Source organism: Micromonospora sp. NPDC047756, from assembly GCF_055587245.1.
In genome coordinates this window covers 111885-225893 of sequence record NZ_JBVJGQ010000004.1, presented here as the reverse complement: position 1 = coordinate 225893, position 114009 = coordinate 111885, and the positions used below count along the sequence as shown (strand labels likewise).

Here is a 114009-nt window from a genome sequence, read left to right as displayed (position 1 = left end):
GCCGATGAGACCGTCCTCGTTGCCGGTGAAGACGTCCAGGTCGACGGCGGTGACGGTGTTGCCGGTGTCCGGCTTCACGATCTGCACGCGACCGTCACGCTCGATGTAGAAGACCCGCCCGTCGGGGGCGATGTCCAGCTCCATCGGGTTGCTGGTGTTGCTGTCCAGCGTGACCTTCTCGAAGTTCGAGGTCTTCGAGGCGCCGCAGTCGGCGTTCTCGACGCCGGCCGCGGTACGGATGCCGCCGAGCAGGTGGGACAGGAACTCGGGCTCGGCGTACGACTCCCGGGTGTGCCCGAGGCCGGTGTACCAGGAGCGGCCACCGTCGTAGTCCTGACACCAGGCGACCGGGTGGTCCGCACCCATGGCGCCGGCGCCGGGGGTGTAGCTCTTCTCGTCCAGGCTGGCCAGCACGTGCACGTCCGGCCGAGGGTTGCTCTGGTAGTTGTACCACTCGTCGAACCGGGACCACCGGTCCGGCAACCCGGCCGTGGACGGGTGGGCGTGGTCCTCCACCTTGACGGTGGCCGTCTGGTTCTGCGGGTGGTTGGCGAAGTACGCGCCGACCAGGTCGCCGTACCAGGCCCAGCTGTACTCGGTGTCCGACGCGGCGTGGATGCCGACGTAGCCGCCGCCGGCCTTCACGTAGCGCTCGAACGCCGCCTGCTGGTCGGCGTTGAGCACGTCACCGGTGGTGGAGAGCCAGATCACCGCCTTGTACTTCGCCAGGTTGGCGTCGTTGAATGCTGCGCCGTCCTCGGAGTTGTCCACGGTGAATCCGTTGGCAGCGCCGAGCTGCTGGATGGCCGCGATGCCGGTGGGGATCGAGTCGTGCCGGAAGCCGGCGGTCTTGGAGAAGATCAGGACGGAGAAGGGATCGGCCGCGGCCTTTGGCGCCTTCGGCACCACCTGGCTGACCGGGGCTGCGGCTTGCGCATCCCGTGGGGGAACCTGGGCGGCCGCCTGCGCGGGCGCGCCGAACAGGGTGGTCGAGGCCATGGCCAGGGAGATCAGGGTTGCGGTGATGGGTACGCGGGCACGACGAGAACGGGACACGCCGCCTCCTGTGTCGTAGTGACAGAGCTCGCGGGAGTCGGCTCGCCGAAGGCCGTCCCTGATGGAGCCGGTGGTCGCACCGTGCCAGGGTGCCCCCACCGACATTTTGTCGAATCGCTGAACAAATTAATTCGGCTGGCTCGATGTCGGGCAAGATGCGGACGGGTAACGGTTCTGCAACGGGGGGCGACATTCCGAACAGGACTGTATGAAGTGCCCCATTGGATCTCGGTCGTTTTGACGCCGCCGGCCCGGCCGGCCCCGCCGACCCCGCGCCTTGGCAGGCCGACGGATCTGTCGTACGGTGACACGCAAGTAACCCACGGGAGCCCGGTGTACCGGGCTGAGAGGGGGGCTGACAGCCCCCGACCGTCGAACCTGATCCGGATAATGCCGGCGCAGGGAGGAGAGTTGCCGTGCCGTCCCTGGGGCGATTGCATCTCATCACCGACACCAGACCCGGTCGCGACCCACTCGCCGTGGTCCGCGCCGCCCTCACCGTGGCCCACGACGACCTGGTGGTGCAGGTCCGGGTCGAGGATTCCGCCACCGACCGCGAGGCGTACGACCTGACCGCGCGGGTGGTGGCGCTCTGCGCGCCGTACCGGGCGACCTGCCTGGTCAACGACCGGTTGCACGTGGCGCTGGCGGTCGGTGCGGCAGGTGGGCACGTCGGTGCCGACGACCTGCCGGTCGCCGCCGCCCGCCGGGTGCTCGGCCCGACCGGTGTGCTGGGCGCGACCGCTCGCGCGCCGGGCCCGGCGGCCGAGGCCGTCGCGGCGGGCGCCAGTTACCTGGGCGTCGGTCCGTGTCACGCCACCAGCACCAAGACCGGCCTGCCGGACCCCATCGGGCCCGCCGGAGTACGCGCCGTGGTCGATGCCGTCGACGTCCCGGTGATCGCGATCGGCGGAGTGACCGCGGCCCGGGTGCCGGCGCTGCGGGCCGCCGGGGCGTACGGGGTGGCGGTGGTCGGTGCCGTCTCCGCCGCCGCCGATCCGGCACGGGCGACCGCCGAGCTGATCGAGGCCCTGACGTGCTGACCGGCCGGTCCCCGTCACCGCCGTCGAGCGACCGGGTCCGGCCGGACGTGGTAGTGGTGGGGGCGGGGCCGATCGGGCTGGCCGTCGCCTGGCGTTGCGCCGCGCGCGGGCTGCGGGTGGTGGTGCACGATCCGGCACCCGGCTCGGGGGCGTCGGCGGTGGCCGCCGGCATGCTCTCCCCGGTCGCCGAGGCGTACTTCGGTGAGCGGCAACTGACCGGGTTGCTGTTGGCATCCGCCGCCCGCTGGCCGGCGTTCGCCGCCGAGTTGACCGAGACGACCGGGGTCGGGATCGGCTACCGCACCGAGGGCACCCTGATGGTCGGGCTCACCGGCGACGACCTGGCCGAGGCGCGCCGGCTGTGGGCGTACCAGCAGGGGTTGGGCCTGCCCGTGACGCCGCTGCGCCCCAGCCAGCTGCGGGACAGCGAACCGGCGCTCGCGCCACGGGTACGCGGCGGCGCGCTCGCGCCCACCGACCATCAGGTCGACCCCCGGCTGCTGGTGCCGGCGCTGCGCACGGCCGCGCAGCGGGCCGGCGCGGTGCTCGTGCCGCAGCCGGTCCGCTCGCTGTCCGATGTGGAGGCCGCGGTCACCGTGGTCGCCGCCGGCTGCGGTGCCACCGCGCTCACCGGCCTGCCCGTGCGGCCGGTGAAAGGTCAGATCCTCCGGCTCCGCGCGCCCGACGGCGTCGCGCCGGGCTTCCGGCACGTGATCCGGGGGTACGCCGACGGCGAGCACGTCTACCTGGTGCCCCGCGCCGACGGTGAGGTCGTGCTCGGCGCGACGGTCGAGGAGCGATCGGACACCACTGTCACCGCCGGTGCTGTGCAACGGCTGCTGCGCGCCGGGGTCGACCTGCTGCCCGAGCTGGCCGAGTACGACCTGGTCGAGGCGGTCGCCGGGCTGCGCCCGGGCACCCCGGACAACGCGCCGATCCTCGGGCCGCTGCCCGATCGACCGGACGTCCTGGCCGCCACCGGGCACCACCGGCACGGCATCGTGCTCACCCCGATCACCGCCGACCTGATCGCCGACCTGGTGCTCGGCGGCGTACCCGACCCGATGCTCGCGCCCTTCCGGGCCGACCGCTTCGGCGGTGCCCCGGCGGCCGCGTCGGTCGGACCTGAAACGAGTGTGGAGGGGGACCTGTGGAGTTGACGGTGAACGGGGCCGGGCGCAGCGTCGCCGCCGGCGCGTCGGTGGCGGACCTGGTCCGCGACATCGTGGCGCACCCACGCGGGGTAGCGGTCGCGGTCAACGGCGAGGTGGTGCCCCGGGCCGGCTGGCCGGCCCGGACACTGCGCGACGGTGACCGGGTCGAGGTGCTGACCGCGGCGCAGGGCGGGTGAGCGGCGTGCCGTTCGAGCTGGGTGGGGAGACCTTCACCTCACGGCTGATCCTCGGCACCGGCGGTGCCGCGAACCTGCACGTGCTGGAGCAGGCGATCCGGGCGTCCGGCACCGAGCTGGTCACAGTGGCGTTGCGCCGGGTGGGCACGGCACCGGGCTCCGCGGGTGGGCTGCTGGAGCTGCTGGACCGGAGCGGCGTACGCCTGTTGCCGAACACCGCCGGCTGCCACACCGCGACCGAGGCGGTGAAGGTGGCCCGGTTGGCCCGGGACGCGTTCGACACCGACTGGGTCAAGCTGGAGGTGATCGGTGACGAGCGGACGCTCCTGCCCGACGGGGTGGAGCTGCTCCGCGCCGCCGAGGAGTTGGTCGCCGACGGTTTCACAGTGCTGCCGTACACCAGCGACGACCCGGTGCTCGCCCGTCGCCTCGCCGACGTGGGCTGCGCCGCGGTGATGCCGGCCGGCTCCCCGATCGGCTCGGGGCTCGGCGTCGGCAACCCGCACCACATTCGACTCATCCGGCAGGGTGTGGACGTGCCGGTGATCCTCGACGCCGGCATCGGCACCGCGTCCGACGCGGCGCTGGCCATGGAGCTGGGTTGTGACGGGGTGCTGCTGGCGAGCGCCGTCACCCGGGCGGCCGACCCGGTGGCGATGGCCACCGCGATGCGGTACGCCGTCGAGGCGGGCCGGCTGGCGGCCCAGGCCGGCCGGATCGAGCGTCGCTTCCACGCGCTCGCCTCCACTCCCGACGAGGGAAGACCCGAGCTGTGACCCCGCCGTCCGGGGTTGTCGTGTTGACCGATCGACTCGTCGCGCGGGAGGGGCTGGACCGGGTCGTCGCGAAAGCCGTGGCCGGGGGAGTGCGCTGGGTGGTGCTGCGGGAGAAGGACCTGCCCCGCGCCGAACGCGCCGCCCTCGCCGTCGAGCTGTGCGCGATCCTCGCCGACGTCGGCGGGACCCTCATCGTGGCCGGGCCCGACCCGCTCGGCGGCGACGCCGTGCACCTGCCCGCCGCCGGCCCGTACCCCCCGCCAACCCACTCCCTGGTAGGCCGCTCCTGCCACGACGCGGCCGAGCTGAACCGCCTGACCACCGAGCACTACGCCACCATCTCCCCGGTCTGGCTCACGAAGACCAAACCCGGCTACGGCCCACCCCTGGGTGTTGCAGCGCTGGGCAGCCTGGTCCGCGCCAGCCCGGTGCCCCTGCTCGCCCTCGGCGGGATCGAAACGCCAGACCAGGTAACTGCCTGTGTCCAAACAGGAGCGGACGGGGTGGCAGTGCTCGGCGCGCTCATGCGAGCCGAGAACCCCGCCGAAACAGCCGCCATCCTCACCAGCGCTTTCCAAGAGGCGGTCACCCCCAAGCTGACCCAAACCCGCCGCGGGGTCACCCAGGTCCCCACGTCAGGGCTGCGGCCGACCGTGCCCACGCAGGGATCAAGCCTGACCGCCCGGAGTGGGCACGGTCGGCCGCAGCCCCAAACCGCAACCAGAAACGGCCCGCCCCAGCCCCCAACCGCAACCAGGGAAAGAAAATGACCCCGCGAACACTACTGACAATCGCCGGCTCGGACTCCGGCGGCGGCGCGGGCATCCAGGCCGACCTCAAGGTCTTCGCCGCGCTGGGCGCGTACGGCACCAGCGTCCTCACGGCGGTCACCGCGCAGAACACCCGGGGTGTCGACGCGGTGCTGCCGCTGCCGCCGCGCACCGTCACCGAGCAGTTGGACAGCGTACTCACCGATTTCACCGTCTGCGCCGTGAAGACGGGAATGCTCGGCACCCCGGCCATCGCGGACGTGGTGGCCGAGGCCGCCCGGGACGGCCGGCTGCCCCAACTCGTCGTCGACCCGGTGCTGGTCGCCACGAGCGGTCACCGGCTCGGCGTGGTGGGCGCGGTGGAGCGGCTGCTGCCGTACGCCATGGTGGCGACCCCGAACTGCGCGGAGGCCGCGGCGATCACCGGACGCCCGGTGGACGACATCGCCGCGATGGTCGTGGCCGCCGAGGCCCTGGTGGCCGGTGGCCCGGAGTACGTGGTGGTCACCGGCGGTGACCTGGACGGGGGCGAGGCGGTCGACGTGCTGCACGGCGACGGCGTCACCACCGTGTTGCGGGCACCCCGGGTGACCACCCGGCACACCCACGGCACCGGGTGCTCGTTCTCGGCGGCGATCGCGGTGCGGCTCGGTCTCGGCGACCCGGTGCCGGAGGCCGTGGGGGCCGCCAAGGAGTACGTGCTCCGTGCGCTGACCGGCGCGCGGGGCTGGGAGCTGGGCGCGGGGCGCGGGCCGCTGAACCATTTCGGCTGGTCCGCCTGATCACCATGGAGGCTGTCATGCACGCACGAGGCAAGGTGTACGTCGAGGGTTCACGGCCGGATGTCCGGGTGCCGTTCGCGGAGGTGGGGCTGACCGGTGACCTGCCGCCGGTGCGGCTCTACGACACGTCCGGCCCGGGGTCGGACCCTGAGGTGGGGTTGCCCGCTTTGCGGGGCCGGTGGATCGCCGAGCGGGGTGACGTGGCGCCCGTACGGGGTGCGGGCACCCCGCTGGCCGGGGTGGGCAATCACCGGCCCACCCAGTTGGCGTACGCGCGGGCCGGTGTGGTGACGCCGGAGATGGAGTTCGTGGCGATCCGGGAGAACGTCGAACCGGAACTCGTGCGGGCCGAGATCGCCGCCGGCCGGGCGGTGCTCCCGCTCAACGTCAACCACCCGGAGTGCGAACCGGCGATCATCGGTAAGGCGTTCCTGGTCAAGGTGAACGCCAACATCGGCACCTCGGCGGTCAGCTCGTCGGTCGCCGAGGAGGTGGAGAAGCTCACCTGGGCCACCCGCTGGGGCGCGGACACCGTGATGGACCTCTCCACGGGCAAGCGGATCCACGAGACCCGGGAGGCGATCGTGCGGAACTCGCCGGTGCCGATCGGGACGGTGCCGATCTACCAGGCGTTGGAGAAGGTCGGCGGCGACCCGGTGAAGTTGAGCTGGGAGGTGTTCCGGGAGACCGTCATCGAGCAGGCCGAGCAGGGCGTGGACTACATGACCGTGCACGCCGGGGTGCTCCTGCCGTACGTGCCGCTGGCCGTGGACCGGGTGACCGGGATCGTGTCCCGAGGCGGCTCGATCATGGCGGCGTGGTGCCTGGCGCACCACGAGGAGAACTTCCTCTACACCAACTTCGAGGAGTTGTGCGCGCTGCTGGCGCGCTACGACGTGACGTTCTCCCTCGGTGACGGGCTGCGCCCCGGGTCGATCGCCGACGCCAACGACGAGGCGCAGTTCGCCGAGCTGCGTACCCTCGGTGAGCTGACGAAGATCGCCTGGGCGTACGACGTCCAGGTGATGATCGAGGGCCCCGGTCACGTACCGATGCACAAGATCAAGGAGAACGTGGACCTTCAGCAGGAGTGGTGCCACGAGGCGCCCTTCTACACGCTCGGTCCGCTGACCACCGACATCGCGCCCGCGTACGACCACATCACCTCGGCGATCGGCGCCGCGATGATCGGCATGTTCGGCACCGCGATGCTCTGCTACGTCACGCCGAAGGAGCACCTCGGCCTGCCGGACCGCGACGACGTCAAGGCGGGCGTGATCGCGTACAAGATCGCGGCACACGCGGCGGACCTGGCCAAGGGGCACCCGGGCGCGCAGGCCTGGGACGACGCCCTGTCGAAGGCGCGGTTCGAGTTCCGCTGGGAGGATCAGTTCAACCTCTCGCTGGATCCGGAGACCGCGCGCTCGTACCACGACGCGACCCTGCCCGCGGAGCCGGCGAAGACCGCGCACTTCTGCTCGATGTGTGGCCCGAAGTTCTGCTCCATGAAGATCACCCAAGAGCTCAAGGAGTACGCGGCGCGCGGCATGAAGGACAAGTCGGAGGAGTTCGTCTCCGGCGGGAGCCGGGTCTACCTCCCGCTCGCCTGATCTGCCGGCAGCCGGGCCGTCCTGCGGGTCGCACGGAGTCGCCCTGCCCGGTCCGGCGCGGGTGCCGTCGCTTGATTAACTCGGGTTCACGGATGGTGGGGCGTCCCGGTGAGTGGGTTGGCCCGGTATCAATGAACCCGAGTCAATCAAGCGGTTGGGCGGTGGGTCGGACCGCCGCGATGAGGCAGGTCGGTTGCGGCAGACCGGTCGGGGTGGGTCAGTCGCGGTGGTGTCGACCGGTGGAGCGCAACGACCGGCGGCTGTTCTCCTGCTCGGGCTCGTTGTCCGACACCGGCTTGCTCAGGCCGGCGACCCAGTCGACGAACTCCTCGTCCTGGGACGCCAGCGGCTCCGCCTCATCCGACGTCTTCGGGCTCTCCTCGTCGGCCCGGGACCGGTTGCGGCGGAACAGCCCACCGAGCCGTCCTCGCCGGGAGGGCTGCTCTGCCACCTCCGGTTGCGTTGGTTCGGCCGACGTGGTGTCGGTCGGCGCCAGATCGCCGGTACCGGTGCTGGCATCGGAGGGCGTGCCCTCCGCACGGCCCGGGTGTCCGGCCGGGGCGGTCGTCTCGGCGGCTTCGGTGGGCGCTGTCCGTGCCGTCGAGCTGTCCGGTGATCCGGCGGACCCGCGCCGCCGAGAGGTGTCGAACGCGTTCCAGGTGCCGGCCCGGCTCAGGTCCGGAAGCGGTGCCCGATGCCGGGGCCTCGGCGTCGGCCCGGTCGGCGCGTCAGGACCGCTCGCCCCCTCCGGTGCCGTTGCTCCCGGCTGGGCGGCCTGCGGTGGCACCGTCCACGTCGAGGTCACCGGCCAGGCCGACGGCGCGGGCGTCCACAGGTCAGCCGCCGGGTCGCTGGCGGTGGTGGCCGCGAACAACCCGGCGGCGGGAACGTCCTCGGCAGCGGAGCGCGCGCTGTCGGTGCCACGAGCCCCGGCGATCGAGGAAGCGCTGCTCGCGTCGGCCGCTGCCGCCTTGCTGTCCGTGCCGGCCTTCGTGGCGCGCGGGGTGGCTTCCGCGCCAACCTCGTCGGCCGTGGCGGTCGGTGCTGGTGTCGATCCGGTCCCGGTCGTGGGGGCCTGTGGGGCGTCGGTCGGCGTGCTGGGGGACTCCGGGTCGGCCGGCACCTGCGTCGCACCGGTTCCGGCGGTCGTCGCGGCCGGTGCCCGCTTCGAGCCGGTGGCGGAGGTGGCCGGTGCCCGCTTCGCGCCGGTAGCGGTGGTCCGGGCCGCCGTGCCGGAGGCAGCAGCCGAGGCGACCCCGGAGGCCGAACTCGACCGCTCACCCAGGCTTTGCTGGCTGGCCGTCGACGTGTCGGCGGTGGTGGCGTCGGCCGATCTGCCCGGCCGGGTGCCCTTCGTGGCGCGTCCGGTGGTCGTCGGTGGGGTGGTCGTCTCGCGAGCGGTCGTCCCGCTTGTGGTGGTCGCGCTTGCGGTGGTCGCGCTTGCGGTCGTCCCGCTTGCGGTGGTCGCGCTTGCGGTCGTTCCGCTTGCGGTCGTCCCGCCGGTGGTCGTCTCGCTGGTGGTTGCCGAACCGGCGGGGGACGTGTCGTCGGCCCCGTCGGTGGCGGTGGCGTCCGGGTCGGCCTTCGCCTTGCGGCTGCGTCGGGGCTTGATCGTCACCGGCGCCCCGGCCGTGCCGGCGGTGCTCGGGGCTGGCCCCGTGCCCGTCGAGGCTGTGGTTTCGGGGCCGGGAGCATCAGAGCCGGGCGTCGTTGTGCTGGTCGCCTCGGTGCCGCTGCCCGCGCTGGTCGTGCCGGTCGCGCCCGTGCCGCTCGCCGCGTCGGCGGACTTGCGGGTGGTGCGCCCACCGGTCGGCCCGCCACTGGTCGTCGTGCGGCCGCCCGGGTCCGTCGCCGTGCTGCTGGTCGGCTCGTCGCCGGCCCGGCCGCCCGTCGCGTCGTCGGCCCGGCCGCCCGTCGCGGTGTTGGCGCGTCCGGCCGTCGAGCCGGTCGCGGTGGCGTCGCTGACGTCGGCGGCGGCCGAGGGCTCGCTCGTGGCCAGCACATCGTCCTGACGCGGAGGCGTCTGCCCAGCGGCGGTGAACTCACCGGTCGGCGCGGTCAGCCAGGCCGCGGGTTGAGCCGATGCGCCGGGAGTAGCCGGTGCGGCGGGAGTCGGCCCGTGCTCTCCGCTCGCGGTGGTCTCCGGCCAGTCCCAGTGGGCCGGGACGGTGCGTACGGCGTCGGGGTCGCCCGTCGCCCACGGACCCGCGACGACGCCGGCGGGCTTCGTGCGGGTGGCCAACTCCGTGTCGGTGCGCTCGGCGCTGTCCTTGTCGTTCGCCGCGCTGTCGCCGCCGTTCGCCGCGCTGTCCCTGTCGCTCGGCGCGCTGGTCGGTGCCGGCCCGGCGGGCAGCGGGCGCAGGATGGCGGTGGGCTCGATCGCCTGCGGATCGGTGGTACGGGCACCCATCGGCCAGCGCAGCAGCGCCGCGGCGGCCGCGCCGAGCGCTCCGGCGAGGATCGCGATCAACGAGCCGTAGTAGGGCGCGGTCTGGTAGCGGTCCACCGCGTCGCCCGGACCGGCGGTCAGGTAGGCGAACGCCACCAGCACCGGACCGGCCACCCCGGTGGCTCCGCTGACCAGTGGAGCCTGACCCCGCGAGCGCGCCAACCCGGCGGTCGCCGCGCCGGCCAGCAGCGCCACGATGGGCAGCAGGAGCATCGCCAGTCGCTGTGCGGCGGCGTCGTCGAGCCAACTCGGCTCCAGTACGCCGAGCCGGACGGTCGGCAGTGGGCCGGCCGTGCCGAGCGACGGTAGGACGGAGATCAGCGCCAGCAGCCAGACCGTGCCGGCCACGGCCGCCATGTTCCACCCCAGTTCGGGTCGGAACAGGACGGCGATCGCCCCGCCCGCCCCGATCACCGCACCGACCATGGCGCAGATGCCCACCGCCCAGACCGGGTCGACGGAGATCAGCTCCGCGGCGCGGGCGGGCTGCATGCAGAGCGGGGCGATGACTGTGGCACCGAGCGCTGCCGCGCCGCCGACCGCCAACTGCCGTCCGGTGCCGGTCGGCGGAGCGTCGCGGCGAGCGAGGCGTCCGGTCAGGACGGCGCCGGCGACGGCTGCGTTGGCGGCGAACCAGCCCACCCAGACCAGCTGGGCCGGCCACTGGTTGACGGTCGTACCGGTGAATGCGCCGGTCAGGCGGACGATGCCGAAGCCGTACGCGACGCCGAGCTGGCCGGCTCCGGCCAGCACGCTCACCCCGAGCGCCGTGAGCAGTAGTCTGCCCCAGGTCCGAAAGGCCATGTCCGGCACGTTACGCACCCGGTACACCCGATAGCCAACGGCGCGCCGCGCGGCACGCCGGTGGCGACCGGCGGGTCTACTTGAGTTCGACCAGCCGAGCCAGGTAAGTCGTATCCCCGACATTGGTCAGCATGTGCACCGCGCCCGGGTCCCGGTAGACGACTCCACCGGTGGGCTCGTCGGCGTCGATCAGGGTGCCGTCGATGGTCTGCACGACGTTCTTGGCGCCCTCGATCGCCACCACCAGGTAGGGGTGGTCGTGCCGGTGCAGCGGTTGCCGCTCGCCCGGCTCGAGGCGGATGTGCCAGACCCGGACCCGGTCGTTCTCGTACACGATCTCCTGGCCCACCGGCCCGAGTTCGGTTCCGTCGATCACGTCGGTCATCGTGCTCCGTCCAGTTGGGGCAGCACCTCGGCGGCGATCAGCTCAAGGTGGTCGAGATCATCGAAGTCGATCAGGCGCAGGTGGACGCGGGTGGTACCGATCGCGGCGAACTCGCCGAGCCGCTGCGCGAGCTGCGCGGGGGAGCCGACCACCGGGTCCTCCGGTGGCAGAGCGCTCTTCTCGTGCAGGGGCGCGGCCCGACGCCGGGCCTCCGCGTCGGTCCGGCCGATGGCGACGACGATCCCGGCGGACAGCACCAACGGGGCGCGTCCGGACTCCGTGCGTCCGCTGCGCTCACACGCCTCGCGCACCCGGTCGTACGCCGCGGCGGTGACGGCCACGGACTTGAACGGCATGTTGAACTCGTCGGCGTAGCGGGCGGCCAGTTCGGGTGTGCGCTTGGGGCCACGCCCGCCCACGATGATCGGCGGGCCGGGCACCTGCACCGGCTTGGGCAGGGCGGGAGCGTCCACCAACCGGTAGTGGTCGCCGGTGAAGCTGTAGGTCTCGCCGGGTGGGGTGGCCCACAGCCCGGTGATCACCTCAAGCTGCTCGGCCAGCCGGTCGAAACGCTCGCCGACCGCCGGGAACGGGATGCCGTACGAGGTGTGCTCGCGCTCGTACCAGCCGGCGCCGATGCCGAGGTCGACCCGGCCACCGCTCATCTGATCGACCTGCGCGACCATCACCGCGAGGGGGCCGGGCAGGCGGAACGTGGCCGACGTCACCAGGGTGCCGAGTCGGATCCGCTCGGTTTCCCGGGCCAGCGCGGCGAGGGTCAGCCAGGCGTCGGTGGGGCCGGGCAGGCCCGGATCGGCGCCCATCGACTGGTAGTGGTCGGCGCGGAGGAAACCTTCGTAGCCGCAGGCCTCGACCAGCCGGGCGAACCGGAGCTGGGTGTCGTAGCTGGCGCCACGGTTCGGCTCGGTGAAGACCGACACCCGCATGGTCAGTGTCCTTCCGCGCCGGCGGTGGCCGGCTGTTCGCGTTCCATCAGCAGTTCGTGCAGGTCCGCACTGACCTGGGCGACGTCGGCCAGGTGGGCGTTGCGGCCCAGGGTGCGGGGCCGGGGGATGGTCACGTCGACGACCTTGCGGATCCGGCCGGGGCGCGGGCTCAGCACGACCACCCGGTCGGCGAGCAGCACCGCCTCGTCGATGGAGTGGGTGACGAAGACGATGGTCGGCTTGTTCTCCATGTGCACCCGCTGGAGTTCGCCGGAGAGTTCCTCGCGGGTGAGCGCGTCCAGCGCGGAGAACGGCTCGTCCATCAGCATCACGCGCGGCTCACCGATCAACGACCGGCACAGCGACACCCGCTGCTGCATCCCGCCGGAGAGTTCGTGCGGCAGCCGCTTCTCGAAGCCGGCCAACCCGGCCACGTCGAGCAGTTGCCGGGCCCGCTCCCGGTGCTTGGCGCGGCTCCAGCCGAAGATCTCCACCGGCAGCAGGACGTTGTCCAGCACGGTGCGCCAGGGCAGCAGCGCCGGCTTCTGGAACAGCATGGCGATGTCCTGGCGGGGGCGGGCGATCGGCGTACCGGCGACGGTGATCTCACCGGCGCTCAGCGGGAGCAGCCCGGCGATCAGCCGCAGCAGTGTGGACTTGCCGCAGCCGGAGCGGCCGAGCACGGCGACGAACTCGCCCTCGGCGACGTCGAGGTTGATGCCGCGCAGCGCCTCCACCCGGCCGGACCGGCCCTCGAAGGTACGGGACACCCCGGACAGTCGGATCATCTCCGGCGTACCTCCGCTGAGTGGACGGTCAGGAATCCGACAAAGGCTAGCCGCCCTCCCGAGGTATCGCACCGGCTGGGGTGGTCGTCAGGTTGTTTCCGTTCCGCAACCCGATGCGCCTGGCGTCGGGACTGTGGGTTTCTCGTACGCTGTGCCCGCGAAGAGTCCCCCCACGACGGCGGCGTCCGGCTTCCACCCCTCCCGCCGGCCCGTCACGACAACCCCCTCCGGTGGCCTGCCGGCCCCGGTCGGAAAGGACATGGTGCACTGATGAGAAGGCTGACCCGTACGGTCGCTACGGCCGCGCTGGCCACCGCCCTCGCCCTTGTCTCCGCCTGCAGCAGCGGGTCGGATTCGGCCGACGATGCCAAGGGCGGCGACGGCAAGACGCTGGAGAAGGTGACCTACCTCACCTCGTTCGGTAACTTCGGTCGTGACTCCTACGCCTGGGTGGCGAAGGACAAGGGCTTCTTCAAGGAAGCCGGTTTCGACGTCGAGATCAAGGCTGGTCAGGGCACCGGCGGCGTGATCCAGACCATCGTCGGCGGCCAGGCCGACTTCGGCCCGATCGACCTCACCGGCGGTCTGCTCCAGCTCGGCAACGGCCAGGCGAAGGACTTCACCGCGGTGGCCGCGATCCAGCAGCGCACCATGGCGGGCATCGCCACCGTCGAGGGCAAGAACATCAGCTCGCCGAAGGACCTGGAGGGCAAGAAGCTCGCCGACACCCCCGGCTCCGTGGTCCGCAACCTGTTCCCGACGTACGCCCGGCTCGCCGGCGTGGACGCGACCAAGGTGACCTGGGTCAACGGTGAGGCGCAGGCGCTGATCGGCACGCTGGCCTCCGGCTCGGTGGACGGCATCGGTCAGTTCGTCGTCGGTCAGCCGACCATCGAGGCGGTGGCCAAGAAGAAGGCCGTCATGCTGCCGTACAGCAACGTGATGCAGGACCTCTACGGCAACGTGCTGATCACCTCCTCGAAGATCGCCAAGGAGAAGCCCGAGATGGTGAAGAAGTTCACCGCGGCGCTGCTCAAGGGCCTGGAGTACAGCCTGGCGAACTCCAAGGAGGCCGCCGACATCCTGAAGAAGAACGTCGACGCCACCAACCCGGTCTCCGCCGCCGCCGAGCTGGAGCTGATGGCCGCGTACGTCCGTTCCGGCAACACCGGCACCGCGATCGGCACCCTGGACAGCGGTCGGGTCGCCAAGAGCATCGCCATCCTGCAGGGCGCCGGCGCGCTGAAGCAGAACATCACCCCCGAGCAGATCATCGACTTCAGCCTCGCGCCGAAGGCCTGATCGTCCGGTCGTCATCAGGGGGTACGTCCCGCCGATCCCGGTGGGGCGTACCCCCGTCGCTCGTCGGCCCCCGGCGGGCCGTGGGATTTCGAGGAGGACAGAGATGACCGACGTCCGGTCAGCGGACCCGGTGGTGGCGGAACCCCCGCCCCCGAGTGCCGGCCCCGAGGTGGGGCGCACGGGTCGAGGTGCCGGTCTGCGGGCCGGGGCCGAGGCGGTGCTGCCCGCGGTCGGCATCCTGGTCGCGCTGGCGGCGTGGTGGCTGATCGCCCGGCTGGAGCTGGTCCACCCCGCAGCCCTGCCCCCACCCGGCGACGTGCTCACCGCGTTCGTCGACAAGCCGGCGCAGCTGCTGGAGCACACCTGGGACACCACGTTGGAGATCCTGACCGGGTTCGCCCTCTCGGTGGCCGCCGGTGTGCTGATCGGGCTCTCGCTGGCCAGCTCCCGCACCGTGGAGCGGATGTTCACGCCACTGCTGGTCGCTGTGAACGCGGTGCCGAAGATCACGCTGGGTCCGCTGCTGGTGGTGGCGCTCGGCTGGGGCCAGAAGCCGATCCTGACCATGGTGTTCCTGCTCTGCTTCTTCCCGATCGTGCTGTCCACCGCGACCGGCTTGACCACCACGCCGGCCGACCTGGCCGAACTGGTGCGGTCCTGGAACGCGTCCCGCTGGCAGGCGTTCCGCAAGGTGCGCTTCCCGGCCGCGTTGCCGCAGATCTTCGTCGGGCTCAAGGTGGCCATGCCACTGGCCGCGATCGGCGCGGTGATCGGTGAGTTCCAGGCCGGCGAGAGCGGCCTCGGTTTCGTCATCACGCAGTACGCCGGCGTCGGCGACACCGCCACCGCCTGGGCGGCGATCATGCTGGTGGCGTTGGTGAGCATCCTGCTCTACTCGGCGCTCCTGCTGATCGAGCGGTTCGCCCTGCCCTGGGTGCGAGAAACCACAAGCAGCCGCTAACAACAGAAGAGATCAATCCCCGGATACGCGAAGGGCCGGCCTCCCACTGGGAGGCCGGCCCTTTCCGTCAAAGCCGCAGGTGAGTGAGGTGTGGCCGACCGTCCCCGGCGGAGGGATCAAGCCTGACCGCCCAGAGCCGGGGACGGTCGGCCACACCCCCACCCGGCACCCCGACGAACCCAGCCAGATGAAAGGCCCGAGCGTCTACCCAGCCAACCGCCAGCGCCCGTTGCGGGCGACCAGCGTGGTGAGCGCCTGCGGCATCAGGCCGCTGTGGTTGTCCGGCGTCATGCGGATCGGGCCGGAGAGGCCGTCCATCTGGGACGTCTCCAGCACGTCCCGGATGCCGTTGCGGTCCACCTTCCCGATCTCGCCACCGGCGCGCAGTTCGGCGTCGGCGATGAGCTGGACGGCGTCCGCGGCGAACGACGAGGACCCGTTGTAACCACCGAAGCGGGCCGTGTAGTCCTGGAACCACTGCCGCCGCGCCGCCTTGGCCGGCGTGGTCGCGATCACGTCATCGATCACCATGGTCTGCGTGAAGATCAGCGTGGCCTTCTCGGTCGCCTTGGCCGCCGCGCCGAGGAAGAGGTCCCCGGCCGCTCCCGCGTCGAAGTAGATGGACCCACGGAAGATGGTCTGCTGGACGCTGGTCGCGGCCAGTGTCGCCTGCTCCGGCGGGGTCCAGAAGACCATCGCGTCCGGCTTGCCCGAGGCGAGCTGCTGGACCTGCTGGCTGACGTCGGTGTCGGTGGTCTTGACCCGCTGCTGGCGGAGCGTGATCTTGGCCTTGTCCAGCTCGCTCTTGAGCGCCGCCGCGCCCTCCTGGCCGTAGTCGTCGTCGCTGACCAGCATCCCCACCTTGCGGATGTTGTTGCGGCGCAGTTCGGTGGTCAGTGCGGCGGCGCTGTCCGGCGCGTTGGGGCCCAGCTTGAACACGTAGCGCCGTTCAGCGGCCGGCGCGGCGATCGCACCGGAAGCGGCTAGCGCAATGGTGGGAATCCGCTTCTCGTTGATGGTTCCGACAGCTCCGACCGCGCATTCGTTGCAGCCGCCCATGATGATGGCGCTGACCTTCGAATCGCTGCTGAAGTCGACGATGTTGCGAAGTGACTCGGCCGAGTCGGAACGGTTGTCCTTCACCTTCAGGTCGATCCTCCGGCCGTTCAGTGCTCCGGAGGCGTTCAACTGATCGACCTTGAGTTCGAGGGCGCGCTGGTATGTCCGGCCAACGGTGGCTGCGGCGCCGGAGAGTTCGAGATCGGCGGCGATCACGATCGGACTCGTGTCCTTCTCCGCCTCACCAAACTGGCAGCCGGTGAGCGTGGTGGCCACTACGGCCGATGCGAGCGCCGCGATGGTCGCGGAGCGGATGGGGCTCAACTCAGTCCTCCAGGTGCGGGCGCGGGCGCTGCCCGGTCACCGCCGCTAATCCGTCCTCAGTGGAGGACGGGATCTCCTCTGCCGTACGGTGTGCGCGAAGCCTGCAAAACCTTGCCAATGGCCGGCGCTGTGGTCAAGCGCGGACCCCGGCAGCATTTTCGGGACGGTCATCCCACATGCTGGGGTAACGCAATGTTTGCAAAAGCTCACTTTGCACACACGCGTGACCACTCTGGAGTTACATGCCCTGTTCAGGGGCTTGCGGAAATGAAGGTATCAGTTGCCCGGATCACGGGATGCGCTCCGTCCGACCGTTTCCTACCTCACTGCGGCTTCCCAAACACGATCATCTCTGATGAAATCGCGGCCGTGCCGCGCGTGGTCCCCTCCGCTTACGGCATGGCTCGGCGGCTCAGGCGGGGAAGAAACGACGGAGGCGATGTCGTGAGCACCGGACCGACGACCCTGCCCGCGCTCGGCGACAACGGTCGGCCTGCGCGCCGACGGATGCCGAGACTGCGTGACGCCCGGATCCGGTCCAAGTTGGCGTTGATTCTGGTCGTCCCGGTGGCGGCGGTGATCGCGCTGGCCACGGTCCGCCTGATCTCCGTCGGCGAGGGCGCGTTCGACGCCACCCAGGCCCGGTCACTGACGGCCCTCTCCGTCGACGTCAGCGCCCTCACCCAGGACCTCCAGTCCGAACGGATGGCAGCGGCCGCCTACCTCGCCGCTCCGCAGCAGCCGGCCGACGCGTACAACCTGCGGGTCCGCCAGACGCAGCAGCGAGTGGACGAGTACCGCGCCGAGCGGGGCCGGATCGGCGACGTACCGGCCGCCCTGCGGGACCGGCTGACCGCCATCGACGACCACCTGGCCACCCTGGACGGCACCCGTCAGGAGGTGTTGGACCGCCGGCAGATGGCGGTCGCCGAGGCGGTGCTCCGCTACGGAGTCATCCTCACCGACCTGGTCTCCTACGGTGACGGTCTGGCCCAGCTGCCCGGCTCGGAGAGCCTGGCGGACAGCCGCCGTGCGGTCGCCGCCTTCGCCCGCGCCAAGGCCTCCGTCGCCGAGGAAGAGGCCGTCGCCTTCACCGCGCTGACGGCCGGCCAGCTCGACTCGGAGCAGTTCTCGTCCTTCGTGGCAACGTTGACCGGTCAGCAGGAGGCGCTGGTCGCCTTCTCGCTGGCCGCCGACCCGGTGCAGCGCGCACTGGTCGACAGCACCGTCTCCGGCGACGCAGTCGGCCTGGCCGACCGGGTGGCCACCGACATCACCCGCTCGGTCGGGCAGCGCCCACTGGTCACCGCTCAGGACGCCACCGCTGCGATCGGCGCCGTCAACGACCTGATGCGCTGGGCCGAGATCCAACTGCAGGACCGACTGCTCCAGCAGGCAGACCAGGCCCGCTCGGACGTCATCCGGCAGGCGGTGGTCGAGTCGATCCTGGTGCTGTTGACCCTCATCATCGCCATCTCGCTGGCCGTGGTGCTGGCCCGCTCGCTCAACCACTCGCTGCGCCGACTGCGCGAGGGCGCGCTCTCGGTGGCCAACCACGACCTGCCCGACGCCGTGCAGCGGCTGCAGACCATGGGCAGCGTGGGTGACGGCGGGGTGGACGAGATCGTCCGCCAGGTCCGGGACCCGATCCAGTTGAACAGCCGCGACGAGGTCGGTCAGGTGGCGCTGGCCTTCAACGTCGTCCACCGGGAGGCGGTGCGGGTCGCCGCCGAGCAGGCGGCACTGCGTACCAGCGTCTCGGCGATGTTCCTCAACCTGGCCCGCCGCAGTCAGACCCTGGTCGACCGGATGATCGGCGAGCTGGACGCGATCGAGCGCGGCGAGGAGGACCCGAAGCGACTCGCGCAGCTCTTCGAACTGGACCACCTGGCCACTCGAATGCGCCGCAACGACGAGAACCTGCTCGTCCTGGCCGGCGCCGACTCCGCCGCGCCGCGTCACGACGACGCGTTGGTGGTGGACGTGCTGCGCGCCGCCCAGTCCGAGGTCGAGCTCTACAACCGCATCGAGTTCGGCACCGTGGACACCGACATCTCGGTGGCCGCGCACGCGGTGAACGACGTGGTACGCCTCGTCGCCGAGCTGCTCGACAACGCCACCCGGTTCTCACCACCGAACACCACTGTGGTCGCCGACGGCCGCCGGATCCGTGACTACGTGCTGATCCAGATCGAGGACCGCGGGCTCGGCCTCACCGACGACCAGCTCGACTCGCTCAACCGGCGGCTCGCCGCCCCGCCGAGCGTGGACGTCGCCGCGTTCCGACTGATGGGTCTGGCCGTGGTGAGCCGGCTCGCCTCCCGCTACGGCATCCGGGTGGAGTTGCGCCGCAACGTCGAGGGCGGCACCGTCGCCCAGGTGACGTTGCCCGCCGCCACCGTGGTGCTGCCCAGCAACCGGGGCCGCGAGCAGGTGCTCACCCGGCCGCGTCAGCCGATGGCGGTGGAGCAGTCGCCGCTCTCCTCGGCCGGCCACGCCGAGCAGTTCGCCGGTGCTGCCACGACGGCGGCCACGCTGCCCGACCAGTGGCGAACCAGCACGCCGGCACCCGCACAGTGGCAGTCGCCGCTGGACTCGCGGGACACCACCCCGGCCGTACACGCCGGTGGCTACACCGGTCCGCGCTCGACGATGCCGCCGGCACCCGCCGCACCCGCCGCTCCGGCGCCCGCCGCCCCGCTGCCGCCGGCCCGGCCGGCCTACAACAGCGGTGCGGGCGCCTCGCTGGGCAGCCCGACGGTGGCGTACCCGACGGTCGACCCACTGCCTCGGCGTGGCTCCACCGCGGACACCCCGGACGGGCGTGGATCCCAGGGCCTCCCGGTCGGGCCGGTCGCCGGGCCGGCCGCGGTGGCGCCGCCGGCCGCTCCGTCGGTGCCGGCCGCGCCGGTCAGCACCCGGCCGGACTTCCCGGCCGAGGCTCCGATCTTCCGGGAGATGGAGGCGGTCTGGTTCCGGTCGCACGGCGACGACGCCACCGCGATCTTCACCCGGCCCAACTTCGACGAGCCGCCCGCGCCCGCCACCACCCCGGCGGCCGACGCCGGCCTGCGCACCGGCAACGGCGGCCAGCCGAACACCGCAACGGTGCCGGCCGCGGCGCCGGCCCGACCGAAACTGCCGACCCGTACCCCGGGCAGCACCGACGGCACAGCCGCCCTGGGCGACGGCCCCGGCGCCACAATGGACGGGTTCGGGACACGACCGTCGGCGCCGCCGACGTACACCCCGCCCCCGGCCGCCCCGACGGCTCCGCCCGCACCCGCACCCGACCCGGCAGCATGGCGTACGGCGGCGGACGAGGGCTGGTCCCGGGCCAGCCGGGCTGCCGAGCCGGCCCCCGCCGGCACCACCCGCTCCGGGTTGCCCAAGCGGGTGCCGCAGCAACAGCTCGTGCCGGGTGGCATCGAACCGAAGAGCGGCCGGGACCGCAGCCGGCGGACCCCGGACGAAGTACGGGGTCTGCTGTCGGCCTACCACCGCGGCGTGCAGCGCGGTCGGACGGCCGGAACGGACCTGAACAGCACCTCGACCAAGGAGAGCCGATGAACAGGCCAGCTGCCATGCAGGACATGGGTTGGCTGCTCACCAACTTCGCCGACAGCGTGGCGGGTATCGCCCACGTGGTGGCGGTGTCCGCAGACGGGCTGTTGCTCGCGTCGTCCCGGGATCTGCCGGGGGACCGGGCCGACCAGCTCGCCGCGATCACCTCCGGGGTGGTGAGCCTGACCGAGGGCGCGGCCCGGATGTTCAGCGCGGGCGGGGTGTTGCAGACAGTCATCGAGATGGACAGCGGGTACCTCTTCCTGATGTCGATCAGCGACGGCTCCTCGATGGCCGTGCTGGCCGCGCGTAGCTGCGACGTGGGCCAGGTGGGCTACGAGATGGCGCTGCTGGTCGAGCGGGTGGGTGCCGCGCTGGTGCCGCTGCCGCGCGACGCGGTGCGCTCCTAGCACCGGAAGGCGGCGCTCGTTTTGAGCGCCGGACCAGGGACGAGAGGCGGCGCAGTCCGGCTCGGTAGGGGACGAGGAGGTGATCGGGAATGGACCAACGACGCGCTGACCCGCGTGGCGCGCTGGTGCGTCCGTACGCGGTCACCCGTGGTCGTACCGAGCCCCGGCAGGACATCGCCCTCGAGGCCGTCCTGACCGCCTCTCCCACCCAGGTCGCCGAGTCCCGCTTCGCCGGGCACGACAAGCACCGAATCGCCACGGTCTGTGAGGGCCGAGCACAGTCGCTGGCGGAGATCGCCGCGTATACCCGGATGCCGCTCGGCGTCGCCCGGGTGTTGGTCGCCGACATGGTGGCCGAGAGCCTGCTGACGTTACACACTGCTGCTCCCGCCGAGGGGTTCGAGGAGCGGATGGAACTGCTTGGAAGGGTGCTAAGTGGACTTCGCAGGCTATGACCCCGCAGGGGGGCGGCCGGGCCGGGGAATCGTCTCCGCGAAGATCGTCGTCGCGGGCGGCTTCGGCGTCGGTAAGACGACACTGGTCGGGGCGATCTCCGAGATCACACCGCTGACCACCGAGGCGTTGATGACCGCGGCGGGTGTCGGCATCGACGACCCGTCGAAGGTGCCGGGCAAGGAGACCACAACGGTCGCCATGGACTTCGGCCGGATCACGATGGCCCAGGACCTGATCCTGTACCTCTTCGGTACACCGGGTCAGACGCGGTTCTGGTTCATGTGGGACGAGATCATCCGAGGGGCGGTGGGTGCCGCCGTGCTGGTGGACACCCGCCGGATCACCGACGCCTTCGCCCCGCTGGACTACTTCGAGAACCGCAACCTGCCGTACGTGGTGGCGCTGAACAAGTTCGACGGCGCACCGCAGTACGAGGCCGAGGAGGTCCGCGAAGCGCTGGCCATCTCGCCGCAGGTGCCCCTGGTGATGACCGACGCCCGGCAGCGGGACTCGGTCAAGCAGGTGCTGGTGACGGTGGTCGAGCACGCCATGCTGCGGCTCCAGTCCGAGCACGGGCGGGGCTTCCCGACGCCGGTCGGCTGAGACGTCGCGTCACGGCCGGCACGCGACGGCCGGCCGTGACGTGTTCAGCGGCCGGTGGCACTGCCCCCGGGTCGACCGGGGACCTCGCACGCCCTAGTCGACCCGCAGCCGATAGCCGCGCTTCACCACGGTCTGCACCACCCGGGGCGCGCGCAGGCCGGCCCGGAGCCGGGCGACGGCCATCTCGACGGCGTGCTCGTCCGCGCCCCGGGGCAGGGTCCTCAGCAACGCCGTACGGGACAACACCCGACCCGGGGTCTGGGCCAGCGCCCGCAGCACCGCCATCGGCGCGGGCGCGAGCGGCCGCAGCTCGCCGTCGATCACCGCGGCGTGCCCGCGCAACGTGAGCAGGTGCCCGGCGGCCTTGAAGGTCACGGTCCGGCGCGGCAGCTCGTCGACGATGGTCCGCACCAGCGCGCCCAACCGGGCCCGGCCGGGCGCGCTCACCGGCACCCCGCGCCGCAGCAGCGGCTCGGCGGTCACCGCCCCGACGCAGCTGGCCAGCACGTCGCTGCGCAACGCCGACAGCACCGCGTCGGTACGGTCACCGGCAGCCCGTAGCAACGCCTCGGCCGCCGGCGCCGAAGTGAACGTCACCGCGTCCACCAGCCGACCGGCGATCAGGTCGATCAGCCGGTGCAGCGGCGCCGGATCGGTCGGCGGCGCCCAGCGGTAGACCGGCACCTCGATGACCGTGGCGCCCGCCGCCTCCAGCGCGAGCGTGCACTCGGGTTGCCGCTCGCCGTGCAGTTGCATGGCGATGACCTGCCCGGCCACGCCGCGCCGGCGCAGGTGGTCGACCACCTCGTCGCAGCTCTCCGAGGCGGGCGACCACTGGTCGTGCAGCCCGGCGGCCCGGATCGCGCCGCGTGCCTTCGGGCCGCGCGCCACCACGTACGAGCTGGCCAGCACGGAGCGCAGTGGCTCGGCCAGCCCCCAGCCCTCGGCCGCCTCCAACCAGCCGCGCATGCCGATGCCGGTGTTGGCCATCAGGATGTCCGGCGGCTGGTCGAGGCAGGCGCGGGTCGCCTCGCGCAGCTCGGTGTCGTCGGAGAGCGGCACGATCCGCAGCGCCGGGGCGAGCACCACCCGGGCACCCCGGCGTTCGAGCAGCGCGGCCAACTCGTCGCGCCGCCGGTCGGCGGTCACCCCGATGGTGAATCCCGCCAGTTCTTCGCGCATCAACCCTCCTGTCGCAGCCGCACCTCGACCAGCCCGTCGCGGCAACGTGCGTCGTGCCGGGCCACCGCCACACCGGGCAGGTCGAGGCAGTGCCCGGTGCGCAGGTCGTACACCTGCTTGTGCAGCGGTGACGCGACGGTCGGCACTCCGCCACGGCTGCCGACGATGCCCCGGGACAGCACGTACGCCCCGGAGACCGGATCGCGGTTGTCGATCGCGAACAGCTCGTCGGCGGTCCGGAAGAGAGCGATCTGTGCCCCGTCGACCAGGGCGGCGACGCCCCGGTCCGGTTCCAACCGGTCGACCTGGCAGACGGTGGTCCAGGTCAGCGTGAGGGTCTGGGTCATCGCCGTACCTCCGGTAGGCCGAGGGTGACCGGTTGCCGACGGTGACCGTTGGTCGGCTCCGATCCGGTCGGGGACTGGTCGCGTACGGGAACCGGCTGGCCGCGTTCCCGGATGAAGGTGATCGACGGGTCGGGTACGTCGGGGGCGTTGACGAAGGAGGTGTAGCGGCGCAGCCGATCCGGGTCGTCCAGGACGTCGCGCCACTCGTCCGAGTAGGACGAGACGTGTCGGGCCATCGCCGCGTCGAGGTCCGCGCAGAGCCCGAGCGAGTCGTCGACGATCACCGAGCGCAGGTGGTCCAGGCCACCGTCCATCGCCTCGATCCAGCCGGCGGTGCGTTGCAGCCGGTCGGCGGTGCGGATGTAGTAGATGAGGAACCTATCGATCAGCCTGATCAGGGCGTCGGTGGTCAGGTCGGTGGCGAACAGGTCGGCGTGGCGGGGTCGGAAGCCGCCGTTGCCGCCGACGTAGAGATTCCAGCCGGTCTCGGTGGCGATGATGCCGAAGTCCTTGCTGCGCGCCTCCGCGCACTCCCGGGCGCATCCGGAGACCGCCGACTTCAGCTTGTGCGGAGCACGCAGCCCGCGATAGCGCAGCTCCAGCGCGACGGCCAGCCCCACCGAGTCCTGCACCCCGTACCGGCACCAGGTCTCGCCCACGCACGACTTCACGGTGCGCAGCGCCTTGCCGTACGCGTGCCCGGACTCGAAGCCGGCGTCGACCAGCCGCCGCCAGATCTGCGGCAGCTGCTCCACCCGCGCCCCGAACAGGTCGATCCGCTGACCACCGGTGATCTTGGTGTAGAGCTGGAAGTCCCGGGCGACCTCGCCGATCACGATCAGCTTCTCCGGGGTGATCTCGCCGCCCGGTATCCGGGGCACCACCGAGTAGCTGCCGTCGCGTTGCAGGTTGGCCAGGAAGTGGTCGTTGGTGTCCTGCAACGACGCCTGTTCGCCGTCGAGCACGTGCCCGCTGCCCAGCGAGGCGAGGATGGACGCCACCACCGGTTTGCAGATGTCGCAGCCGCGGCCTCGACCGTGCTCGGCGACCAGTCGGGAGAAGGTGCGGATGCCGCGAACGCGGACGATCTCGAACAGCTCCCGCCGGCTGACGTCGAAGTGCTCGCAGAGCGCGCTGGACTGCGCCACCCCGGCCGCGTCCAGGAGCTGTTTCAGCATCGGCACGCAGGAGCCGCAGCTGGTGCCGGCCCGGGTGCACGCCTTCAACGCCGGCACGTCCGCGCAACCGTCGGCGATGGCGGCGTCCACGTCGCCCCGGGTAACCGCGTTGCAGGAGCAGACCTGTGCGGTGGCTGGCAGCGCCCCGGCGTCCGCACCGCCGCCGTCCGGGGCGAGCAGCGCCAGCGGCGCGGCAGGGAGCGGGCCGCCCACACTGGCGCGCAGCGTCGGGTACGCGCTGGCGTCACCCACCAGCACCCCGCCGAGCAGTGTGTGCGCGTCGTCGGAGAGGACCAGCTTCGCGTAGACCCGGGTGGCCGGATCGGTGAACGTGACGTCCAGGCAGCCCTCGGTCGCCCCGTGGGCGTCGCCGAACGAGGCCACGTCGACGCCGAGCAGCTTGAGTTTGGTCGCGGTGTCCGCGCCGGGGAAGGTCGCCCCGCCGCCGACCAGCCGATCGGCCACCACCTCGGCCGTCGCATACCCCGGCGCGACCAGGCCGTGGCAGGTGCCGTCGACCGCTGCGCACTCTCCGACGGCCCAGATCCGCTCGTCGGCGGTACGACAGGTCGCGTCGACCAGCACCCCGCCGCGCGGGCCCAGCGGCAGACCGGCGTCCCGGGCCAACTGGTCCCGGGGCCGGATGCCGGCGGCCACCACCACCAGCTCGGCCTCGAGGGCGGTGTCGTCGGACAGTTCCAGGGCCGCGACGCCGCCGTCCGGGCCGGGCCGGATCGCTGTGGTCGCCACCCCGAGATGGGTCCGTACGCCCAGTTCGTCGACGTAGCGACGGAGCATCGCGCCGCCGGCCTGGTCCACCTGCACCGGCATCAGCCGGGGCGCGAACTCGACCACGTCGGTGCTCAGGCCGAGCAGGCGCAGGGCATTGGCGGCCTCCAGGCCGAGCAGCCCACCACCGATCACCGCGCCGACCCGTCGCCCCCGCGCGTACGCCCGGATGGCCGCCAGGTCGTCCAGGGTCCGGTAGACGAAGACCCCGGGCAGCTCCGTGCCGGCCACCGGCGGCACGAACGCGTACGACCCGGTGGCCAGCACCAGCGCGTCGTAGCGGTATTCGCCGACGGCGGTGCTCACCACCTGGCGGTCCCGGTCGACGGCGGTGGCCGGCTCACCGAGGCGCAGCCGCACCCCGTCGTGCGGGGTGTGCAGGTTGAGGTCGCTCTCACTGACCCCGTCGAAGTACGCCGAGAGCCGCACCCGGTCGTACGCCGGGCGCCCCTCCTCGGCCAGCACCGTCACCCGCCAGTCGCCCTGCGGGTCACGGGCGCGCAGCGCGTCCACGAAACGCTGCCCGACCATGCCGTTGCCGATGACGACCAGTTCGCCGCCGCTCATCGCGTCACCTCCACCGATTCCGCCTGGCTCAGCCAGTCGACGATGCCGCTCACCGCATCCCGGCATCCGCCGCACCCGGTGCCGGCCCGGGTCGCGGCCACCACCGCATCGACCGTCCGGGCACCGGAGCGCCAGCTTCTGACCAGTGCGCCCTTGCTCACCGTGTTGCACTGACAGACCGTTGCCGCGTCCGGCATCAGCGCCGGTGAGGCGGCCGGCGTCGCGCCGACCGTGCCGAGCGCCCGGCCGAGCAGCAGCGCCCGGCGGTCACTCGGCACCGGCTGACCACGGTCGAAGAGTTGGATCACCGTGCCGACCGCCGGGTTGTCGCCGAGCAGGATCGCGCCGATCAGCCGCTCGTCGCGGATCCGCAAGCGGGCGTAGGTGCCCCGGGTCGGGTCGGCGAACGTCAACTCCTCGCCCGGCCCGCCACTGGCCGCGTCCCCCATCGAGGCCAGGTCGATCCCGGCGGCCTTCAGCCGGGTCACCACCGGCCGGGGCCGGTAGCGGGCCAGTGGGTCCGTGCCGGTCAACACGTCCGCGAGCACCTGAGCCTGGGCCCAGGCGGGCGCGACCAGCCCGGTGAGCACGCCGTCGTGCTCGGCGCAGTCGCCGATCGCCGAGATGGACCGGTCGCTGGTGCGCAGCCGGTCGTCCACCACCACGCCGCGCCGCACGGTCAGGCCGGCGGCCTGCGCGAGGGCGGTGTCCGGGCGTACGCCACAGGAGAGCACCAGCAGGTCGGCGCGGAGCGTCCGGCCGTCGGCCAGGTCGAGGCGGACGCCACTGTCGTCCGCGACCACGCCGGTCGCCGAGACCCCCAGTTGGACGCTGACGCCGAAACCGGCCAGCGTGCCCGCGAGCACCGCCCCGGCGGTCGGGTCCAGTTGCCGTTCCATCAGGTGCTCTCGCGGGTGCACGACGGTGGTGGCCAGCCCTCGGGTGGCCAGCCCTCGGGCGGCTTCCAGGCCGAGCAGCCCGCCGCCGAGCACCAGCGCGCTGCGGGCGCCGTCCGCCGCGGCGAGGATCCGCCGGCAGTCGTCCAGGGTCCGGAAGGGAACCACCCGCTCCGGCAGGTTCGCCGGGTCGAGGCCGGGCAGCGGCGGCACCACCGCACGGGCACCGGTGGCGAGCACCAGATGGTCGTACCCGATCCGTTCGCCGTCGCCGGTGCGGACCTCCCGGGCGGACCTGTCGACGACGGTCACCGGTACGCCGCTGCGTAGGTCGACGCCGTGCCCGGCGGCTTCGGTCAGCTCCACGTCCGGCTCGTCGATCCGGCCGGCCAGCAGGGTGGAGAGCAGAATCCGGTTGTACGCGCGGTGCGGCTCGGCCCCGAGCACCGTGACCTTCCGGTCTCCCTCCCGGGCGTGCAGCTCACCGGCGAGGCGTGCGCCCGCCATCCCGTTGCCGACGATGACCACCCGCGCGGTCATGCCTTCTCCACCCGGACCGCGCAGATCTTGAATTCGGGCATCCCGGAGATCGGGTCCACCGCGTCGTTCGTCACCGAGTTGGCGCGTGCCGCCCCCGCGTAGTGGAACGGGGCGAACACCGTGTCGGGTCGGATCCCGACGCTGAGCCGGGCCGGCGCGCGGAACTCGCCCCGGCGCGAGGTGACCCGCACCGGGTCGCCGTCGTCGATGCCCAGCCGGGTGGCCAGGTCGGGGTGCAGTTCGACGAACGCCTCCGGTGCGGCGCGCCGCAGCGCGGCCACCCGCCGGGTCTGGGTGCCCGACTGGTACTGCGCCAGCACCCGACCGGTGGTGAAGTGCAGCGGGTACATGGCGCAGACCTCCTCGGCGGCCGGCCGATGGTCGACGGCGTGGAAGCGGGCCCGGCCGTCCGGGGTGGCGAACGACTTGGCGAAGAGCCGGGGGGTGTCCGGCCCGTCCTCGGTCGCGCACGGCCAGTAGACCCCGTCGTCGGCGTCGATCCGGTCCCAACTGATGCCGGCGTAGTCGGCGGCCCCACCGGCGGACGCGCGGCGCAGCTCGGCGAAGACGACAGCCGGGTCGGCCGGGAACCGGGCCGCCGCCACGACTTCCGGTCGCGTGTCGGCTGGTCCGGGGCTCGCTGACGCGGCGGGTGCTGGTGTGTTGTCGGCCGGTGGGGCGGTGGGCGCCTCGGTGGCTGCCAGCCGCGCCGCCAGTTCGGAGATGATGGCGAGATCGGTGCGGACGCCCGGCGGGGGAGGCCGGAGCGCGCGCCGACGCAGCACCCGACCTTCCAGGTTGGTCATGGTGCCGTCCTCCTCGGCCCACTGCGCGGTGGGCAGCACCACGTCCGCCAGCGCGGCCGTCTCGGAGAGCAGGAGGTCCGCGACGACGAGCAGGTCGAGGTCGCGCAGCCGGCCCTCGATCCGGGCCGCCCGGGGTGCCGAGACCACCGGGTTCGACCCGAACACCAGCAACGCGCGCGGGCCACCGGGGGTGCCGAGCGAGTCGAGCAGTTTGTAGGCGGGCACTCCCGGGCCGGGCAGGTCGTCGGCCGGCACGCCCCAGACCCCGGCCACGTGCTCGCGGGCCGCCGGGTCGTCGATCCGCCGGTAGCCGGGGAGCTGGTCGGCCTTCTGCCCGTGCTCCCGCCCGCCCTGGCCGTTGCCCTGGCCGGTGAGGCAGCCGTACCCCGAACCGTCGCGGCCGGGCAGACCGAGGGCGAGGGCGAGATTGACGTACGCGGTGACGGTGTCCACCCCCTTGGCGTGCTGCTCGGCGCCGCGCGCGGTCAGGATGATCACGCGACCGCCGGTGCCCAGCGCTCGGGCGGTCGCCTCCAGGTCGGCCACCGGCACCCCGCAGAGCTGTTCCGCGCGGGCCGGCCACCAGGCCGCGACGCCTCGGCGGACCGCGTCGAATCCGGTGGTGCGCTCGGCCACGTAGGCCCGGTCGACCCAACCTTCGGTGAGTGCGATGTGCAGCAGCGCGTTGGCTACCGCGAGATCGGTGCCGGGCAGCGGTTGCAGGTGCAGGTCCGCCTGACGGGCGGTGGCGGTGGCCCGGGGGTCGACGACGATCAGTTTCCCGCCGTTGCGGCGCTGCTCGGTGAGCCAGCGCACCAGCGGCGGCATGGTCTCCGCCGGGTTCGCTCCGACCAGCAGCAGGGTGTCGGCCCGACCCAGGTCGGCGAGGGGGAACGGCAGTCCGCGGTCGATGCCGAAGGCCCGCATCCCGGCGGCTGCCGCCGAGGACATGCAGAACCGTCCGTTGTAGTCGATGTTGCGGGTGCGCAGCCCGATCCGGGCGAACTTCCCCAACGCGTACGCCTTCTCGTTGGTCAGGCCACCACCACCGAAGACGGCGACCGCGTCCCGGCCGGCGTCGTCCTGGACGGCACGGATGCCGGCGACCACCCGGTCCAGCGCGGTGTTCCAGCTCGCCGGGCGCAGGTCGCCGGTGGCCGCGTCGCGCACCAGCGGAGTGGTCAGCCGGTCCGGGTGGTCGAGTAGTTCGGCGGCGGTCCACCCCTTCTGGCAGAGCCCGCCCCGGTTGGTGGGGAACTGACGCGGGTGGACCGTCACACCGGTGTCGTCCGCGCGCAGCGTCATCCCGCACTGCAGTGCGCAGTACGGGCAGTGCGTCGCCACTTCCCGGGGCGTCAGCCCCGGTGCAGTCGCCGACCGTGCACCGTCTGTCATGTCGGGAAAGCGTGCCGCCGGGCGGTTTCCGGTCCGGGTCCCTTCTGTTTCGGTCCTGTCAAGTGGGGCTCACACCGCACAGGGGCAGCGAGCGCGTTGGAGGGTGCGGGTCGGAGGGTGCGAGTCGGGGCCTGTGGAACTGAATCGTTTACGGCATCGGTGGTCGACTCGTTTGCGACATCAGCTCCAAAGCGTCAGCGCACTCCACCTCGTGGGTGCCGTCAGCGCAGGTCGGCGCGGTGTGGTCGCCGGGTCACTGGCAGCCAGCCCAGGAACCGGGCGTGAAGTGCTCGTGGGTCCGGGCGAACGCCCAGGGAGTACAGGTCGTCGAACGCGTCGTGCATGTTCGCCGCCAGGTAGAACGCCAGGGCGATCGAGTGGCCGTAGAACTCGGTCGCGAGATGGAGCTGAGCCGGCGAACACGGCCAGGCAGCCGCGCAGTTACGGCAGAGCCACGCCGGGCGCATCGGCTGGTGCGGGCGAGGGCGGCGGGTCATCCGACCCTCACCGGACCGCGCCTGACGGGCGTGCGGGTGGTCGGGCGGCGGGCCGCCAGAGCGGGTGGGTCCGGCCAGATGAGGCCCGCGGGCATCACGAACAGGGAACGGCGGGCGACCGCGTCGCCGTTCGCGGCCAGCTCGTAGCCGTCGATCCACAGCCACCCGTCGCACGTCGGCCAGTCAAGAACGCGAATCACCCGGACGAAGATCGGGCGCAGGAACTGCACGCTCGCCGCGCGGGTCAGATGCAGGACCTCACCCGTGTGCGGCTTGCGTGGCGTGGGCTTCGGCGCGGGTCTCCGATCCGGCGGCTCATCCGGCACGGCGCTCTCCCTGGTCGTCACTGTGGGAAGGGGCCGCCCCGTGGTGCTCGCCCGTCGAGATCTTGGACAGTTTCCGTTACCAGGTAACGGAAACTGTCCAAGATCTGCGGCAGACCAAGGGCGGCCCCGACACGAACGCGCCCGCCGGGTCTCAGGTCCCTACCGGACGCGCCGTCTACAGAGCACCCTTCCTCAGGGTTGCGGGACGCATACACTCCGTAGCAGCATTCCTCTGGGACGTCCGGGACGTCGGCGAGGGGTCGAGAATGAATCAGGTACTTATCGCGGCGATGGCCGAAGCGGGGGAGACCGCCGAAAGCCTCGCTGGTCAGGTCGGGGTCGATCCGAAGACCGCCGCACGATGGGCCAATCCAGGACGCATACCGCGCAGCCGGCACCGCGTCGAGGTCGCCCGGGTGCTCGGCCGGGAGGTCGCCGACCTCTGGCCGGACGTCCTTACCCGTCGGGAACCAGCATGGTTCCGGCCGTGGATCGACATCGAGCGCGAGGCGGTCGCGCTGCGATGGTTCGAGCTGGCATGGGTGCCCGGCCTCCTCCAGACCGAGGCATACGCGCGGGCGACACTCGGTATGGAATCGCTGACCCCCGAAGAGATCGACGATCAGGTGTCTGCGCGGATGCTGCGGCACGCGATCCTGCACCGTTCCCGCCCGCCGCTGGTAGTCGCCGTGCTCGACGAGGCAGTGCTAGTGCGACGAGCCGGGCGCAGCGCCGACCTGATGCGCGAGCAGTGCGAACGCATCGCGACGTGCGCCGAGTTGCCGCACGTGCAGGTACACGTCGTGCCGGCTGCCACGCCGATGTATCTCGGCCTTGGTGGGCCGTTCACCATCGCCGAGATGCCCGACGGCACACAGGTGGCGCATGTGGACGGCCAGGTGCGGGCTCAGATCATCGATGAAACGGCGGAAATTGCTACCCTCGGACGACGGTGGGCGCGCATAGTTGGCGAAGCCCTACCGAGGGCACAGTCTCTCGATCTCGTCAGGAAAGCGGCAGCGGCATGGACATGACCGGCGTGCAGTGGCGTAAGAGCACCCGCAGCGGCAGCAACGGCGGTAACTGCGTCGAGGTTGCTGACAACCTTCCCGGCGTCGTCCTCGTCCGCGACACCAAAGACCGCGACGGCGGGACGCTGACCTTCGAACCAGCGGCATGGGCCGGCTTCGTCGATCTGGCGAAGGCCATCGGCCCCGTCGGCTGACCAACGCAGCACCAACTGCCCCCGGCGTCTGGGAATCACGGAACCGGGGGCCTTTCGTGTGTCCAGGATGAGGTGCGCTCTCCCCGCACCGCTTATAATGTGGGAAAACTGTTCCATAATATGGGAGACCGCGATGAGCGTGACGGACGTCTTCGACGCTGTGGCCGGCACGTACGACGAGGCGCGCAGGCGGCTGGTGCCGTGCTTCGACAGCTTCTACGGCACCGCCGTCCAGATGGCCGCGCCGCCGTTGCGGGCCGCGCTCGCCGCCGGGCGTACCCCGCAGGTTCTGGACCTGGGCGCGGGTACCGGCCTGCTCTCGTTGCTGCTCGCCGCGGCGGTGCCCGGAGTCCGGCTGACCCTGGTGGACGGAGCGCCGGCGATGCTCGCCCGCGCCACCGACCAGTTGGACGCGCGGTCCGTGCCACACCGAACGGTCCACGCCGACCTGGCCGACGAGCTGCCGCCGGGCCGGTACGACGCGGTGGTCAGCGCGTTGGCGATCCATCACCTGGACGACGACGGCAAGCGCGCGCTCTACCGGCGGGCCGCAGCCGCGCTGGCACCGGGTGGGGTGTTCGTCAACGCCGAGCAGGTGGCCGGCCCGACGCCGGAACTGGACCGGCGCTACGACGAGGTGTGGATGCAGCGGATCACCGAGCTGGGTGCGTCCCCCGACGAGATCGCGGCCTCCCGGGAGCGGATGCGCCACGACCGCCCGGCGACGGTGGCCGACCAGTGCCGGTGGCTCGCCGAGGCGGGCCTGGTCGACGTCGACTGCTACTTCAAGGAGTGGCGCTTCGCGGTGTTCGGCGGCCGGGCCGGGTGAGCCCGACGGAATGTGCGTTTCACCGCTCGGGGGCGAGCTGGTGAACGCAGGGATGACTGTCGGTCACACCCGTGGGTAATCTGCTCGGCATGACTGCCAAGGTGACTCTCTCGTTCACGGACGAGACGATCGAGGAGGCGCGGCGGTTCGCCAAGCGCGAAGGGCTGTCGCTCTCCGCGTGGATGGACCAGGCCGCCCGGGAGAAGGCGCTGCGCGAGGTCTTCACCGCGCACGCCGCCGCCGTGGGCCGCGCCAGCCTGGATCTGGAGTCTGCCGCGCTCGCCGACGCCCGCGAGGTGGGCATGGTCAACGACCTGTTCTCCGGCGGACGGCCGCGTGCTGCGTAGGGGTGAGATCTGGCGCATCGAAGGTGCCCGGGAACGCCTCGGTCTCGTGATCAGCTCGGACGTCTACAACTCCACCGACGTGCCCATCGTGATCGTGGTCGAGGTGGTCGAGGAATCGCTCCTGCGGGACTCGCCGCTCGCCGTGTCGATGGGCCGGTACGTGGTGATGCCCGACCGGATCTCCTCGCCCATGAAGAAGTGGTTCACCGCGTGCGTGGACGTCGCAGACACCGACACCATGCTCCGGGTCGGCCGCGCGCTGCGCATCCTCCAGCAGCTCTGACCGCGACAGCAGCTCTGACCGCGACAGCAGCTCCGACCGCGCAGCCGCGGTGGCGTGCTCACCACCGCCGCCGACCCGTGGTGCGATCCCCGTTTCCGGCCCGACCCGCGACGGGCACTGCCAGGTAACCGGCCGTTCCTAGCGTTTCTGCTCGTCACATCGACGAGGAGGAGCCGCCGTGAGCACGCTCACCAGCACCGTAGTCACCGCCGAGCCGCCCGCCGTCACCGGTCGCCGGCAGCCGCTGCACGACTGGCGCCCCGAGGACCCGGACTTCTGGCAGGCCACCGGCGCGCCGATCGCCCGGCGCAACCTCTGGGTCTCCATCTTCGCCGAGCACGTCGGCTTCTCGGTGTGGAGTCTCTGGTCGGTCACCGTGTTCTTCCTCGGCCCCGCGTACGGCATCGACCCGGCCGGGAAGTTCCTGCTCACCGCCGTGCCGGCCGCCCTGGGCGCGGTGCTGCGGCTGCCGTACACGCTGGCGGTGGCCCGCTTCGGCGGACGACGCTGGACGATCATCAGCGCACTGCTGTTGCTGGTGCCCGCGGTCCCGATGACGGTGCTGCTGGAACCCGGGGTGTCGTACACCACTCTGATGGTGCTCGCCTGCCTCACCGGCGTCGGCGGCGGCAACTTCGCCTCCTCGATGGCGAACATCAACCTGTTCTACCCGCAGCGGCTCAAGGGGCGGGCGCTCGGGCTCAACGCCGGTGGCGGCAACCTGGGCGTACCCGCCGTGCAGCTGGTCGGCCTGGCGGTCCTCGCCACCGCCGGCGCCGCGTACCCCCGGTTGGTGCCGGCGGTCTACCTGCCGCTGATCGTGCTGGCCGCGCTGGCGGCGGCCCGCTGGTTGGACACCGTGCCCGGGGCGCGCAACGAGCCGGGCGCGTTGCGGGAGGCGGCCCGCGACCCGCACACCTGGGTGATGTCGCTGCTCTACATCGGCACCTTCGGCTCGTTCATCGGCTTCGGTTTCGCCTTCGGGCAGGTGCTCCAGCTCCAGTTCGCCGAGCGCTTCCCGACCCCGGTCGACGCCGCCTGGCTGACGTTCCTGGGACCGCTGGTCGGCTCGCTGATCCGCCCGTTGGGTGGGCACCTCGCCGACCGGTTGGGCGGGGCGCGGGTGACCTTCTGGAACTTCGTCGCGATGGCGGTCGGCGCGGGCACAGTGCTGTACGCGGCCCGGGAGCGTTCGTTCGGGCTCTACCTCGCGGGGTTCCTCGCCCTCTTCGTCTTCTCCGGCGTCGGCAACGGCTCCACGTACAAGATGATCCCGGCGATCTTCCGGGCCCGGTCGGCGGACGCGGTGGCCGCAGGTCGGCGTGATCCGGAGGCCGCCGCGCGGTGGGCGCGGCGGATGACCGGCGCGTTGATCGGGATCGCGGGTGCGATCGGCGCCTTCGGCGGGGTGCTGGTCAACATCGCGTTCCGCCAGTCGTTCCTCAGCTCGGGCAACGCCGACGCCGCCTACCTGGCCTTCATCGGCTGGTACGCGTTGTGCTTCGCGGTCACCTGGGTGGTCTACCGCCGTCCGAGGGCCGGTCGGCTCGCCAACGTGTGAGCTGAACCACCCTCGGCGGGTCGCCGCGCGTACGCGTACCCCCGTTTTGACCTGCGGACGGGGCGCCGGGTATCGTTGCCTGCTGTTGTACGACATCCAGAGGCGTGCCCCATCAGGTACGCTTGGTCGTTCGTGCGCGCTGGTCCGGCCTGCTAGATCTGGTCACCTCGGCGCGCGACCCCAGACCGACGACGAGACAAGGTAGACCTGTGCGTACGTACAGCCCGAAGCCGGGTGAGATCGAGCGTCAGTGGCACGTCATCGACGCCTCTGATGTCGTGCTGGGCCGCCTGGCCACCCACGCCGCCACGTTGCTGCGTGGTAAGCACAAGCCGACTTTCGCGCCGCACGTCGACACGGGCGACTTTGTCGTCATCGTGAACGCGGGCAAGGTTGCGTTGACCGGCAACAAGCGCCAGACCAAGGTCGCTTACCGCCACTCCGGTTACCCGGGTGGTCTGAAGCAGATCGGCTACGACGAGCTGCTGACCAAGCGTCCCGAGCGGGCCATCGAGCTGGCTGTGAAGGGGATGCTCCCGCACAACAAGCTCGGCCGTCAGCTGATCAAGAAGCTGAAGGTCTACGCCGGTGCCGAGCACCCGCACCTCGCGCAGCAGCCGGTGCCGTTCGAGATCAAGCAGATCGCGCAGTGAGCGCGGGCGAAGGAAGCAGCATGACCGACATCATCGAGACCGAGGTCGCCCCGGAAGCCCCCGAGGCCACCGAGGCGCCGGCGCCCGTTGCCCGCGCGCCTCGTGGTGACCGGCCGATCCAGACCGTGGGCCGCCGCAAGGAGGCCATCGTCCGGGTCCGCATCGTCCCGGGCACCGGCAAGATCACCTGCAACGGCCAGGACCTCGAGGCCTACTTCCCGAGCAAGGTTCACCAGCAGCTCATCAAGGACCCGCTGGTCACCGCCGAGAAGCTCGAGCAGTTCGACGTCATCGCCAACCTGCGGGGCGGCGGCACCACCGGCCAGGCCGGCGCGCTCCGGCTGGGCATCGCCCGTGCGCTGATCATCAACGAGCCGGACGACCGCCCGGCCCTCAAGAAGGCCGGCTTCCTCACCCGTGACGCCCGGGTCAAGGAGAGCAAGAAGTACGGCCTCAAGAAGGCCCGTAAGGCTCCCCAGTACTCGAAGCGCTGATCTTTCCCAGCGCGTTGTACTTCTGACGGACGGCCGGTCCGCCTCCCCCTCGTCGGGGGGAGGTGGGTCGGCCGTTCCGCTTTCTCCTCACTGGCAGTGCTCTTTCGGAGGTTGGCGGGTATGGGTCGGTTGTTCGGCACGGACGGCGTACGCGGGCGGGCGAACGCGGATCTCACCCCGGAATTGGCGTTGGCGCTCGCGGTGGCCGCCGCGCACACACTCGCCGAGACGGACCGTAGTCATCCGCCGCTCGCCGTCGTCGGTCGCGACACCCGCGCCAGCGGCGAGATGCTGGAGGCAGCCGTGGTCGCCGGGCTGACCAGCGCCGGCGCCAACGTGGTGCGGGTCGGCGTGCTGCCCACCCCGGCGGTGGCGTTCCTCACCGCCGAGGCCAAGGCCGACCTGGGTGTGATGCTCTCCGCCTCACACAACCCGATGCCGGACAACGGCATCAAGCTCTTCGCCGCCGGCGGGCACAAGTTGCCCGACGAGATCGAGATGCAGATCGAGGCGGCCGTCGAGACGAACGCCACCACCGCCTGGGACCGGCCGATCGGTGCCGGCGTCGGCCGGGTGCACGACCTGCTCGACGGTGCCGACCACTACGTCCAGCACCTGGTGGGGACCGTTCCGCACCGGCTCGACGGGATCAAGGTCGTGGTCGACTGCGCCAACGGTGCCGCCGCCGAGGTCGCCCCCGTCGCCTACCGGGAGGCCGGCGCGGAGGTCATCGCCATCCACGCGGAGCCCGACGGGCTGAACATCAACGACGACTGTGGCTCCAACCACATCGAGGCGCTGCGCGCCGCCGTGGTCGAGCACGGCGCGCACCTGGGCATCGCCCACGACGGCGACGCCGACCGCTGCCTGGCGGTCACCGCCGACGGTGAGGAGGTCGACGGCGACCAGGTCATGGCGATCCTCGCGCTGGCCATGCGGGACGCCGGCACGCTCACCCAGGACACCCTGGTGGCCACCGTGATGAGCAACCTCGGGCTGCGGCTCGCGATGTCCGCGCAGGGCATCCGCCTGATCGAGACCAAGGTCGGTGACCGGTACGTGCTGGAGGAGCTGCGCGCCTCCGGGCTGGCGCTCGGCGGTGAGCAGAGCGGCCACATCGTGATGCCCGCGCACGCCACCACCGGCGACGGGGTGCTGACCGGCCTGCACCTGATGGCTCGGATGGCGGCCACCGGCCAGTCCCTCGCCGAGCTGGCCTCGGTGGTCACCAAGCTGCCCCAGGTGCTGATCAACGTGCCGGTCGGCGACCGGACCGTCGGCGCCGCCGCACCCGCGGTGCGCGCCGAGGTCGAGCGGGCCGAGGCGGAGCTGGGGGAGACCGGCCGGGTGCTGCTGCGCCCGTCGGGCACCGAACCGCTGGTCCGGGTGATGGTCGAAGCGGCCACCGAGGCGACCGCCCGTGAGGTCGCCGAGCGGATCGCCGAGCTGGTCCGCACCGCGAGCCCGGTCGTCTGAGGCCACCTCCGGGCGGCGTCACAACCGCAGTCGGGCCGCCCGCTCGTACGTGTCGGCGGGGTCCTCGCCGTCGGTGAGGTCGAGGTCCTCGGTGACGCGTCCGTCGGTCAGTCGGACCAGTCGATCGCAGCGGGCAGCGATGGCCTGTTCGTGGGTGGCGAGCAGGATGGTCATGCCGTGCCGGTCACGCAGGTCGAGCAGCAGGTCGAGGATCTGCCCGCCGGTCGTGGAGTCGAGGTTGCCGGTGGGTTCGTCGGCCAGCAGCAGGCCCGGCGCACCCATCAGGGCGCGGGCGATGGCGACCCGTTGCTGCTGGCCACCGGAGAGCTGCGCGGGCAGGGCGCGTTCCCGCCCGGCCAGGCCGACCGCGTCGAGCAACTCACGGGCTCGGGTCGCGTGGTCGGCCCGGCCCCGCCGGGGGAGGACCGGCACGATCACGTTGTCCAGCACGCTGAGTGCGGGCAGCAGGTGGTAGCGCTGGAACACGAACCCGACCCGTTGCCGGTAGCGGGCCAGTGCGGCCCGGCGCAGGTCGCTGACCACCACGTCGTCGACGGTCACGGTGCCCTCGTCGGGCTGCTCGATCGCGCCGATGAGGTGCAGCAGCGTCGACTTGCCCGACCCGCTCGGCCCGGTCAACGCCACCACCGAGCCGGCCGCGACGGAGAGGGACACGTCGTCGACAGCGGTCAGCTGGTCCGCGCCGATGCCGAATCGTCGGGTCAGGCGGTCGACCGAGATCGCGCTACCGATCTGCTCGCTCATGACTGCTACTCCTCTGCCAGAAGTCGGGCGGGTCGTAGGCGCGGCAGCAGGGCGGCGGGCACCAGCGCGGCGACGGCGCTCACCAGCGTGCCCGCCAGCGCGACCAGTGCGGCCACCAGAACCAGCGCGCCGGGAAGGGCGCCGATCAGCCAGCCCGCGCTGACCAGGCCGATCACCGCGCCGGTCGTCGAACCGACGAGCCCCAGCGCCAGCCCCTCGTAGCCGACCAGCCGGCCGAGTGCGGCGTCGGTCCAGCCGATCGCCCGCAAGGTGGCCAACTCGGCGGCCCGGTCGCGGATGTTCAGGTAGAGCACGTCCGCCACCGCAGCGGCGCCGAGCAGCACGGTGGCCGCAGCGGCCACGGTGTCCGCGCCGCGCACGCTCAGCGAGACCACGTCGCCGAGCACGCTGCCGACGATCGCGCCCCGGAACGCCCACGCGGCGGCGGTGACCAGCGTCAGGGCGGCGACCCCGATGGCCAGCGCGCCGGCACCGAGGAACGTGCGCCCGGGGGTGCGGGCCAGATTCACCAGCGCCAACCCGAAGAGGGTGCGTGGCCGCCGTACCCAGCCGGCGGGAGCGACGATCGGGCGGAGGGCGGCGGCCGGGTGGGTGCGCGCGGCCCGCAGCGCCGGCACCAGGCCCGCCGCCACCGCCAGCAGCAGTGCCACGGGTACGGCCAGGGCGGCCCGCCGCCAGTCGACGTCGATGCCGAGCGCGATTCCGAGCGGGATCGCGAGAATCAGCGAGAGCAGGCCCGCGAGAAGCCCGAGCAGGGCGACCTCGCCCAGGATCAGCGCCGCGATGCGGCGGACCGGCCAGCCGAGGCAGGAGAGCACCGCCAACTCGGAGCGCCGGTCCCGGACGGCGGCGCTGACCGCGTTGCCGAGGAAGAGCACGCAGACCACCAGCACCAGCACGAAGAGCACCAGGCTCTTACGGTCCACCGCCTGGGTGATGATCGAAGCCACACCGAGCGCCGACCAGTTCTCGGTCAGCCTCAGGGTCGGCCGGCCGAACGAGCCGGCGGGCAGCTCCACGGTCTGCGGCGCCCCCGACGAGCCGAGTGTGATGTCGACGTCGAGCCCGGTACGGGCCGCGATCTGTTCGGCGACCAGTCGGACCCGCTCGGCCGACCGCTCGGTGTAGCCGTCCACGTCGGCCACCCGTACCCGGACAGCGCTGATCGGGGCCTTGGCCTGTGGCCCGCCGCCACCCTCCAGGATCTTCGGCACGCTGCCGAGGTTGGTGAGCAGCAGCGGCGGTGCGGAGAGATAGCCGGCGGGATTGCCGCTGGGTGCCAGCGGCTGGCCGCCCAGCGCTGCCCGGCTGCGGTCGTCGGCACCCGCTGCCGTCGGCGCCTGGTAGGTCTCCAGCGGCAGTTGGCCGAGGTCACTGAAGCCGGCCAGCCGGCCCGGGTCGAAGACACCGACAGCCCGCCAGAAACGGTTGGGGGTGTTCGCGCCCACGGGTAGCGGCAGCGCCCGTATCGACCGGAAACCGGTGTCGTCGGCGAGCCAGGGGCGGGGCAGCGGGTTGAACGTCTCCCACTTGCCATACACCTCGGGGTCGCCGGGCGGTTGCTGGCGGGCCCGCAGGATGCCGTCGGGTAATGGGTCGTACTGCACCTCGGCCGACTGGACGACCGTCTGAAGTTGGCCGTGGCAGCACCCGGCCATGGAGAGTTCCTCGGTGAGCATCGCCTGGTGCCCGGCGGTGAGGTCGTACCGACCGGATCCGGCGGGACTCCCCCCGGGGCGGTTCAACGTCTCCTCCAGGTCGATCGCCTCCACCCCGGCGGGGCTGATCGCGAGCCGGGTGAACCTGGCCGCCAGCGATTCGTCGATGAAGGGTCGGTTGGTGACGAGGACCGGGACCTCGTGGTTGTCCGCCGAGCCCCGGCGGTTGACGGCGACCTTGTCGTCCGTGTGGACGGCTCGACCGGCGACCACGGCGTCGTCGAGCCCGACGAGTTGTCCCTCGGCCGCCGGGTCCACAGCGGCCAGCAGGAACGGCACTGTCAGGTCGTACGCCATCACCAGCCGGTCGGTGGGTGTGGCGGAGCCGTCCCGGTCGGTGGCGAGGACGTAGGAGTCGGCCTGGAACCGGCCGTCGGGCAGCAGGTGGACGGCGTGCAGGGACCAGTCCTCGCGCTCGGAGTAGGTGCCCGGGTTGCCCAGCAGCGCGTACCCCGGATCGCAGATGGGGAGGCTGCGCCCGTCCGGCTGCACCTCGCGGGGGACCGGCCCGCAGGTGTCCGACCAGGGGTAGGACCGCCCATCGGAGTACGGCGTGGCGTCACCGAGGGTTCCCCAGTCGATCCGGGGGTAGATCAACGGCTTCGTGGTCACGTACACGAACCGGGGTCTGCCCGGCGCGCTGGAGAGACCGCGTTCGGCGTGAAAGGTCGGGTCCACCCGGATGAGCTGCTGGTCCAGCGAGCGGTCGACGGCGTCGGTGAGGTCGATCGGCGTCGGTAGCAGGGTGGTGGAATAGCCGAGCATCGCGATCGGGGCCGCCACCTCTATGCCGGGGACGCTCGTCACCTGCTCGTACTGCTCGGTGGTGATGCCACCGAAGAGTCCGGAGAGATAGTTGGGGCGGACCAGCCCGCGCTCGGCTTCGAGCGGCGTGCGGGTTCCCTGGGGACGGACGAGGATGTCGTAGGCGACCTGGGTGTTGCGCTGGACCGTGCCGGTGACGTCCAGCCGAGAGGTGGTGGTGGCGCCGGTCAGGACCACGAAGCCGGTGGTAGCCACCAGCACGCCGACCAGTAGCGCCACCGACCGCCCCGCACGGCCGCGCAGCTGTCTCCAGATGAAGCCGAGCATCGCGCCTCCCCGTGTGCTGGCTCTCACTGTGCGCGATACATTGTGACAATGCAAGACCCGTACCGGAGGTGACATGGCGATCCAGCACGCTGTCCTCGCCCTGCTCGCTGGTGGCCCGAGCCACGGCTACCAGCTCAAGGGCGCGTTCGAAGCCGCCGTCGGCCCGCAGTGGGGGCCGCTGAACATCGGCCACCTCTATCAGATCCTCGACCGGCTCTCCCGGGACGAACTGGTCGTCGCCGAACGGCAACCGCAACCGATCAAGCCGGATCGGGTGGTCTACGAGATCACCCCGGCCGGCCGCGCGGAGCTGGCGCGGTGGCTGACCGAGCCGAGCCCACGCAGCGGCGGATTTCGGGACGACTTCTTCCTCAAGGTCACCGCCGCCGCCCGGTCTGGCTCCGCGGCCACCGTCCGCGCCGTGCTGAGCAACCAGCGTGGCCACCTGCTGCGCGAGCTGCGCAACCTGGACGGCCTACGGCGGGCCGCCGAGGACCCGGTGGTCGGGTTGCTGCTCACCGCGGCCAGCCGGCACGTGAGCGCGGACCTGTCCTTCGTGGACGACGCCGAGGCGGTGCTGCTCGGTGACGACGGTCAACTGCTCACCCGACTCGCGATGTCGACTGCGGACCAGTCGACGACCGACCCGGGGTCGACCGGCGCGGGGCGGGTCAGCGACTCCGGGCAGGTCAGCGGCTCCGGACGGGTCAGCGGCTCGCGCGCAGAGCGTGCAGCCGGCTGACCGCCTCGGTCAGCACCTCCGGGCGCTTGCAGAAGGCGAACCGGACCAGCCGCCGGCCCGCGTCGACGTCGTCGTAGAAGACCTGGGTGGGCACCGCCACCACACCGCAGCGCTCCGGCAACGAGCGGCAGAACTCCACCCCGTCCCGGCCGCCGAGGGCGGTGATGTCGGCGGTGACGAAGTACGTCCCCTCCGAGTCGAGCACCTCGAAACCGGCGTCGGTCAGACCACCGACGAGCTGGTCCCGCCGCTGCTGGAGACCGTCCCGGAAGCCGGTGTAGTAGGCGTCCGGCAGGGCCAGCGCCACGGCCACCGCCGGTTGCAGCGGCGCGGCGTTGACATAGGTGAGGAACTGCTTCACCCGGACCAGCGCCGAGACCAGCGCCGCCGGGCCGCTCGCCCAGCCGACCTTCCACCCCGTGCAGGAGAACGTCTTGCCGGCCGACGAGATGCGCAGCGTCCGCTCCCGCATCCCGGGCAGGCCGGCGAGCGGCACGTGCGGGCTCGACGCGTCGGTGAAGACCAGGTGCTCGTACACCTCGTCGGTGACCGCGTACGCGCCGAACTCCTGACACAACTCGGCGACCTGCGCCAACTCGGCCGGGGTGAAGACCTTGCCGGTCGGGTTGTGCGGCGAGTTCAGCAGCACCAGCCGGGTGCGTGGACCGAACGCCGCACGCAGCGCCGCCGGGTCGAAGGCGTACCGGCCGTCGGCCGAGGGGCGCAACGTCACCGGCCGGCGGACCGCGCCGGCCAACGCGATCGAGGCGGCGTACGAGTCGTAGTACGGCTCGAAGCACACCACCTCGTCACCCGGTTCGCAGAGCGCGAGGATGCTCGCCGCGACCGCCTCGGTCGCGCCCGCCGTGATCACGATCTCGCTGTCCGGGTCGTACGCCAGGTCGTAGAACCGCCGCTGATGCGCCGCGACGGCCGCGCGCAGGGCGGGGATCCCCGGGCCGGGCGGGTACTGGTTCTGCCCGTTGCGCAGCGCCTCGGCGGCGGCGGCCAGCATCTCCGGCGGGCCGTCGGTGTCGGGAAACCCCTGGCCGAGGTTGACCGCGCCGGTGCGTACGGCGAGGGCGGACATCTCGGCGAAGATCGTCGTGCCGAACGGCCGCATCCGGGCCACCAGCGGGTCGACATCGGTGCTCGTCGTCACCTGCGCCAGCCTACGGCCATACCCGGCTCGGACCCCAGCCTCACTCGGGGGTGCAACTGGTCGCCCAGTACCCGCGGATCTTCTTGACGACCGGCTTGCCGGTACCGGTGACCGTGACGGTGCAGTCGAGTGGTCTCTCACCCTCGTCGTCGGCCCATCTGGCCTCCACCATCACCCGGGTCTTGCCGTTGGTGCGGATGGTGGTGCTCCAGGGCAGTTTCTGGCCGTCGACGTGGATGAGGTCGCTCTCGGCGTCGAAGTACGCCAGGTCGACGACACCCGACCCGCTGAGCTGGTAGACCACCGTCACGGGTGCCGGTCCTGAGGTCGGTCGGGTGATCGGCTTCTTGCTGGGGGTGGGGGACGCGGCGGGCGGCTGCGGCGCGGTGGGCCGCTCCGGGATGATCGGCCCGCTGGTGGGCGCCGTCCAGCCGTCGTCGTCGGGGGCGATCCACGGCTCCACGGCGACCGGGTCCGGGTTTGTCTGGTCGAGCCACAGGCCAGAAACGCAGAGGCAGCCACACACCAGTAGGACGAGTGCCACGACGGCCGCGACGACGATCCCGACGATCCGCCCGCTGCTCGTGGCCGGCTTGCCGGGGACCTGCGAATACCCGGGGTAGGCGTACGGCGGCGGATAACCGGGCGGCGGCCAGCCGGTGCCGGGGGGCGGATAGCCGGTGCCGGGCGGCGGCCAGCCAGCGGTCTGCGGCTGCCCGTCGGGCGTGGGCCACCCCGCCGGCGGTGGCGATCCGGTCGACGGCAAGCCGGAGGAGTCGGGCGACCAGGGGGGCGTCTGCGGGTCGGGCGACCACGGCGTCGTGGACGGTTGTGGCGTCCACTGGCTGGCGTGCGGCGGCGGCGTCCACGGCGCGGCCGGCGGAGGTGGCGCCCAGGGGGCCTGCGGGGCCCACGGCTGGCCCGGCGCCAGCGGGTCGGGGGCCGAAGACGGAGCCGTGGACGGCGGCGCCGTCGGGTCCGGCGGAAGCGCGGGGGGAGCCGGCTCCGGAGCGGACGAGGGGGTCGGTTCGGGCGACGGCGCGTCGGACATGGCTGCTCCGGGCGGGAGTGGGTATGGGACGAACGGGCCGTGGACGGGAGCGCCAAACCCGCCGAGAGACTTCCGCACCCGAAGGCGTGTCGCAACCCCGCCCTGCGGAGCGGCTCGCGAGGGGCCTGTGACGCTCGTCCCGTTGCGGCCGCGTAGGCCCTGATCGCTCAGATTCCGTGATTGATAACCCGACTTTCGAGCAACCAACGTGAGTGAAACTGGGTTAGGCTGCGGGCCATGTGTGGAATCGTGGGATACGCGGGCGCGCGCCCCGCACTCGGCATCGTCCTCGACGGGCTGCGGCGGCTGGAATACCGTGGCTACGACTCGGCCGGCGTCGCGATCGTCTGTGACGATCAGCTGCTGACCGAGAAGAAGGCCGGCAAGCTGGCCAACCTGGAGAAGGTGCTGTCCGAGCGGGCCGCCGACGACCCGACCTCCTGCGCGGCCAGCCCGATCGGCATCGGTGACGGCACCACCGGCATCGGGCACACCCGGTGGGCCACCCACGGCGGCCCGACCGACCGCAACGCCCACCCCCACGTCGCCCCCGACGGGCGGGTCGCGGTGATCCACAACGGCATCATCGAGAACTTCGCCAAACTCCGCGCCGAGCTGGAGGCCGACGGCGTCCAGTTCACCAGCGACACCGACACCGAGTGCGCCGCGCACCTGCTCGCCGCCGCGCTGGCCGACCTGCGCGCCGCCGGCCAGCCGGACGGCCCGCAACTGCTCGCCGCCGGCATGCGCGTGGTCTGCCAGCGCCTGGAGGGCGCGTTCACGCTGCTCGCCGTGGACGCCGCCGTGCCCGGCGCGGTCGTCGGCGCCCGGCGCAACTCGCCGCTGGTGGTCGGCCGGGGCGACGGGGAGAACTACCTGGCCAGCGACGTGGCCGCATTCATCGAGCACACCCGGGAAGCGGTCGAGCTGGGCCAGGACCAGATCGTGCTGATCACCGGTGACAGCATCGAGATCACCGACTTCGAGGGCCAGCCCGCCGCCGGCCAGGACTTCCACATCGACTGGGACTCCTCGGCCGCGGAAAAGGGCGGCTACGACTGGTTCATGCTCAAGGAGATCGAGGAGCAGCCGCAGGCCATCGCCGACACGCTGCTGGGCCGGCTCACCGAGAGCGGTGAGATCGCCCTCGACGAGGTCCGCCTCAGCGACCAGGATCTGCGCGACGTCGACAAGATCTTCATCGTGGCCTGCGGCACCGCGTACCACGCCGGCATGGTCGCCAAGTACGCCATCGAGCACTGGACCCGGATCCCGTGCGAGGTGGAGCTGGCCAGCGAGTTCCGCTACCGCGACCCGGTGCTCGACCGGTCCACGCTGATCGTGGTCATCTCGCAGTCCGGCGAGACCATGGACACCCTCATGGCGCTGCGTCACGCCAAGGAGCAGAAGGCCCGGGTGCTGGCGATCTGCAACACCAACGGCTCGACGATCCCCCGCGAGTCCGACGCCGTGCTCTACACCCACGGTGGGCCGGAGATCGCCGTCGCCTCCACCAAGGCGTTCCTCACCCAGGTCGTCGCCTGCTATCTCATCGGCCTGCACCTGGCCCAGGTCCGCGGCATCAAGTTCGCCGACGAGGTGGGCGCGGTGGTCGCGCAGTTGCAGGAGATCCCCGGCAAGCTGCGGGAGCTGCTCGACCGGATCGAGCCCGTCCGCGAGCTGGCCCGGGAGCTGAAGTCCGAGCCGACGGTGCTGTTCATCGGCCGGCACGTCGGCTACCCGGTGGCCCTGGAGGGCGCGCTGAAGCTCAAGGAGCTGGCGTACATGCACGCCGAGGGCTTCGCCGCCGGTGAGCTGAAGCACGGCCCGATCGCCCTGATCGACAAGGGCACCCCGGTCATCTGCGTGGTGCCCTCGCCGGTGGGCCGGGGCATGTTGCACGACAAGGTCGTGTCCAACATCCAGGAGGTACGGGCACGGGGCGCGCGGACCATCGTGATCGCGGAGGAGGGTGACGAGGCGGTCGTCCGGTACGCCGACCACCTGATCTACGTGCCGCGTACGCCCACCCTGCTGGCCCCGCTCGTCACCACCGTCCCGTTGCAGGTGCTCGCCGCCGAGATCGCCGCCGCCCGGGGGCACGACGTGGACCAGCCCCGCAACCTGGCCAAGTCGGTCACCGTCGAGTAGGCACCCCCTCGTCCGGAACCTCGGTCGCCGCACGTCGCGGCGGCCGGGGTCTCATCGTCACCGGCCCAGCACGACACGGGCCATGCCGTCCAGCGCCGGGTTGCCCGCCTCCCAGTAGCCGGTGTGCCCGCCGCGGCCGCTGGGGAACACCCGCCCACCGAAGCCGGGATCGGCCGGGTCGTGACCGAACCACAGCTCGTGCCCCGTCCGGCCGGGCCAACCGAGCATGGCGGCGAGTGGTGCCGCGCCGAACAGTGCCCGCCGGCCCAGCTCGTCCGGCGACCGGGCGGCCCGGATCACGTCGTCGGGGGCGCTGCTCGCCCAGACCTCCCCGGGCGGCACGCCCAGCTCGGCGGCGTGCGACGCGCCGACACCGGGGGAGCCGACGAAGACCAGTGCGTCGGCGGCCAGGCCATGCTCCCGGGCGGCCACACCCACCACCAGTGACCCGTAGCTGTGCCCGAGCACCGTCTGCCGGGCCGGCGGCCCGTCGTGGCTGACGCGCAGCCCCTCCTGGAAACGGTGCAACCCCGGGCCGGCGTCCCGGGCCTGCCCCGCCGAGGCGGCCTCGTTCAGCAGATCCGGAGCGTCGTAGTCCAACCAGAGCACCGCCGCGCTGCGCTCATCCGGGGCGAGCGCGGCGCACCGCTCCAGCACGCGGGCCGCCCTGCCCAGCTCGCCGGAGGCGTCGTCCAGGCCGGCGGTCATCCCCGGCACGTAGGTCAGCACCCGGTCGGCGTGGTCCGGGTCGCCGAGCGCCACCACCGCCCGGCCCTCACCCGCCGGATCCAACCCGAGCAGGTACGCCCGCGGCGCCTCGCCGGCCGTCAGCCGGCCGACCAGCGCGTCCAGACCGGCCAGCCGCCCGGCCACCCCGCGCAACCGGATCAACGCGAGCGGTCCCGGCGGCACCTGGGACAGCAGCCGTCGCCGCTCGAGCAGCAACTCCGTACGCCAGGCGTCGAGGCGTAACCGGTTGGCCTGGTCCCGGGCGGCCACCGGCAGCCCGTCCAACCGGCCCACCAGGGCCGGCTCGCCAACGATCAGCCACCGTCGCTGCGCCGGCGTCAACCCGGACCACCAGGCGCTGACGAGCGTGGGCGCGGCACCGAGAGCCGGTCGGCCCGGCGGAGGCGGGGACGTCCAACCGGTGCCGGCGGCCCTGGCCAGCTCATCCAACCGGTCCGCGGCGACCCGGTCCGCAGCGGCTGCCCCGTCGAGCGCGGCCCGCAGGGCCGCGGCCACTCCAGCCGCGGCGACCCCGGCCCGCTCGGTGGGTCGAAGCCGGGCCGGATCGACCCGCACCGCACCCGAGCGGTCCACCAGCAGGCCGGCCGCGTCGGCCTGGGAGACCGCCTGGGAGAGCCGCGCCTTCGCCACCGCCAACCCACCGGCCAACTCCGCCAGCACCTGATCGACCTCGATCAGCGCTGGTGCGATCGAGGCCAGCTCGTCACGCAGACGGTTGAGGCGGGTGTCCGCCGCCGTGGCGGCCGGACCCGACCAACCGTCCCCCAACCGCCCGGTGGTCGCGCGCAGCTCGCCAAGACGCCGATCGAGTGGCCTGGCCAACCCCGCCCACGCCGCCCCGGCGGCCCGCCACCCACCAGGATCGACAGCCCACAGCTGTCGGTAACCGACGCTGCTCACCGAGGTAGGGAGGCGAACCGGCCGGCGGCCCGGTCGTCCACCGTCTCGTACGCGTCGGCCGCCGCCCGGACGTCGCCGGAGGTCGCCGCGACACGGTCACCCAGCCGGCGGAACCAGGCATGCCCGGCCGCCTCCAACCCGGCCAGCGCCACGCCGGCTCGCCATTCGGGGGCCGCCACCACCAGGCCGGGGAACCCCGCGAGGCCCGACGCCAACCGGCGCGCCTCGTCGTCGAGCAGGCCGGCGACCGCCCGCAACTCCTCCGGCTGCACGGCGAACGGCTCGTCGGTCATGACCACACCCCCGTGGACGATCGGTATCGACGCGCTCACGCTAGGCACGTACCGGAGGCCGCGAGGTGCCCTGTGGACAGCCGACGTCGAGGCGTACCCCGGGGCGTCCACAGGCGTTGCCCAGCGCGGGCCCGACGGCTAATCTGCGGCCTCGACCGCCGGTAGGGTGGTGTGGTGATCGTCGCTGTCGGCATCGACGTGGTCCTGGTCGACCGGTTCGCCCGGGCCCTGGCACGGACGCCGCTGCTCGCCGACCGGCTCTTCACCGAGGCCGAGCGGCACACCCGCTCCGGCGGCCCGCGCTCGCCCGAGTCGCTCGCCGCCCGGTTCGCCGCCAAGGAGGCGGTGGCCAAGGCGCTCGGCGCCCCGGCCGGGCTCAACTGGCACGACTGCGAGGTCGTGCCCGACCCGGCTGGCCGCCCCTGGTTGGCCGTCTCCGGCACTGTCGCGGCGGTGGCCGACGCGCGCGGGGTCAACCACTGGCATCTCTCGTTGTCGCACGACGGCGGGATCGCGTCGGCGATGGTGGTCGCGGAACGATGACGTCGGCCGGGAGGACCGGTCAGGTCAGCCCGCTAACTGAATGGGACACGGTGGCATGAGAGCGGTGTGGCGGGTGGCCGACGTACGGGCGGCCGAGGCGGGGTTGATGGGCAAGCTGCCGGAGGGGACGCTGATGCAGCGGGCCGCCGCCGGCCTGGCCCGACGGGCCGCGCTCCTGCTCGCCGAGCGGGGCGGCGTCTACGGGGGTCGGGTGCTGCTGCTGGTGGGCTCCGGTGACAACGGCGGCGACGCGCTGTACGCGGGGGAGCGGTTGGCCCGGCGAGGCGTCCACGTGTCCGCCCTGCTGCTCACCCCCGGGCGGGGGCACGCCGCTGGCCTGGCCGCGCTGCGAGCCGCTGGTGGCCAACTGGTCCAGGCCCCGGCCGGCCCGGTCGACCTGGTCCTCGACGGCATCGTCGGCATCGGTGGCACCGGTGGGCTGCGGGCGAACGCGGACGAGGTGGTCCAGCGCCTCGGCGAGCTGCGCGGGCGCGACGGGGGACGGGCCACGGTGCTCGCGGTCGACGTGCCCAGCGGGGTCGCGGTCGACACCGGCCACGTGCCGCTGTCCGCGTCCGGCCGGCCCACAGCGGTGCGCGCCGACGTGACGGTGGCCTTCGGCGCGCTGAAGCCCGCCCTGGTGGTCGGCCCGGCCGCCACGCTGGCCGGGCAGGTCGAGCTGGTCGACATCGGGCTGCGGCCGTGGCTGCGCGGCAGCCCGGCGCTGCGGGTCACCGAATGGTCCGACATTGTCGACTGGTGGCCCCAGCTGGGCGCGGCGTCGGAGAAGTACACCCGGGGCGTGGTGGGGGTGGCGACCGGCTCGGCGACCTACCCCGGTGCGGCGGTGCTCTCCGTAGGCGGCGCCCTGGCCGGGCCGACCGGCCTGGTCCGCTACGCCGGCAGCGCCCGAGCCGAGGTGCTGCACCAGCACCCCTCGGTGATCGCCAGCGGGCGGGTCGCCGACGCGGGCCGGGTGCAGGCCTGGGTCTGCGGCTCCGGGCTGGGCACCGGTGCCGATTCGGCGGCCGAGCTGCGCGCCGTACTGGCCGCCCCGGTGCCGGTGGTGCTCGACGCCGACGCCCTGACCCTGCTGGTGGACGGCTCGCTCGCCGACCGGCTGCGAGGTCGGGACGCGCCCATCGTGGTCACCCCGCACGACCGGGAGTTCACCCGTCTCTGCGGGGAGGAGCCGGGCGCCGACCGGGTCGGCGCCGCGTTGCGGCTGGCCGCCTGGATGAACGCGGTGGTGCTGCTCAAGGGGGATCGCACGGTGATCGGCACGCCGGACGGTCGGGCGTACGTCAATCCGACCGGCACCCCGGCGCTGGCCACCGGCGGCACCGGCGACGTGTTGGCCGGGCTGCTCGGCTCGCTGCTGGCGGCCGGGGTGCCCGCCGATCGGGCCGCCGCCTCGGCCGCGTACCTGCACGGGCTGGCCGGGCGGGAGGCGGCCCGGGGCGGGCCGGTGACCGCGCCCGACGTGGCGACCGCGCTGCGTCCGGTGCTGGCCCGGCTGGGCTGACCGGGGCGGTTCCGGGTGCGCTGACCGGATCGCCGCGGCGGGACGTGCGTCGCCGCCCGCGGTGATCACGGCGGAAAGTAGGCTGGGTGCATGTGGCAGGCCGAGGTACGCGTCGATCTTGACGCCATCCGCGAGAACGTGAGCAGGCTCCGCTCCGGCACCACCGCCGAGTTGATGGCAGTGGTGAAGGCCGACGGGTACGGCCACGGCATGCTTCCGGCCGCCCGCGCGGCGCTCGACGCCGGCGCGGACTGGCTCGGTGTCTGCACCCTCGACGAGGCCCTCACCCTGCGGCGGGCCGGGGTGACGGTGCCGGTGCTGGCCTGGCTGCTGGCCCCCGGGCTGCCGCTGCACGAGGGGGTCACCGCCGGGGTGGACCTGGGCGCGGCCAGCCTGGCGCAACTGGACGAGATGATCGAGGCGAGTCGCCTCGCCGGCCGTCCCGCCCGCCTGCACCTCAAGATCGATACGGGGCTGTCCCGGGGCGGCGCGACGGTCGCCGACTGGCCCGCGCTGCTGGACGCCGCCGCGAAGGCGCAGGCCGACGGCCTGGTCGAGGTGGTCGGCGTGTGGAGCCACTTCGTGTACGCGGACTCGCCCGGCCACCCCACCACCGACCGCCAACTGGCCGTGTTCCACGAAGCGCTGGCCATGGTCCAGCGGGCCGGGCTGCGACCGCGCTGGCGGCACCTCGCCAACTCGGCCGCCACCCTCACCCGCCCGGACACCCACTTCGACCTGGTCCGCCCCGGCCTGGCCATCTACGGGCTGTCACCGGTGGCCGGCGAGACGTACGGGTTGCGGCCCGCGATGACCGCCCGCGCCCGGGTGATGCTCACCAAGCGGGTGCCCGCCGGCACCGGCATCTCGTACGGGCACGCCTACACCACGCAGGCCGACGCGAACCTGGCCGTGGTGCCGCTCGGGTATGCCGACGGGGTTCCCCGGCACGCGTCCAACACCGGCCCGGTGCAGCTCGGCGGCGTACGCCGAACGATTTCGGGTCGGGTCTGCATGGACCAGTTCGTGCTCGACTGCGGCGACGACCCGGTGGCCGACGGCGACGTGGCGACGCTCTTCGGCAGCGGCGTCGACGGCGAACCGACGGCGGACGACTGGGCCGAGGCGGTCGGCACGATCAACTACGAGATCGTCACCCGGTTCGGCGGCACGCGGGTGCCCCGGGTCTACGACGGCGAGAAGCCATGAGTTATCGCATTCCGCGTCCGCGGACGGCCGCGGGCCGGGTAGCGGGGATCGTCGGCGCGGCGGTGGGGGTGGCCGCGGCAGGTCTGGCGGCTGGCGTCGCGACCGAGCGGACCCTGGTCCGCCGGCTCAAGGCCGATCCGGCCGACCGCTACGCGCACGAGACGTTCGGCAAGCAGCGGTACGACGAGGCGTTCCGCCTGGAGTTGCCGGACGGCACCGACATCCACGTGGAGGTGGTCGAGCCCACCCGGCCGGTGCCGGGGCACCCGACTGTGGTGCTGGTGCACGGCTTCTGCCTGGACATGGGGACGTTCCACTTCCAGCGCCAGATGCTCGCCGCCCGCGGCGACTACCGGATCGTGGCGTACGACCAGCCCGGTCACGGTCGGTCCGGCCGGCTGGAGACCGGCGAGTACGACCTCGCGGTGCTCGGCCGGACGCTACGCGAGGTGATCGACCGAACCGCCCCGGACGGGCCGCTGGTGCTGGTCGGCCACTCGATGGGCGGCATGACGATCATGGCGTTCGCCGAGCTGTTCGGAGAGCTGTTCGGTGACCGGGTGGTGGGCACGGTTCTGATGGCCACGTCGGGCGGGCTCATCGCGGAGACCAAGCTGGTCGCGCCCGCGCTGCTCGGCCGGGTCGGCGGCCCGGTGCTCTACATGGTCAGCAACGCCACCCGGTACGGCGGGCCGGTGATCGACAAGGCCCGCAAGTCGACGTCGAACGTGGCCTGGTTGCTGACCCGGAAGTACGGTTTCGGCACCCGCAAGCCCAGCCCGTCGCTGGTGTCCTACGTGGAGACGATGAACTCCCGGACGTCGGCCGACACGGTGACCCGCTACCTGCGGACCCTGGCCACCCACTCGCGCTTCCCGGCGCTGGCGGCGCTGGCGGCGACTCCGGTGCTCGTGGTGGTCGGTGACAAGGACATGATCACGCCGGTGACCCACTCCGAGGAGATCGTCCGCCGGTTGCCGCATGCCGAGTTCGTGAAGATCAAGGACAGCGGTCACGTGGTGATGTTGGAGCACGCGGACGAGGTCAACACCGCCCTGGCGCGGTTCCTGGAGTCATTGCAGAGCGTGGAGGAACGGTGAGTCACGTCGTCAAGCTGCCGACCGTCGAAGACACCCGGGACTTCGGCCGGCGGCTGGCCGGGCTGCTGCGCGCCGGCGACCTGGTGCTGTTGACCGGCCCGTTGGGTGCCGGCAAGACCGCGCTCACCCAGGGCGTCGGGGCCGGGCTCGGTGTCCTCGGGGACATCACCTCGCCGACCTTCGTGATCGCCCGGGTGCACCGTCCCGATCCGGCCCGGGGCGGCCAGGTGGCACTCGTGCACGCCGACGCGTACCGGTTGGGTGACGCCACCGACCCGCGCGCCGAGATCGACGACCTGGACCTCGACGCCTCGGTGGACGACTCGGTGACGGTGGTGGAGTGGGGCGAGGGCCTGGTGGAGCAGTTGGTCGACGCGCACCTACGGGTTCGCATCGACCGCCGCGACGACGACACCCGCATCGTCGAGCTGGACCCGGTCGGCGGTGACTGGGCCCGGCGGCTCGCCGACCTGGGCTAGGTCGGTGGCTGTCGTATCCGATGCCTAGAGTGCAGGGGACCGACCCGCGCTGTGAGAGGTTCCCGATGCCCGACGACGCCCCCGCCCTGGATCTGCTGGCCCTGCTGCCGGAGCAGTGGCGCACCGTGCTCACCCCGCACCTCGACCCGGCACGCACCGCCGAGCTTGGTGAGTTCGTCGCCCGGGAATACGCCACGCAGACGGTCTTCCCGCCGCAGGAGGATCTGTTCTCGGCATATCGGCTCTGCCCGCCGCAGGGCACCCGGGTGCTCATCCTCGGGCAGGATCCCTACCACCGGGCGGGGCAGGCTCACGGGTTGAGCTTCAGCGTTCGTGATGGTGTGACGGTGCCGCCGTCGTTGCGCAACGTCTTCAAGGAGCTGGGCGAGGACGTGGGCGTCCCCAAGCCGCGCAGCGGCAACCTCGATGGGTGGGCCGCCCAGGGAGTGCTGTTGCTCAACGCGGTGCTGACCGTCCGGCAGGCCACTCCGGGCTCGCACGCCAACGCCGGCTGGGAAGAGTTCACCGACGCGACGATCCGGGCTCTGGACGCGGCACCGGACCGGGTGGTCTTCCTGCTCTGGGGCGGCTACGCCCGCAAGAAGGCCGTGCTGGTCACCAACCCGCAGCACGTGGTGCTGGAGGCGGGTCACCCCAGCCCGATGAACCCGCGCGGCTTCCTCGGCAGCCGCCCGTTCAGCGCCGCCAACAAGGCACTCGCCGACGCCGGCCTGCCCACCATCGATTGGGAGCGCACCGCCGGCTGAGCCGCTCGTCGACGTCCTACCGCCGGGCCGGGTCGTGAGCGGATGTGGCGCAGAGACCGACGGCAGTTGTTTCAGCTGTCGCTGGCCAACTGCCGTTTCCGGTAGCGGCGTAGCAGTCCGGCGGCGCGCGGCTCGATGAGTTCCAGCTCGACGAGCGGCACCACCTGGTAGATCCTTTCGCCGTGGCGCACCTCGATCGTCTCGGGCAGTACGTCGCACATCGTGGCCCTGATCTCTCCGTACCGGGTCGACCACCGGTGTTCGCCCGGCTCCTCGGGCTCCAACCACACCCCGCCGAACTCACCCCAGCGAGCGTTCCACCGCTGCCCGTAGTTCGTCTCCAGCCAGCGGGTGAACGGTTTGGAGTCCCGCCAACGTAGGGCGATCTCCAACGCGTCGACCGGCACCGGCGCGCCCTGCAGCAACGCCGCGGTGCAACCGGTGATCACCTGTGGGAAGTCGGTGAGCCGGTCCAGCAGCCGATCCAGCCCCAACCCGTCGATCCGCTCGGCGATCGGCCGGGCGGCCAAGCCGTCGATCTGGGCGTCGAGGTGCGCGTCCAACGGCTCGACTCCGACGACCAACTGCACGTCCATCGCGGCAAAGAGCCGTTCCAGCACCGGGACGGTAGGCGCTCGCTCACCACGTTCGAATCGGGCCACCGCGGCCTGGTCTACCTCGGCCAGTGCGGCCAACTGACGCTGGCTCAGGTCGCGCAGCTGTCGTTGATACCGGGCGGCAGCACCGAGCAGGACGACAAGGCGAGTCGATGACATCCCGGCATGGTGGACCACGGGCGACATGTCCGCGATCCCGCTGCAGCAGGTCGGGGACTTGCGGCTGCCCTGCTGTACCTGCCGCCGCTCTTCGCCTCCCTCGGCGGCTGCTGGCTCTGGCCGCGATCCGCGCCCCGAAGTCGGCGAGCGGATGACCTGGAGGGACTCACTCCGATGAGCGTGATGGCTCTGAGTCATCACGATGACTCACAGACATCAGGCTTGTCAGCGGATGTGGTCCCAGCACTCGTCCCCGGCTAGGTGTCTAGGCCCGACGGCCAACCGCGCCGGGACAGCGCGCCCTCAAACCCGACAACGACGAACCAACCCCCTGAACCCGCCCAACCCCAACGCACGACCGGACCACCGCGATTCGGTTGACCATGAAGTTGTTGCCGCCGAGGACGGCGTGTCGTGACAACAACTTCATGATCAACGGCGGAGTGGGCAGAGGTGGGATGAGGCGAGGCGAGGCGGGGTGGGACGGGTCGGGGCGAAGGGCGACGGTGGGTGGCGGGGCGGGGCGTGACTGGGCGTGCTGGCGGGGCCGCTAGGCTGGCTTACCGTGCTCGTACTCGTGGTGGACAGCTCGACCCCCGCGGTCACCGCGGCGCTGGTGGAGATCTCGGCAGACGGCGTGGCGTCGCGGGCGCACCGGTGCACGGTCGACGCCCGCGCGCACGGTGAGCTGCTCGCGCCCCAGGTGGATGCGGTCCTCGCCGACGCTGACGCGCGCCCGCGTGACCTGGCGGCCATCGTCGCCGGGCTCGGCCCGGGTCCGTTCACCGGGCTACGGGTCGGCCTGGTCACCGCCGCGACGATGGGTCAGGTGCTCGGCATCCCCACGTACGGTGTCTGTTCGCTGGACGCCATCGGTCACCCGGCGGCGTCCGGCACGCCGGTCCTGGCCGCCAGCGACGCCCGGCGCAAGGAGCTCTACTGGGCCGTCTACGACGGCGCCGGCCAGCGGATCGTCGGGCCCGAGGTGTCCGCGCCGGCGGTCGCCGCCGCGCGCGCCCGCGAACTCGGCGCGACGATCGCGGTCGGTGACGGGGCGCACCGGTACGCAGAGGTCCTGGACCTGCCCGTTCGGGTCGAGCCGCGCTATCCGGAGGCGACAGTGCTGGCGTTGCTCGCCGCCGAACGGATCCGGGCGGGGGCGCCCAGTGAGCGGCTCACTCCGCTCTACCTGCGCCGCCCCGACGCGGTGGCGGCGACCGGCCGCAAACCGGTCCTGCCATGACCGCGGTACGGCTCGAACCGTTCCGCTGGTGGCACATCGACGACGTGCTGCCGATCGAGGCGGACCTCTTCGGCGCCGAGAAGTGGTCGCCCGCCATGTTCTGGAGCGAGCTCGCCAACGGGCACCACTACCGGGTCGCCGTCGACGCGGACGGGTCGGTGCTCGGCTACGCCGGGCTCGCCGGCGTTCCGCCGGACGAGGTGTGGGTCCAGAACATCGCCGTCCGCCGGGACGCCCAGCGGCGCGGCGTGGGCCGTGCCCTGCTGGAGGAGTTGCTGGCCGAGGCGGTCCGGCGCAATGCCGGCAGCACCCTGCTGGAGGTCGCCGTGGACAACGCCGCAGCTCAGCGGCTCTACGCGACGTACGGTTTCGAGCCGATCGGGGTGCGGCGCGGCTACTACCAACCGAGCAACACCGACGCGCTGGTCATGCGGCGCGACGCCGAGCCGACCGGGAACGGACCACACGACAATGGCTGACGAACCACTGATCCTGGGAATCGAGACCTCCTGCGACGAGACCGGTGTCGGCATCGTGCGCGGGCACACCCTGCTGGCCGACGCGCTCGCCTCCAGCGTCGAGGAACACGCCCGGTTCGGGGGTGTGGTGCCGGAGGTGGCCAGCCGGGCCCACCTGGAGGCCATCGTGCCGACCATGGACCGGGCCCTGACCGAGGCCGGCGTCACGCTGGCCGACATCGACGCGATCGCTGTCACCTCGGGGCCGGGGCTGGCCGGTGCGTTGCTGGTCGGCGTCGCCGCCGCCAAGGGGTACGCGGTCGCCGCCGAGAAACCCGTCTACGGCGTCAACCACCTCGCCGCCCACGTCGCGGTGGACACCCTTGAGCACGGCCCACTGCCCGAACCCGCCATCGCGCTTCTGGTGTCCGGCGGCCACTCGTCCCTCCTGCTCGTGGACGACCTGGCCCGTGGTGTCACCCCGCTCGGCGCCACCATCGACGACGCGGCCGGGGAGGCGTTCGACAAGGTCGCCCGGCTGCTCGGGTTGCCGTTCCCGGGAGGTCCGCCCATCGACCGGGAGGCCCGGGCCGGTGATGCCGCCTCGATCGCCTTCCCGCGCGGTCTGACCGCCGCGAAGGATCTCGCCGCCCACCGGTACGACTTCTCGTTCTCCGGCCTGAAGACGGCGGTGGCCCGGTGGGTCGAGGCCCGTCAGCGTGCCGGTGAGCCGGTTCCGGTGGCGGACGTGGCCGCGTCCTTCCAGGAGGCGGTCTGTGACGTCCTGACCAGCAAGGCCCTCGCCGCCTGCCGGGCGCAGGGCATCGAGACCCTGGTCATCGGTGGGGGCGTGGCGGCGAACTCGCGGCTGAGGGCGATGGCCGAGCAGCGAGCCGAGAAGTACGGCATCCGGGTCCGGGTGCCCCGGCCGAAGCTGTGCACCGACAATGGCGCGATGGTGGCCGCGCTCGGTTCGCACCTGGTCGCCGCCGGGGTCGCTCCGAGCCGACTGGACCTGCCAGCCGATTCGGCGCTGCCGTTGACCACGGTCAGCGTGTGACGGGGCGGCGGACATGATCGTGCGGATGTGGGAGGCGCGCGCCGAGGCGTACGGAGTCGCCGACCTGATCACCTGGGTGTGCGACACCGCCCTGCCGGAGTTGGAGCACGACCCGCTCCACGTCTCCAGCGAGGTCTTCTCCTCCACCGACCACCGGGTGGTGGTGATCTCCAAGTGGCGCAGCAGCCCTCGCCCGCTGCCGGACCCACCAGCCCTGTTGGTGGCCCGCGCCCCGCACTCCTGGGACTTCACCCAGGTAGACCGCTGACGCGAGCCACCGTCCAGGCCGCTGGTTGACCGGTCAGCTGCGGCGCAACATCCGGTAGGTGGCGATTCCGCCGGTGCCCAGCGCGGCGAGGAAGACCAGCCAGACGACGGTGCTGCTGACACCGACCTGCGGGCCGGAGTTGGCCGAGGCGGCGGCCAGGAGCCCGTCCTCGCCCGGGGCGGGCAGCGCGGCCGGCGGCAGCTCCGGCCAGCGGACCAGGCCGGTGCTCTCCAGCATCTGCATGTGGTGCTGGACGAACCCGTTGGCGTCCTCGCAGAGCTTGCGGACGGTGGCGTCCCGGGTGCTGGCCCGGACCGCGCCGATCACCGGGAAGATCTTGCCGTGGGCGACCCGGAGCCGGGTGACGAAGATCTGGTCGAACCGGGCGCCGGACGCCTTCTGCATCTCGGCCAGCCAGCCCTTCTGCTCGGCGGTCGGCTCGCTGGGGATCGTCGCGCCCAACTTGTTGGCCGCCTCGACCACGAGTTCGTCGAGCCTCTGGTGCTCGCTGGCGATGCCGGCGCCGATCTCCCGTACCTTCGCCGACTGGCCCTTCTCGGCGGCCATCTGACCGGCTGGCATCTCCCAGAGCCCGGCCAGGCGTACCCCGTTGAGCAGTGTCATGTCGGCGGCGTTGAGCTGCTGGCCGCCTGCGGGGGCGGCGACGGCCACACCGGGCAGGACACCGACCCCCGCGATGATCGCGATGAGCAGCATCGCTGCCCGGTGGGTCCGATTGCCCAGTCGGCGGTGGGCGGATCTGAGCGGTGCCATGTCTGTGGTGCCTCCTCGGTCCGGACCGGATCGCGTCTGGACCGGGCATCCGTCGCCTGTGCCGGTTGCCCGTCCGCCCACTGGTACGGACTGATCGCGCCATAAGTTCATCGCGAAGCGAACCGGATCAGCGGGTGACGGCCAGCGGCTCGACGTCCACACCGGACACGTGGCGGATCAGCCCACGTCGAGGGGGTCGGCGAGGAGCCGTTCGAAGGCCAGCTCGGCGGCGCCGATCAGAGGCGCGTCCGTGCCCAGCTTCGGCGTACGCAGCCGGACGTGCTCCAGGCAGGCGCCGAGCGCGTTGGAGTTGAGCCGGCTGCGGATCTGGGCCGCCGCCGCGAGGTAGAGGTCACGCATGGTGCCGCCGAAGATGACCATCTCGGGGTTGAAGACGTTCACCAGGTTGGCCACGCCGAAGCCGAGCCAGTCGCCGGCCTGGCGGACCGCCGTCTGGGCCTGGGCGTCCCCGCGGTCGGCCGCGTCGAAGACCTCCAGCAGGGCGTCACGGCCCCGGGCGTCGGAGCGTCCGGCGGCGCGCAGCAGGCCGTGCTCGCCGATCTCGGTCTCCCAGCAGCCCCGGGACCCGCACTCACAGGGTTTGCCGTCGCGGACCACCTTCATGTGACCGACCTCGCCGCCGTACCCACCGTGCCCGGTCAGCCGGCGCCCGCCGGCGATGATGCCGGCGCCCACGCCGACGTCGCCGTACAGGTAGAGAACGTTGTCACAGCCCGCAGCCACACCTCGTGCGTGCTCGGCGAACGCCGCGACGTCGGCCACGTTGCCCACGGTGACCGGCACGTCGATGCCCAACTCGTCGGCGAGGGCCGCGCCGATCGGCTCGTCCACCCAACCGGTGGTGGGGCCGAGTCGGACGAGGCCGTCGTCCCGGCGGACCATGCCGCAGACCGCGACGCCGGCACCGACGCAGATCGCGTCCGCCGGCACCAGCTGCTGCATCTCCTTGACCGCGCCGGCCAGCAGCGGCGCGGCCTCCGCGGCCAGCAGCCCGCGCGGCCGGTCCAGGTCCCGGCGGTCCAGGACCGCGCCACCCAGCCCGATCCGGGCCGCGCGTAGCCGGTCCACCTCCACCGAGTACGCGTACGCGTAGACCCGGGCCGACTCGGGCCGGACGACGAGCGACGGTCGTCCGGCCCGGCCGGTTTCCTTCGGTGCCCCTTCGCTGACCAGCCCCACTGCGGACAGGTCGGCGGTGAGCGCGCCGATGGTGCTGCGGTTGAGCCCCAGCGTGGTGGTCAGTTCGGCACGCGTGGTCGCCCCGTTGACGTGGACGTGCCGCAGCAGGGCCCCGAGGTTCTGCCGTCGGACGTCATCCTGGCTCGGTCCTGGGCGCATGCTGGCGCTACCTCCCGCGCGGTCAGCTGGTGCCGGTGGCTGCCGCGCGGCGGCGGGAGAGCGCGTCGACGCTGGCGGCGAGCAGCAGCACGACGCCCGTGACCACGTACTTGACTCCCGCGGTGTATCCCATCAGGCCCATTCCGTTCTCGATGACAGCGACCACCGCGCCGCCGAGTACGGCGTCGAGGACGCGGCCCTTGCCACCGAAGAGGCTGGTGCCGCCGATAACCGCTGCGCCGACCGCGTAGAGCAGTACGTTACTGCCCCCGGTGTTCGGGTCGACCGAGTTGGCCCGGCTGGCCGCCACGATGCCACCGATGGCGGCCATCGAGGAGCAGATCACGAAGACCGAGATCCTGATCCGGTCGACGCCGATGCCGGCCCGGCGGGCAGCTTCCCGGTTGCCGCCCACGGCGTAGATGTGCCGGCCGTAGCTGGTGCGTTGGAGCACGAAGGTCCAGATGATCAGCAGCACCGCGATGATCGGCACCACGATCGGCACACCCTTGAGTGAGCTGATCAGGACGTTGCGGCTGCGCTCCAGGTTGAGCACGTACACCGCGGTGCCGAGGATGACGGCGAGCCCGCCGATCCGCAGCGCCACCACCGCGAGCGGGTCGGTGATCAGGCCGCGGGCCACCCGCTTGCGGTGGCGCAGCAGTTGGACCGCCGCGTAGCCGATGACCGCGAGGGCGGTCAGCGCCCAGCCCAGCGTGGGGGCGAGGTTGCGGTTGGCGATGGCGATCAGCACGTCGTCGCGGACGGAGATGTTGGTGCCCTCTTTGACGAGCAGCAGCACGACGCCCTGGAAGGCGAGGAAACCGGCGAGGGTGACCACGAAGGACGGAATGCCGATCTTCGCGACGAGCATGCCGAGCGTGGTGCCGATGACCACGCCGGTGGCGACGGCGGCGAGCACGGCGACCCACCAGGGGTAGCCGAGCACGGTGACCACATTGGCCAGCACCGCCGCGCAGACACCACTGGCGAAGCCGGCGGAGAGGTCGATCTCGCCGAGCAGCAGCACGAAGACCAGGCCCATCGCGATCAGCGTGACCGCCGCGCCCTGGGTGAAGAGGTTGGCGAAGTTGCCGGCCGACAGGAACGACGACGGCCGCATGATCGCGAAGACGGTGCAGAGCACGATCAGGCCGAGGACGGCTGGTAGCGCGCCGACGTCGCCACCGCGTACCCGGCTCAGGTAGTTGCGGAAGTGGCCTCCGACGGTCGGCGTCGGTGTGACGGCGGCGGGGCCGTCCTTCCGCACGGCGGTGGTGGTCATCGGGCGCCTCCTGAGATCGAGTCGGCCGCCTGTGGGCCGTCGCCGTTGCTGCCCGGGTCGGTGGCGAGGCCGAGCCCGCCCGAGCGCCCGGCGGTGATCAGCTCGACCACCTGGGCGTGGGTGATGTCGGTGGTCTTCACCTGGGCGACCATCTGGCCGAGGTACAGCGCGGCGATCCGGTCGGAGACGGCGAAGACGTCGTTCATGTTGTGCGAGATGAGCACCACGGCCAGGCCGTTGTCGGCGAGGCGTCGCACCAGTTCGAGCACCTGGGCGGTCTGTGCCACGCCGAGCGCGGCGGTCGGCTCGTCCAGGATGACGAGCTTGCTGTTCCAGAGCACCGCCTTGGCGATGGCCACGGTCTGGCGCTGACCGCCGGAGAGGCTGGACACGTGCTGCCGGAGTGAGGTGACGGTGCGGATGGAGAGCCCCGCCAGGGTTTCGGCGGCGAGCTGTTCCATGGTCGGCTCGTCGAGGACGATGCCGCTGCGCTTCTCCCGGCCGAGGAACATGTTCTGCACGATGTCCAGGTTGTCGCAGAGCGCGAGGTCCTGGTAGACGACCTCGATGCCGAGCGTGGCGGCGTCGCGGGGGCTGCCGATGTGCACCGGTTCACCGTTGAACAGGAATTCTCCGGCGTCGGTGGGATGGATGCCGCTGATGCACTTCACCAGGGTCGACTTGCCGGCGCCGTTGTCGCCGACCAGGGCGGTCACTTCGCCCGGGTGGACGGTCAGGGCGACGTCGCGGAGCACCTGGACGGGACCGAAGCTCTTGCCGATCCCGCGGAGTTCCAGCAGGGGAGTGGCGGACACGGGGGTCTCCTTCTTAAGGGAGGGTCGGGGCCCGTCCGGCGGGCGCCGCCCGGCACGGGAGAGTGCTCCCGTGCCGGGCGGCGATGGTTGTTCCGGCGGGTACTGCGGCGTCGGTCAGCTGATGCCGGCTTCGGCACAGGCCTTGGCGTACGCCGCGGTGCAGACCTCTTCCTTGGTCACGTAGCCGTCGGCGATGACGTCCTTGACGGTGTCCTTGTAGATGGCCTTCGGGGTGAGCAGCACCGAGGGGACGTCCCGGTCACCGTCCTTGACCGTCTGGCCGGTGTCCTTCTTCTCACCCTTGGCGAGGGCGATGGCCAGCTCGGAGGCGGCGTTGGCCTCTTCCCGGACCGCCTTGTAGACGGTCATGCACTGGTCGCCGGCGAGGATGTTCTGCAGGCCCTCGGTGCTGGCGTCCTGCCCGGTCACCGGCACCTTGCCGTTGAGCTTGTTCTTCTTGAGGATCGAGATGGCCGCGTTGCCGAGACCGTCGTTGGCGGCCAGCACGCCGTCGATCTTGCCGTTGGCCTTGGTGAGCTGCTGCTCGAAGATCGTCGCGGCCTGCGCGTTGTCCCACGCCGGCACCGCGTCCTCAGGGCCCTTGACGTATTCCTTGGAGTCGAACTTCGGCTTGAGCACCGAGTCGTAGCCGGCCTTGAAGAGGGTGGCGTTGTTGTCGGTGGGGGAGCCGTTCAGGTACGCCACGACGGGGTTCTTGGCGCCCTTCTCGGTCAGGCACTTCGACAGACCCTCGCCCTGGAGCTTGCCGACGGTCTCGTTGTCGAAGCTGACGTAGTACTGGGCGGAGCCGCCGAGGGTGAGTCGGTCGTAGTCGATGGTGGCGACGCCCTGCGACTTGGCCTTGTCGAGCACGGCCTTGCCGGTGCCGGAGTCCAGGTTGACGATCATCAGGGCGGTCACGCCACCGGTGATCATCTGGTCGGCGATGGTCTGGAAGGCGGTCTTGTCGTTCTGGGCGTTCTGGATGTCGTACTGGACGCCGGCGGACTTGAACGCCTCTTCCAGGAACCGGCGGTCCGCAGTCTCCCAGCGGGCCGAGGACTTGCTGTCCGGGAGGATCACGCCGATCTTGGGGGTCTTGGCGGAGGCGGCCTTGTCGCCGGAGTCGTCGCCACAGGCGGTCAAGCCGCCGGTCGTGAGCAGGCCCACGGCGGCGATGGTGAGGATCCCCTTACGCATGTGCAGGGTCCTTTCGGAGGTGGGGGAGGTGTTGTTTTGTTGTGTCCGGCAACGTATTTCGCGTCACACCGGCTCCACAAGACCGCGCAGGTGCATAGTTTGTTGGGGGCGATAACAATTCAGCAACGCGACTGTTACTCCGCGGGTATCCCACGGGGAAGTCGACGTAACGACTGTCGTCAGTGGGTTTGCAACGGCGCGGTGCGGGCGTCGGTCAACGCCACCAGATCCGCCGCGGCCAGTTCGAGTTGCAGACCACGCCGACCAGCCGAGACGTAGATCGTCGGGAGATCCAGTGCGGATTCGTCCAGCACGGTGGGCAACCGCCGACGCTGCCCGAGCGGGCTGATCCCCCCGCGCACGTAACCGGTGGCCCGCTCGGCGACCGCCCGGTCGGCCAACGCCGCCCGCTTGCCGCCGACCGCAGCCGCGAGAGCCTTGAGATCCAACTCGCCGGTGACCGGAACGACCGCCACGGTGAGCGCGCCGTCGACGTCGGTCACCAGAGACTTGAACACGCGCTCCGGTGCCACGCCGAGCGCCACCGCCACCAACGCGCCGTAGTTCGGGGCGTCCGGTGCCACCCGGTACGGATGGGTGCGATGCGCGATGCCGCGCTTGACCAACAGTGCCGTTGCCGGCGTGCCCTGTCCCGCCACAGCGACGACGCTAGTCGACCGGCCGGCCGATCAGCACCGTCGGTGCGCCGTCGACCCGGGTGAGCACCAGACTCGCCGCCGCGTCCCCGTTCAGCCGTAGGTCCCGCCGGAGCTGCTCCGGGGTCAGCGCCGAACCGCGCTTCAGGATCTCCACGCGGCCCACCCGACGGTCGCGCAGCAGCGCCCGCAGGCGCTTGAGCGAGAACGGCAGTACGTCGGTGATCTCCAGACAGCGCGCGTACGGGGTGCGGACCGGCTGGTCGGCGTAGAGGTAGGCGATGCTCGGGTCGCCCAGGGTGGCGTCCAGTTCGCTGGCCAGTTCGGCCACGAGGTGCGCGCGCACCACCGCCGGATCCGGGTCGTACAGGTAGCGACGCGGCGGCCCGACCGGCGCCTCGGCGGCACCCGAGCCGGTGAGCTGATGGCGGCCCTGCTGGCGGTACAGGGTGGCCCGACGGGGCGCCTCCGCCAGCTCCCCGCACCAGAGCGCGGCCTCGACCAGGTCGCCGTCCACGCCGACCCACTCGGCCTCCGCACCGGCCGGGATGAGCGCGTGGTCCAGGCCCGGCGCGACCTTCACCACGGTGCGCGGCACCCGCTCGGCCAGCCCGGTGACGAAGTCCCACGGTGGCGAGTAGGCGCGCGGGTCGAAGATCCGCCGCCCGGAACCGGTGGCGCGGCGGGCCGGGTCGCAGAAGACCCCGTCGACCCCTGACACGTCGAACCCGGTCGCGTCACCGCACTCGACGGTGAACAGCTCGGCCAGCCCGGCTGCCTCGGCGTTCGCGGCGGCCATCGCCGCGGTCACCGGGTCGGCCTCCACCCCGTACACCCGGATGCCGGCGCGGGCGGCGGCCAGCGCGTCGGCCCCGAGCCCGCACCCGAGATCGGCCAGGGTGCGCACGCCGGCCGCGTGCAACCGGGCGGCCCGATGGTCGGCGACCACCCGGCGGGTGGCCTGCTCCAGGCCGGGGCGGGTGAGGAACATCCCAGCGGCGGCCGAGCCGAACTTGCCCACCGCCCGGTGGCGCAACTCGGCCTGGGTCAGCGCCGCCGCGGCCAACGTCGGCGGCACCCCGGTCGCGCGCAGCGCCGACGCCGCGACCAGTGGATCACCGCCGGCCAGGTCGGCCGCCGCAGTGAGCGCGGCCGACCCTTCAGGGGTACGCAGCGCCGCCAGCTGATCGAGATCCACCCGGACATTGTCCCGTCCGACTCGGAAAACTTGGCTGGCGGGGCGCGACGCGCTGGCACTCTCCTTGACGGAGTGCTAGCCACGGAATAACCTGCGATTAGCACTCTCACCCTGAGGGTGCCAGCTTCCGGGTCTCACGACCCGGGTGCGCACGCCAGGCGGACCGGCACCCGCGACGACGGCACCGCCCGGTGGCATGAGGCAGATTGACGCTGGTCAGCCCCGCTGGCCAGCAACGAAACCAGTACCCCAGGAGGGTATGCCCGTGACTACCGCGACCAAGGTTGCGATCAAGCCGCTCGAGGACCGCATCGTGGTCCAGGCGAACGAGGCTGAGACCACCACGGCGTCGGGCATCGTGATCCCCGACACCGCCAAGGAGAAGCCGCAGGAGGGCACCGTCCTCGCTGTGGGCCCGGGGCGCGTCGACGACAACGGCAACCGGGTTCCGGTTGACGTGCAGGTCGGCGACACCGTCCTTTACTCGAAGTACGGCGGCACCGAGGTCAAGTACGCCGGCGAGGAGTACCTGGTGCTCTCCGCCCGCGACGTCCTCGCGGTCATCGAGAAGTAAGCAACCGATCAGTGCCACTGCCCCGGTCCGGCTCGCCGGGCCGGGGCAATGGCGCTTCGAAGGGACATTCATGGCGAAGATCCTGAGCTTCTCGGACGACGCCCGGCACCTGCTGGAGCACGGTGTCAACGCCCTCGCGGACGCGGTCAAGGTCACCCTCGGCCCGCGCGGGCGCAACGTCGTCCTGGACAAGAAATTCGGTGCGCCGACGATCACCAACGATGGTGTGACCATCGCCAAGGAGATCGAGCTCACCAACCCGTACGAGAACCTTGGCGCGCAGCTGGTCAAGGAGGTGGCGACCAAGACCAACGACGTCGCCGGCGACGGCACCACCACCGCGACCGTGCTGGCCCAGGCGATGGTTCGCGAGGGTCTGCGCAACGTGACCGCCGGGACCAACCCGGCCGGCCTCAAGCGGGGCATCGACGCGGCGGCCACGAAGGTCTCCGAGGCGCTGCTCGGCAAGGCCGCCGAGGTCACCAGCAAGGAGTCGATCGCGAACGTGGCGACGATCTCCGCGCAGGACTCCACGATCGGCGACCTGATCGCCGAGGCGATGGAGCGCGTCGGCCGCGACGGTGTCATCACCGTCGAGGAAGGCTCGATGCTCACCACCGAACTGGACGTGACCGAGGGTCTCCAGTTCGACAAGGGCTTCATCTCGCCGAACTTCGTCACCGACCTGGAGGGTCAGGAGTCCGTCCTCGAGGACGCGTACATCCTGGTCACCACCCAGAAGATCTCGGCGATCGAGGAGCTGCTGCCGCTGCTGGAGAAGGTCCTGCAGAACAGCAAGCCCCTGCTGATCATCGCCGAGGACGTGGACGGCCAGGCGCTCTCCACCCTGGTGGTCAACTCGCTGCGCAAGACCCTCAAGGTCTGCGCGGTCAAGGCCCCGGGCTTCGGTGACCGGCGCAAGGCGATGCTCCAGGACATCGCGATCTCCACGGGCGCCGAGCTGGTCGCCCCGGAGCTGGGCTACAAGCTCGACCAGGTCGGCCTGGAGGTGCTCGGCACCGCCCGGCGCGTCGTGGTCGACAAGGAGAACACCACGATCGTCGACGGCGGTGGCCAGAAGGCCGACGTCACCGACCGGGTCGCCCAGATCCGCAAGGAGATCGAGGCCTCCGACTCCGACTGGGACCGGGAGAAGCTGGCCGAGCGGCTGGCGAAGCTCTCCGGTGGCATCGCCGTCATCAAGGCCGGCGCGGCGACCGAGGTCGAGATGAAGGAGCGCAAGCACCGCATCGAGGACGCCATCGCGGCGACCAAGGCCGCGGTCGAGGAGGGCACCGTGCCCGGCGGCGGCGCCGCCCTGGTGCAGATCCTCTCGGTGCTCGACGATGACCTGGGCTTCACCGGTGACGAGAAGGTCGGCGTCTCGGTCGTGCGCAAGGCGCTCGTCGAGCCGCTGCGCTGGATCGCCCAGAACGCCGGTCACGACGGCTACGTCGTGACGCAGAAGGTCGCCGACCTCACCTGGGGCAACGGCCTCGACGCCGCCAAGGGCGAGTACGTCGACCTGGTCAAGGCCGGCATCATCGACCCGGTGAAGGTGACCCGCAACGCGGTCACCAACGCCGCCTCGATCGCCGGTCTGCTGCTCACTACGGAGAGCCTCGTGGTGGACAAGCCGGAGCAGGCCGAGCCGGCCGCCGCCGGCGGGCACGGCCACGGCCACCAGCACGGCCCGGGCTTCTGATCCGGTAGCGACACCCGTTCCGGGGCGCACCGCCGTAAGGCGGTGCGTCCCGGAACGTTTCTGCGGTCGGCCAGGTCATTACCGAACGCTGACGTTGTTGGCGACCGGGCAAGATGATCGCGCACACTGGGCCGATGAGCACCACGTCACGGCGGTACGCCGCGCTGGCCGGAATCACCGCCGCCGCCGTCGCGATCGGGATCGCCGAACCGGTCGCGGTGTTGACCGGTCCCCGGTCGGCGCCCCTGGTCGCGGTCGGCGGGGTCATCGTCGACGCCGTCCCCGAGTCGCTGAAGCAACTCGCCATCGACCTCTTCGGCACCGCCGACAAGATCGCGCTGCTGGTCGGCACGGCCGTGTTGCTGGGAGGCTTCGCCGCCCTCTTCGGCGTACTGGCGGTCCGTCGACTGGCACTCGGCCTGGCCGGCATCGCGGCGTTCGGCGCCATCGGCGTGGCAGCCGCGTTGACCCGCTCCGGTGCTGACCTCGCCGACGCGCTGCCGTCCCTGGTCGGCGCCGGTCTCGGCGCCCTGGTGCTCTGGCTGTTCATCGACGGACCATTCGAGCTGAACCCCTGGTCCTGGTCACCACCCACACCGCCCGCCGGCCCTGGGTCGCCGGCTGGTCCCGGGTCGCCGGCTGGCCCCGGGTCGCCGGCTGGCCCTGGGTCGCCGGCTGGCCGGGTGTCGGCCCCGGGTCTCGGGTCGCAGGCTGGGTCGGGGTCGGCCGCTCGTCCCGAGTCGCAGGCTGGGCCGGGGTCGGGGTCGCCCGGAGAGCCGGTGCCGGTGTCCCCGGCAGGGCCGGTGCCGGTTACTCCCGCCGGGCTTACGGCGGTCGAGTCGACCGGGCCTGACGAGGTGGACCCGGAGTCGCGGCGACGGTTCCTCACCGGCAGCGGAGTGCTGCTCGGCACCGCCGTGGTGGCCGGCCTCGGTGGGCGGTGGCTGGCAGGGCGGCGCGGCGTGTCCGCAGCCCGCGACGCGATCCGCCTGCCCGCGCCGGTCGCCCCCGCACCGGCCGTACCGGTGGGCGCGGACCTCAAGCTCGCCCAGCTCGCGCCGTACGTCACCCCGAACTTCGGGTTCTACCGGATCGACACCGCGCTGGTGGTGCCTCAGGTGGACCCGGACACCTGGCGGCTGCGGATCCACGGACGCGTCGGCCGGGAACGCACCTACAGCTACGCGGATCTGCTGGCCCGGCCGCTGGTCGAGCGGTACGTCACCCTGGCCTGCGTCTCCAACGAGGTGGGCGGGGACCTGATCGGCAACGCCCGGTGGCTCGGCGTACCCCTGCGGGAACTGCTGGACGAGGTCGAGCCGGACGACGACGCCGACCAGGTCGTCGGCCGGTCGGTCGACGGCTGGACCTGCGGCACCCCCACCGCCGCGCTGCGCGACGGACGGGACGCGCTGCTGGCCGTCGGGATGAACGGCGAACCGCTGCCGGTCGAGCACGGCTTCCCGGCCCGAGTGGTGGTGCCGGGCCTCTACGGCTACGTGTCGGCCTGCAAATGGGTGACCGAACTGGAGCTGACCCGGTTCGCCGACTTCGACGCGTACTGGGTGCCGCGCGGCTGGTCCCCCCAGGGGCCGATCAAGACCCAGTCCCGGATCGACACCCCCAGGAAACGTAACCGGCTGACCGCCGGCCAGGTAACCGTCGCCGGGGTGGCCTGGGCGCAGCACCGGGGCATCCGCCGCGTAGAGGTACGCGTCGACGACGGCCCGTGGCAGGAAGCCGCGCTGGCCCCCGCGGTGTCGGTGGACACCTGGGTGCAATGGTCCTGGCGCTGGGACGCCACACCGGGCGAGCACCGTCTCCAGGTCCGCGCGACCGACGTGACCGGTGAGACCCAGACCGAACGTACGCAGGACGTCGTCCCCGATGGCGCCACCGGCTGGCACACGGTCACCGTCACCGTCCGCTGACCCACGGCACGCGCCCGCGCCGGTCCGCGCTCGAAGCGGGGGGGCTGTGTCGGCGCGTGCTGTATGGGTCGCTGGCCTGTGTCCGCGGTCTGGTGTGTGGGTCGGTGGCCTGTGTTGGCGGAGCGCCCTGCGGGTCGGTGGCCTGTGTCCGCGGGGGTCTCGGGTGCGGGTCGGTGGGCTGCGTTGGCGGCGTGCCTTGCGCGCCGGTGGCCCGTGTCCGCGACCTGGCCTGCCGGCTCCCGACATCGCCATGGATCGGCGGGCCCGTTGACTGGCCGGCAATATCCAAGATCTGCAGGCCAAGTCGGTTGGTCGACGCCCGTTGCCTCCGTTGGGGCCGGTTCGGGACTCCCAGCCCTCCGGCCCGGCCCACGGCCGGCTTCCTCAGCCGCCTGCGGCGGCTTTCCCGGCGGGTGGGGCCTGCCACTGGGTTTCATCGCTGCACGCCGGTTCGCCTCACCGCCGCGGCGTCCGCTCTCGCGCGGCGTCCGCTCTCGCGCGGCGTCCGCTCTCGCGCGGCGTCCGCTCTCGCGCGGCGTCCGCTCTCGCGCGGCGTCCGCTCTCGCGCGGCGTCTGCTCTCACAAGCAGCGAGATCTTGGACACTTTCCGTTCTTGCTTGACGGTAAGTGTCCAAGATCTGCTGACGTCCATTGAGTGGACCATGCCGACTGGTTCCGGCGGTGCGATTCTGCGGCCAGTGGGTTGGGTCTGCCGGGACGGAGATGTGGACGCGGCGTAGCGCGGTGCGAGCGATTCGCTCGCGGATCCGGGACCGTGCTGCTAGCCGGCGCTGCTGGGTGCGGGGGCCGGCTGTCGGTCGGTGTGGTGGTGCGGTCTGTGCGGGTCGAGGCATGGGTATACCGCTGGCCGGCACCCCGGGGTTGCGGGTGCCGGCCAGCGGTTCGATGTGGCGCTGTGCGGTGGTGCTGTGGTCGTGCCGTGCGGTGGTGCTGTGGCGCTGTGCTGTGCTGTGGTGTCGGGTGCTTGTCGTGTGGTGGTGCTGGTCAGCTGTTCCAGTGCTGGGCGACGAGGTCGGTGGCCTGCTGTTCCCACTGGGCGTAGGCGTCCGGGTAGGCCGACACCTGCACCGTCTGCGCGGCGTCGGTCAGGGGCATGTCCTGCCACCCGTCGACCTGCTTCAGACCCTTCAAGAAGGCGGTGGTGGAGTACTCGGGGTCGGTGATCTGCTCCGGCGTACCCCAACCCGAACTCGGGCGTTGCTGGAACAGGCCCAGCGAGTCGTGGTCGTTCCTATCACCCAGGTGGCCCAGGTTTTCCAGCTTGGACTCCTGCAGGCTCGTCGCGATCGAGATGACCGCGGCCCGCTCGGGCAGGCCGGCCTTCTTCGTCGCGGCGATGATCGCCTTGACGTTGGCGGTCTGCTCGTCGTTGAGGCTGATGTGGGACTGGTCGCCCTGCGGCTTCGGCGCGGCCGACTGCACCGCCACGGCGACGGGCTTGGCATCCACCGGGGTGGCGGCGTGGGCGGCGATCGGGCCGGCGAACACACCACCGGTGAACGCGAGACCCGCAACGGACAGGACGCTCTTACGCATGATCGTGTTCATGGGGGTAGCTCCTTCGGGGGTAGGAACACCCACACCACCAACAAGGGGGGAAAACGGTGGTGGGGGTGTGAGCACCTCGTCCGGCGCTGCACTAACAAGGGGAAAGTCTGAGGGGTGACGCCCTGCCGGGGCGTCGGAGTCGGCGGCCTGGCGAGCGGGGGCTCGTGGCGCCGGGACCCTGTGTAACGACCTGCGGGCCGGGGTCATTCCGGGTTCGGACCCATCGGGCACCCTCGTCGAGGCGGTGCCTGTGGTCGTGGGGACTGCAACGACCGGGTCAAGGCTGCCATTCCCACCTGCGCGACCGACCCTCAGAGGCCGGCCCGCGGTCGGTGGTGCTGCGATCGTCAGGGTGTGTAACGACCCCGCCCCGGCCATGATTCCGGCCCACGGGTGCGCCCCGTCACCGGACAGAGTTCGCGAACCTCGCAGAAGCCGGCCCACACAACCGAGGGGGCCGGCAGAGGTCCATATCCCGCGTCAGGCCGGAATGCCCTGGACCAGGCAAACCTCCCATGCTGGCAGTCACGGGCCAGCCCCTCAGGCCGTGCCCCTCGACCCCTGCCGCAGCCGAGACGAGAGGGTTCAAGGGGCACGGCAGGACCCTGACCACACCAAACCGCCAAACCACCAAACCGCTGAACCGCCTCAAACGCCTGAAACGCGCGAACCGCGCCTCCGAGGCGGAGGCGCGGTTCGCGGATGTCGGGGACGTGTGTGTCGGGTCAGGCGACGTTGCGTTGGGCTGGGACGGTCGACTTGTGCGGACGACCCAGGCGGGCCTCCAGTCGTGCGACGTCGACCCGGGCGTGCCGACGGTCTGCCAGGTCCTCCCAGCCGACGGCGAGCAGTCGCAGGCGCTCCGACTCGCTGAAGCCGCCCCACACGCCGTAAGGCTCTCGTACCGACAGGGCGTGGGCGGCGCATTCGGCGCGAACCGGGCAGGCGCGGCAGACCGACTTGGCAGTGGACTCGCGACGCAGCCGGGAGGAACCACGCTCACCGTCGGGGTGGAAGAACTGGGCGCTGTCGCGCCCTCGGCAGGCACCGAGTCGCTGCCAGTCCCAGAGATCGACGATGGGTCCGGGCAGTCTACGTACGTTCGACATCAGCACCCCTCCTCCCGCGCGGCTCCGCGAGAATCCTTATGGCCGGCATCCGGGCGGCGGGCCGCGCAGGCGCACCGTTCCCGGCCTGGATCTCCCGGTACCCGGGCCGTTGCCAACTCACACGTCTGTGATCGAAAACGTCCGGGAAATTGCGGCTTTTGCCCCATCTGTCGGAAAAGTTCGAAGGATTGCCGGGAACCCCCTCCCCAGCCGACCGCGTCATGGTCTGCTCGTTGGCGGAGAGGAGACCACAGTGCGTACCGTTCTTGTGTGCGTTCGGACACCACTCGCGGCCCAGCACCTTGCTTCTGCTGCCGCGCGGCTGGGGTTGTCCGCGATCGTTCGTACCGCCGTCTCTGATCCCGAGGTGATGCTGCGGCTGGCCGAGCGACCGGCCGACGTGGTTCTGGCCGACACGGCCCTCACTCGGCCGGACAGCGCCGGCTTCGTTCGACGGGTGTTGGCGCGTGCGCCGCAGGCGGCGGTGCTGCTGCTCGGCACTGAGGAATCCGAGGCCGCGGCGGCCACCATCAGCGCCGGCGCCCGGGGGCTCATCCAGAACGTCGACCATGATCTGACCAGCGCGGTGGCGAAAGCGCTCCTGCTGCTCACCGCGCCTGGCCGAGCCTCCCGGCAGCGCATCACCGATCCGGCCCGCGACGCGGCGGCGGTGGGTGGTTCCGGTCGCTCCGGGCCGTCGCCGCGCGGTTCCGGTGAGCCCGGCTGGACGGCTACGGCAGCCGACGGGCCGGCCGGGGTGGCGTCGGTGCCGGTGCAGCGGGGCGACGACGAGGCGGAAGCGGGGACGGGCGAGTCGCCGGCGCAGACCGACCCGAGCCGTCCCGCCCCGAACGCCCGACCCAGTCGGGCGTCGATCGGCCTCACCGAGCGTGAGCTTCAGGTGCTGCTCGGCATGGCCGAGGGCAAGAGCAACGCGGAGATCGGCCGGGAGCTGTTCGTCTCGGAGGACACCGTCAAGACGCACGCCCGGCGGCTGTTCCGCAAGCTTGGCGCCCGGGACCGGGCCCACGCGGTGGCGGCGGGCTTCCGCGCCGGTCTGGTGGCCTGACACCCGGACAACGCGCCGCACGTCCGAGCCGCGCGGAAGCGAGCGCGGCTCGCACGACACCCCGCGCAGCCGGGGCGCGCGGCTGGGCGCACCGCAAGGCCGGGGCGCACCGCAAGGCCGGGGCACGCCGCAAGGCCGGGGCACGCCGCAAGGCCGGGGCACGCCGCAAGGCCGGGGCACGCCGCAAGGCTGGGCCGCAGTGTGTGGCGCCGCACGGCCGAGGCACGCCGCGCGGCCGGGGGCGCGCCGCAAGGCCAGGGCGGGCCACGCCACCGAGGCACGCCGCGCGGAGCAGAGAACCCCACAGCAGGGGTACGCCGCGCGGCGGCGTTACTTGGCGGCGGTCGGGGTGCCCGGCTCGTCCTCGGTGCCCTCGGACAGGGTGTCGTGCACCCCATCCGCGTAACCCCGGGCGTAGTCCCAGGTCACGTAGTGGTCCGGGTCGGGGTCGTAGGCGGGTTCGTGCACCCGCGGCCTGCCCGAGTTGAGCAGGTGCCGCAGGTTGCCACGGAGCAGGTCCCAGTCGAAGTAGTGCGGCTCGCGACAGTCCTCGCATTCGATCACCAGCCCGCGAACCCCGATCGGGGCCAGCAGCGCCTGGTAGATCTCCAGGTCAGCGAGGTCTTCCAGCACATCCTGCCGCTCGACGTCGGTCAGCGGATCCGGCGTCGCGTCATCGCCCGGGTCATCCAGACCCGCGGTCGGATCGGCCGGGTCGCCATTGAACGGGTCGATGGGCTCGTCGTGCACCCCCTCACCGTAGACCCAACGCGGCGCGAACGTCCGCCCCCCGGCCTCCGCGCCGGCCGGCCTGCCACGGACGGGTCGCCCAGCTCACTGGGTACGATGAGGCGACGTGCCGGCATCGTGGTGCGCTCCGGTGCCCGCCCGCGCCACCTCGCTGAAGCCCATCCGAGCAGCTCAGGGGAGCAATCGTGGAAAATTCGCCCAGCACCGATCTTCCGGCCGGCGGCGAGCACGCCGACCTGGGCGGCCACCTGCCCGAGCTGCCGGCCGGCTCCGCCCGGGTGGTTCCGCTCGGCCTCACCTTCGACGACGTGCTGCTTCAGCCGGGCGAGTCGGACGTGGTGCCCAGCCGGGTGAATACCCGAACGAAGCTCACTCGCAACATCGAGTTGTCCATTCCGCTGCTGTCCAGCGCGATGGACACGGTGACCGAGGCCCGGATGGCGATCGCCATGGCCCGCCAGGGCGGCATCGGCGTGTTGCACCGCAACCTCTCCCTGGAGGACCAGGCACTCCAGGTCGACCTGGTCAAGCGCTCGGAGTCCGGCATGATCACCAACCCGGTGACCGCCAGCCCGGACGACACGCTGCGCGAGGTCGACGAGCTGTGCGGGCGTTACCGCATCTCCGGTGTTCCGGTGGTGGACGGCGACGGCCAGCTCGTCGGCATCGTCACCAACCGGGACATGCGTTTCGTCTCCGAGCCGAACACTCCGGTCCGCGAGATCATGACCCACACCCCGCTGGTCACCGCGCGGGTCGGGGTGAGCAAGGACGAGGCTCTGGCGCTGCTGCGTCAGCACAAGGTCGAGAAGCTGCCGATCGTCGACGACTCGGGCCGGCTGCGTGGCCTGATCACCGTGAAGGACTTCACCAAGAGCGAGCAGTACCCGGACGCCAGCAAGGACGACGCCGGCCGACTGCGGGTCGCCGCCGCCATCGGTGTGGGCGAGGACGCGTACAAGCGGGCCCGTGCCCTTGTCGACGCGGGCGTCGACGTGCTGATCGTGGACACCGCGCACGGTCACCAGCGGGCCGTGCTGGACATGGTCCGCCGGCTCAAGGCCGACGTGACGGTCGACATCATGGGCGGCAACGTGGCCACGTACGCGGGCGCGAAGGCGCTTGTCGACGCCGGCGCCGACGGCGTCAAGGTGGGCGTGGGGCCGGGCGCGATCTGCACCACCCGGATCGTCGCCGGGGTCGGCGTGCCGCAGGTGACCGCGATCATGGAGGCCGCCCGGGCCGCCCGCCCGGCCGGCGTGCCGGTGATCGGCGACGGCGGCATCCAGTATTCCGGCGACATCGCCAAGGCTCTGGTGGCCGGCGCCGACACGGTGATGCTCGGCAGCCTGCTGGCCGGTTGCGAGGAGAGCCCCGGCGAGCTGATCTTCGTCAACGGCAAGCAGTTCAAGACGTACCGCGGGATGGGGTCGCTCGGCGCGATGCAGTCCCGGGGTCAGGCCAAGTCGTACAGCAAGGATCGTTACTTCCAGCAGGACGTGCTCAGCGACGACAAGCTGGTTCCCGAGGGCGTCGAGGGTCAGGTTCCCTACCGGGGGCCACTGTCCCGGGTCGCCCACCAGCTTGTCGGCGGGCTGCGGCTGGCCATGGGGTACGCCGGTGCGGAGAACATCCCCGATCTGCACCGCCGGGGCCAGCTCATCCGGATCACCGCGGCGGGTCTGAAGGAGAGCCACCCGCACGACATCCAGATGACCGTCGAGGCGCCCAACTACCACACCCGCTGATCCAACACCCCCAACCACCTGGAGTCCCCCATGCGTGACGTGGTCGAGATCGGGCTGGGCAAGACCGCGCAGCGCGGCTACCACCTGGACGACATCGCCATCGTGCCGAGCCGCCGCACCCGGGACGTCGACGACGTCTCGACGTCGTGGCAGCTCGACGCGTACCCGTTCGGCATTCCGTGCGTCGGCCACCCCTCCGACGCCACCATGAGCCCGGCGTCCGCGGTGCGGCTCGGTCAGCTCGGCGGCCTCGGCGTGCTCAACGTCGAGGGGCTCTGGACCCGCTACGAGAACCCGACCAAGGTGCTGGACGAGCTGGCCGGCCTCGACGAGGAGGCCCGTGCCACCAAGCGGCTCCAGGAGGTGTACGCCGAGCCGATCCGCCCGGACCTGATCGCCGAGCGGGTCCGCGAGCTGCGTGCCGGTGGCGGCACCGTGGCGGTGCGGGTCTCTCCGCAGCACACCCTCGCGCTGGCGCCGGTGATCCTGGACGCCGGGGTGGACATCCTGGTCATCCAGGGCACCATCGTCTCGGCCGAGCACGTGTCGACCACCGATGAGCCGCTGAACCTCAAGGAGTTCATCGCCGACCTCGATCTGCCGGTGATCGTCGGTGGCTGCACCGACTACAAGACGGCGCTGCACCTGATGCGCACCGGCGCGGCCGGCGTGATCGTGGGCATCGGTGGCGACGAGTGGTCGACCACCGAGTCGGTGCTGGGCATCCGGGTGCCGATGGCCACCGCGATCGCCGACGCCGCGGCGGCCCGCCGGGACTACCTGGACGAGACCGGTGGCCGGTACGTGCACCTGATCGCCGACGGTGACATGCAGACCTCGGGTGACATCGCCAAGGCGCTCGGCTGCGGCGCGGACGCGGTGATGCTCGGTGAGCCGCTGTCGCTCTGCGAGGAGGCTCCTGCCGGTGGTGCCTGGTGGCACTCGGCGGCGAGTCACCCGTCGCTGCCCCGGGGCGCCTTCGAGGTCTCCGGTGAGCCGCTCGGGTCGATGGAGCAGTTGCTCTTCGGGCCGGCGGACGAGGCCGACGGCCAGCTCAACCTGTTCGGTGGGCTGCGTCGGGCGATGGCCAAGTGCGGTTACCGCGACCTGAAGGAGTTCCAGAAGGTCGGTCTGGTCCTCGACCGCTGACCCTTCCAGGACGACGAACGAAGGCCGGCCCGAGCACGGGCCGGCCTTCGTTCGCGTTCAGCCGACTGTCACTTCTCCACGTAGATGGTCAGGTCGGACATGTTGCGGTAGCTGGTCGCCGCGAAGTCGAGCGACTGGCCCTTGTTGTCCGCGCCGCCGGGGGCGGTGTCCATCTCCCAGTTGGCGTGGTGGAAGTTGCGCTCGCCGATGGTCTGGAAGAACTGCTGGAAGTTGAGGTCGCCGTCGCCCAGCGGGGTCATCTGGTACCCGTTGGGGACGCTGGTGTCCCGGTCGCCGTCCTTGGCGTGGAAGAGCGGGAACCGGGTGGTCCGGTCGGCCACGGTGAGGATCGGGTCGAACAGGTCGGTGACCTCCTGGCCGGCCGCGTTGACGTACTTCTGGTGCTTGTAGCGGGCCACGTAGGCCCAGTAGATGTCCAGCTCGAAGAAGACGTACCGCGGGTCGGTGATCTCGAAGAAGTATTCGAGCCGGCGGATGCCGGAGGACCGGGTCTGCCGGCCCTGCGCGTCGCGCGGGCCCCGGTCGATCAGGAAGTTGTACGCGGCGTCGTGGTTGTGCGTGTAGAGCCGCATGCCCCGGGCCTTGGCCTGCCTACCCAGCTCGTTCCAGATGTCGGCGGCGGCGTCCCACTCTGCCTTGTACGCGCTGCTGGTCGGGTCGCTGCCGGTGCCGATGTTCTTCATGCCGAGTTCCTCGGCGATGTCCAGCTGTTGCTGGAAGGTGGCCGGCTGGATGGTGGCGTGGGTGCCGTTGGCCACCAGGCCGTTGTCGTCGAGGATCTTGCGGATCTCGGCGGGGGTGATCTGCCGGCCCAGGATCTCGGTGCTCTGGGTGTAGCCGGCGAACTCGATCTCCTTGTAACCGATCTCGGCGAGTCGGGCGAGGACGCGCTCGAAGCCGTACGGCACCCCGCTGTCGTCGGGCGCGGCGGTGATCCGGTCGCGGACGCTGTAGAGGATGATGCCGCGGTTGCGGGCCGGGATCAGCGGCTCCACCCGTAGCTTGCTGGCGTTGCCGGGGTTGGCGAGCGCGGGGGTGCCGGTGGCGAGGACGGGTAGGCCGGCCGCGCCGATCGCGGCGGCGGCACCGGCGGAGGCGGCGAGCAGGGATCGGCGGCTGAGCCGGCCGGTGGGGGTGGCGTCGGGGGCGGTGTGGTCTGGCATGGTTCCACCTTTCGCGACGGTGGTCGGGACCAGACACTAACGTCGGTCTAAGTCGAAAGAAAGTGAAGATCGATCATTACTTTCGTTTGTTCCGACGAAAGTGACTGATGATCGTCGATCCCGGCCGCGCGGCCCTCGATGCTGGCTAGGCTCGGCCTGAGCGGAGTGCCGCAGGAGGGGTGGGGATGGTCCGGACCGGACGGAGACTGCGCGTCGCCGCGCTGACCTGCGCGATCGGGCTGGCCGTCACGGGCTGCACCGGCGACGACCGCGACGGCTTCCGGCCCGGCGCCGCCGACGTCGGCGACCCTTACGTGCCGGGGCACGGCAACGGCGGTTACGACGTCAGGCACTACGGCCTCGACGTGCGCTACGACCCGTCGACCGACCGGCTGACCGGTCGAGCCGTCGTCACGGCCACCGCCACCCAGGACCTGTCCCGGTTCAACCTGGATCTGGTCGGCCTGGAGGTCCGCGCGGTCAGCGTGGGTGACGCGGCGGCCGAGCACCGACGCGGCGAGGGCGAGTTGGTGGTGACCCCCCGCGACGGGTTGCCGCGCGGCCGGCAGTTCACCGTGACCGTCGAGTACGAGGGCGTCCCCACCGCCGTCGACGACGGGGCGTTGGGCAGCGGTGGTTTCCTGCACACCGCCGACGGCGCGGTGGCGCTCGGCCAGCCCGACTCGGCCGCCACCTGGTTCCCGGTCAACGACCACCCGTCGGACAAGGCCACCTACGACCTGGCGGTGACCGTCCCGGACGGCCTGGCCGCGCTGAGCAACGGCGTACCCGGGCCGAAGAGCAGCGCCGACGGCTGGACCACCTGGCGCTGGTCGGAGCGCGCCCCGATGGCCAGCTACCTGAGCACGCTCGTGATCGGCGACTACCGGGTGGTGACCGGCACGCACGCCGGACGACCGATGGTCACGGCGGTGGCCGCGAGCCTGCCGGCGACCGGTGGCGCAGCCACCTCGCTGGCCCGTACCGGCGCGATCGTCGACTTCCTGGCCAGCCGCTTCGGCCCGTACCCGTTCGACTCGTACGGGGGGATCGTGATCGCCGACGACCGGATCGGGTACGCGCTGGAAACCCAGTCCCGGCCGGTCTACGGGCCCGGCTTCTTCGCGGACGACCGGCCGAACCCGAGCGTCGTCGCGCACGAACTGGCGCACCAGTGGTTCGGCGACAGCGTGTCGCTGACCAGGTGGAGCGACATCTGGCTCAACGAGGGTTTCGCCAGCTACGCCGAGTGGCTGTGGGAGGAGCACGACGGCGGCCGGACGGCTCAGCGCAACTTCGAGATGCAGTACGCGTCGACCGACTGGACGCAGCCGTCGGTCGAGCCGGGCCGGGAACAGATGTTCGGCCCGGCCGTCTACAAGCGCGGGGCGCTCGCCGTGCACGCGTTGCGCCGGACCGTCGGTGACGACCTCTTCTTCCGCATCCTGCGTACCTGGACCAGCGAGCGGGCGGCGGGCAACGCGACCACGTCGGACCTCGTCGCGCTGGCCGAGCGGGTCGCCGGGCGGCAACTGCGTCCGCTCTTCGACGCCTGGCTGGTGGGTGGGTCGGCTCCCACACTGCCGTGACCCGGCCCCGCCGCCGGTGTCGATATGCTGCCGCCTGCGAACGGCGGGCAGGTGCCCGTTCGCGCGGGACTGCGGGGGCCGTGACCGGCCACCGCGCGGAAAGGGTGTGGGATGCGCGGGACGCGGCACCGACTGCGAGTGGCTGCCGGCCTGTTGGTGACCGGTGCGCTCGCACTGTCCGGATGCGACTCGGCGGGCCCGGAGGCGGCCCCACCACCGAGCGCGTCCCCCTCGCCGGCGCGGACGTTCGCCGCCGGCGCCGACGGGGTCGGCGACGCCTACTTCCCGACCTACGGCAACGGCGGCTACGACGTCGGGCGGTACACGGTGAAGGTGCGCTACGACCCGGCCAAGGACCAGTTGACGGGTACGACAACGGTGCGGGCCACCGCGACCACCGACCTGTCGTCGTTCAACCTCGATCTGGCCGGCCTGACCGTCCGCGCGGTGACGGTGGACGGCGCACCGGCGACCCACAGCCGTAACCGGAACGAGTTGGTGATCAAGCCGGCTTCCGGGTTGATCAACGGCAACGGGTTCGTCGCCGAGGTCACCTACGCGGGCAAGCCGAAGCCGCTGAAGAACGAGGCGCTGGGTGACGGTGGCTTCCTGCACACCGCCGACGGTGCCATCGCGCTGGGCCAGCCCGAGTCGGCCAGCACCTGGTTTCCGGTCAACGACCACCCGTCGGACAAGGCGGCCTACGACTTCGAGGTCACCGTTCCGGACGGCCTCACCGCGATCAGCAACGGCGTTCCCGGCGGGAAGACCAGCACGGGCGGTTGGACCACCTGGAAGTGGTCGGAGAAGTCGCCGATGGCCAGCTATCTGAGCACGCTGGTGATCGGCAAGTTCCGGATCACCACCGGTGAGCACAAGGGCCGCCCGGTCTACAACGCGGTCACCACCACCGAGCCCAAGGGGAACGCGGACGCGTCGATAGCGCAGACCGTCGCGGTGGCCGACTACCTGGAGAGTGTGTTCGGGCCGTACCCGTTCGACGCGTACGGCGCAGTGGTGATCTCCGACAGTCGGATCTCCTACGCGCTGGAGACGCAGAGCCGACCGGTCTACGCGGCGAGCTTCTTCCGCCGGGGCGAGAACACCGAGGTCGTCGCCCACGAGCTGGCCCACCAGTGGTTCGGCGACAGCGTCGCGTTGGCCAGGTGGGAGGAGATCTGGCTCAACGAGGGCTTCGCGACGTACGCGGAGTGGCTCTGGGCCGAGCACACCGGGGCGTACACCGCCAAGGAGGTGTTCGACAACCGGTACGCCAGCATGTCCGCGCGGGTGTGGCAGACACCGCCGGGCAAGCCGGGCGCGGAGAAGCTGTTCAGCGAGTCGGTGTACCAGCGCGGTGGCATGACCCTGCACGCCCTGCGGGTCGCCGTCGGCGACAAGGCGTTCTTCGAGATCATCAAGACCTGGGCGGCGGAGAAGCGCGACGGCACCGCCACCACCGCCGAGTTCGTGGCCCTGGCCGAGCGGATCTCCGGCCAGCAGCTCGACGCGCTCTTCGACGCCTGGCTCTACGGCACGAAGAAGCCCGCCCAGCCCAAGCGGCTCTGAGCCGCGGTCAGTTCTTCACGACAAGTTTGGGGTGGGCGGCCAGGTAGGCGTCGGCGCGGCCGGCGCGCAGTTCGGTGAGGAACTTCCGGCCCTCGGTGGTGAGCTGTTCACCCCGGTAGGCGCTGCCCTTGCCCACGCCGGAACCCGGTAGCCCGACCAGCGTGAAACGGTTTTCCGGCAGGCCACTGAGGGCGTACGCGATGTCGACGATCCGGCGTCCGCCCACGTAGACGAGCGTGTCGCCCAGCGAGGAGACCACCTGGTCGACGCGCTCGGGTTGCTTGGCCAGGCCCTCGTCCAGGATCTTGCGGGTCATCGCCCGGATCAGTTGCTGCTGGTGGCGCTGCCGGGCGTAGTCACCGCCGGTGATGTAGCGCTGCCGCGCGTAGTCCAGCGCCTGCCAGCCGTTCAGGTGCATCTCGCCCTTCTCGTAGACCTGCTGCGGCCCCTTGTAGCCGCCCGGCGCGGGCTCCCGGTACTTGCCGTCCGGTCGGCGGTGCAGCGACTCGACCCGCTGGTCGATGTAGATGTCCACCCCGCCCAGGTCGTCGACCAGCCGGTCGAACCCGTTGAAGGTGAGCACCGCGCCGGCGTCGATGCGCAGCCCGGTGTAACCGCTGACAGTGCTGCGCAGCAGCTCGTACCCCTGGGCGGTGCTCGGTTGTTTGGGTTTGCCCGGCACCCGGCTGCCGAAGCTCATCGCGTGCGTGAGTTTGGTCTTGCCACCCTTGTAGCCGGCCTTCGGAAACGCCGGGATGTCCACCAGCAGGTCGCGGGGGAGCGAGAAGAGGTACGCCCGATCCAACCCCTTGGGTACGTGCAGCACCAGCACGGCGTCCGAGTGTGGCTCCCAACCGGGCACGCTGACCCGGGTGTCCACACCGACCAGCAGCAGGTTGAGCGGCCCGGTGATGTCCGCGCCCGGCGGTGGGCCGCTGGGGCTCGGCGTCGGCGTGCCGGCCGGCGACGGGGTCGGTGAGCCGGCCACCGGAGCGCCGCCCGGCTTGTCGTCGCCGGCCAGCCGGGTGATCACCACGGTGCCGGCCGCGATCAGGGCGACGACGGCGAGGGCCGCCAACCCCAGCAGCAGCCACCGTCGGCGCGGTGCCATCGACCCGAGAACCATCCTGGATTCCTCCCACCCGTCTGGTGAACAACGCTCCGACGGGTGCTCCGGGTTGCGGCCGGAAGGCGCCGGGTCGGTCGGCCGGAGCATGATCGCGCGAAAGGTGCCGCTGGCGCGAGCGCTACTCGCGAGTAATGATGCGTCCATGCGGTACGACGTGGTCGTCATCGGGTCCGGCTTCGGTGGCAGCGTCACCGCGCTCCGACTGGCCGAGAAGGGCTACTCGGTCGCGGTGCTGGAAGCCGGCCGCCGCTTCGCCGACGACGAGTTCCCGCGGACGTCCTGGCGGGTCCGCCGGTTCCTCTGGGCACCGCGGTTGGGCTGCTACGGCATCCAACGGCTCACCCTGCTCCGCCCGGCCGGTCGACGATCCGGCGGCGGGGTGCTGGTGCTCTCCGGCACCGGGGTGGGCGGCGGCTCGCTGGTCTACGCGAACACCCTCTACGAACCGCTGCCGGCCTTCTACGACGACCCGCAGTGGCGGGACATCACCGACTGGCGCGACGAGTTGGCCCACCACTACGACCAGGCGAAACGGGTGCTCGGGGTCACCACGTACCCGGTGCACACCGGCGCGGACCGTGCCATGCGCGCGGTGGCCGAGCGGATGGGGGTGGGGCACACCTTCCACGCCACCCCGGTGGGCGTGCACATCGGCCGGCCCGGCGAGCGGATCGCCGACCCGTACTTCGGCGGTGCCGGCCCGGACCGCACCGGCTGCCTGCACTGCGGCTCGTGCATGACCGGCTGCCGGCACGGGGCGAAGAACACCCTCGTCAAGAACTACCTCTGGCTCGCCGAACGGCTCGGGGTCACGGTCCGTCCGTTGACCACGGTGACCGCCGTCCGGCCCGCAGACGGCGGCGGGTACGAGGTGCGCACCGAACGCACCGGCGCCTGGCTGCGCAAGGGTCGGCAGGTCGTCCACGCCGACCAGGTGGTCTTCGCCGCCGGGGCGCTCGGCACCCAGCGACTGCTGCACGGAATGCGGGCCGACGGCGCGCTACCCGGGCTCTCGCCCCGCCTCGGTGAGCTGACCCGGACCAACTCGGAGGCGATCCTCGGCGCCTCGGTGCCCCGTCGACGGGCCCGGTCCGAGCGGTTGGACTACACCGAGGGGGTGGCCATCACCAGTTCGTTCCACCCGGACCCGCAGACACACGTCGAGCCGGTCCGCTACGGGCGGGGCTCCAACGCGATGGGGCTGCTCCAGTCGCTGCTGGTCGACGGCGGCCCGCACCGGGTGCGCCGCTGGCTGGGCAGCATCGTGCGGCAGCCGCGGTTGGCGGCGCGGATGCTGTCGGTACGCGGCTGGTCGGAACGGACGGTGATCGCCCTGGTCATGCAGTCCGTGGACAACTCGCTGACCACCCGGTGGCGGCGTGGCCCGCTCGGCGGCAGGTTGGTCACCGGCCCGGGCCACGGCGCGCCCAGCCCCACCTGGATCCCCGCCGGCAACACCGCGGCCCGAATGCTCGCCGACGAGATCGGCGGCAACCCCGGCGGCTCACTCACCGAACCGTTCGACATTCCGATGACCGCGCACATCCTGGGCGGGGCGGTCATCGGCGCCACCCCGGCCGACGGGGTGATCGACCCCTGGCACCGGGTGTACGGGCACGTCGGGCTGCACGTGGTCGACGGCGCGGCCGTCTCGGCCAACCTGGGCGTGAACCCGTCCCTGACGATCACCGCGCAGGCGGAACGGGCGATGTCCTTCTGGCCCAACAAGGGCGAAGAAGACCCCCGCCCGCCCCTGGGCACCCCGTACCGCCGCCTACCCCCCGTACCCCCGCAAAACCCGGCGGTCCCGCCACACGCCCCCGGCGCGCTGCGACAGTGACCCGCCGCCACCCCCGCGATCTTGCACTTTCGGTCGTCGTTAAGCGGCCTTCGTGACCTTTGTCGGGGCAGAAAGTGCAAGATCGCGGGGAGAGTGGATTGCCGGCGAGCCGGTGCCGGCAGTGGCCGTGACTGTCGGTAGGCTTCGTGCACATGAGCCTGCCTCGCCCAGTCCTCGTGGTGGACTTCGGAGCCCAGTACGCCCAGCTCATCGCCCGCCGGGTCCGTGAGGCGAAGGTCTACTCCGAGATCGTGCCGCACTCGATGCCGATCGCCGAGATGCTGGCGAAGAACCCGGCCGCGATCATCCTGTCCGGCGGCCCGTCCAGCGTCTACGCCCCGGACGCGCCACAGATCGACGCGGGTGTGTTCAGCGCCGACGTGCCGGTCTTCGGCATCTGCTACGGCTTCCAGGCGATGGCCCAGGCGCTCGGCGGCACCGTCACCAGGACCGGCAACCGTGAGTACGGTGGCACCCCGCTGCGCCCCCGCCTCCTCGACCCCGGTGTGCTGCTCCGCGACCTGCCGGCGGACCTGCCGGTGTGGATGAGCCACGGCGACTGCGTCACCGAGGCGCCCGACGGCTTCACCGTCACCGCCGAGTCGGCGGGCGCGCCGGTCGCCGCCTTCGAGGACCTGGCCGGTCGCCGGGCCGGCGTGCAGTTCCACCCGGAGGTCGGGCACACCGCGCACGGCCAGGAGATGCTGACCCGCTTCCTCTACGACATCGCCGGCATCGAGCCGACCTGGACGCCCGAGAACATCATCGACGAGCAGGTCGCCCGGATCCGCGCCCAGATCGGCGACAAGGAGGTCATCTGCGGCCTCTCCGGCGGAGTGGACTCGGCGGTCGCCGCGGCGCTCGTGCACAAGGCCGTCGGTGACCAGCTCACCTGCGTCTTCGTCGACCACGGCCTGCTGCGCGCCGGCGAGGCCGAGCAGGTCGAGAAGGACTACGTCAGCGCCACCGGCATCAAGCTGAAGGTGGTCGACGCCACCGACCGGTTCCTCGGCGCGCTCGCCGGGGTGACCGACCCGGAGCAGAAGCGCAAGATCATCGGTCGCGAGTTCATCCGGGTCTTCGAGGCCGCGGCCCGCGAGATCGCCGCACACGGCGACGTCGAGTTCCTGGTCCAGGGCACCCTCTACCCCGACGTGGTGGAGTCCGGAGGCGGCACCGGCACCGCCAACATCAAGAGCCACCACAACGTGGGCGGCCTCCCGGAAGACCTGAAGTTCGCGCTGGTCGAGCCGCTGCGCACCCTGTTCAAGGACGAGGTCCGCACGCTCGGCCTCCAGTTGGGCCTGCCCGAGGCGATGGTCTGGCGGCACCCGTTCCCCGGCCCCGGCCTGGCCATCCGGATCATCGGTGCGGTCGACCAGCAGCGGCTCGACCTGCTCCGCCAGGCCGACCTGATCGCCCGCGAGGAGCTGACCGCCGCCGGCCTCGACCGGGGTGTCTGGCAGTTCCCCGTGGTGTTGCTGGCCGACGTGCGCAGCGTCGGTGTGCAGGGAGACGGGCGCAGCTACGGGCATCCCGTGGTGCTGCGCCCGGTCTCCAGCGAGGACGCGATGACCGCCGACTGGTCCCGGCTGCCCTACGACATCGTGGCCCGGATCTCCACCCGGATCACCAACGAGGTCGCCGAGGTCAATCGGGTGGTCCTGGACGTCACCAGCAAGCCGCCGGGCACCATCGAGTGGGAGTGAGCGCCGCTCAGGCCGCCGGCGGCGGGCTGGCCGGAGTCATCGGCGGCGGGCTGGCCGGCGTCGCCGGCGGGTAGGGCGGCGTCGGGGCGTACCCCTGCGGTTGCCCCCCGGGCGCGGGCCCGGCGGTGGGCGGCGGGCCGTTCTGCGGCGCGGCGCCCGTGGCGTGCGGCCACGCCGGCGCGCCGCTGGGCTCCTCCGGCATCAGGAACCACATGATCGGGTACGCGAACAGCGCGAGCCCGCCGGTGAGCAGGCCGGTGACCGCGAAGATCACCCGGACCAGTGTGGGATCGACGGCGAAGTAGCGGCCGACGCCGCTGGCGACCCCGGCGACCATGCGGTCGGTGGTGGGTCGCCGGAGCTGCTTGTACGGGGCGTGGGGAGCGGTGGTCGATGTCATACCCCCACAGTCCGCGCTGGCGCCCCGCCCGCCCTCGGTGACCGCCCGGATCCTTACCCTGACCAATCCCTGACCGGGGCCAGATAGTCAGGAATCCGACTCTTTTCCGTTCCGGTAACCCGGCCCGGGGAGAATTTGCTCCCGTGACCACCTTGCTCAAGCCGCTCCGCAGGATCGCGGCATACGCAGTTTGTGCTGATTCAAGCGGCCGAGTCCTGCTGGTCCGCGCATCGGAGCGCTCCGGCACCCCCGGCGTGTGGTCCCTGCCCGGTGGGGCGGTCGACCACGGCGAGGACCCGAACCACACGGTCGTCCGCGAGACCGCCGCCGAAACCGGCCTCTCCGTCGCCGTCTCCGGCCTGGCCGACGTGCTCGCCGACATGCGGGCACTTCCCGACCGCGGCATCACCATCCACACCGACCGGCTGATCTACCGGGTGGCCGTGCGCGGTGGCACCCTCGCCGACCGGGTTGGCGAGCGCCCCACCGACCTGGCCCGGTGGTACACCCTCGACGGGGCGCGCGAGCTGCCGCTGCGCTCGTTCACCGCACGCGCCCTCGGGCTGCCCGCCTCCTCGGCCGACGTGGTGCCCGACGAGGCACCCGAGTTCCCCTCCTTCTACGCCGTGCCCGGCCCCGACGGGCTGCACCGAGCCCAGCGCTTCGCCGCGTACGCGGTCTGCACCGACCCCGCCGGTCGAGTGCTGCTCACCCGCATCTCCGACGGCTACCCGGGTGCCGGCTGCTGGCACCTGCCCGGCGGCGGCACCGACTACGGCGAACAGCCCGGCGCGGCCCTCATCCGGGAGCTGATCGAGGAAACCGGCCAGGCCGGCCGCCTCGTCGAACTGCTCGGCGTCGCGAGTCACCGCGACGCGGCCTCGCTCGGCCCCGAGGGTTACCCGATCGACTGGCACGGCGTGCGCGCCTTCTACCGGGTCGTCGTCGACCAGCCCAACCCACTGACCGTGGCCGACGTCGGCGGCTCCACCTGCGAGGCCCGCTGGTTCGGCCGCGAGGAGCTGGGTGCCCTCCCCACCGACCGCCTCACCGAGGTGACCGCCGAGGCAGTCCAAGCCGCTCACCTCACCTGACCCCGACCACTCCGCAAGGAGCCTGCGCCGCGCGCCGCGCTCCCTGCGCCGTGCCCTGCCCGCCGCCCGCCGTGCTCCGTGCGTCGTGCGCCGTGCGCCGTGCCCTGCCCGCCGTTCGCCGTGCCCCCTGCGCCGTGCCCCGCCCGCCGCCCGCCGTGCCCCGCCCGCCGCGCGCCGCGCGCCGTGCCCCGCCCGCCGTGCTCCGTGCGCCGTGCCCCGCCCGCCGTGCTCCGTGCGTCGTGCGCCGTGCGTCGTGCGCCGTGCTCCCTGCGTCGTGCGCCGTGCGCCGTGCTCCCTGCGTCGTGCGCCGTGCCCCCTGCACGATCGTGCTTGAACCAGGATGTAGTGGCATCGGCACCTCGCCGAGGCCACTACATCCTGGATGTTGCGCGATCTTGAGCGTGGGACCCCGCTGAGGAGTTCCGCATGGGCGTCCCGGGCAGGGAGTCCCGGTTCTTTGGCGCGGCCTGAAGCGTCGTCCCGCTTCGGTAAGCCCATGATCCACTCGGGCTCCTTGAAAACGCGGTATTCCGGGCGCCGGAATACCGCGCCTTCCGTGAAGCCGAGTGGATCACCGTCGGTCTGGTCACCGGCAGCGTGACTGAGCTTCACAATGAGGGCTGATGGAGGGGCGCGGACCAGGTCATGAAACGGGCTCGGGGTTCTTCGCGGGGCTGATCGGTCGCCGTCAGGGGCTGGCTATCGTGGCCTGGACGCGCCCGTTCGCCGACCTCTGCGGGCTCTCCGTGCGGCGCCTCGCGTTGATCATGAAGTTATTGTCGCAACGCGAGCTGGATGACGACAGCTTCTTGAACAACAGATGCGGGTGTGGGGCGGGGGCGAGCGAAGGTGCAATTCGTGCGGCGAGTCGGGGCGTACGGCCTCCTGCGGGACTCGGGCCGGGTCCTGCTGGTTCGGGACGGGGCGCAGGGGGAGTTTCCCGGGGTCTGGCGGTTGCCCGGCGGTGTCGTCGGGCACGCCGAGGATCCGGAGCGCGCCGTGAGCCGCCAGGTCGACGAGCAAGCCGGGTTGACGGTCGCGGTGTCGCGACTACTCGCGGTGGTCGCCGATGTGGCCACCTTTCCGGAGGACGAGACCGCGCTGCACACCGACCGGCTGCTGTTCGACCTCAACGCGCTGCCCAACGGCGCGGAGCGGGAGAGTGCGCGGCCCGGGGGCGGGTCGCGCGGCGTCGAGGCTGGTCTGGTCGACCAGGCTCGCTGGCTTTCGCCGGCAGAGGTGAGGCGGTTGCCGCTGACCCCGTTCACCGCCGAGGCGCTCGGCCTGCCGGTCAGCGCACTGCCGCTGGCGGCGCACCGGTCGCGGGACCTGTTGCCGCCGCAGCACCCCGACCGCCGGCTGCGCTTCGGGGCGTACGGGCTGGTCACCGATCCTGCTGGGCGGATCCTGCTCACCCAGATCGCGGAGGGCTACCCGGGGGCCGGTCTGTGGCATCTGCCCGGCGGGGGCACCGATCACGGCGAGCAGCCGACCACCGGGTTGCTGCGGGAGTTGGTCGAGGAGGGCGGGCAGCTGGGTCGGGTCGTGGAGCTTCTGGGCGTCAACAATCTGCACAACCCCGCCGCGCTGGGCCCGGAGGGTCGGCCTCTGGACTGGCACGGCGTACGGGTGATCTATCGGGTGCTGGTGGACGTACCCACCGACGCGGTGGTCACCGAGTCCGCCGGGGGGTCGACGGCGCGGGCGGGGTGGTTCACCCGCGAGGAGACGACTGAGCTGCCGTTGAGTGACATCGCTTCCGTGGCAATCGGACAGAGTGGCCGATAGCACGCCGCTCGGTGAGCCGACTTGGTGACCCTCCGGTACAGTCAGAGGCGGGAATGATGGAGGAAACGGGCGATGAAGCCCGGGATGGGAACAAGCGAGCGGTTCGAGCGGTTTAAGCCAGATACAAGTACCGCCGGCAGCTATCGCCAAGCCATGTTCCCCTATGCGATGGTGTACTCCGCAAAACGGCTGCCGGGCCATGCAAGGTCCGGCACGAGACAGCCGGACACCCGCCACTCGGCGGTCAGCAGATCCGGTGATGGAGGAAACGTGCCGAGAGCCCCATGGCGCCGGCGTCGTACTACTGACAGTCCGCGCCCCGCAGGGCGTCGCTGGGCGGGCCGGTTGCGCCGCAGCAGCACGTTCGCCCGCCAGGTGCTGTTGGTCCGGGTCGGTCGCCGCGACGAGGACCTGCACCCGACCGACCTGGCCCCGACCGAGCACCGGTACGCCGATCGGCAGCGCCGTCGCTACGGCCTGGACCGGCTCAGCCGACCGACACTGGGCGTGGACCCGACACTGGGCCTGGACCGGGCCGACGTCGAGGCGGTCATGCCGGTCAGTCCGGCGATGCCCCCGATGACGCAGACCGGCGAGGCCCACCCGATCCCGCTGCTCCCCGGCGAGCGCACCATCGCGCGCCGGATGAAGTTCGGCCTGGTCAACGCCTGCACGCTGGCCAGCCTGATGCTCGGCATGCTGGCCATCTTCCTGGCCATGCAGGGCGAGGTGCGCATGGCGGCGCTCTGCCTGATCGCGTGCGTCGGCTTCGACGGTCTGGACGGCGCGCTGGCCCGACGGCTCGGGGTGGCCAGCCCGTTCGGCGCGCAGATGGACTCACTGGCCGACATGTGCTCGTTCGGTCTCGCCGCGCCGGTGGTGGTCTACGCCTCGCTGGCCGGCTCCGTCTCCACGGCGGCGGCGGCGGTGGCGTGCGCCCTGGTCGCGGCGTGCGCCGCGATTCGACTGGCCCGCTTCAACGTCTCGCCGAAGGACGGCAGGTTCTTCTGCGGGGTGCCCACCACCATGGCGGCCGCGGTTCTTGCCGTGACAGTGGCGATCGGCCTGCCGGTGCCCGGTGCCGTGCTGGTCGCCGGGGTGGCGCTGCTGGCCTTCGCGATGGTGTCGAGCTTCCCGTACGCCAAGCTCGCCCGCCTGGTGAAGCTGCCGCCGTGGCTCTGGCTGGCCCCGGTGATCGGCGCGCTGGTCGACATCCGACTCACGTTCGCCCTGATCGTGGTGGGCTACCTGGTCAGCGGGCCGGTTCTCTGGCTGCGGCAACGTCGTACCGCTTGATCTGAACAGAAAGAACGGGGCGCCGCGGTCAGCGGCGCCCCGTTCTTCGTCTGCGGGTCAGCGCCAGCGGGCGATGACCGTGGACCCGCCGACCACCTTGTCGCCCGGCCCGACCAGCGGGTCGGCGGCCTCGGCGGGCAGATAGACGTCGGTCCGGGAGCCGAACCGGATCAGTCCGAAGCGCTCGCCCCTGGCCAGCAGCGCGCCGATCGGCGCGCGCTGCACGATCCGGCGGGCGATCAGCCCGGTCCGCTGCGCGACCACCACGGTGCCGCGAGCGGTGTCCAGCACGGTGTACGCGGCGACGTTGTGCTCGGCGTCCGGCTTCATCGCGTTGACGAAGCCGCCATCGGCGACGAAGTAGTCCACCACCTTGCCGGCGACCGGAGCGCGGTTGACGTGCACGTCCAGCACGGACAGGAAGACGGCGATCCGTAGCCACTCGCCGTCGCCGAAGCGCTCGTCGTGCAGCCGCTGCACCGACAGGACCTTGCCGTCCGCGCTGGCGACCACGGCGCTCGGGTCCTCCGGCACGTCCCGTTCGGGGTCCCGGAAGAACGCGGCGACCGGCCCGGCGGCCAGGGCCGGCAGCAGCCACAGCTTGGACGACGGGCGCGCCACCCGGGCCAGCGCCGCGAGGCCCAGCGCGATGCCCGCCGCCGCCACGCCGTTGGAGTCGATGTGCATCCCCCGGGTCACCGGCACGCTCGACGGCCGGTACGCGGGGGCCAGGCTGTCGGCGGCGGCCGGGCTGGCCGGGGTGAACCGCAGTCGGTAGACCCGCACCGGCGGCGAGTTACGCAGCACCAGATCGGCGCCGACGCCGTAGAGGGCGTCCTGTCGGGCCAGTTCGGCGGCGGCACCCTCGGTGCGGCCGGGGGTGGCGACGGTCGCCACGCTCAGCACCGCGCCGTCGGTGAGGTACTTGACCAACCCCTCGACGCCGCTGCGGGTGGCCTCGGCGGTGCCGGTGAACGCCTCAGCGGCGATGACGACCTCGGCGGCCTCGGCCTCGGCCAGCGAGTCGACGACGCTCACCCGGTCGGCCACCCAGCGGCCCTGGGCTGTGACGTGCTCGCTGAGCGCTGCGGCGCCGAACGGCTCGGCGGGCACCACGGTGAGCCGGTCACCGGGGAGCAGCGCGTCGACCGCCGCGGCCAGCACCGCGGATTCCGGGGTCACCCCGACCAGCAGGGCGGCCTTGGGGTCGTTGATCCGGGCCAGCTCGGCGACGAGGGTACGGGCGGCTCGCTCGCCGATGCGGACCGGACCGGACCGGCCGGTGGTACGCACGGCGGGGGACTGGGTCATGTCGGGCGGGCTCCTGACGGGGGTAGAGACGGGAATCGCGGCGGGACCGCCATGGGCGGGACGGGCCGGCCGGCGGAGGCGAGATCTCCACCAGCCAGCATATGCGTCCGTCCGCGCCGGCCGCACCGCCGTGGTGATGCGGTGGACCGACGCGGACGGGTGCCCGGGGTCAGACCTGCCTGCGCGGACCCTCGCGCTCGTCACCCGGCTGGTCGCCGGTGGTCCCGACCGGCTCGTCGGACCGGGTCGGCTCGTCCCCCTCGGACGAGGTCGGGCGGGCGAGGTTCCCGATGGTCGGCTCGTCGTCTCCGTCGCCGGGAATGGGCTCGGTCGACGGCTCCGCCGGCGGATGCGCCAGCCAGGCCGGGTGAATCACGTCGGTGGTCGGCACGTCCTGCGCCCGTACCTCGGTGGTCGGCGTCTGCGACGTCGGGTCCGAGGAGGGCGTCGGGTCCGAGATGAGCGTCGGGTCGGAGGAGGGAGTGTCCCAGGTGGACCGTTCGGCCTCCCAGACCGGCAGGGCCGCGCCGGACGTCGACGTGGCGGCATCGGAGACGGCCGCGCCCGACACGGGTGCGGCGGCCTCGGCGGCGGCGGCGGCCTCGGCGGCGCCGGCCTCGGCAATTGGCTCCGGCTGGTTCGGTCGAGCCGAGCGCAGCGCGCCGACCAGCCCGAAGACGCCGATCAGGATGAGCGCGCCGGCCAGGAACCAGCCGACCGGTGGCAGTGCCAGCCCGAGCAACTGGGCGAGCAGCCACCAGGCTGACAGCGCCAGGAACACGAGCCCGAAGGCGAACGACACCAGATCGGTGCGGTGAGCCTTCATCGGGTCACCTCCAGGTTGCCCGCATTGACATGAACGTAGAGGCGCAGGGTCCCGCCGCCGGGCCCGTCCGCGCCGACGTCGGTGGATTCCCGCAGGCGGCCGTCCAGCCCGCCGGAACGGTTGCCGAAGATGTTGGCGTCGCCCGCGTTGACGTCGGCCACCGTGGTGACGTCCACGTTCGGCGGTACGACCACCGTCGCCTGGCCGAAGTTGACGGCCACTGTCACCTGGCTGTCCCGTTTCGCGAAGTTGATCCCGCGTAGGTCGAGCACGGCGTCACCGAAGCTGTTCTCGTACCGGTCCGCCAGGTCGCGGTAGTCGGTGGGTGCCCAGGTCACCGCGCCGTCGACCCCCCGGATCCGGTCGTACGACTCGGCGACGGTCGCCGTGCCCAGCGCCGCCGCTGTCACCAGACCGAGGGCGATGAGCCAGCGCGCCCGCCCGAACCACGTGCCGACCAGCAGGCCCAGCGCGATCGTGGCCAGCGCGGCCGCGAAGTACGCCGAGGCGCTGACGGCGAAGACGTCCAGCAGGTCGAGCAGGGCGACCAGACCGAGTACCAGGAAGATCAGCGAGAAGGTCACCGCACCGAGCGGCGACCGCTCCTTGGGGCGCTTCGGCGGCTTCGGTGGCTTGGCCGGACGAGGCGGGGCCGGGGGCGGCGACGCGTACGGGCCGTGCGGCGCGAACGGAGGGCGGAAACCGGAGGGCGGCGGGGCGGTCGGATGGCTGCCCGGCGCAGTGGGTGTGCTGCTCACCGGAGCGGACGGCCAGCCGACGCTGGGCATGGCGGTGCTCGGCCAGCCGGGCTGGGCAGCCGTCGTGCCGGCCGGTTGCCCGGACGTCGGGCCGACCCCGGACACCGGCTGCGTCGCGCTGGTCGGCGGCGCGTCGTACGCCGGGACGGTGACCGTGGGCGCCGCCCCCGTCGTCGCGGTGGCGTACTCCGGACCGGTGCCGAACATCGGCGGCGTCGCCGCCGGGCCGGTCGACGGCGCAGCGCCGTACGACGGTGCGGGCCAGGTCACCGGTGGGACGACCGGACCGGCCGGGTTGCCGAACGGTACGGCGGGCGGGGGACCGCCCGGGGTGCCGGGCCGTGGGTTGCGGCCGTCCCGGTTGAGCAGGAGCGCGCCGGCGACCAGGATGGCCGCGCCGAGCAGCACCGCGCGGAAGGCGTCGGTGACGATGTACGCGAAGCTGGCCGCGACCAGGATGCCCAGGACGATCACCGTCACCGGGGACATGCTGGAGCGACCACGACCGAGCATGGACTCGACGGGGGACGCGGTGTCGCCCTCGTTCGGGATGATCAGCCAGGCGGCGACGTACACCAGGATGCCGATGCCCCCGAAGAACCCGAGCACCGCGAGCAGCACCCGCCAGAGCACCGGATCGGTGTTGGTGGCGCGCCCGATCGCCGCGCAGACACCGGCCAGGTACCGCCCCTCGCGCGGGCGGACCAGCCCGTACCGCGAGGTGAAGCCGGTGCCGCCCAGCGGCGGTGGCGGCGCGGACGCACCGGGACCACCCGGCCCTGGCGGCGTGCCGCCCGGGCCGTAGCCGGTGCCCGCCGCGAACCCCGGGCCCGGGCCGTGGCCCGCCGCGGGCGGCGTGTGGCCGCCGGCCGGCTCGCCGGGCACGGTGCCGGCGGTCGGGTCGGTGCCGGCGTGCGGACCGAAGGTGATGGGCTCGGTCCATTCGGCGGGCGTGGTGGGCGGGGGCGGTGCTGAACCGCCCGGCTGTGCCGACCCCGGTCGGGGTGGCGGGGCAGCTTCCTCGGTCATGCTTCGATCCTGCTGCCCGGTCCACCCGAACGACCTCAGGACCCGACCCTGACCCCACCCTGAGATCCGGCGGCCGGAATGTCGGGGGCGTCCCCGTGGTCGTGGACGCCGCAGCGTGTGACGATCGAGTCACCGACCTCGACCTGTCCGCCACCGTGACCAGGGAGCCTCCGATCAGCACCGTGACCTCGCCCCCGCGCCTGTATCGCGCCCCGGAGCACCGGATGGCCGCCGGCGTCGCCGCCGGTATCGCCGACCATCTCGGCATCTCGGTGCTGCGGGTGCGCGTCGCGTTCATGGTCCTGCTCGGGCTGAGCGGGCTCGGCCTGCTGCTCTACGCGGCCTTCTGGGCGGTGGTGCCGCTGCGTCCCGGTGACACCGCGGTGCCGCCCCGGCGGGACGTCGCCCAACTCCTGCCGTTCGTGGGGATCGGGCTCGGTGTCCTGTTGATCCAGGTGATGGTCTTCGACTCGGTCGGCGCGGCGGGCACCGCCGGTTGGTTGGTGGCCATCATCGCGGTCGGCGCCGGCGTCATCTGGCACCAGTCCGCGCCCGAGCGGCGGCGACAGTGGGGCGACGCGATGCCGGTGCCCTGGCTCGGCGCGGTCGTCGAGGAGAGCGACCGGCGGGCCTTCGTGCTCCGGTTCATCGGCGGGGGGATCCTGGTCGCGGTCGGCATCATCGGTGTCGCGGCCGTCTACTCCCCGGCGCAGAACTTCGACGCGGTGATCAACGGCGTGATCTTCGCGCTGGTCGGGCTGGCGGGCGTCGGCGTGGTCGCCGCGCCGGTGCTCTGGCGGACGTACAGCCAGCTCCGCTCGGAGCGCGAGGGGCGCATCCGCGAGCAGGAGCGGGCCGAGTTGGCCGCGATGGTGCACGACCAGGTGCTGCATACGTTGGCCCTGATCCAGCGCAACGCGGGCGACGTCAAGGCGGTGCAGCGGCTGGCCCGAGGGCAGGAGCGGTCCCTGCGCAACTGGCTCTACAAGCCGACCGCCTCGCCGAGCGAGCGCTTCGCCGCAGCCCTGGAGCAGGCCGCAGCCGAGGTCGAGGACACCTTCGCGATCAGCGTGGAGACGGTGGTGGTGGGGGACCGGGAGACCGACGAGAAGGTCGGGGCGATCGTCGCGGCCGCGCGCGAGGCGTTGGTGAACGCCGCCCGACACGCCGGCGTGCTGACCGTCTCGCTCTACGCCGAGGTGGAGCCGGATCAGGTAAGCGTCTTCGTCCGGGACCGAGGGAAGGGCTTCGACCCCGATACGGTGGAGGACCACCGGCACGGCGTCAGCGGCTCGATCATCGGGCGAATGAAGCGGCACGGCGGACGGGCCGAGATCCGGTCCGGCCCGGGGGAGGGGACCGAGGTCCGGTTGATCCTGCCGATCTCCCGGGACTCGTCCGCAGCGGAGAGGACCAGATGACCATGGCCGAGCAGCCGACCGAGCAGGTCGACCCGGCGAACGCCCGCCCCGAGCGGCTGCGGGTGTTCCTGGTGGACGACCACGCGATGTTCCGTGCCGGGGTACGCGCGGAGTTGGGCGCCCACGTCGAGGTGGTGGGCGAGGCGAGCACGGTGGCCGAGGCGGTCACCCGGATCGCCGCCGTCGGCCCGGACGTGGTGCTGCTGGACGTGCACATGCCCGATGGCGGTGGTCGCGCGGTGCTGGAGGCGATGCGGCGTACGCACCCGCAGGTCAAGTTCCTCGCGTTGAGCGTCTCCGACGCGGCGGAGGACGTGATCGGGCTGATCCGTGCCGGTGCCCGCGGGTACGTCACCAAGACCATCTCCCCGGACGAGCTGGCTGCCGCGATCCGGCGGGTGGCCGACGGGGACGCGGTGTTCAGCCCACGGCTGGCCGGGTTCGTGCTGGACGCCTTCGCGGCCCGTCCGGATGCGCCGGTGGCCGACCCGGAGCTGGACCAGCTCACGAACCGTGAGCGGGAGGTGCTGCGGCTGCTGGCCCGGGGGTACGCGTACAAGGAGATCGCCAAGGAGCTGTTCATCTCCATCAAGACCGTGGAGACGCACGTGTCGAACGTGCTGCGCAAGCTTCAGATGTCCAATCGCTACGAGCTCTCCCGCTGGGCGGCGGACCGCCGGCTCGTGTGACGGCGCGTCGACACCGCCGGAGATCAGCGCCGACACCGCCGGAGATCAGAGAAACCGCCGGCGCGCCCTCGTACGCCCAGCCGATGATCGTGTCCGGGTAGCCGTAGGGGCCCTCATCCGGATGGGTCGAAACATGAGTGGTGACGCACGTCCCATCGGGCCGAGTGGCCGTGGGGCGTGCGCGCCCGCTGGGGCCGGGTTGCCAGGCGGGCGCAACGTATTTCCTGCTCAGTGCCGCCTGCGTCGACCGTTTTATGATCATTTTTCAAGTATCGGCAACGTGGCGGGCAACTAACGGCTTGATAACGGCACCTTCACGGAAGAGGCCAGTGGGTGTCACAGTGGCAGCACCTCACCATCGGTGTGTGGCACTCCGTACGCCCCACGACCACGATCCTGCCGATCTCGGCGGCCCGTGGCTGTGTCGATTGCGTCGTGTCACGCCTCGTTGGTGGGGAGCCCGGCGGATCGGAACATCAGGGGTGTCCCCAACTTCCCTGTGGTCCCGGCGACCCGCGCCCCGGGGTGGTCGGGCGGTGTCACCCCCAAACGTGCGTGAAACCCACGACGGAACCTGGTTAGAAAGAGGAGGCCCCTCGGAATGAGAGTCTCGAAGCGGGCGACGAGCGCCATCGCGCTCAGCGCGGCTGCCGCGCTTGTCGCGAGCGGTTGCTCGAGCGGCGGCAGCGACGACAATGCCGCCAGCACGGATGGCTCGATCGTTGTTCACGGCGTCCAGCCGGAGAACCCGCTGGTCCCGTCGAACACCACGGAGACCGGTGGCGGCAAGATCATCGACTGGCTGTTCACCGGCCTGGTCGAGTACCCGAACGACGGTGGGGCCCCGCGTAACGCGCTGGCCGAGTCCATCAACACCACGGACTCCAAGGTCTTCACGATCAAGATCAAGGCCGGTACCAAGTTCCACGACGGTACCGAGGTCAAGGCGAAGAACTTCGTCGACGCCTGGAACTGGGCCGCCTACTCGCCGAACGGTGCGCAGAACGGCACCTTCTTCGCGGACATCGCGGGCTTCGACCAGACCTACACCACGGACCCGGACGGCGCGGACGGCCCGAAGAAGGCCCCGGCCCCGACGGCCGACAAGCTTTCCGGCCTGAAGGTCATCGACGACCAGACCTTCGAGGTCACCCTGGCGGCGCCGACCGCGGTCTTCCCGACCAAGCTCGGCTACAGCGCCTTCATGCCGCTGCCGGACGTGTTCTTCACCATGAAGCCGGAAGAGTTCGGCAAGACGAAGCCGATCGGCAACGGCCCGGTGAAGTTCGTGTCCTGGGAGGACAACTCCCTCATCAAGCTGACGCGCTTCGACGACTACAATCTCCGCGACAAGATGAAGATCAAGGACGTCGACGTCAAGCTGTACCAGGACGACAACGCCGCCTACGCCGACCTGCTGGCCAACAACCTCGACTTCATGGAGGTTGTCCCCACCTCGGCGCTCGCCGGTGACAAGTGGAAGACCGACCTCGCTGACCGGGGCCGCTCGACCGTCACGCCGTCGACCGCGTTCATCGCGTTCCCGATCTACGACAAGCGCTTCGCGAACCCGAAGCTGCGTCGTGCGGTGTCGCTGGCGGTCAACCGGCAGGAGATCTCGGACAAGATCTTCTTCGGTACCCGCAAGCCGGCCGACAGCTGGGCCAACCCGCTGACCCCGGGCGCCAAGCCGGGTAACTGCACCGCCTGCAAGTTCGACCCGGAGACGGCCAAGACGCTGCTCGCCGAGGCCGGCGGATTCACCGGTGAGATGGTCTTCTACTACAACGCGGACTCCGCCCACAAGGACTGGATGGACGCCGTCGCGCAGCAGATCAAGACCAACCTCAACATCAACGCTCGGGCCGAGGGTGTGCCGACCTTCGCGGTGTTCCGCCAGAACATCAACGCCCACAAGATGACCGGCCCGTACCGCGCCGCCTGGCAGCAGGACTACCCGGACGTGGAGAACTGGGTCAACCCGCTCTTCGTGACCAACGGCTCCTCGAACGACGGCCTCTACAGCAACCCCGAGGTCGACGCCCTTGCCAAGCAGGCCAGCGGCGCTCCGAGCCTGGAGGCCTCGCACGAGGCGTTCGCCAAGGCGGTCGAGAAGGTCGACCAGGACGTTCCGAGCATCCCGGTCTACTTCTACGGTCAGCAGTCCGGCCACTCGGAGAAGATCAAGAAGCTCGAGCTGAACAACGTCGGCGAGATCGACATCACCTCGGTCGAGCTCTGATCCGAACGGTCTGACCCCGGGTCGGGCTCGCCACATCCGGTGAGCCCGACCCGGGGCCGTTCCGCGATTGGGTGTTACAACACTCCACTCGCACGTTGTCACCACCGTGTCGGCCGTCCGACGCGCCCCCTGTCTGGAGGACCACCCCATGGGCCGTTATCTGTTGAGACGGCTGCTCCAACTCGTGCCGGTCTTCATCGGTACGACGTTCCTGATCTACTGGCTCGTCTGGGCCGTTCCGGGCGATCCGTTCGCCGGCAAGTGCGGCGAGCGTCGCTGCCCGGACCAGTACATCGCCTTCATGACCGAGAAGTACCACCTCGACCAGAACGTCTTCGTGCAGTACGGCAACTACATGAAGAACCTGCTCCAGGGCGACTTCGGTCAGACGTTCCAGCAACGCGAGATCAGCGACATCATCGCGACCGCGTACCCGAACACGCTGAAGCTGGCCGTCGTGGCGCTCGCCATCGAGGCGATCATCGGCCTCGGCGCCGGCGTGCTGAGCGGTCTGCGGCGCAACGGTTTCCTGGACAACCTGGTCCTGGTCTCCACCCTCTTCCTGATCGCGCTGCCGGTCTTCGTGGTCGGCTTCGTGCTGCAGTGGCTGCTGGGCGTGCAGTGGGGCATCATCAAGCCGACCGTCTCCTCCGAGATGCGGTGGTCCGAGCTGATCGTGCCGGGCTTCGTGCTCGGCAGCGCGTCAGTGGCGTACATCGCCCGGGTGGCGAGAACGAGCATCGCGGAGAACCGCCGCGCGGATTACGTGCGTACGGCCATCGCCAAGGGCCTGCCGATGCGCCGGGTGGTGGGTGTGCACCTGCTGCGCAACTCGCTCATCCCGGTGGTGACCCTGCTCGGCACCGATCTCGGTGCCCTGATGGGTGGCGCGATCGTCACCGAGGGGATCTTCGGCATCAACGGAATCGGCCGCCAGGTCTTCCGGGCGATCATCACCAAGGAGAGCGCCACGGTGGTAGGAATCGTGGTCGTCCTGGTGCTGGTCTATCTCGTGATGAACCTGCTGGTTGACCTGCTCTACGCCGCCCTGGACCCGAGGATCCGTTATGAGTGACCCGAGTACCGCATCGATCGTCAGTACCCCTGGCGCACACCCCACCGACTCTGCCGCCCCCGCCACCGCGGGCCAGCCGCAGAGCAACGAGAAGCCGCGTGGCCTGCTCGGCGACGCCTGGCGCGACCTGCGACGCAAGCCGCTGTTCTGGATCTCGGCCACGCTGATTCTGATCTTCCTGCTGATGGCGGCCTTCCCGGCGCTGTTCGCCCCGGGCGACGCGGTCAACGGCTCGCTGTCCCGCAGCCTCAACAAGCCGTCCGCCGATGGCTGGTTCGGCTACGACGTGCAGGGCCGCGACGTCTACGCCCGGGTCATCTACGGCGCGCGTGCGTCCATCCAGGTCGCCGTGCTCTCCGTGCTGGGCACCCTGCTCATCGGCGGCACCATGGGCATCATCTCCGGCTACCGCGGTGGCTGGGTGGACGGGCTGCTGAGCCGGATCGCCGACGTCTTCTTCGGTCTGCCGTTCGTGCTCGGCGCGATCGTCATCCTGACCACCTTCAACGGCTCGGGCGCCGGCAACAGCAAGAACAAGATCATGGGCCTGGTGACCGCGTCCCTGATCGTGCTGAGCTGGCCGGTCGTGATGCGGCTGATGCGCTCATCGGTGCTCGCCACCAAGGAGGCCGACTACATCGTGGCGGCCCGCGCGCTGGGTGCCGGCACCGGCCGGATCATCCTCAAGCACCTGCTGCCGAACTGCCTGGCCCCGCTGCTGGTCTACGGCACGATCATGGTCGGCTCGTTCATCGGTGCCGAGGCCACCCTGTCGTTCCTGGGCGTCGGTCTGAAGTCGCCGGTGGTGTCCTGGGGCATCATGATCAGTGATGGGCAGAATTTCGTCCGGGTCGCGCCGGGACTGGTCTTCTTCCCCGCCGCGTTCCTCGTCACCGCAGTGCTGAGCTTCGTGATGCTCGGTGAGGCGGTCCGCGAGGCCCTCGATCCGAAACTCCGCTAGGGGATATCTAGTGTCCGACATTCTCGTGTCCGAGCAGTCAGCGTCGGGCCCTGGCCGGTCCGGGCGTCCCTCCGGCCGGCTGCTCGAGGTCGACGACCTGCGGGTGGAGTTCCGCACCCGGGACGGCGTCGCAAAGGTCATCAACGGAGTCACGTACCACGTCGACGCGGGAGAGACCCTCGCCGTGCTCGGCGAGTCCGGTTCCGGTAAGAGCGTCACCGCGCAGACCATCATGGGCATCCTGGACACGCCGCCCGGCTTCGTGACCGGTGGGCAGGTCCGCTTCCACGGCAAGGACATGCTCCGCATGTCCGCCGAGGAGCGCCGCCGCATCCGCGGCGAGGGCATCGCGATGATCTTCCAGGACGCGCTCTCCGCGCTGAACCCCGTCTTCACCGTCGGGTTCCAGATCGCCGAGCAGTTCCGGGTCCGGCGGGGCATGGGCCGCGCGGAGGCCAAGAAGCGCGCGATCGACATGCTCGACCAGGTCAAGATCCCGAACGCCAAGGGTCGGTTCAACAACTACCCGCACCAGTTCTCCGGCGGTATGCGGCAGCGCGCGATGATCGCGATGTCGCTGGCGCTCGACCCCGAGGTGCTGATCGCGGACGAGCCGACCACTGCCCTCGACGTGACCGTGCAGGCCCAGATCATGGACCTGCTGGCCGAGCTCCAGCGCGAGCGGCAGATGGGCATGATCCTGATCACCCACGACCTCGGCGTGGTCGCCGACGTCGCGGACCGGATCGCGGTCATGTACGCGGGCCGGATCGTCGAGGAAGCCGACGTGTACGAGCTGTACGCCAAGCCGGCGCACCCGTACACGCTGGGTCTGATCGACTCGATCCCGCGCCTCGACGAGAAGGGGCAGCAGCTCCGGACGATCAAGGGCCTCCCGCCGAACCTGATGAACATCCCGCCGGGCTGCCCGTTCAACCCGCGGTGCCCGATGGCTCAGCCGGTGTGTCGGGAGAAGGTCCCGCCGCTGCTGCAGGTCGGCCCCGCCCGGGCCAGCGCCTGCCACTTCGCCGAGGAGCTGGTGAACCGTGTCTGAGAACATCCTCGAGGTCAATGACCTGGTCAAGCACTACCCCGTCACGCAGGGTGTGGTGTTCAAGAAGACCGTCGGTCAGGTCAAGGCGGTCGACGGGGTCTCGTTCGGTCTGCGCGCTGGAGAGACGCTAGGCGTGGTCGGCGAGTCGGGCTGCGGCAAGTCGACGCTCGCCCGGGTGCTGATGAACCTGGAGAAGCCAACCGCGGGCAACGTGATCTACAAGGGCCAGGACATCTCCAAGTTGTCCGGTGGGTCGTTGCGGCGTCTGCGCCGGCAGATCCAGCTGGTCATGCAGGACCCGTACACCTCGCTGAACCCGCGGATGACCGTCGGTGACCTGCTCGGCGAGCCGTTCGAGATCCACCCCGAGGTGGCGCCGAAGGGCAGCCGCCGGGCCAAGGTCCGTGAGCTGCTCGACCTGGTCGGGCTCAACCCGGAGCACATCAACCGGTACCCGCACCAGTTCTCCGGCGGTCAGCGTCAGCGCATCGGCATCGCCCGCGCCCTCGCGCTGCGGCCCGAGATCATCGTCTGCGACGAGCCGGTGTCGGCGCTGGACGTCTCCATCCAGGCCCAGGTCATGAACCTGCTGGAGCAGCTGCAGGGCGAGTTCGGCCTCTCGTACGTCTTCATCGCGCACGACCTGTCGGTGGTCCGTCACCTGTCGGACCGGGTCGCGGTGATGTACCTCGGCAAGATCGTCGAGATCGGCACCGAGGACGAGATCTACGAGCGACCGACCCACCCGTACACCCAGGCTCTGCTCTCCGCGGTGCCGGTGCCGGACCCGACCCAGCGGCACAACAAGACGATCATCCGGCTCACGGGTGACGTGCCCTCGCCGGTCAGCCCGCCCTCGGGCTGCCGGTTCCGGACCCGCTGCTGGAAGGCGCAGGACGTCTGCGCCGAGCAGGTCCCGCTGCTGGAGATCCGCCGGGGCTCGGACCACCCGAGCGCCTGCCACTTCGCGGAGAAGCGCGAGATCGTCGCCACCCACGAGGTGTGAGTCACCGAAACCGCCTGCCGTCGTCATCACGACGACGGCAGGCGGTTTTCTCTGTTCGGGTGTTGGCCGGACCGGTCACGCGGCGTCGGACAGCGGTGTCAGCAACCCGGCTGTCGCCCGGGACGGGCGGTGTGGCCTTACTTCAGGTAGCCGTGCCCCCGGTGTGGCCGTGCTGGGGCGGCTCACAGCGGGCCGCGGCCCGCGCGGAGCAGCAGCAGGGCCAGTTGGGTGCCGTCGGCACCCAGCGCGACCCGGAACCGCTCCAGGATCTCCCGTTCCCGAGAGAGCACCAGGCGGGTCCCGCCGGACGCCATCCGGGTCGCCCCGACCTCCTGGGACAACGCGGCCCGCTCCTGCCAGAGCGTGATCAACGCGTTGTCGATCTCGTCGATCCGTTCCCTGATCTGCACGATCCGCGCCGAGGCGGACGGCTCCTGGGTGCCGGTCTGCTGCTCGGCCGGCTCGGCGTCCGCGCCCGTCGCTGGCGCGGCCACCACCGGCTCAGCCCCCTGGACGGCGGGCTGCCCCGCTCGGGTCGGGCCGCCGCTCTGCTCCATCACGTCTGTCATCATCGGGTACCTCTCGCACTGTGGTGCCCGGTGCCCGGAACCTGGGACGGAAAAAGCCCCGGACTCCAGGAGCCCGGGGCTTTAGCAGGTCTGAACGATCAGGCGCGACCTACGGCAGCCGGACTCCCGGTGCCATAGTAAAAGGAGAAGCGCGCAGCGATCACGCCGTCGAGTATGCCCACGCCGCAGCCGAGTGCGCAAGCATTCCGCGTCGCGAAGGGCGCACGTCGCGCCGTGGCGGCGCCCGGATGGTGCTGGCCGTCGGGCACGGGCTGCTGAGCGCCAGCGGCGCAGTGTCCGACCCGCGGCATAGACTTGTCGGGCGATGCATCCTCTCTTCGACATCCCCGCGTCCCCGCCTGCGCCGGAGTCCGCGCCGGCCCGCCCGCACCGACCCGGGGCGGCCGCCGCGCGTCTCGATCCGCAGCAACTCCTCGCCGGGCTGAACGGGCCGCAGCGCGATGCCGTCAGCCATGCCGGCTCGCCGCTGCTGATCGTGGCCGGCGCCGGGTCCGGCAAGACCCGGGTGCTCACGCACCGGATCGCCTATCTGCTGGCCGCCCGGGACGTGCACCCCGGTGAGATCATCGCGATCACCTTCACCAACAAGGCCGCCGGTGAGATGAAGGAACGCGTCGCCGCGCTGGTGGGCCCCCGGGCCCGCCTGATGTGGGTGTCGACGTTCCACTCGGCCTGCGTGCGGATCCTGCGGGCCGAGCACGAGCACGCCGGCCTCAAGTCGACGTTCTCGATCTACGACGCGGACGACTCCCGCCGGTTGATGCAGCTGGTCACCCGCGAGCTGGATCTCGACCCCAAGCGCTACCCGGCGCGTGGTCTGGCCGCCCAGGTCTCCAACCTCAAGAACGAGCTGGTCGACCCGGAGCAGTTCGCGGCACGGGCCACCGGCCCCAACGAGCGGGCGCTGGCCGAGGCGTACACGCTCTACCAGCGTCGGCTGCGTGAGGCACACGCACTGGACTTCGACGACCTGATCATGACCACGGTGCACCTGCTCCAGTCCCACCCGCACGTCGCGGAGAGCTACCGCCGGCGGTTCCGGCACGTGCTGGTGGACGAGTACCAGGACACCAACCACGCCCAGTACGTCCTGATCAAGGAGCTGGTCTCCGGCACCGACGGGCTGGAGCCCGCCGAGCTGTGCGTGGTCGGCGACGCCGACCAGTCGATCTACGCGTTCCGGGGCGCGACGATCCGCAACATCCTGGAGTTCGAACGGGACTTCACCGACGCGCGGACGATCCTGCTGGAGCAGAACTACCGCTCCACCCAGACCATCCTCAACGCGGCCAACGCGGTGATCGACCGCAACACCTCCCGCAAACCCAAGCGACTGTGGAGCGAGGCCGGCGCCGGCGAGCAGATCGTCGGCTATGTCGCCGACACCGAGCACGCCGAGGCCGACTGGGTGGCCCGGGAGATCGACCGGCTGGTCGACGCCGACGAGACCCGCCCCGGCGACGTCGCCGTCTTCTACCGCACCAACGCCCAGTCCCGCGTCTTCGAGGAGGTGTTCATCCGGGTCGGCCTGCCCTACAAGGTGGTCGGCGGGGTGCGCTTCTACGAGCGCAAGGAGGTCCGCGACGCCCTGGCGTACCTGCGTTCGGTGGTCAACGACGACGACACGGTGAGCCTGCGGCGAGTGCTCAACACCCCGCGCCGGGGCATCGGCGACCGCGCTGAGGCGTGTGTCGAGGCGCTCTCCAGCCGCGACCGGATCTCGTTCGGCGCGGCGCTGCGCCGGGCCCGGGAGGCGCCGGGCATCTCCAGCCGGGCGGCCAACGGCATCGCGGACTTCGTGGCGCTGCTCGACGGCGCCCGCGAGCTGGCCGAGACCGGCACCCCGGAGGAGGTGCTGGAGGCGCTGCTGACCCGATCCGGCTACCTCACCGAGCTGGAGGAGAGCCTGGACCCGCAGGACGCCGGCCGGGTGGACAACCTCCAGGAGCTGGTCAGCGTCGCCCGCGAGTACACCGAGCGGATCGAGGCGCTGGGCGAGGAGGGGGAGCGGGCCACCCTGGCCGGCTTCCTGGAGCAGGTGGCCCTGGTCGCCGACGCTGACCAGATCCCCTCCGATGACCCTGACCACCAGGGCGTGGTCACCCTGATGACGCTGCACACCGCCAAGGGGTTGGAGTTCCCGGTGGTTTTCCTGACCGGGCTGGAGGACGGCGTCTTCCCGCACCTGCGCTCGCTGGGCGACACCCGCGAGTTGGAGGAGGAGCGCCGACTGGCGTACGTCGGCATCACCCGCGCCCGGCAGCGGCTCTACCTCTCGCGAGCGGTGACCCGCTCGGCATGGGGGCAGCCGTCCTACAACCCGCCGTCGCGCTTCCTTGAGGAGCTGCCCGCCGAGTTGGTGCACTGGGAGCGCACCGAGGGGTCGTACACCTCGTGGGCCGGCGGGGGCGGCGGCGTCGGTGGCCGCGCGGACCGCGCGCCCGGCGCGCGTGGCAACTTCACCGGGGGTACGCCGAAGGCAGCGCAGCTGGCCCAGCGGCTCGGGGTGGACGCCAGCCGGCTGACCACCGCCAGCGAGCTGCCGCAGGGGCCGAAGGTGTCCGCGGGTGACCGGGTCAACCATCAGCGGTACGGGTTGGGGCGGGTGCTCGCCGTCGAGGGGCACGGCCCGGGCGCCCGCGCGCAGATCGACTTCGGCGACCAGACCATGTGGCTGGTGCTCCGGCACGCCCCGGTCGACAAGCTCTGACCCGTCTGGATCAGGAAAGAGTGGCCTCGGGTACCGCTGAGGCCACTCTTTCCTTGTCGTCACCCGCGGAGAGCGCCGGGATGTCGCCTCAGCAGCCCAGGTCGACGCCGCGGGCCCGCATGAACGGGGCCGGGTCGATCTGGTTCCACATGCCCTGGTGCACCTCGAAGTGCAGGTGCGGGCCGGTGGCGTCACCGGTGGCGCCCTCGTAGCCGATGACCTGGCCGGCTTTGACCGCCTGGCCGACGGTGACGGCGATGCGGCTCTGGTGGGCGTAGTGGGTCAGGTAGCCGTTGCCGTGGTCGATGAAGACGGAGTTGCCGTACCCGTCGGAGGCGTCGCCGGCCTGGGTCACGGTGCCGGCGGCGGCGGCGTGGATCGGCGTACCGGAGGGCAGCGCCAGGTCAATACCGGCGTGCAGGGTGCCCCAGCGCTGCCCGTAGCAGGACGTCACGGCCGCGCCCGGCATCGGGTCGACCCAGGCGGGTGTGGGCCTGGTGGTCTTCTTCGGCTTTGGCTTCGGCTTGGCCTTGGCGACGGTCTTCGTGGGGGCCGGGCTGGTGCTGACCGCCGACGGGCTCGGCGTCGGGCTGAGCGAAGGGGTGGCCGGGGCGCTCGATTCACGGACCGAGCGGTCAGCCCGGTCCGCGGCCTCGGCCCGGGACTGCGCGTCGAGGGACACGGCGGCGGGTGTCGGGGCGTTGGTGCCGCTGGTGGCGACGGCGACACCGCCGAGGCCGAGAGCTACCAGGGCGGCGGCCCCGAGCACGATGAGGCGGTTCCGCCGGCCGGTGCGCCGCGACGGCGCGGTCTGGCTGGTGTCGGGGGTGTTCTCGTTCTGGACGGGGCTGTCTTCCTGCACGGCGGACCTTCACAGTCGAGGGGCACTTGACCTCGAAATACTGGTGTCGGACCGAGACGTGGCAGGCGGGGGGACCGAACCTTCGGACCGAGAGCGGACGGCAGGGTGCCCGGGTATGACCCGCTTCGCGGCGCTACATCCGGAAAAGTGATCATGCTGGTGGGTGCCGTCGGTCACATCCACTGCTGTGACCCGGGATACATCGGCGAGCGCCGCCTAACGAAAAACCGCCCGGATCGACAGATCCGGGCGGTCAACGGTCGTTACGCGCTGTCAGGAGGCGGCTACCTCGCTGTAAATTGCCTCGACTTGCAGCTTGATGTCCACTCCGCGTTCCTGGAGGAACGGCACCGGGTCTTCCGGCTGCCCCTTGACATGGATCTCCAGGTGCAGGTGCGTGCCGTACGCGTGGCCGGTCTGGCCCACGAGGCCGAGCTGGTCGCCCGCCTTGACCTGCTGGCCTTCCTTGACGCTGACCGCGGAGGAATGGCCGTAGATGGCCTCGCTGCCGTCGGTGTGCTGGACGATCACGGCGTTGCCGTACCCGCCGAACCAGCCGGCCTTGGTGACCAGCCCGTCGTGGATCGCCACGTAGGGCGTCCCCTCGGGGGCGACCAGGTCCACGCCGGTGTGCATCTTGCCCCAGCGGACGCCGTACGGGGAGTTGAAGTCGTAGCCCTGCAGCGGCAGCAGCCAGACCTCTTTCTCGGCGCTGTCCGTGCTGCGGCTGTCCCGGGAGGCGCGGTCGGCGTTTTCCGCACGGGCCGCGGCGTCCTGGCTGGTGACCGACGCCTGCTTGAGCTCGTCGAGGACCGTCGGGCTGACGTCCTTGGCGTCCGGCAGGGCGCTCGCTCCGAGGGCCACGATGCCGGCACCGACGAACGCGGTGGTGACGACAGCGGCGTAACGGCTGCGGGGTGGGGTGGGTACGCGGCGGCGACCGCGATATCGATCGGGCTCAGACGACAGGCGCTGGCGCACGCACACCCTCCGTTGTCGGGGTTCCGAAGCGGCCGGTGGAACGTCCTCTGAGACTCCGGTGAGGCGTCCGCTGACCGCGTCGTCACCCGTCCATGGACCTGATGACAACCGTGGACACGTTAGCCAACCGCCAGGCGAGTCACAAGCTAGACCGAAAAATTGGCGTGTCGATCTGTCCGTTTGCGTCCGTGATTGTCATGCATCGTGACGCTGAACGGTGCCCCCCTCGCTGCCCGTTCGTCGCCGAGCGTGACCGTTCCGGCGGAGTCGTCCGGCTTGACTCCGGACGGTGCCGGGATGACGTCCCGGCCCTGCCAGCGGCGCGGCTCGGGCCAAGCCGGGACGATGCCGGGGCGGACACCTCAGGTTGCGCGGTGGACACGCCGGGTAACGGCTGGTGACAGAGCCCGGATTTCCCGGGCCGGGCCCGCCGGGTTACCGTTCGTTAAGGTGAAGGCGGTCAAGCCGGTGAAAGGTGTGCGCTGATGAGCTCTCGGATTCGGGTCGTCGTCGCGAAGCCGGGCCTGGACGGCCACGACCGGGGCGCGAAGGTCGTCGCGCGCGCCCTGCGAGACGCCGGCATGGAGGTCGTCTACACCGGCCTGCACCAGACTCCCGAGCAGATCGTGGAGACCGCCATCCAGGAGGACGCCGACGCGGTCGGCCTGTCCGTGCTCTCCGGCGCGCACATGACGCTCTTCCGGCGGGTGCTGGAACTGCTCGGTGAGCGGGACGCCCGCGACATCGTCGTGTTCGGTGGCGGCATCATTCCGAACGGCGACATTCCCGAGTTGGAGAAGCTGGGCGTCGCGAAGATCTTCACGCCGGGCGCCACCACCCAGGCGATTGTCGAGTGGGTCCGCGAGAACGTGGCCCAGCCGGTCTCCTGAGGAAACGCCGAACTGCTGCCCACTGATTCTGGGCACGGGGGAGGGGCCGGACGCACCCCTCACACGTCCGGCCCCTCTATGCACGATGCCCCGCCGCCACCCCTCGACCGACAGGGCATCGGCCGTATCCCGTCTTTGCGCTGTTCAGCGCTCCGACATCTGACTCAACGACGCCCCCACGGCAGGGTTACGCAAGCCGGGCAACATCGCCCGGACGGTGGATGCCACCGGGTTATAGCCGGAAACCGGCCACACCTGATGTCCGGTTGTGCATTACCGCACACCGCGCACCCGCTCGGTTGCCGGTGGTGCCGACCTCGCTAGGCTGCGGCCAATGGCCTGTTTCAACTGATGACAGGCGTCAAACTGTTTTCTGAACGCTGGTGGCGGCGCGACGGCGCGCCGCGGAGACGGGACGGGACGCGCAATCGTGGACCTGTACGAGTACCAGGGGCGGGACCTGTTCGAGCGGCACGGCTTGCCCGTGCTGGCCGGCGGCGTCGCCACTACCCCGGAAGAGGCCCGCGCGATCGCCGAACGCCTTGGCGGCCGTGTGGTCGTCAAGGCGCAGGTAAAGGTCGGCGGCCGAGGTAAGGCCGGCGGCGTCAAGCTGGCCGAGGGCCCGGATGAGGCGGTGGCCCGGGCCACCGACATCCTCGGCATGGACATCAAGGGTCACACCGTCCACAAGGTCATGATCACCGTGACCGCGGACGTGGCCGAGGAGTACTACTTCTCGTACCTGCTCGACCGGGCGAACCGCACCTTCCTCTGCATCGCCAGCGTCGCCGGCGGCATGGACATCGAGCAGGTCGCCGCCGAGACCCCCGACAAGGTCGTGAAGGCCCCGATCGACGCCGTGAAGGGCGTTGACGAGGCCAAGGCCCGGGAGATCGTGACCGCCGCCGGCTTCCCGGCCGAGGTGGCCGACCAGGTGGTCGAGATCGCCGTCGGCCTGTGGCAGGCGTTCGTCGCCGAGGACGCCACCCTGGTCGAGGTCAACCCGCTCGCCAAGAACGGCGACGGCCGGATGCTGCTGCTCGATGCCAAGATCAGCCTGGACGAGAACGCGGCGTTCCGGCACCCGGACCACGAGGCGCTGGTCGACCAGGCCGCCGTGGACCCGCTGGAGCAGGCCGCCAAGGCCAAGGACCTCAACTACGTCAAGCTCGACGGCGAGGTCGGCATCATCGGCAACGGCGCGGGTCTGGTCATGTCGACCCTCGACGTGGTCGCGTACGCCGGTGAGCGGCACGGCAACGTCAAGCCCGCCAACTTCCTCGACATCGGTGGCGGCGCGAGCGCCGCGGTGATGGCGAACGGGCTGGAGATCGTGCTCTCCGACCCGGCCGTGAAGAGCGTCTTCGTCAACGTCTTCGGCGGCATCACCGCCTGCGACGAGGTCGCCAACGGCATCATCCAGGCGCTGGCCCTGCTGGAGCAGCGCGGCGAGCAGGTCACCAAGCCGCTCGTCGTCCGTCTCGACGGCAACAACGCCGAGGCTGGCCGGGCGATCCTGGACAGCGCGAACAACCCGCTCGTGCAGCGGGTGGACACCATGGACGGTGCGGCCGAGCGGGCCGCCGAGCTGGCAGCTGCGGGGGTCTGATCATGGCTATCTGGCTGACCAAGGACTCGAAGGTCATCGTCCAGGGGATGACCGGTTCCGAGGGTTCCAAGCACACCCGGCGGATGCTGGCCGCCGGCACCAACGTCGTCGGTGGCGTCAACCCGCGCAAGGCGGGCCAGACCGTCGACTTCGACGGCACCGAGCTGCCGGTCTTCGCGTCTGTCGCGGACGCGATGGCGCAGACCGGGGCCGACGTCACTGTCATCTTCGTGCCGCCGCAGTTCACCAAGGCCGCCGTGGTCGAGGCGATCGACGCCGCGATCGATCTGGCCGTGGTGATCACCGAGGGCGTCCCGGTGCACGACACCGCGTCGTTCTGGGCGTACAACGTGGCGCAGGGCGAGCGGACCCGGATCATCGGGCCGAACTGCCCGGGCATCGCCTCGCCGGGCGCGTCCAACGCCGGCATCATCCCGGCCGACATCACCGGCTCCGGCCGGATCGGCCTGGTCAGCAAGAGCGGCACGCTGACCTACCAGATGATGTACGAGCTGCGCGACATCGGTTTCTCCACCTGCGTCGGCATCGGCGGTGACCCGATCATCGGGACCACCCACATCGACGCCCTCGCGGCGTTCGAGGCCGACCCGGAGACCGACGCCATCGTCATGATCGGTGAGATCGGTGGCGACGCCGAGGAGCGGGCCGCCGAGTTCATCAAGGCCAACGTCACCAAGCCGGTGGTCGGCTACATCGCCGGCTTCACCGCTCCGCCCGGCAAGACCATGGGTCACGCCGGGGCGATCATCTCCGGCTCGGCCGGCACCGCCGAGGCGAAGCAGGCGGCGCTGGAGGCCGTCGGCGTCAAGGTCGGCAAGACGCCGACCGAGACCGCGAAGCTGATGCGGGAGATCATGTCCGGCAGCTAGGGCGCAACAGGCCCTAAGTCGATTGGCAGCACGAAGGGGGTCGACCGGTGACGGTCGGCCCCCTTCGGCGTACGCGTCAGTCGTTGTTCCAGAACGGGTAGTTGCCGGTCGAGCGCAGGATCGCCCCGCCGATGATGTTGATCACGCCGAACGCGATGGCGAGATAACCGAGCAGCGGCGACTGCCCGTACCGCCGGGCGTCGCGGATGGACAGGTAGCCGAAGACGATGCCGAAGATGCCGCAGCAGATCAGCCCCAGCACGATGCCCAGCACGCCCCAGAGGGTGGTTCGGTCGCGTCCCCGAGCCGGTGGTGGCGGGGGAGGCGGATATGGCGTCGTCACAGCTTCCTCCGAGCGCTCGTGGGCGACGTGCCGGCCTGGACCGCGACCGGCGGGCCCATCCCGGGTGGCGGCGACTCGCGCCCCCTCAGGGCCGAGGCTAGACCGGCCCGGGTGGGCAGGACGTCGGTTCGGTGAACTCGCCGACCTTAGGAGGGGTTAACGGACTGCCACCGCCCGCGCGACGTGCCAGAGTAGAGCGGATGTCCCCCGTCACCCCTGACCGTCCCAGCCGTCCCGGCGGTGTGAGCGCCGACGACCGGCCGGTCGACCGTGCCGCACCGGCCCGGCGGGTGCCCGCGCCTCGCGCGGGTGAGTCGCCGCGCGGGCGGGCGCCGTTGCCCGTCGCCGCCGGGGTGGCCGCCGCCTGGGCCGCCGTCACCTCGTACCTGCCGGTCGCCATCGTGCTCGGCCTGGTGCAGCTCGGCGCGGATGGCACCACCCTGACCGGCGCCCTGCGCACCGCGCTGGCCGGCTGGCTGCTCGGGCACGGCGTGCCGTTGCACACCGAGACCGGGCCGCTCGGGCTCGCCCCGCTGGCGCTGACAGTGCTCGCGCTCTGGCGGCTGAGCCGCGCCGGCGTGCACGTCAGCCGCGCGATCGGTGCTCGCGACACCCGCTCACCGCGCCGGGCACTGCTCGCCGCGGTCGCGGTCGGCGTCGCGTACGCGCTGCTCGGCGCGCTCGCGGCGGTGCTGGTCGGCACCGGCGGGCCGAATGTCTCGCTGATCCGGGCGGGCGCCACGTTCGCGGCGGTCGGCACACTCGCCGCGCTGGTCGGCGCGGTCCGGATCACCGCCGTGACCCGGCTGCTCGTCTCCCGCCTTCCGAGCCCGGTGCGCGACGGCGTTCGCACCGGCCTGGTGGCCGGGCTGCTGCTGCTCGGCGCGGGCGCGGGAGCGGCCGGCCTGGCGGTGGCCACCGGTGGCGGCGACGCGGCCGACATGATCGGGGCGTACCGGACCGGGGTCGCCGGGCAGGCCGGCATCACCCTGGTCAGCGTCGCGTACGCGCCCAACGCGGCGGTCTGGTCGACCAGTTACCTGCTCGGGCCGGGGTTCGCGGTCGGGACGGACACCGCAGTCCGCACCAGCGAGGTGTCGGTCGGCGCGCTGCCGGCCGTGCCGCTGCTTGCTGGCCTGCCGCGCGGCCCGGTGGACGGCTTCGGCACCCTGCTGCTCGCGGTGCCGGTGCTGGCCGGGATGGTCGCCGGTTGGTTGCTCGCCCGGCGGGTGGCTCGACTCGGCGGGCCGGAGCGGGCCGCCCGGCGCTGGGCCGGTCTGCTGGTGCCGGCGGTGCTGGCCGGGCCGGTGGCCGGGGTGCTGCTCGGTGCGGCCGCGGCGGTCTCCGGTGGGCCGCTCGGCGCCGGCCGGCTGTCCCAGGTCGGCCCGGTGGGTTGGCAGGTCGGTGCGGTGGCGGCCGGTGTCATAGCGGTCGGCGCGCTGATCGGCGCCGCCGCCACCCGGGCGCTGACCCGCGGGCCCGCCCAGTAGACGAGCGCGGGGCGCCCCGGGTGAACCCGGAGCGCCCCGTCGACATTCGAACCCGTCAGGGCTGGGTGGGCAGGTTGACCTGCGCCACCACGCTCAGGATGAGCAGCAGGATGCCCAGCCCGACGCCGACCGCGCCGCAGATCAGACCGGCCTTGGCCTGGCCGGCGTTGTTGGCCTGACCCTGGGCCACCTTCTGCTTGGCGAGGTAGCCGGTCACGATGCCCGCGATGCCGACCGGGATGCCCAGGTACAGGCAGCAGACCAGCGGGATCGACGCGATACCGAGGATCATCGAGACCAGGCCGAGGGTGTTGTTCTGCCCCTGCGCCTGCGGGTACCCGGCGTTCGGGTAGGTCGGGCCCGCGCCGTACGGGGGCTGCTGCTGCGCGTACGGGTCGTTGGGCTGCTGACCGTACGGCTGGCCCGGGGAGGGCTGCTGACCGTACGGGGCCTGCGGCGCGGCGTACGGGTCGTTGGGCTGCTGACCGTACGGCTGGCCGGAGGTGGGCTGCTGGCCGTACGGGGAGGCCGGCGGCTGGGGAGCGGTCGGGTCCTGGTTGGGCTGCTGGCCGTACGGGTCCTGACCGGGGTTACCGGGCTGCATTCGAGAAGCTCCTTGGACTGGTTCCGTCAGTTGGTGCTCTTATTTCCATCCATGATCGCGGTCAGTCCTCCCAAAGCCCAGTACAGCAACAGGACGACATGTCTCCCAAAGCAGGCAAAAAGCTCCTAGTCGACCGCTTCGCGTGCCGGATCAGGGGCGGTGTGTTGGCCGGTGCGGCGTCCGGCCCGAGCGAGCGGCAGCGTACCGGGTCGACGCACGTCGGCACTGTCGAAGATCGGCGAGCCGCCCAGTCGAAGGGCGTCCCTGACCTGCCCGATAGGGTGGCCCGGTGACCGAGCCCGCGCCTGTCGCCCGCATCGTCGTCCTCATCTCCGGCTCCGGGAGCAACCTCCAGTCGCTGCTGGACGCCGCCGCCGACCCCGCGTACGGCGCACAGGTCGTCGCGGTCGGCGCAGACCGCGACGGCATCGCGGGCCTGGACCGGGCCGACGCGGCGGGGGTGCCCACCTTCGTCGAGCGGGTCCGCGACCACGAGACCCGGGAAGGCTGGGACCGCGCGCTCACCGCGCACGTCGCGAAGCACCAGCCCGACCTGGTCATCTCCGCCGGTTTCCTCAAGTTGGTCGGCCCGCACTTCCTCGCCGCCTTCGGCGACCGCTACCTGAACACTCACAACACGCTGCTGCCGGCGTTCCCCGGCATCCACGGCCCGCGTGACGCTCTCGCCTACGGCGTGAAGCTGACCGGAGCCACCCTCTTCTTCGTCGACGCCGGCATGGACACCGGGCCGATCGTCGCGCAGGTCGCGGTGCCGGTGCTCGACGACGACGACGTCGACACGCTCACCGAGCGCATCAAGGAAGCCGAGCGACGCCAGCTCGTCGAGCAGGTCGGTCGGCTGGTCCGCGAAGGCTGGACCATCACCGGAAGGAAGGTCACGGTTCCGTGAGTCCCACTCAGGACGGGCGCCGCCCGATCAGGCGGGCGCTGGTCAGCGTCTACGACAAGACCGGGCTGGTCGAGCTGGCTCAGGCCCTGCACGCGGCCGGCGTGGAGATCGTGTCCACCGGCAGCACGGCGGGCACCATCGCCGCCGCCGGGGTGCCGGTGACGCCGGTGGAGACGGTGACCGGCTTCCCCGAGGTGCTCGACGGCCGGGTGAAGACCCTGCACCCGAAGGTGCACGCGGGCCTCCTCGCGGACCTGCGCAAGGACACCCACGTCGCGCAGCTCGACGAGCTGGGCGTGGCGGCGTTCGACCTGCTGATCTCCAACCTGTACCCGTTCCAGGAGACCGTCGCCTCCGGCGCCGAC

At 71.6% G+C, this 114009-nt stretch carries 100 protein-coding genes, 3 pseudogenes and 1 riboswitch (2 of these 104 running past the window's edge); of the genes and pseudogenes, 62 read left to right on the top strand and 41 right to left on the bottom strand.

All coding sequences use genetic code 11. The features are described from left to right. A protein-coding gene (locus ACZ6NZ_RS14170) for a ThuA domain-containing protein (protein WP_465858556.1) crosses the window boundary here: on the bottom strand, positions 1-1056 show its start. Its footprint begins 4773 nt before the window's first position; the window shows 1056 of its 5829 coding nt (coding positions 1-1056); its start codon is at positions 1054-1056; its stop codon lies off the left edge, out of view. Positions 1057-1368: 312 nt separating this feature from the next. Next, positions 1369-1478, top strand: a riboswitch (TPP riboswitch). Between ACZ6NZ_RS14170 and thiE the strand changes: the two genes are divergently transcribed. The 7 genes from thiE (at position 1473) to thiC (ending at position 7388) form a co-directional block, all read left to right on the top strand. Beyond that, on the top strand, positions 1473-2099 hold the full coding sequence (thiE, locus tag ACZ6NZ_RS14165; protein ID WP_366612164.1) for a thiamine phosphate synthase: 627 nt from the start codon (positions 1473-1475) through the stop codon (positions 2097-2099). It overlaps the preceding riboswitch by 6 nt. Beyond that, positions 2093-3259 (top strand): glycine oxidase ThiO, encoded by a 1167-nt coding sequence (gene thiO, locus ACZ6NZ_RS14160; RefSeq protein ID WP_465858555.1) that lies wholly within the window; start codon positions 2093-2095, stop codon positions 3257-3259. Before thiE ends, thiO begins: the two co-directional genes overlap by 7 nt. Further along, positions 3250-3450, top strand: a complete 201-nt coding sequence (gene thiS / locus ACZ6NZ_RS14155; protein WP_366612162.1) for a sulfur carrier protein ThiS — start codon at positions 3250-3252, stop codon at positions 3448-3450. The genes thiO and thiS overlap by 10 nt, the downstream gene beginning before the upstream one ends. Then, positions 3447-4226, top strand: coding sequence for a thiazole synthase (locus tag ACZ6NZ_RS14150; protein ID WP_465858554.1), 780 nt, complete (start codon positions 3447-3449; stop codon positions 4224-4226). Before thiS ends, ACZ6NZ_RS14150 begins: the two co-directional genes overlap by 4 nt. Next, positions 4223-4996 (top strand): thiamine phosphate synthase, encoded by a 774-nt coding sequence (locus ACZ6NZ_RS14145; protein WP_465858553.1) that lies wholly within the window; start codon positions 4223-4225, stop codon positions 4994-4996. The genes ACZ6NZ_RS14150 and ACZ6NZ_RS14145 overlap by 4 nt, the downstream gene beginning before the upstream one ends. Next, positions 4993-5778: a bifunctional hydroxymethylpyrimidine kinase/phosphomethylpyrimidine kinase gene (gene thiD, locus ACZ6NZ_RS14140; RefSeq protein ID WP_465858552.1), complete on the top strand. Its 786-nt coding sequence runs from the start codon at positions 4993-4995 to the stop codon at positions 5776-5778. Before ACZ6NZ_RS14145 ends, thiD begins: the two co-directional genes overlap by 4 nt. Before the next feature lie 17 nt (positions 5779-5795). Then, on the top strand, positions 5796-7388 hold the full coding sequence (thiC, locus tag ACZ6NZ_RS14135; RefSeq protein ID WP_465858551.1) for a phosphomethylpyrimidine synthase ThiC: 1593 nt from the start codon (positions 5796-5798) through the stop codon (positions 7386-7388). Between the two features lie 217 nt (positions 7389-7605). Here thiC and ACZ6NZ_RS14130 read toward each other — a convergent pair whose 3' ends face one another. The 4 genes from ACZ6NZ_RS14130 to ACZ6NZ_RS14115 form a co-directional block, all read right to left on the bottom strand. Further along, a complete protein-coding gene (locus ACZ6NZ_RS14130) occupies positions 7606-10641 on the bottom strand; it encodes a hypothetical protein (RefSeq protein ID WP_465858550.1) in 3036 nt (1011 codons plus the stop codon). Between the two features lie 76 nt (positions 10642-10717). Beyond that, positions 10718-11026: a cupin domain-containing protein gene (locus ACZ6NZ_RS14125; RefSeq protein WP_328652122.1), complete on the bottom strand. Its 309-nt coding sequence runs from the start codon at positions 11024-11026 to the stop codon at positions 10718-10720. Continuing rightward, a complete protein-coding gene (locus tag ACZ6NZ_RS14120; protein ID WP_465858549.1) occupies positions 11023-11973 on the bottom strand; it encodes an LLM class F420-dependent oxidoreductase in 951 nt (316 codons plus the stop codon). The genes ACZ6NZ_RS14125 and ACZ6NZ_RS14120 overlap by 4 nt, the downstream gene beginning before the upstream one ends. A 2-nt stretch (positions 11974-11975) precedes the next feature. Continuing rightward, a complete protein-coding gene (locus ACZ6NZ_RS14115; protein ID WP_238687817.1) occupies positions 11976-12761 on the bottom strand; it encodes an ABC transporter ATP-binding protein in 786 nt (261 codons plus the stop codon). Positions 12762-13031: 270 nt separating this feature from the next. Here ACZ6NZ_RS14115 and ACZ6NZ_RS14110 point away from each other — a divergent pair, with 270 nt between their 5' ends. Next, complete coding sequence (locus ACZ6NZ_RS14110; RefSeq protein WP_366612151.1) at positions 13032-14063, top strand: ABC transporter substrate-binding protein; 1032 nt, start codon at positions 13032-13034, stop codon at positions 14061-14063. 103 nt (positions 14064-14166) lie between these two features. After that, the gene (locus tag ACZ6NZ_RS14105) at positions 14167-15024 is read left to right on the top strand and encodes an ABC transporter permease (RefSeq protein WP_366612149.1); all 858 of its coding nucleotides are present in this window, start codon (positions 14167-14169) and stop codon (positions 15022-15024) included. A 204-nt stretch (positions 15025-15228) separates the two neighbouring features. Here the strand turns inward: ACZ6NZ_RS14105 and ACZ6NZ_RS14100 are convergent, their stop codons facing one another. After that, the gene (locus ACZ6NZ_RS14100; RefSeq protein WP_366612148.1) at positions 15229-16407 is read right to left on the bottom strand and encodes an ABC transporter substrate-binding protein; all 1179 of its coding nucleotides are present in this window, start codon (positions 16405-16407) and stop codon (positions 15229-15231) included. A gap of 444 nt (positions 16408-16851) precedes the next feature. On the opposite strand from ACZ6NZ_RS14100, the gene ACZ6NZ_RS14095 reads away from it, so the two are divergent. The 4 genes from ACZ6NZ_RS14095 to ACZ6NZ_RS14080 all read left to right on the top strand — a co-directional run bounded on the left by ACZ6NZ_RS14095 (position 16852) and on the right by ACZ6NZ_RS14080 (position 21440). Further along, a complete protein-coding gene (locus ACZ6NZ_RS14095) occupies positions 16852-19977 on the top strand; it encodes a sensor histidine kinase (RefSeq protein ID WP_465858548.1) in 3126 nt (1041 codons plus the stop codon). After that, a complete protein-coding gene (locus tag ACZ6NZ_RS14090; RefSeq protein ID WP_007465177.1) occupies positions 19974-20381 on the top strand; it encodes a roadblock/LC7 domain-containing protein in 408 nt (135 codons plus the stop codon). Before ACZ6NZ_RS14095 ends, ACZ6NZ_RS14090 begins: the two co-directional genes overlap by 4 nt. 89 nt (positions 20382-20470) lie before the next feature. Further along, positions 20471-20836, top strand: a complete 366-nt coding sequence (locus tag ACZ6NZ_RS14085; RefSeq protein ID WP_007465174.1) for a DUF742 domain-containing protein — start codon at positions 20471-20473, stop codon at positions 20834-20836. Beyond that, a complete protein-coding gene (locus tag ACZ6NZ_RS14080; RefSeq protein ID WP_030329978.1) occupies positions 20817-21440 on the top strand; it encodes a GTP-binding protein in 624 nt (207 codons plus the stop codon). The genes ACZ6NZ_RS14085 and ACZ6NZ_RS14080 overlap by 20 nt, the downstream gene beginning before the upstream one ends. A gap of 93 nt (positions 21441-21533) precedes the next feature. Here ACZ6NZ_RS14080 and ACZ6NZ_RS14075 read toward each other — a convergent pair whose 3' ends face one another. The 7 genes from ACZ6NZ_RS14075 to ACZ6NZ_RS14045 all read right to left on the bottom strand — a co-directional run bounded on the left by ACZ6NZ_RS14075 (position 21534) and on the right by ACZ6NZ_RS14045 (position 29963). Beyond that, complete coding sequence (locus ACZ6NZ_RS14075; protein ID WP_366612144.1) at positions 21534-22622, bottom strand: uroporphyrinogen-III synthase; 1089 nt, start codon at positions 22620-22622, stop codon at positions 21534-21536. Then, positions 22622-22969: a nitrite reductase small subunit NirD gene (gene nirD / locus ACZ6NZ_RS14070; protein ID WP_366612143.1), complete on the bottom strand. Its 348-nt coding sequence runs from the start codon at positions 22967-22969 to the stop codon at positions 22622-22624. The genes ACZ6NZ_RS14075 and nirD overlap by 1 nt, the downstream gene beginning before the upstream one ends. Next, positions 22966-25503: a nitrite reductase large subunit NirB gene (gene nirB / locus ACZ6NZ_RS14065; RefSeq protein WP_465858547.1), complete on the bottom strand. Its 2538-nt coding sequence runs from the start codon at positions 25501-25503 to the stop codon at positions 22966-22968. The genes nirD and nirB overlap by 4 nt, the downstream gene beginning before the upstream one ends. After that, positions 25500-26939 carry an FAD-dependent oxidoreductase gene (locus tag ACZ6NZ_RS14060; protein WP_465858546.1) on the bottom strand — a complete coding sequence of 480 codons (1440 nt, stop codon included), beginning with the start codon at positions 26937-26939 and terminating at the stop codon, positions 25500-25502. The genes nirB and ACZ6NZ_RS14060 overlap by 4 nt, the downstream gene beginning before the upstream one ends. Then, the gene (locus ACZ6NZ_RS14055) at positions 26936-29140 is read right to left on the bottom strand and encodes a molybdopterin oxidoreductase family protein (RefSeq protein WP_465858545.1); all 2205 of its coding nucleotides are present in this window, start codon (positions 29138-29140) and stop codon (positions 26936-26938) included. The genes ACZ6NZ_RS14060 and ACZ6NZ_RS14055 overlap by 4 nt, the downstream gene beginning before the upstream one ends. A gap of 221 nt (positions 29141-29361) precedes the next feature. After that, complete coding sequence (locus ACZ6NZ_RS14050) at positions 29362-29637, bottom strand: hypothetical protein (protein ID WP_465858544.1); 276 nt, start codon at positions 29635-29637, stop codon at positions 29362-29364. After that, positions 29634-29963 carry a hypothetical protein gene (locus ACZ6NZ_RS14045; RefSeq protein ID WP_465858543.1) on the bottom strand — a complete coding sequence of 110 codons (330 nt, stop codon included), beginning with the start codon at positions 29961-29963 and terminating at the stop codon, positions 29634-29636. The genes ACZ6NZ_RS14050 and ACZ6NZ_RS14045 overlap by 4 nt, the downstream gene beginning before the upstream one ends. 266 nt (positions 29964-30229) lie before the next feature. Between ACZ6NZ_RS14045 and ACZ6NZ_RS14040 the strand changes: the two genes are divergently transcribed. The 9 genes from ACZ6NZ_RS14040 to glmM all read left to right on the top strand — a co-directional run bounded on the left by ACZ6NZ_RS14040 (position 30230) and on the right by glmM (position 36831). After that, the gene (locus ACZ6NZ_RS14040; protein WP_465858542.1) at positions 30230-30997 is read left to right on the top strand and encodes a DUF5753 domain-containing protein; all 768 of its coding nucleotides are present in this window, start codon (positions 30230-30232) and stop codon (positions 30995-30997) included. Continuing rightward, positions 30994-31188 (top strand): DUF397 domain-containing protein, encoded by a 195-nt coding sequence (locus ACZ6NZ_RS14035; RefSeq protein WP_334498933.1) that lies wholly within the window; start codon positions 30994-30996, stop codon positions 31186-31188. The genes ACZ6NZ_RS14040 and ACZ6NZ_RS14035 overlap by 4 nt, the downstream gene beginning before the upstream one ends. 133 nt (positions 31189-31321) lie before the next feature. Further along, positions 31322-32017, top strand: coding sequence for a class I SAM-dependent methyltransferase (locus tag ACZ6NZ_RS14030; RefSeq protein ID WP_465858541.1), 696 nt, complete (start codon positions 31322-31324; stop codon positions 32015-32017). A gap of 89 nt (positions 32018-32106) precedes the next feature. Further along, a complete protein-coding gene (locus ACZ6NZ_RS14025) occupies positions 32107-32364 on the top strand; it encodes a DUF6364 family protein (protein ID WP_091403518.1) in 258 nt (85 codons plus the stop codon). Continuing rightward, positions 32354-32647 carry a hypothetical protein gene (locus ACZ6NZ_RS14020; protein ID WP_091402325.1) on the top strand — a complete coding sequence of 98 codons (294 nt, stop codon included), beginning with the start codon at positions 32354-32356 and terminating at the stop codon, positions 32645-32647. The genes ACZ6NZ_RS14025 and ACZ6NZ_RS14020 overlap by 11 nt, the downstream gene beginning before the upstream one ends. Before the next feature lie 178 nt (positions 32648-32825). After that, entirely contained in the window at positions 32826-34208 is a 1383-nt protein-coding gene (locus ACZ6NZ_RS14015; protein ID WP_465858540.1) for a nitrate/nitrite transporter, read from the top strand. Between the two features lie 209 nt (positions 34209-34417). After that, entirely contained in the window at positions 34418-34861 is a 444-nt protein-coding gene (gene rplM / locus ACZ6NZ_RS14010) for a 50S ribosomal protein L13 (RefSeq protein WP_053653864.1), read from the top strand. A 20-nt stretch (positions 34862-34881) separates the two neighbouring features. Further along, the gene (gene rpsI, locus ACZ6NZ_RS14005) at positions 34882-35355 is read left to right on the top strand and encodes a 30S ribosomal protein S9 (RefSeq protein WP_112626216.1); all 474 of its coding nucleotides are present in this window, start codon (positions 34882-34884) and stop codon (positions 35353-35355) included. A gap of 120 nt (positions 35356-35475) precedes the next feature. Further along, a complete protein-coding gene (glmM, locus tag ACZ6NZ_RS14000) occupies positions 35476-36831 on the top strand; it encodes a phosphoglucosamine mutase (protein ID WP_465858539.1) in 1356 nt (451 codons plus the stop codon). A gap of 18 nt (positions 36832-36849) precedes the next feature. Here the strand turns inward: glmM and ACZ6NZ_RS13995 are convergent, their stop codons facing one another. Together ACZ6NZ_RS13995 and ACZ6NZ_RS13990 are read right to left on the bottom strand one after the other, a co-directional pair. Next, positions 36850-37596 carry an ABC transporter ATP-binding protein gene (locus ACZ6NZ_RS13995; RefSeq protein ID WP_465858538.1) on the bottom strand — a complete coding sequence of 249 codons (747 nt, stop codon included), beginning with the start codon at positions 37594-37596 and terminating at the stop codon, positions 36850-36852. Between the two features lie 5 nt (positions 37597-37601). Further along, positions 37602-40427, bottom strand: coding sequence for an FtsX-like permease family protein (locus tag ACZ6NZ_RS13990; RefSeq protein ID WP_465858537.1), 2826 nt, complete (start codon positions 40425-40427; stop codon positions 37602-37604). 73 nt (positions 40428-40500) lie between these two features. Between ACZ6NZ_RS13990 and ACZ6NZ_RS13985 the strand changes: the two genes are divergently transcribed. Continuing rightward, positions 40501-41169, top strand: coding sequence for a PadR family transcriptional regulator (locus ACZ6NZ_RS13985; protein ID WP_465858536.1), 669 nt, complete (start codon positions 40501-40503; stop codon positions 41167-41169). Here the strand turns inward: ACZ6NZ_RS13985 and ACZ6NZ_RS13980 are convergent. Next, the gene (locus ACZ6NZ_RS13980) at positions 41135-42292 is read right to left on the bottom strand and encodes a pyridoxal phosphate-dependent aminotransferase (protein WP_465858865.1); all 1158 of its coding nucleotides are present in this window, start codon (positions 42290-42292) and stop codon (positions 41135-41137) included. The two genes, ACZ6NZ_RS13985 and ACZ6NZ_RS13980, sit on opposite strands and share 35 nt — an antisense overlap. A gap of 79 nt (positions 42293-42371) precedes the next feature. Further along, a complete protein-coding gene (locus ACZ6NZ_RS13975; RefSeq protein WP_465858535.1) occupies positions 42372-43097 on the bottom strand; it encodes an MmpS family transport accessory protein in 726 nt (241 codons plus the stop codon). A gap of 522 nt (positions 43098-43619) precedes the next feature. On the opposite strand from ACZ6NZ_RS13975, the gene glmS reads away from it, so the two are divergent. Then, entirely contained in the window at positions 43620-45533 is a 1914-nt protein-coding gene (gene glmS, locus ACZ6NZ_RS13970) for a glutamine--fructose-6-phosphate transaminase (isomerizing) (protein WP_366612121.1), read from the top strand. A 57-nt stretch (positions 45534-45590) separates the two neighbouring features. Here the strand turns inward: glmS and ACZ6NZ_RS13965 are convergent, their stop codons facing one another. Both ACZ6NZ_RS13965 and ACZ6NZ_RS13960 read right to left on the bottom strand, forming a co-directional pair. Continuing rightward, entirely contained in the window at positions 45591-47183 is a 1593-nt protein-coding gene (locus tag ACZ6NZ_RS13965) for an alpha/beta hydrolase (protein ID WP_465858534.1), read from the bottom strand. Continuing rightward, the gene (locus ACZ6NZ_RS13960) at positions 47180-47476 is read right to left on the bottom strand and encodes a hypothetical protein (protein ID WP_465858533.1); all 297 of its coding nucleotides are present in this window, start codon (positions 47474-47476) and stop codon (positions 47180-47182) included. The genes ACZ6NZ_RS13965 and ACZ6NZ_RS13960 overlap by 4 nt, the downstream gene beginning before the upstream one ends. 174 nt (positions 47477-47650) lie before the next feature. Here ACZ6NZ_RS13960 and ACZ6NZ_RS13955 point away from each other — a divergent pair, with 174 nt between their 5' ends. The 6 genes from ACZ6NZ_RS13955 (at position 47651) to ung (ending at position 53099) form a co-directional block, all read left to right on the top strand. Next, on the top strand, positions 47651-48019 hold the full coding sequence (locus ACZ6NZ_RS13955; RefSeq protein ID WP_465858532.1) for a holo-ACP synthase: 369 nt from the start codon (positions 47651-47653) through the stop codon (positions 48017-48019). A 55-nt stretch (positions 48020-48074) separates the two neighbouring features. Beyond that, positions 48075-49544 carry an NAD(P)H-hydrate dehydratase gene (locus ACZ6NZ_RS13950; protein ID WP_465858531.1) on the top strand — a complete coding sequence of 490 codons (1470 nt, stop codon included), beginning with the start codon at positions 48075-48077 and terminating at the stop codon, positions 49542-49544. 90 nt (positions 49545-49634) lie between these two features. Beyond that, positions 49635-50753 carry an alanine racemase gene (gene alr, locus ACZ6NZ_RS13945; protein ID WP_465858530.1) on the top strand — a complete coding sequence of 373 codons (1119 nt, stop codon included), beginning with the start codon at positions 49635-49637 and terminating at the stop codon, positions 50751-50753. Then, on the top strand, positions 50750-51853 hold the full coding sequence (locus ACZ6NZ_RS13940; protein ID WP_465858529.1) for an alpha/beta fold hydrolase: 1104 nt from the start codon (positions 50750-50752) through the stop codon (positions 51851-51853). Before alr ends, ACZ6NZ_RS13940 begins: the two co-directional genes overlap by 4 nt. Then, positions 51850-52332, top strand: a complete 483-nt coding sequence (tsaE, locus tag ACZ6NZ_RS13935) for a tRNA (adenosine(37)-N6)-threonylcarbamoyltransferase complex ATPase subunit type 1 TsaE (RefSeq protein ID WP_465858528.1) — start codon at positions 51850-51852, stop codon at positions 52330-52332. Before ACZ6NZ_RS13940 ends, tsaE begins: the two co-directional genes overlap by 4 nt. Before the next feature lie 65 nt (positions 52333-52397). Continuing rightward, positions 52398-53099: a uracil-DNA glycosylase gene (gene ung, locus ACZ6NZ_RS13930; protein ID WP_465858527.1), complete on the top strand. Its 702-nt coding sequence runs from the start codon at positions 52398-52400 to the stop codon at positions 53097-53099. Between the two features lie 71 nt (positions 53100-53170). On the opposite strand, the gene ACZ6NZ_RS13925 is transcribed toward ung, so the two are convergent. Continuing rightward, positions 53171-53875, bottom strand: a complete 705-nt coding sequence (locus ACZ6NZ_RS13925; RefSeq protein WP_465858526.1) for a helix-turn-helix domain-containing protein — start codon at positions 53873-53875, stop codon at positions 53171-53173. Between the two features lie 565 nt (positions 53876-54440). Between ACZ6NZ_RS13925 and tsaB the strand changes: the two genes are divergently transcribed. From tsaB to ACZ6NZ_RS13905, 4 genes are read left to right on the top strand one after another with little or no spacing between them, the layout of a single operon-like run. After that, the gene (tsaB, locus tag ACZ6NZ_RS13920; RefSeq protein WP_465858525.1) at positions 54441-55118 is read left to right on the top strand and encodes a tRNA (adenosine(37)-N6)-threonylcarbamoyltransferase complex dimerization subunit type 1 TsaB; all 678 of its coding nucleotides are present in this window, start codon (positions 54441-54443) and stop codon (positions 55116-55118) included. Next, positions 55115-55597: a ribosomal protein S18-alanine N-acetyltransferase gene (rimI, locus tag ACZ6NZ_RS13915; RefSeq protein WP_465858524.1), complete on the top strand. Its 483-nt coding sequence runs from the start codon at positions 55115-55117 to the stop codon at positions 55595-55597. The genes tsaB and rimI overlap by 4 nt, the downstream gene beginning before the upstream one ends. Beyond that, positions 55590-56636: a tRNA (adenosine(37)-N6)-threonylcarbamoyltransferase complex transferase subunit TsaD gene (gene tsaD, locus ACZ6NZ_RS13910; RefSeq protein ID WP_366612102.1), complete on the top strand. Its 1047-nt coding sequence runs from the start codon at positions 55590-55592 to the stop codon at positions 56634-56636. Before rimI ends, tsaD begins: the two co-directional genes overlap by 8 nt. Before the next feature lie 13 nt (positions 56637-56649). After that, positions 56650-56904, top strand: a complete 255-nt coding sequence (locus tag ACZ6NZ_RS13905) for a hypothetical protein (RefSeq protein ID WP_039906914.1) — start codon at positions 56650-56652, stop codon at positions 56902-56904. Between the two features lie 33 nt (positions 56905-56937). Here ACZ6NZ_RS13905 and ACZ6NZ_RS13900 read toward each other — a convergent pair whose 3' ends face one another. The 7 genes from ACZ6NZ_RS13900 to ACZ6NZ_RS13870 all read right to left on the bottom strand — a co-directional run bounded on the left by ACZ6NZ_RS13900 (position 56938) and on the right by ACZ6NZ_RS13870 (position 64191). After that, the gene (locus ACZ6NZ_RS13900) at positions 56938-57678 is read right to left on the bottom strand and encodes a DUF4142 domain-containing protein (protein ID WP_278141660.1); all 741 of its coding nucleotides are present in this window, start codon (positions 57676-57678) and stop codon (positions 56938-56940) included. Between the two features lie 177 nt (positions 57679-57855). Next, positions 57856-59037 carry an ROK family protein gene (locus tag ACZ6NZ_RS13895; RefSeq protein WP_366612098.1) on the bottom strand — a complete coding sequence of 394 codons (1182 nt, stop codon included), beginning with the start codon at positions 59035-59037 and terminating at the stop codon, positions 57856-57858. Between the two features lie 22 nt (positions 59038-59059). Next, complete coding sequence (locus ACZ6NZ_RS13890) at positions 59060-60322, bottom strand: sugar ABC transporter permease (RefSeq protein WP_366612096.1); 1263 nt, start codon at positions 60320-60322, stop codon at positions 59060-59062. Further along, positions 60319-61137 (bottom strand): ATP-binding cassette domain-containing protein, encoded by an 819-nt coding sequence (locus tag ACZ6NZ_RS13885; protein ID WP_366612094.1) that lies wholly within the window; start codon positions 61135-61137, stop codon positions 60319-60321. Before ACZ6NZ_RS13885 ends, ACZ6NZ_RS13890 begins: the two co-directional genes overlap by 4 nt. Positions 61138-61251: 114 nt before the next feature. Continuing rightward, positions 61252-62337, bottom strand: a complete 1086-nt coding sequence (locus ACZ6NZ_RS13880; RefSeq protein WP_465858523.1) for a sugar ABC transporter substrate-binding protein — start codon at positions 62335-62337, stop codon at positions 61252-61254. A 179-nt stretch (positions 62338-62516) separates the two neighbouring features. Then, positions 62517-62996, bottom strand: coding sequence for a Cys-tRNA(Pro) deacylase (gene ybaK / locus ACZ6NZ_RS13875; protein ID WP_465858522.1), 480 nt, complete (start codon positions 62994-62996; stop codon positions 62517-62519). 10 nt (positions 62997-63006) lie between these two features. Beyond that, positions 63007-64191, bottom strand: a complete 1185-nt coding sequence (locus ACZ6NZ_RS13870) for a THUMP-like domain-containing protein (protein WP_465858521.1) — start codon at positions 64189-64191, stop codon at positions 63007-63009. A gap of 259 nt (positions 64192-64450) precedes the next feature. Here ACZ6NZ_RS13870 and groES point away from each other — a divergent pair, with 259 nt between their 5' ends. The 4 genes and pseudogenes from groES to ACZ6NZ_RS13850 form a co-directional block, all read left to right on the top strand. Further along, positions 64451-64765 carry a co-chaperone GroES gene (gene groES, locus ACZ6NZ_RS13865; RefSeq protein WP_030330046.1) on the top strand — a complete coding sequence of 105 codons (315 nt, stop codon included), beginning with the start codon at positions 64451-64453 and terminating at the stop codon, positions 64763-64765. Between the two features lie 70 nt (positions 64766-64835). Next, positions 64836-66470 carry a chaperonin GroEL gene (gene groL, locus ACZ6NZ_RS13860; protein WP_366612088.1) on the top strand — a complete coding sequence of 545 codons (1635 nt, stop codon included), beginning with the start codon at positions 64836-64838 and terminating at the stop codon, positions 66468-66470. A 134-nt stretch (positions 66471-66604) separates the two neighbouring features. After that, positions 66605-67225, top strand: a pseudogene (locus tag ACZ6NZ_RS13855) (molybdopterin-binding oxidoreductase); the annotation flags it as partial. Between the two features lie 105 nt (positions 67226-67330). Then, positions 67331-68401 (top strand): annotated as a pseudogene (locus ACZ6NZ_RS13850) (molybdopterin-dependent oxidoreductase); the annotation flags it as partial. Between the two features lie 1005 nt (positions 68402-69406). Here ACZ6NZ_RS13850 and ACZ6NZ_RS13845 read toward each other — a convergent pair. Together ACZ6NZ_RS13845 and ACZ6NZ_RS13840 are read right to left on the bottom strand one after the other, a co-directional pair. Beyond that, a complete protein-coding gene (locus tag ACZ6NZ_RS13845; RefSeq protein ID WP_465858520.1) occupies positions 69407-69970 on the bottom strand; it encodes a hypothetical protein in 564 nt (187 codons plus the stop codon). 725 nt (positions 69971-70695) lie between these two features. Beyond that, positions 70696-71079: a WhiB family transcriptional regulator gene (locus ACZ6NZ_RS13840; protein WP_355010075.1), complete on the bottom strand. Its 384-nt coding sequence runs from the start codon at positions 71077-71079 to the stop codon at positions 70696-70698. A 253-nt stretch (positions 71080-71332) separates the two neighbouring features. Here ACZ6NZ_RS13840 and ACZ6NZ_RS13835 point away from each other — a divergent pair, with 253 nt between their 5' ends. After that, positions 71333-72148 carry a helix-turn-helix transcriptional regulator gene (locus ACZ6NZ_RS13835; RefSeq protein WP_366612085.1) on the top strand — a complete coding sequence of 272 codons (816 nt, stop codon included), beginning with the start codon at positions 71333-71335 and terminating at the stop codon, positions 72146-72148. 330 nt (positions 72149-72478) lie between these two features. Here the strand turns inward: ACZ6NZ_RS13835 and ACZ6NZ_RS13830 are convergent, their stop codons facing one another. After that, positions 72479-72898, bottom strand: coding sequence for a DUF5319 domain-containing protein (locus ACZ6NZ_RS13830; protein WP_465858519.1), 420 nt, complete (start codon positions 72896-72898; stop codon positions 72479-72481). Positions 72899-73083: 185 nt separating this feature from the next. Here ACZ6NZ_RS13830 and guaB point away from each other — a divergent pair, with 185 nt between their 5' ends. Both guaB and ACZ6NZ_RS13820 read left to right on the top strand, forming a co-directional pair. Next, positions 73084-74646, top strand: a complete 1563-nt coding sequence (guaB, locus tag ACZ6NZ_RS13825) for an IMP dehydrogenase (RefSeq protein ID WP_357234815.1) — start codon at positions 73084-73086, stop codon at positions 74644-74646. A gap of 30 nt (positions 74647-74676) precedes the next feature. Beyond that, positions 74677-75795 carry a GuaB3 family IMP dehydrogenase-related protein gene (locus ACZ6NZ_RS13820; protein ID WP_366612083.1) on the top strand — a complete coding sequence of 373 codons (1119 nt, stop codon included), beginning with the start codon at positions 74677-74679 and terminating at the stop codon, positions 75793-75795. Between the two features lie 68 nt (positions 75796-75863). On the opposite strand, the gene ACZ6NZ_RS13815 is transcribed toward ACZ6NZ_RS13820, so the two are convergent. Next, entirely contained in the window at positions 75864-76979 is a 1116-nt protein-coding gene (locus tag ACZ6NZ_RS13815; protein WP_366612082.1) for a sugar phosphate isomerase/epimerase family protein, read from the bottom strand. Between the two features lie 185 nt (positions 76980-77164). Here ACZ6NZ_RS13815 and ACZ6NZ_RS13810 point away from each other — a divergent pair, with 185 nt between their 5' ends. Together ACZ6NZ_RS13810 and ACZ6NZ_RS13805 are read left to right on the top strand one after the other, a co-directional pair. Further along, complete coding sequence (locus ACZ6NZ_RS13810) at positions 77165-78568, top strand: M1 family metallopeptidase (protein WP_465858518.1); 1404 nt, start codon at positions 77165-77167, stop codon at positions 78566-78568. Positions 78569-78679: 111 nt separating this feature from the next. After that, positions 78680-80137: a M1 family metallopeptidase gene (locus ACZ6NZ_RS13805; protein ID WP_465858517.1), complete on the top strand. Its 1458-nt coding sequence runs from the start codon at positions 78680-78682 to the stop codon at positions 80135-80137. Positions 80138-80144: 7 nt separating this feature from the next. Here the strand turns inward: ACZ6NZ_RS13805 and ACZ6NZ_RS13800 are convergent, their stop codons facing one another. Further along, entirely contained in the window at positions 80145-81263 is a 1119-nt protein-coding gene (locus ACZ6NZ_RS13800) for an LCP family protein (RefSeq protein ID WP_465858516.1), read from the bottom strand. 145 nt (positions 81264-81408) lie between these two features. Here ACZ6NZ_RS13800 and ACZ6NZ_RS13795 point away from each other — a divergent pair, with 145 nt between their 5' ends. After that, the gene (locus tag ACZ6NZ_RS13795; protein ID WP_465858515.1) at positions 81409-83106 is read left to right on the top strand and encodes an FAD-dependent oxidoreductase; all 1698 of its coding nucleotides are present in this window, start codon (positions 81409-81411) and stop codon (positions 83104-83106) included. Between the two features lie 152 nt (positions 83107-83258). After that, positions 83259-84815 carry a glutamine-hydrolyzing GMP synthase gene (gene guaA / locus ACZ6NZ_RS13790; protein ID WP_366612074.1) on the top strand — a complete coding sequence of 519 codons (1557 nt, stop codon included), beginning with the start codon at positions 83259-83261 and terminating at the stop codon, positions 84813-84815. A 7-nt stretch (positions 84816-84822) separates the two neighbouring features. Here guaA and ACZ6NZ_RS13785 read toward each other — a convergent pair whose 3' ends face one another. Beyond that, positions 84823-85215: a PspC domain-containing protein gene (locus ACZ6NZ_RS13785; RefSeq protein ID WP_465858514.1), complete on the bottom strand. Its 393-nt coding sequence runs from the start codon at positions 85213-85215 to the stop codon at positions 84823-84825. A gap of 143 nt (positions 85216-85358) precedes the next feature. Between ACZ6NZ_RS13785 and ACZ6NZ_RS13780 the strand changes: the two genes are divergently transcribed. From ACZ6NZ_RS13780 to ACZ6NZ_RS13770, 3 genes are all read left to right on the top strand, one after another. Further along, positions 85359-86309, top strand: a complete 951-nt coding sequence (locus tag ACZ6NZ_RS13780; RefSeq protein WP_465858513.1) for an NUDIX domain-containing protein — start codon at positions 85359-85361, stop codon at positions 86307-86309. An 849-nt stretch (positions 86310-87158) separates the two neighbouring features. Continuing rightward, the gene (locus tag ACZ6NZ_RS13775; protein ID WP_465858512.1) at positions 87159-88097 is read left to right on the top strand and encodes an NUDIX hydrolase; all 939 of its coding nucleotides are present in this window, start codon (positions 87159-87161) and stop codon (positions 88095-88097) included. Between the two features lie 345 nt (positions 88098-88442). Beyond that, positions 88443-89393, top strand: coding sequence for a CDP-alcohol phosphatidyltransferase family protein (locus ACZ6NZ_RS13770; RefSeq protein ID WP_465858864.1), 951 nt, complete (start codon positions 88443-88445; stop codon positions 89391-89393). 57 nt (positions 89394-89450) lie between these two features. Here ACZ6NZ_RS13770 and ACZ6NZ_RS13765 read toward each other — a convergent pair whose 3' ends face one another. The 3 genes and pseudogenes from ACZ6NZ_RS13765 to ACZ6NZ_RS13755 form a co-directional block, all read right to left on the bottom strand. Beyond that, a complete protein-coding gene (locus ACZ6NZ_RS13765; RefSeq protein WP_465858511.1) occupies positions 89451-90704 on the bottom strand; it encodes a phosphatidylserine decarboxylase in 1254 nt (417 codons plus the stop codon). 562 nt (positions 90705-91266) lie between these two features. Beyond that, positions 91267-91530, bottom strand: a pseudogene (locus ACZ6NZ_RS13760) (hypothetical protein); the annotation flags it as partial. Continuing rightward, positions 91527-93317 carry a PspC domain-containing protein gene (locus ACZ6NZ_RS13755; RefSeq protein ID WP_465858510.1) on the bottom strand — a complete coding sequence of 597 codons (1791 nt, stop codon included), beginning with the start codon at positions 93315-93317 and terminating at the stop codon, positions 91527-91529. The gene ACZ6NZ_RS13755 and the pseudogene ACZ6NZ_RS13760, both read right to left, overlap by 4 nt. A 155-nt stretch (positions 93318-93472) precedes the next feature. On the opposite strand from ACZ6NZ_RS13755, the gene ACZ6NZ_RS13750 reads away from it, so the two are divergent. The 7 genes from ACZ6NZ_RS13750 to ACZ6NZ_RS13720 all read left to right on the top strand — a co-directional run bounded on the left by ACZ6NZ_RS13750 (position 93473) and on the right by ACZ6NZ_RS13720 (position 101765). Then, on the top strand, positions 93473-94738 hold the full coding sequence (locus ACZ6NZ_RS13750; RefSeq protein ID WP_366612200.1) for a PspC domain-containing protein: 1266 nt from the start codon (positions 93473-93475) through the stop codon (positions 94736-94738). Positions 94739-94740: 2 nt separating this feature from the next. After that, entirely contained in the window at positions 94741-95427 is a 687-nt protein-coding gene (locus ACZ6NZ_RS13745; RefSeq protein ID WP_465858863.1) for a response regulator, read from the top strand. A 601-nt stretch (positions 95428-96028) separates the two neighbouring features. Further along, a complete protein-coding gene (locus ACZ6NZ_RS13740; protein WP_366612064.1) occupies positions 96029-97669 on the top strand; it encodes a peptide ABC transporter substrate-binding protein in 1641 nt (546 codons plus the stop codon). Positions 97670-97817: 148 nt separating this feature from the next. Next, positions 97818-98744 (top strand): ABC transporter permease, encoded by a 927-nt coding sequence (locus ACZ6NZ_RS13735; protein ID WP_334503812.1) that lies wholly within the window; start codon positions 97818-97820, stop codon positions 98742-98744. After that, complete coding sequence (locus tag ACZ6NZ_RS13730) at positions 98737-99705, top strand: ABC transporter permease (protein ID WP_465858509.1); 969 nt, start codon at positions 98737-98739, stop codon at positions 99703-99705. Before ACZ6NZ_RS13735 ends, ACZ6NZ_RS13730 begins: the two co-directional genes overlap by 8 nt. Before the next feature lie 25 nt (positions 99706-99730). After that, positions 99731-100759: an ABC transporter ATP-binding protein gene (locus tag ACZ6NZ_RS13725; RefSeq protein ID WP_366612197.1), complete on the top strand. Its 1029-nt coding sequence runs from the start codon at positions 99731-99733 to the stop codon at positions 100757-100759. Continuing rightward, positions 100752-101765, top strand: coding sequence for an ABC transporter ATP-binding protein (locus tag ACZ6NZ_RS13720; RefSeq protein WP_366612061.1), 1014 nt, complete (start codon positions 100752-100754; stop codon positions 101763-101765). Before ACZ6NZ_RS13725 ends, ACZ6NZ_RS13720 begins: the two co-directional genes overlap by 8 nt. A gap of 182 nt (positions 101766-101947) precedes the next feature. Here ACZ6NZ_RS13720 and ACZ6NZ_RS13715 read toward each other — a convergent pair whose 3' ends face one another. Further along, the gene (locus ACZ6NZ_RS13715) at positions 101948-102337 is read right to left on the bottom strand and encodes a chorismate mutase (protein WP_366612060.1); all 390 of its coding nucleotides are present in this window, start codon (positions 102335-102337) and stop codon (positions 101948-101950) included. 322 nt (positions 102338-102659) lie between these two features. Here ACZ6NZ_RS13715 and pcrA point away from each other — a divergent pair, with 322 nt between their 5' ends. Continuing rightward, positions 102660-105065, top strand: a complete 2406-nt coding sequence (gene pcrA / locus ACZ6NZ_RS13710; RefSeq protein WP_465858508.1) for a DNA helicase PcrA — start codon at positions 102660-102662, stop codon at positions 105063-105065. A gap of 88 nt (positions 105066-105153) precedes the next feature. Here pcrA and ACZ6NZ_RS13705 read toward each other — a convergent pair whose 3' ends face one another. Both ACZ6NZ_RS13705 and ACZ6NZ_RS13700 read right to left on the bottom strand, forming a co-directional pair. Beyond that, complete coding sequence (locus ACZ6NZ_RS13705; RefSeq protein ID WP_465858507.1) at positions 105154-105927, bottom strand: M23 family metallopeptidase; 774 nt, start codon at positions 105925-105927, stop codon at positions 105154-105156. A 273-nt stretch (positions 105928-106200) separates the two neighbouring features. Then, positions 106201-106908 carry a M23 family metallopeptidase gene (locus ACZ6NZ_RS13700; RefSeq protein WP_465858506.1) on the bottom strand — a complete coding sequence of 236 codons (708 nt, stop codon included), beginning with the start codon at positions 106906-106908 and terminating at the stop codon, positions 106201-106203. Between the two features lie 485 nt (positions 106909-107393). Between ACZ6NZ_RS13700 and ACZ6NZ_RS13695 the strand changes: the two genes are divergently transcribed. The 3 genes from ACZ6NZ_RS13695 to sucD all read left to right on the top strand — a co-directional run bounded on the left by ACZ6NZ_RS13695 (position 107394) and on the right by sucD (position 110297). Continuing rightward, a complete protein-coding gene (locus ACZ6NZ_RS13695) occupies positions 107394-107798 on the top strand; it encodes a cobalamin B12-binding domain-containing protein (protein ID WP_088987674.1) in 405 nt (134 codons plus the stop codon). Positions 107799-108228: 430 nt separating this feature from the next. Beyond that, the gene (gene sucC, locus ACZ6NZ_RS13690) at positions 108229-109407 is read left to right on the top strand and encodes an ADP-forming succinate--CoA ligase subunit beta (protein ID WP_091406357.1); all 1179 of its coding nucleotides are present in this window, start codon (positions 108229-108231) and stop codon (positions 109405-109407) included. Between the two features lie 2 nt (positions 109408-109409). Beyond that, positions 109410-110297: a succinate--CoA ligase subunit alpha gene (sucD, locus tag ACZ6NZ_RS13685; protein ID WP_465858505.1), complete on the top strand. Its 888-nt coding sequence runs from the start codon at positions 109410-109412 to the stop codon at positions 110295-110297. Positions 110298-110373: 76 nt separating this feature from the next. On the opposite strand, the gene ACZ6NZ_RS13680 is transcribed toward sucD, so the two are convergent. Then, positions 110374-110640, bottom strand: a complete 267-nt coding sequence (locus ACZ6NZ_RS13680) for a DUF4190 domain-containing protein (protein WP_196919730.1) — start codon at positions 110638-110640, stop codon at positions 110374-110376. A 200-nt stretch (positions 110641-110840) separates the two neighbouring features. Between ACZ6NZ_RS13680 and ACZ6NZ_RS13675 the strand changes: the two genes are divergently transcribed. Continuing rightward, on the top strand, positions 110841-112130 hold the full coding sequence (locus ACZ6NZ_RS13675; RefSeq protein WP_465858504.1) for a cell division protein PerM: 1290 nt from the start codon (positions 110841-110843) through the stop codon (positions 112128-112130). Between the two features lie 55 nt (positions 112131-112185). Here the strand turns inward: ACZ6NZ_RS13675 and ACZ6NZ_RS13670 are convergent, their stop codons facing one another. Beyond that, the gene (locus tag ACZ6NZ_RS13670) at positions 112186-112734 is read right to left on the bottom strand and encodes a DUF4190 domain-containing protein (RefSeq protein ID WP_465858503.1); all 549 of its coding nucleotides are present in this window, start codon (positions 112732-112734) and stop codon (positions 112186-112188) included. A 289-nt stretch (positions 112735-113023) separates the two neighbouring features. Here ACZ6NZ_RS13670 and purN point away from each other — a divergent pair, with 289 nt between their 5' ends. After that, positions 113024-113644, top strand: coding sequence for a phosphoribosylglycinamide formyltransferase (purN, locus tag ACZ6NZ_RS13665; protein ID WP_465858502.1), 621 nt, complete (start codon positions 113024-113026; stop codon positions 113642-113644). After that, a protein-coding gene (gene purH / locus ACZ6NZ_RS13660; RefSeq protein ID WP_465858501.1) for a bifunctional phosphoribosylaminoimidazolecarboxamide formyltransferase/IMP cyclohydrolase crosses the window boundary here: on the top strand, positions 113641-114009 show its 5' end (the start). 1203 nt of this gene lie beyond the right edge of the window; the window shows 369 of its 1572 coding nt (coding positions 1-369); the start codon lies at positions 113641-113643; its stop codon lies beyond the right edge, outside the window. The genes purN and purH overlap by 4 nt, the downstream gene beginning before the upstream one ends.

Bases quoted from the DNA above. Each gene is read 5' to 3' on its own strand.
- thiD (WP_465858552.1), top strand. From the start codon at position 4,993: ATGACCCCGCGAACACTACTGACAATCGCCGGCTCGGACTCCGGCGGC.
- thiC (WP_465858551.1), top strand. From the start codon at position 5,796: ATGCACGCACGAGGCAAGGTGTACGTCGAGGGTTCACGGCCGGATGTC.
- ACZ6NZ_RS14130 (WP_465858550.1), bottom strand. From the start codon at position 10,641: ATGGCCTTTCGGACCTGGGGCAGACTACTGCTCACGGCGCTCGGGGTG.
- ACZ6NZ_RS14125 (WP_328652122.1), bottom strand. From the start codon at position 11,026: ATGACCGACGTGATCGACGGAACCGAACTCGGGCCGGTGGGCCAGGAG.
- ACZ6NZ_RS14120 (WP_465858549.1), bottom strand. From the start codon at position 11,973: ATGCGGGTGTCGGTCTTCACCGAGCCGAACCGTGGCGCCAGCTACGAC.
- ACZ6NZ_RS14115 (WP_238687817.1), bottom strand. From the start codon at position 12,761: ATGATCCGACTGTCCGGGGTGTCCCGTACCTTCGAGGGCCGGTCCGGC.
- ACZ6NZ_RS14110 (WP_366612151.1), top strand. From the start codon at position 13,032: ATGAGAAGGCTGACCCGTACGGTCGCTACGGCCGCGCTGGCCACCGCC.
- ACZ6NZ_RS14105 (WP_366612149.1), top strand. From the start codon at position 14,167: ATGACCGACGTCCGGTCAGCGGACCCGGTGGTGGCGGAACCCCCGCCC.
- ACZ6NZ_RS14090 (WP_007465177.1), top strand. From the start codon at position 19,974: ATGAACAGGCCAGCTGCCATGCAGGACATGGGTTGGCTGCTCACCAAC.
- ACZ6NZ_RS14085 (WP_007465174.1), top strand. From the start codon at position 20,471: ATGGACCAACGACGCGCTGACCCGCGTGGCGCGCTGGTGCGTCCGTAC.
- ACZ6NZ_RS14075 (WP_366612144.1), bottom strand. From the start codon at position 22,622: ATGCGCGAAGAACTGGCGGGATTCACCATCGGGGTGACCGCCGACCGG.
- nirD (WP_366612143.1), bottom strand. From the start codon at position 22,969: ATGACCCAGACCCTCACGCTGACCTGGACCACCGTCTGCCAGGTCGAC.
- nirB (WP_465858547.1), bottom strand. From the start codon at position 25,503: ATGAGCGGCGGCGAACTGGTCGTCATCGGCAACGGCATGGTCGGGCAG.
- ACZ6NZ_RS14060 (WP_465858546.1), bottom strand. From the start codon at position 26,939: ATGACCGCGCGGGTGGTCATCGTCGGCAACGGGATGGCGGGCGCACGC.
- ACZ6NZ_RS14055 (WP_465858545.1), bottom strand. From the start codon at position 29,140: ATGACAGACGGTGCACGGTCGGCGACTGCACCGGGGCTGACGCCCCGG.
- ACZ6NZ_RS14050 (WP_465858544.1), bottom strand. From the start codon at position 29,637: ATGACCCGCCGCCCTCGCCCGCACCAGCCGATGCGCCCGGCGTGGCTC.
- ACZ6NZ_RS14040 (WP_465858542.1), top strand. From the start codon at position 30,230: ATGAATCAGGTACTTATCGCGGCGATGGCCGAAGCGGGGGAGACCGCC.
- ACZ6NZ_RS14035 (WP_334498933.1), top strand. From the start codon at position 30,994: ATGACCGGCGTGCAGTGGCGTAAGAGCACCCGCAGCGGCAGCAACGGC.
- ACZ6NZ_RS14030 (WP_465858541.1), top strand. From the start codon at position 31,322: ATGAGCGTGACGGACGTCTTCGACGCTGTGGCCGGCACGTACGACGAG.
- ACZ6NZ_RS14025 (WP_091403518.1), top strand. From the start codon at position 32,107: ATGACTGCCAAGGTGACTCTCTCGTTCACGGACGAGACGATCGAGGAG.
- rpsI (WP_112626216.1), top strand. From the start codon at position 34,882: ATGACCGACATCATCGAGACCGAGGTCGCCCCGGAAGCCCCCGAGGCC.
- glmM (WP_465858539.1), top strand. From the start codon at position 35,476: ATGGGTCGGTTGTTCGGCACGGACGGCGTACGCGGGCGGGCGAACGCG.
- ACZ6NZ_RS13995 (WP_465858538.1), bottom strand. From the start codon at position 37,596: ATGAGCGAGCAGATCGGTAGCGCGATCTCGGTCGACCGCCTGACCCGA.
- ACZ6NZ_RS13990 (WP_465858537.1), bottom strand. From the start codon at position 40,427: ATGCTCGGCTTCATCTGGAGACAGCTGCGCGGCCGTGCGGGGCGGTCG.
- ACZ6NZ_RS13985 (WP_465858536.1), top strand. From the start codon at position 40,501: ATGGCGATCCAGCACGCTGTCCTCGCCCTGCTCGCTGGTGGCCCGAGC.
- ACZ6NZ_RS13980 (WP_465858865.1), bottom strand. From the start codon at position 42,292: ATGCGGCCGTTCGGCACGACGATCTTCGCCGAGATGTCCGCCCTCGCC.
- glmS (WP_366612121.1), top strand. From the start codon at position 43,620: ATGTGTGGAATCGTGGGATACGCGGGCGCGCGCCCCGCACTCGGCATC.
- ACZ6NZ_RS13960 (WP_465858533.1), bottom strand. From the start codon at position 47,476: ATGACCGACGAGCCGTTCGCCGTGCAGCCGGAGGAGTTGCGGGCGGTC.
- ACZ6NZ_RS13950 (WP_465858531.1), top strand. From the start codon at position 48,075: ATGAGAGCGGTGTGGCGGGTGGCCGACGTACGGGCGGCCGAGGCGGGG.
- alr (WP_465858530.1), top strand. From the start codon at position 49,635: ATGTGGCAGGCCGAGGTACGCGTCGATCTTGACGCCATCCGCGAGAAC.
- ACZ6NZ_RS13940 (WP_465858529.1), top strand. From the start codon at position 50,750: ATGAGTTATCGCATTCCGCGTCCGCGGACGGCCGCGGGCCGGGTAGCG.
- ung (WP_465858527.1), top strand. From the start codon at position 52,398: ATGCCCGACGACGCCCCCGCCCTGGATCTGCTGGCCCTGCTGCCGGAG.
- ACZ6NZ_RS13925 (WP_465858526.1), bottom strand. From the start codon at position 53,875: ATGTCATCGACTCGCCTTGTCGTCCTGCTCGGTGCTGCCGCCCGGTAT.
- rimI (WP_465858524.1), top strand. From the start codon at position 55,115: ATGACCGCGGTACGGCTCGAACCGTTCCGCTGGTGGCACATCGACGAC.
- tsaD (WP_366612102.1), top strand. From the start codon at position 55,590: ATGGCTGACGAACCACTGATCCTGGGAATCGAGACCTCCTGCGACGAG.
- ACZ6NZ_RS13905 (WP_039906914.1), top strand. From the start codon at position 56,650: ATGATCGTGCGGATGTGGGAGGCGCGCGCCGAGGCGTACGGAGTCGCC.
- ACZ6NZ_RS13900 (WP_278141660.1), bottom strand. From the start codon at position 57,678: ATGGCACCGCTCAGATCCGCCCACCGCCGACTGGGCAATCGGACCCAC.
- ACZ6NZ_RS13895 (WP_366612098.1), bottom strand. From the start codon at position 59,037: ATGCGCCCAGGACCGAGCCAGGATGACGTCCGACGGCAGAACCTCGGG.
- ACZ6NZ_RS13890 (WP_366612096.1), bottom strand. From the start codon at position 60,322: ATGACCACCACCGCCGTGCGGAAGGACGGCCCCGCCGCCGTCACACCG.
- ACZ6NZ_RS13880 (WP_465858523.1), bottom strand. From the start codon at position 62,337: ATGCGTAAGGGGATCCTCACCATCGCCGCCGTGGGCCTGCTCACGACC.
- groES (WP_030330046.1), top strand. From the start codon at position 64,451: ATGCCCGTGACTACCGCGACCAAGGTTGCGATCAAGCCGCTCGAGGAC.
- groL (WP_366612088.1), top strand. From the start codon at position 64,836: ATGGCGAAGATCCTGAGCTTCTCGGACGACGCCCGGCACCTGCTGGAG.
- ACZ6NZ_RS13845 (WP_465858520.1), bottom strand. From the start codon at position 69,970: ATGAACACGATCATGCGTAAGAGCGTCCTGTCCGTTGCGGGTCTCGCG.
- ACZ6NZ_RS13840 (WP_355010075.1), bottom strand. From the start codon at position 71,079: ATGTCGAACGTACGTAGACTGCCCGGACCCATCGTCGATCTCTGGGAC.
- ACZ6NZ_RS13820 (WP_366612083.1), top strand. From the start codon at position 74,677: ATGCGTGACGTGGTCGAGATCGGGCTGGGCAAGACCGCGCAGCGCGGC.
- ACZ6NZ_RS13815 (WP_366612082.1), bottom strand. From the start codon at position 76,979: ATGCCAGACCACACCGCCCCCGACGCCACCCCCACCGGCCGGCTCAGC.
- ACZ6NZ_RS13810 (WP_465858518.1), top strand. From the start codon at position 77,165: ATGGTCCGGACCGGACGGAGACTGCGCGTCGCCGCGCTGACCTGCGCG.
- ACZ6NZ_RS13805 (WP_465858517.1), top strand. From the start codon at position 78,680: ATGCGCGGGACGCGGCACCGACTGCGAGTGGCTGCCGGCCTGTTGGTG.
- ACZ6NZ_RS13800 (WP_465858516.1), bottom strand. From the start codon at position 81,263: ATGGTTCTCGGGTCGATGGCACCGCGCCGACGGTGGCTGCTGCTGGGG.
- ACZ6NZ_RS13795 (WP_465858515.1), top strand. From the start codon at position 81,409: ATGCGGTACGACGTGGTCGTCATCGGGTCCGGCTTCGGTGGCAGCGTC.
- guaA (WP_366612074.1), top strand. From the start codon at position 83,259: ATGAGCCTGCCTCGCCCAGTCCTCGTGGTGGACTTCGGAGCCCAGTAC.
- ACZ6NZ_RS13785 (WP_465858514.1), bottom strand. From the start codon at position 85,215: ATGACATCGACCACCGCTCCCCACGCCCCGTACAAGCAGCTCCGGCGA.
- ACZ6NZ_RS13765 (WP_465858511.1), bottom strand. From the start codon at position 90,704: ATGACCCAGTCCCCCGCCGTGCGTACCACCGGCCGGTCCGGTCCGGTC.
- ACZ6NZ_RS13755 (WP_465858510.1), bottom strand. From the start codon at position 93,317: ATGACCGAGGAAGCTGCCCCGCCACCCCGACCGGGGTCGGCACAGCCG.
- ACZ6NZ_RS13745 (WP_465858863.1), top strand. From the start codon at position 94,741: ATGGCCGAGCAGCCGACCGAGCAGGTCGACCCGGCGAACGCCCGCCCC.
- ACZ6NZ_RS13740 (WP_366612064.1), top strand. From the start codon at position 96,029: ATGAGAGTCTCGAAGCGGGCGACGAGCGCCATCGCGCTCAGCGCGGCT.
- ACZ6NZ_RS13735 (WP_334503812.1), top strand. From the start codon at position 97,818: ATGGGCCGTTATCTGTTGAGACGGCTGCTCCAACTCGTGCCGGTCTTC.
- ACZ6NZ_RS13730 (WP_465858509.1), top strand. From the start codon at position 98,737: ATGAGTGACCCGAGTACCGCATCGATCGTCAGTACCCCTGGCGCACAC.
- ACZ6NZ_RS13715 (WP_366612060.1), bottom strand. From the start codon at position 102,337: ATGATGACAGACGTGATGGAGCAGAGCGGCGGCCCGACCCGAGCGGGG.
- pcrA (WP_465858508.1), top strand. From the start codon at position 102,660: ATGCATCCTCTCTTCGACATCCCCGCGTCCCCGCCTGCGCCGGAGTCC.
- ACZ6NZ_RS13695 (WP_088987674.1), top strand. From the start codon at position 107,394: ATGAGCTCTCGGATTCGGGTCGTCGTCGCGAAGCCGGGCCTGGACGGC.
- sucD (WP_465858505.1), top strand. From the start codon at position 109,410: ATGGCTATCTGGCTGACCAAGGACTCGAAGGTCATCGTCCAGGGGATG.
- ACZ6NZ_RS13675 (WP_465858504.1), top strand. From the start codon at position 110,841: ATGTCCCCCGTCACCCCTGACCGTCCCAGCCGTCCCGGCGGTGTGAGC.
- ACZ6NZ_RS13670 (WP_465858503.1), bottom strand. From the start codon at position 112,734: ATGCAGCCCGGTAACCCCGGTCAGGACCCGTACGGCCAGCAGCCCAAC.